107 protein-coding genes, 6 tRNA genes and 1 riboswitch (1 of these 114 cut by a window edge) are annotated in these 114,697 nt (G+C 58.3%); of the genes, 79 read left to right on the top strand and 34 right to left on the bottom strand.

What is annotated here, in order from left to right; translation table 11 throughout:
• From DXB86_RS00560 to nrdD, 13 genes are all read left to right on the top strand, one after another.
• A protein-coding gene (locus tag DXB86_RS00560; RefSeq protein ID WP_117635930.1) for an ABC transporter permease crosses the window boundary here: on the top strand, nt 1-817 show its 3' portion. The gene continues 119 nt to the left of window position 1, outside the view; 817 of the gene's 936 nt are visible here — the last part of the coding sequence; the start codon falls outside the window, past its left edge; its stop codon occupies nt 815-817.
• Nucleotides 818-819: 2 nt separating this feature from the next.
• Entirely contained in the window at nt 820-1,911 is a 1,092-nt protein-coding gene (locus tag DXB86_RS00555; protein ID WP_117735802.1) for an ABC transporter ATP-binding protein, read from the top strand.
• Nucleotides 1,912-2,940, top strand: coding sequence for an ABC transporter ATP-binding protein (locus DXB86_RS00550; protein WP_006236139.1), 1,029 nt, complete (start codon nt 1,912-1,914; stop codon nt 2,938-2,940).
• Between the two features lie 590 nt (nt 2,941-3,530).
• Nucleotides 3,531-3,620: transfer RNA gene (locus DXB86_RS00545), tRNA-Leu, on the top strand.
• Between the two features lie 59 nt (nt 3,621-3,679).
• Nucleotides 3,680-6,025: a GAF domain-containing SpoIIE family protein phosphatase gene (locus DXB86_RS00540; RefSeq protein WP_117735801.1), complete on the top strand. Its 2,346-nt coding sequence runs from the start codon at nt 3,680-3,682 to the stop codon at nt 6,023-6,025.
• Between the two features lie 81 nt (nt 6,026-6,106).
• Nucleotides 6,107-6,853 (top strand): anti-sigma factor antagonist, encoded by a 747-nt coding sequence (locus DXB86_RS00535; protein WP_117735800.1) that lies wholly within the window; start codon nt 6,107-6,109, stop codon nt 6,851-6,853.
• A gap of 105 nt (nt 6,854-6,958) precedes the next feature.
• Nucleotides 6,959-7,034, top strand: a tRNA-Gly gene (locus tag DXB86_RS00530).
• Between the two features lie 34 nt (nt 7,035-7,068).
• Nucleotides 7,069-7,142 (top strand) — tRNA-Cys (locus tag DXB86_RS00525).
• Between the two features lie 42 nt (nt 7,143-7,184).
• Nucleotides 7,185-7,260: transfer RNA gene (locus tag DXB86_RS00520), tRNA-Gly, on the top strand.
• A 522-nt stretch (nt 7,261-7,782) separates the two neighbouring features.
• Nucleotides 7,783-9,516, top strand: a complete 1,734-nt coding sequence (locus DXB86_RS00515; RefSeq protein ID WP_233504098.1) for a glycoside hydrolase family 13 protein — start codon at nt 7,783-7,785, stop codon at nt 9,514-9,516.
• Between the two features lie 141 nt (nt 9,517-9,657).
• Nucleotides 9,658-9,733, top strand: a tRNA-Gly gene (locus tag DXB86_RS00510).
• A gap of 3 nt (nt 9,734-9,736) precedes the next feature.
• A tRNA-Val gene (locus tag DXB86_RS00505) sits at nt 9,737-9,811 on the top strand.
• Between the two features lie 666 nt (nt 9,812-10,477).
• Entirely contained in the window at nt 10,478-12,700 is a 2,223-nt protein-coding gene (gene nrdD / locus DXB86_RS00500; protein WP_117735799.1) for an anaerobic ribonucleoside-triphosphate reductase, read from the top strand.
• Between the two features lie 136 nt (nt 12,701-12,836).
• Here nrdD and DXB86_RS09935 read toward each other — a convergent pair whose 3' ends face one another.
• Nucleotides 12,837-13,010, bottom strand: a complete 174-nt coding sequence (locus DXB86_RS09935; protein ID WP_158555244.1) for a hypothetical protein — start codon at nt 13,008-13,010, stop codon at nt 12,837-12,839.
• 116 nt (nt 13,011-13,126) lie between these two features.
• Between DXB86_RS09935 and nrdG the strand changes: the two genes are divergently transcribed.
• The 4 genes from nrdG (at nt 13,127) to folB (ending at nt 15,445) form a co-directional block, all read left to right on the top strand.
• Nucleotides 13,127-13,708: an anaerobic ribonucleoside-triphosphate reductase activating protein gene (gene nrdG / locus DXB86_RS00495; protein ID WP_117735798.1), complete on the top strand. Its 582-nt coding sequence runs from the start codon at nt 13,127-13,129 to the stop codon at nt 13,706-13,708.
• Nucleotides 13,709-13,774: 66 nt separating this feature from the next.
• On the top strand, nt 13,775-14,332 hold the full coding sequence (gene folE, locus DXB86_RS00490; RefSeq protein WP_117735797.1) for a GTP cyclohydrolase I FolE: 558 nt from the start codon (nt 13,775-13,777) through the stop codon (nt 14,330-14,332).
• Nucleotides 14,333-14,334: 2 nt separating this feature from the next.
• Nucleotides 14,335-14,916, top strand: coding sequence for an HD domain-containing protein (locus DXB86_RS00485; protein WP_171021502.1), 582 nt, complete (start codon nt 14,335-14,337; stop codon nt 14,914-14,916).
• 43 nt (nt 14,917-14,959) lie between these two features.
• A complete protein-coding gene (gene folB / locus DXB86_RS00480; protein WP_055251396.1) occupies nt 14,960-15,445 on the top strand; it encodes a dihydroneopterin aldolase in 486 nt (161 codons plus the stop codon).
• A gap of 6 nt (nt 15,446-15,451) precedes the next feature.
• Here folB and DXB86_RS00475 read toward each other — a convergent pair whose 3' ends face one another.
• A complete protein-coding gene (locus DXB86_RS00475; protein ID WP_233504097.1) occupies nt 15,452-16,228 on the bottom strand; it encodes a M48 family metallopeptidase in 777 nt (258 codons plus the stop codon).
• Nucleotides 16,229-16,302: 74 nt separating this feature from the next.
• Nucleotides 16,303-17,316 (bottom strand): dipeptidase, encoded by a 1,014-nt coding sequence (locus DXB86_RS00470; RefSeq protein ID WP_089572972.1) that lies wholly within the window; start codon nt 17,314-17,316, stop codon nt 16,303-16,305.
• Nucleotides 17,317-17,436: 120 nt separating this feature from the next.
• On the opposite strand from DXB86_RS00470, the gene DXB86_RS00465 reads away from it, so the two are divergent.
• The 3 genes from DXB86_RS00465 (at nt 17,437) to DXB86_RS00455 (ending at nt 19,327) form a co-directional block, all read left to right on the top strand.
• Complete coding sequence (locus DXB86_RS00465) at nt 17,437-17,865, top strand: peptidylprolyl isomerase (RefSeq protein ID WP_035138874.1); 429 nt, start codon at nt 17,437-17,439, stop codon at nt 17,863-17,865.
• A gap of 3 nt (nt 17,866-17,868) precedes the next feature.
• Nucleotides 17,869-18,447: an urease accessory protein UreE gene (locus DXB86_RS00460; RefSeq protein WP_089572974.1), complete on the top strand. Its 579-nt coding sequence runs from the start codon at nt 17,869-17,871 to the stop codon at nt 18,445-18,447.
• Nucleotides 18,448-18,529: 82 nt separating this feature from the next.
• Complete coding sequence (locus tag DXB86_RS00455; RefSeq protein ID WP_117735796.1) at nt 18,530-19,327, top strand: HAD-IIB family hydrolase; 798 nt, start codon at nt 18,530-18,532, stop codon at nt 19,325-19,327.
• A gap of 76 nt (nt 19,328-19,403) precedes the next feature.
• On the opposite strand, the gene DXB86_RS00450 is transcribed toward DXB86_RS00455, so the two are convergent.
• The 5 genes from DXB86_RS00450 to DXB86_RS00430 form a co-directional block, all read right to left on the bottom strand.
• Nucleotides 19,404-19,784, bottom strand: coding sequence for a Fur family transcriptional regulator (locus DXB86_RS00450; protein ID WP_187361911.1), 381 nt, complete (start codon nt 19,782-19,784; stop codon nt 19,404-19,406).
• Between the two features lie 61 nt (nt 19,785-19,845).
• Entirely contained in the window at nt 19,846-20,256 is a 411-nt protein-coding gene (locus DXB86_RS00445; RefSeq protein ID WP_117735795.1) for an acylphosphatase, read from the bottom strand.
• 2 nt (nt 20,257-20,258) lie between these two features.
• Nucleotides 20,259-21,365: a Gfo/Idh/MocA family protein gene (locus DXB86_RS00440; protein WP_117564441.1), complete on the bottom strand. Its 1,107-nt coding sequence runs from the start codon at nt 21,363-21,365 to the stop codon at nt 20,259-20,261.
• Between the two features lie 73 nt (nt 21,366-21,438).
• Nucleotides 21,439-21,924 (bottom strand): ribonuclease HI, encoded by a 486-nt coding sequence (rnhA, locus tag DXB86_RS00435; RefSeq protein ID WP_117564440.1) that lies wholly within the window; start codon nt 21,922-21,924, stop codon nt 21,439-21,441.
• A gap of 99 nt (nt 21,925-22,023) precedes the next feature.
• A complete protein-coding gene (locus DXB86_RS00430) occupies nt 22,024-22,926 on the bottom strand; it encodes a LysR family transcriptional regulator (protein WP_117735794.1) in 903 nt (300 codons plus the stop codon).
• A gap of 272 nt (nt 22,927-23,198) precedes the next feature.
• Between DXB86_RS00430 and DXB86_RS00425 the strand changes: the two genes are divergently transcribed.
• From DXB86_RS00425 to DXB86_RS00415, 3 genes are all read left to right on the top strand, one after another.
• Nucleotides 23,199-24,509, top strand: coding sequence for an O-acetylhomoserine aminocarboxypropyltransferase/cysteine synthase family protein (locus DXB86_RS00425; RefSeq protein ID WP_117735793.1), 1,311 nt, complete (start codon nt 23,199-23,201; stop codon nt 24,507-24,509).
• A gap of 312 nt (nt 24,510-24,821) precedes the next feature.
• Nucleotides 24,822-25,598 carry a hypothetical protein gene (locus DXB86_RS00420; RefSeq protein WP_117735792.1) on the top strand — a complete coding sequence of 259 codons (777 nt, stop codon included), beginning with the start codon at nt 24,822-24,824 and terminating at the stop codon, nt 25,596-25,598.
• Nucleotides 25,599-25,789: 191 nt separating this feature from the next.
• A complete protein-coding gene (locus DXB86_RS00415) occupies nt 25,790-25,996 on the top strand; it encodes a hypothetical protein (protein WP_117735791.1) in 207 nt (68 codons plus the stop codon).
• Between the two features lie 108 nt (nt 25,997-26,104).
• Here DXB86_RS00415 and DXB86_RS00410 read toward each other — a convergent pair whose 3' ends face one another.
• Both DXB86_RS00410 and DXB86_RS00405 read right to left on the bottom strand, forming a co-directional pair.
• Nucleotides 26,105-27,019: a ketopantoate reductase family protein gene (locus DXB86_RS00410; protein WP_233504096.1), complete on the bottom strand. Its 915-nt coding sequence runs from the start codon at nt 27,017-27,019 to the stop codon at nt 26,105-26,107.
• Nucleotides 27,020-27,140: 121 nt separating this feature from the next.
• Nucleotides 27,141-27,335: a hypothetical protein gene (locus DXB86_RS00405; protein ID WP_117735789.1), complete on the bottom strand. Its 195-nt coding sequence runs from the start codon at nt 27,333-27,335 to the stop codon at nt 27,141-27,143.
• A gap of 163 nt (nt 27,336-27,498) precedes the next feature.
• On the opposite strand from DXB86_RS00405, the gene DXB86_RS00400 reads away from it, so the two are divergent.
• The 6 genes from DXB86_RS00400 to DXB86_RS00375 all read left to right on the top strand — a co-directional run bounded on the left by DXB86_RS00400 (nt 27,499) and on the right by DXB86_RS00375 (nt 34,062).
• Nucleotides 27,499-28,689 (top strand): aldo/keto reductase, encoded by a 1,191-nt coding sequence (locus DXB86_RS00400; RefSeq protein ID WP_117735788.1) that lies wholly within the window; start codon nt 27,499-27,501, stop codon nt 28,687-28,689.
• Between the two features lie 90 nt (nt 28,690-28,779).
• Nucleotides 28,780-29,799 (top strand): Gfo/Idh/MocA family protein, encoded by a 1,020-nt coding sequence (locus DXB86_RS00395; protein ID WP_233504095.1) that lies wholly within the window; start codon nt 28,780-28,782, stop codon nt 29,797-29,799.
• Between the two features lie 144 nt (nt 29,800-29,943).
• On the top strand, nt 29,944-30,810 hold the full coding sequence (locus DXB86_RS00390) for a deoxyribonuclease IV (protein WP_117637465.1): 867 nt from the start codon (nt 29,944-29,946) through the stop codon (nt 30,808-30,810).
• Between the two features lie 147 nt (nt 30,811-30,957).
• Nucleotides 30,958-31,818, top strand: a complete 861-nt coding sequence (locus tag DXB86_RS00385) for an ABC transporter substrate-binding protein (RefSeq protein WP_117635438.1) — start codon at nt 30,958-30,960, stop codon at nt 31,816-31,818.
• Nucleotides 31,819-31,935: 117 nt separating this feature from the next.
• Nucleotides 31,936-33,297, top strand: a complete 1,362-nt coding sequence (locus DXB86_RS00380; RefSeq protein ID WP_233503153.1) for an ABC transporter permease subunit — start codon at nt 31,936-31,938, stop codon at nt 33,295-33,297.
• Between the two features lie 12 nt (nt 33,298-33,309).
• On the top strand, nt 33,310-34,062 hold the full coding sequence (locus DXB86_RS00375) for an amino acid ABC transporter ATP-binding protein (RefSeq protein ID WP_055251428.1): 753 nt from the start codon (nt 33,310-33,312) through the stop codon (nt 34,060-34,062).
• A gap of 116 nt (nt 34,063-34,178) precedes the next feature.
• On the opposite strand, the gene DXB86_RS00370 is transcribed toward DXB86_RS00375, so the two are convergent.
• Nucleotides 34,179-34,598 (bottom strand): flavodoxin, encoded by a 420-nt coding sequence (locus tag DXB86_RS00370; RefSeq protein WP_117735786.1) that lies wholly within the window; start codon nt 34,596-34,598, stop codon nt 34,179-34,181.
• Nucleotides 34,599-34,644: 46 nt separating this feature from the next.
• On the bottom strand, nt 34,645-35,349 hold the full coding sequence (locus DXB86_RS00365) for a DUF3793 family protein (protein WP_117735785.1): 705 nt from the start codon (nt 35,347-35,349) through the stop codon (nt 34,645-34,647).
• Nucleotides 35,350-35,523: 174 nt separating this feature from the next.
• On the opposite strand from DXB86_RS00365, the gene DXB86_RS00360 reads away from it, so the two are divergent.
• The gene (locus DXB86_RS00360; RefSeq protein ID WP_117635436.1) at nt 35,524-35,907 is read left to right on the top strand and encodes a heavy-metal-associated domain-containing protein; all 384 of its coding nucleotides are present in this window, start codon (nt 35,524-35,526) and stop codon (nt 35,905-35,907) included.
• A gap of 26 nt (nt 35,908-35,933) precedes the next feature.
• Here DXB86_RS00360 and DXB86_RS00355 read toward each other — a convergent pair whose 3' ends face one another.
• A complete protein-coding gene (locus DXB86_RS00355; protein ID WP_233502621.1) occupies nt 35,934-36,359 on the bottom strand; it encodes a hypothetical protein in 426 nt (141 codons plus the stop codon).
• Nucleotides 36,352-37,878, bottom strand: a complete 1,527-nt coding sequence (locus DXB86_RS00350; RefSeq protein WP_369831473.1) for a DNA repair protein — start codon at nt 37,876-37,878, stop codon at nt 36,352-36,354. The genes DXB86_RS00355 and DXB86_RS00350 overlap by 8 nt, the downstream gene beginning before the upstream one ends.
• A gap of 201 nt (nt 37,879-38,079) precedes the next feature.
• Here DXB86_RS00350 and DXB86_RS00345 point away from each other — a divergent pair, with 201 nt between their 5' ends.
• From DXB86_RS00345 to DXB86_RS00275, 15 genes are all read left to right on the top strand, one after another.
• Nucleotides 38,080-38,604, top strand: coding sequence for an iron-containing alcohol dehydrogenase (locus tag DXB86_RS00345; RefSeq protein ID WP_099431475.1), 525 nt, complete (start codon nt 38,080-38,082; stop codon nt 38,602-38,604).
• Nucleotides 38,605-38,803: 199 nt separating this feature from the next.
• Nucleotides 38,804-40,498: a glucose-6-phosphate isomerase gene (gene pgi / locus DXB86_RS00340; protein ID WP_117735783.1), complete on the top strand. Its 1,695-nt coding sequence runs from the start codon at nt 38,804-38,806 to the stop codon at nt 40,496-40,498.
• Nucleotides 40,499-40,735: 237 nt separating this feature from the next.
• Nucleotides 40,736-41,578, top strand: a complete 843-nt coding sequence (locus tag DXB86_RS00335; RefSeq protein WP_199410953.1) for a Cof-type HAD-IIB family hydrolase — start codon at nt 40,736-40,738, stop codon at nt 41,576-41,578.
• A gap of 64 nt (nt 41,579-41,642) precedes the next feature.
• Nucleotides 41,643-42,302 (top strand): HAD family phosphatase, encoded by a 660-nt coding sequence (locus DXB86_RS00330; protein ID WP_316242585.1) that lies wholly within the window; start codon nt 41,643-41,645, stop codon nt 42,300-42,302.
• A gap of 150 nt (nt 42,303-42,452) precedes the next feature.
• A complete protein-coding gene (locus DXB86_RS00325) occupies nt 42,453-43,196 on the top strand; it encodes a GntR family transcriptional regulator (RefSeq protein ID WP_117716558.1) in 744 nt (247 codons plus the stop codon).
• Nucleotides 43,197-43,414: 218 nt separating this feature from the next.
• Nucleotides 43,415-44,878 (top strand): YfcC family protein, encoded by a 1,464-nt coding sequence (locus DXB86_RS00320; RefSeq protein WP_117716559.1) that lies wholly within the window; start codon nt 43,415-43,417, stop codon nt 44,876-44,878.
• A 9-nt stretch (nt 44,879-44,887) separates the two neighbouring features.
• Nucleotides 44,888-46,471 (top strand): amidohydrolase, encoded by a 1,584-nt coding sequence (locus DXB86_RS00315; protein WP_117716560.1) that lies wholly within the window; start codon nt 44,888-44,890, stop codon nt 46,469-46,471.
• Between the two features lies 1 nt (nt 46,472).
• On the top strand, nt 46,473-47,324 hold the full coding sequence (locus tag DXB86_RS00310) for a sugar phosphate isomerase/epimerase (protein WP_117629752.1): 852 nt from the start codon (nt 46,473-46,475) through the stop codon (nt 47,322-47,324).
• Nucleotides 47,325-47,386: 62 nt separating this feature from the next.
• Nucleotides 47,387-48,355, top strand: a complete 969-nt coding sequence (locus DXB86_RS00305; protein WP_022094440.1) for an SIS domain-containing protein — start codon at nt 47,387-47,389, stop codon at nt 48,353-48,355.
• A gap of 14 nt (nt 48,356-48,369) precedes the next feature.
• Nucleotides 48,370-49,233 (top strand): PfkB family carbohydrate kinase, encoded by an 864-nt coding sequence (locus tag DXB86_RS00300; protein ID WP_117716562.1) that lies wholly within the window; start codon nt 48,370-48,372, stop codon nt 49,231-49,233.
• A 121-nt stretch (nt 49,234-49,354) separates the two neighbouring features.
• Nucleotides 49,355-50,155 carry a fructoselysine 6-kinase gene (gene frlD / locus DXB86_RS00295; protein ID WP_117637477.1) on the top strand — a complete coding sequence of 267 codons (801 nt, stop codon included), beginning with the start codon at nt 49,355-49,357 and terminating at the stop codon, nt 50,153-50,155.
• 27 nt (nt 50,156-50,182) lie between these two features.
• The gene (locus tag DXB86_RS00290; protein ID WP_233504094.1) at nt 50,183-51,043 is read left to right on the top strand and encodes an amidohydrolase family protein; all 861 of its coding nucleotides are present in this window, start codon (nt 50,183-50,185) and stop codon (nt 51,041-51,043) included.
• Nucleotides 51,044-51,045: 2 nt separating this feature from the next.
• On the top strand, nt 51,046-51,474 hold the full coding sequence (locus tag DXB86_RS00285; RefSeq protein ID WP_006234356.1) for a secondary thiamine-phosphate synthase enzyme YjbQ: 429 nt from the start codon (nt 51,046-51,048) through the stop codon (nt 51,472-51,474).
• Between the two features lie 33 nt (nt 51,475-51,507).
• Nucleotides 51,508-52,317 (top strand): BtpA/SgcQ family protein, encoded by an 810-nt coding sequence (locus DXB86_RS00280; protein WP_233504093.1) that lies wholly within the window; start codon nt 51,508-51,510, stop codon nt 52,315-52,317.
• Nucleotides 52,318-52,323: 6 nt separating this feature from the next.
• Nucleotides 52,324-53,841, top strand: a complete 1,518-nt coding sequence (locus DXB86_RS00275; RefSeq protein ID WP_117735779.1) for an FGGY-family carbohydrate kinase — start codon at nt 52,324-52,326, stop codon at nt 53,839-53,841.
• An 81-nt stretch (nt 53,842-53,922) separates the two neighbouring features.
• Here the strand turns inward: DXB86_RS00275 and DXB86_RS00270 are convergent, their stop codons facing one another.
• The gene (locus tag DXB86_RS00270) at nt 53,923-54,705 is read right to left on the bottom strand and encodes a TatD family hydrolase (RefSeq protein WP_117735778.1); all 783 of its coding nucleotides are present in this window, start codon (nt 54,703-54,705) and stop codon (nt 53,923-53,925) included.
• A 14-nt stretch (nt 54,706-54,719) separates the two neighbouring features.
• Nucleotides 54,720-55,511 carry a ThiF family adenylyltransferase gene (locus tag DXB86_RS00265; RefSeq protein ID WP_369831472.1) on the bottom strand — a complete coding sequence of 264 codons (792 nt, stop codon included), beginning with the start codon at nt 55,509-55,511 and terminating at the stop codon, nt 54,720-54,722.
• Nucleotides 55,512-55,809: 298 nt separating this feature from the next.
• On the opposite strand from DXB86_RS00265, the gene DXB86_RS00260 reads away from it, so the two are divergent.
• The 3 genes from DXB86_RS00260 (at nt 55,810) to ettA (ending at nt 58,649) form a co-directional block, all read left to right on the top strand.
• A complete protein-coding gene (locus tag DXB86_RS00260; RefSeq protein ID WP_022094448.1) occupies nt 55,810-56,088 on the top strand; it encodes an autorepressor SdpR family transcription factor in 279 nt (92 codons plus the stop codon).
• Nucleotides 56,081-56,785 carry an SdpI family protein gene (locus DXB86_RS00255; protein WP_117583905.1) on the top strand — a complete coding sequence of 235 codons (705 nt, stop codon included), beginning with the start codon at nt 56,081-56,083 and terminating at the stop codon, nt 56,783-56,785. Before DXB86_RS00260 ends, DXB86_RS00255 begins: the two co-directional genes overlap by 8 nt.
• 184 nt (nt 56,786-56,969) lie before the next feature.
• Nucleotides 56,970-58,649, top strand: a complete 1,680-nt coding sequence (gene ettA / locus DXB86_RS00250) for an energy-dependent translational throttle protein EttA (protein ID WP_055251458.1) — start codon at nt 56,970-56,972, stop codon at nt 58,647-58,649.
• Between the two features lie 237 nt (nt 58,650-58,886).
• Here ettA and DXB86_RS00245 read toward each other — a convergent pair whose 3' ends face one another.
• Nucleotides 58,887-60,182, bottom strand: a complete 1,296-nt coding sequence (locus DXB86_RS00245) for a hypothetical protein (RefSeq protein ID WP_147330805.1) — start codon at nt 60,180-60,182, stop codon at nt 58,887-58,889.
• A gap of 136 nt (nt 60,183-60,318) precedes the next feature.
• Nucleotides 60,319-61,272 carry a hypothetical protein gene (locus tag DXB86_RS00240; protein WP_117735775.1) on the bottom strand — a complete coding sequence of 318 codons (954 nt, stop codon included), beginning with the start codon at nt 61,270-61,272 and terminating at the stop codon, nt 60,319-60,321.
• A 493-nt stretch (nt 61,273-61,765) separates the two neighbouring features.
• On the opposite strand from DXB86_RS00240, the gene DXB86_RS00230 reads away from it, so the two are divergent.
• From DXB86_RS00230 to DXB86_RS00195, 8 genes are all read left to right on the top strand, one after another.
• Nucleotides 61,766-62,047, top strand: a complete 282-nt coding sequence (locus tag DXB86_RS00230) for a DUF2087 domain-containing protein (RefSeq protein ID WP_055251466.1) — start codon at nt 61,766-61,768, stop codon at nt 62,045-62,047.
• Nucleotides 62,025-63,209, top strand: a complete 1,185-nt coding sequence (locus DXB86_RS00225; protein WP_082435530.1) for an MFS transporter — start codon at nt 62,025-62,027, stop codon at nt 63,207-63,209. The genes DXB86_RS00230 and DXB86_RS00225 overlap by 23 nt, the downstream gene beginning before the upstream one ends.
• 7 nt (nt 63,210-63,216) lie before the next feature.
• Nucleotides 63,217-65,538, top strand: coding sequence for a radical SAM protein (locus DXB86_RS00220; RefSeq protein WP_117735774.1), 2,322 nt, complete (start codon nt 63,217-63,219; stop codon nt 65,536-65,538).
• Nucleotides 65,539-65,850: 312 nt separating this feature from the next.
• Nucleotides 65,851-67,851, top strand: a complete 2,001-nt coding sequence (locus DXB86_RS00215) for an NAD(+) synthase (protein WP_117735773.1) — start codon at nt 65,851-65,853, stop codon at nt 67,849-67,851.
• Nucleotides 67,852-67,970: 119 nt separating this feature from the next.
• Nucleotides 67,971-69,134, top strand: coding sequence for a pyridoxal phosphate-dependent aminotransferase (locus tag DXB86_RS00210; protein ID WP_006234344.1), 1,164 nt, complete (start codon nt 67,971-67,973; stop codon nt 69,132-69,134).
• Nucleotides 69,135-69,335: 201 nt separating this feature from the next.
• Nucleotides 69,336-70,286 (top strand): L-lactate dehydrogenase, encoded by a 951-nt coding sequence (locus DXB86_RS00205; protein ID WP_089573042.1) that lies wholly within the window; start codon nt 69,336-69,338, stop codon nt 70,284-70,286.
• 114 nt (nt 70,287-70,400) lie between these two features.
• On the top strand, nt 70,401-71,561 hold the full coding sequence (locus DXB86_RS00200) for a DUF2974 domain-containing protein (RefSeq protein ID WP_117735772.1): 1,161 nt from the start codon (nt 70,401-70,403) through the stop codon (nt 71,559-71,561).
• A 111-nt stretch (nt 71,562-71,672) separates the two neighbouring features.
• Complete coding sequence (locus tag DXB86_RS00195; protein WP_022094136.1) at nt 71,673-72,677, top strand: nucleoid-associated protein; 1,005 nt, start codon at nt 71,673-71,675, stop codon at nt 72,675-72,677.
• A 246-nt stretch (nt 72,678-72,923) separates the two neighbouring features.
• Here the strand turns inward: DXB86_RS00195 and dapD are convergent, their stop codons facing one another.
• From dapD to dapA, 3 genes are read right to left on the bottom strand one after another with little or no spacing between them, the layout of a single operon-like run.
• Nucleotides 72,924-73,643, bottom strand: coding sequence for a 2,3,4,5-tetrahydropyridine-2,6-dicarboxylate N-acetyltransferase (dapD, locus tag DXB86_RS00190; RefSeq protein WP_117735771.1), 720 nt, complete (start codon nt 73,641-73,643; stop codon nt 72,924-72,926).
• Nucleotides 73,644-73,682: 39 nt separating this feature from the next.
• Entirely contained in the window at nt 73,683-74,423 is a 741-nt protein-coding gene (gene dapB / locus DXB86_RS00185; RefSeq protein WP_199410952.1) for a 4-hydroxy-tetrahydrodipicolinate reductase, read from the bottom strand.
• Nucleotides 74,416-76,725: a 4-hydroxy-tetrahydrodipicolinate synthase gene (dapA, locus tag DXB86_RS10070; protein WP_117735770.1), complete on the bottom strand. Its 2,310-nt coding sequence runs from the start codon at nt 76,723-76,725 to the stop codon at nt 74,416-74,418. The genes dapB and dapA overlap by 8 nt, the downstream gene beginning before the upstream one ends.
• 65 nt (nt 76,726-76,790) lie before the next feature.
• Nucleotides 76,791-76,959, bottom strand: a riboswitch (Lysine riboswitch).
• 145 nt (nt 76,960-77,104) lie between these two features.
• Here dapA and DXB86_RS00175 point away from each other — a divergent pair.
• From DXB86_RS00175 to DXB86_RS00140, 9 genes are all read left to right on the top strand, one after another.
• The gene (locus DXB86_RS00175) at nt 77,105-78,292 is read left to right on the top strand and encodes an N-acetyldiaminopimelate deacetylase (protein ID WP_117735769.1); all 1,188 of its coding nucleotides are present in this window, start codon (nt 77,105-77,107) and stop codon (nt 78,290-78,292) included.
• 102 nt (nt 78,293-78,394) lie between these two features.
• Entirely contained in the window at nt 78,395-78,583 is a 189-nt protein-coding gene (locus tag DXB86_RS00170) for a type II toxin-antitoxin system RelE/ParE family toxin (protein WP_233504092.1), read from the top strand.
• Nucleotides 78,584-78,589: 6 nt separating this feature from the next.
• The gene (locus DXB86_RS10160; RefSeq protein WP_304558108.1) at nt 78,590-78,676 is read left to right on the top strand and encodes a hypothetical protein; all 87 of its coding nucleotides are present in this window, start codon (nt 78,590-78,592) and stop codon (nt 78,674-78,676) included.
• The gene (locus DXB86_RS00165; protein WP_117635414.1) at nt 78,648-78,989 is read left to right on the top strand and encodes a HigA family addiction module antitoxin; all 342 of its coding nucleotides are present in this window, start codon (nt 78,648-78,650) and stop codon (nt 78,987-78,989) included. The genes DXB86_RS10160 and DXB86_RS00165 overlap by 29 nt, the downstream gene beginning before the upstream one ends.
• 83 nt (nt 78,990-79,072) lie before the next feature.
• Entirely contained in the window at nt 79,073-79,342 is a 270-nt protein-coding gene (locus tag DXB86_RS00160; protein ID WP_117735768.1) for a hypothetical protein, read from the top strand.
• Between the two features lie 163 nt (nt 79,343-79,505).
• A complete protein-coding gene (locus tag DXB86_RS00155) occupies nt 79,506-79,949 on the top strand; it encodes an FxLYD domain-containing protein (protein WP_117735767.1) in 444 nt (147 codons plus the stop codon).
• Between the two features lie 32 nt (nt 79,950-79,981).
• Nucleotides 79,982-80,494, top strand: coding sequence for an XRE family transcriptional regulator (locus DXB86_RS00150; RefSeq protein WP_233504091.1), 513 nt, complete (start codon nt 79,982-79,984; stop codon nt 80,492-80,494).
• A gap of 8 nt (nt 80,495-80,502) precedes the next feature.
• The gene (locus DXB86_RS00145; RefSeq protein WP_158555243.1) at nt 80,503-81,726 is read left to right on the top strand and encodes a protein kinase; all 1,224 of its coding nucleotides are present in this window, start codon (nt 80,503-80,505) and stop codon (nt 81,724-81,726) included.
• Nucleotides 81,704-81,883, top strand: coding sequence for a hypothetical protein (locus DXB86_RS00140; RefSeq protein ID WP_117735765.1), 180 nt, complete (start codon nt 81,704-81,706; stop codon nt 81,881-81,883). The genes DXB86_RS00145 and DXB86_RS00140 overlap by 23 nt, the downstream gene beginning before the upstream one ends.
• Nucleotides 81,884-81,920: 37 nt before the next feature.
• On the opposite strand, the gene DXB86_RS00135 is transcribed toward DXB86_RS00140, so the two are convergent.
• Nucleotides 81,921-83,054 (bottom strand): glucosaminidase domain-containing protein, encoded by a 1,134-nt coding sequence (locus DXB86_RS00135; protein WP_117635409.1) that lies wholly within the window; start codon nt 83,052-83,054, stop codon nt 81,921-81,923.
• Between the two features lie 392 nt (nt 83,055-83,446).
• On the opposite strand from DXB86_RS00135, the gene DXB86_RS00130 reads away from it, so the two are divergent.
• Both DXB86_RS00130 and DXB86_RS00125 read left to right on the top strand, forming a co-directional pair.
• The gene (locus DXB86_RS00130) at nt 83,447-84,703 is read left to right on the top strand and encodes an ATP-grasp domain-containing protein (protein ID WP_117735764.1); all 1,257 of its coding nucleotides are present in this window, start codon (nt 83,447-83,449) and stop codon (nt 84,701-84,703) included.
• A gap of 84 nt (nt 84,704-84,787) precedes the next feature.
• Complete coding sequence (locus DXB86_RS00125; RefSeq protein ID WP_229028173.1) at nt 84,788-85,534, top strand: aspartate/glutamate racemase family protein; 747 nt, start codon at nt 84,788-84,790, stop codon at nt 85,532-85,534.
• 125 nt (nt 85,535-85,659) lie between these two features.
• Here DXB86_RS00125 and DXB86_RS00120 read toward each other — a convergent pair whose 3' ends face one another.
• The 6 genes from DXB86_RS00120 to DXB86_RS00095 form a co-directional block, all read right to left on the bottom strand.
• On the bottom strand, nt 85,660-86,406 hold the full coding sequence (locus DXB86_RS00120) for an energy-coupling factor transporter transmembrane protein EcfT (protein WP_022094111.1): 747 nt from the start codon (nt 86,404-86,406) through the stop codon (nt 85,660-85,662).
• Nucleotides 86,399-88,150 (bottom strand): ABC transporter ATP-binding protein, encoded by a 1,752-nt coding sequence (locus tag DXB86_RS00115; protein WP_117735762.1) that lies wholly within the window; start codon nt 88,148-88,150, stop codon nt 86,399-86,401. The genes DXB86_RS00120 and DXB86_RS00115 overlap by 8 nt, the downstream gene beginning before the upstream one ends.
• Nucleotides 88,151-88,280: 130 nt before the next feature.
• Nucleotides 88,281-88,832, bottom strand: coding sequence for a hypothetical protein (locus DXB86_RS00110; RefSeq protein WP_117735761.1), 552 nt, complete (start codon nt 88,830-88,832; stop codon nt 88,281-88,283).
• 208 nt (nt 88,833-89,040) lie between these two features.
• Entirely contained in the window at nt 89,041-89,613 is a 573-nt protein-coding gene (locus DXB86_RS00105) for a hypothetical protein (RefSeq protein ID WP_117735760.1), read from the bottom strand.
• Between the two features lie 400 nt (nt 89,614-90,013).
• Nucleotides 90,014-91,963, bottom strand: coding sequence for a C69 family dipeptidase (locus DXB86_RS00100; protein WP_117735759.1), 1,950 nt, complete (start codon nt 91,961-91,963; stop codon nt 90,014-90,016).
• Between the two features lie 408 nt (nt 91,964-92,371).
• Entirely contained in the window at nt 92,372-93,289 is a 918-nt protein-coding gene (locus DXB86_RS00095) for a diacylglycerol kinase family protein (protein WP_117629772.1), read from the bottom strand.
• A gap of 98 nt (nt 93,290-93,387) precedes the next feature.
• On the opposite strand from DXB86_RS00095, the gene rnd reads away from it, so the two are divergent.
• The 9 genes from rnd to DXB86_RS00050 all read left to right on the top strand — a co-directional run bounded on the left by rnd (nt 93,388) and on the right by DXB86_RS00050 (nt 102,578).
• Nucleotides 93,388-94,521 (top strand): ribonuclease D, encoded by a 1,134-nt coding sequence (gene rnd, locus DXB86_RS00090; RefSeq protein ID WP_006234315.1) that lies wholly within the window; start codon nt 93,388-93,390, stop codon nt 94,519-94,521.
• Between the two features lie 238 nt (nt 94,522-94,759).
• Nucleotides 94,760-95,464, top strand: coding sequence for a zinc metallopeptidase (locus tag DXB86_RS00085; protein ID WP_117735758.1), 705 nt, complete (start codon nt 94,760-94,762; stop codon nt 95,462-95,464).
• A 115-nt stretch (nt 95,465-95,579) separates the two neighbouring features.
• On the top strand, nt 95,580-97,031 hold the full coding sequence (gene xseA / locus DXB86_RS00080) for an exodeoxyribonuclease VII large subunit (protein ID WP_369831471.1): 1,452 nt from the start codon (nt 95,580-95,582) through the stop codon (nt 97,029-97,031).
• A 42-nt stretch (nt 97,032-97,073) separates the two neighbouring features.
• On the top strand, nt 97,074-97,340 hold the full coding sequence (xseB, locus tag DXB86_RS00075) for an exodeoxyribonuclease VII small subunit (protein WP_006234311.1): 267 nt from the start codon (nt 97,074-97,076) through the stop codon (nt 97,338-97,340).
• Nucleotides 97,341-97,389: 49 nt separating this feature from the next.
• Nucleotides 97,390-97,725, top strand: a complete 336-nt coding sequence (locus DXB86_RS00070) for a histidine triad nucleotide-binding protein (protein ID WP_035137921.1) — start codon at nt 97,390-97,392, stop codon at nt 97,723-97,725.
• 41 nt (nt 97,726-97,766) lie between these two features.
• The gene (locus tag DXB86_RS00065) at nt 97,767-98,657 is read left to right on the top strand and encodes a LysR family transcriptional regulator (protein WP_117735757.1); all 891 of its coding nucleotides are present in this window, start codon (nt 97,767-97,769) and stop codon (nt 98,655-98,657) included.
• A gap of 119 nt (nt 98,658-98,776) precedes the next feature.
• Entirely contained in the window at nt 98,777-99,937 is a 1,161-nt protein-coding gene (locus DXB86_RS00060; protein WP_117735756.1) for an MFS transporter, read from the top strand.
• 120 nt (nt 99,938-100,057) lie between these two features.
• The gene (locus DXB86_RS00055; RefSeq protein WP_117735755.1) at nt 100,058-101,236 is read left to right on the top strand and encodes an acetate/propionate family kinase; all 1,179 of its coding nucleotides are present in this window, start codon (nt 100,058-100,060) and stop codon (nt 101,234-101,236) included.
• Nucleotides 101,237-101,399: 163 nt separating this feature from the next.
• Complete coding sequence (locus tag DXB86_RS00050) at nt 101,400-102,578, top strand: acetate/propionate family kinase (RefSeq protein WP_117735754.1); 1,179 nt, start codon at nt 101,400-101,402, stop codon at nt 102,576-102,578.
• 352 nt (nt 102,579-102,930) lie between these two features.
• Here DXB86_RS00050 and pta read toward each other — a convergent pair whose 3' ends face one another.
• Entirely contained in the window at nt 102,931-103,911 is a 981-nt protein-coding gene (gene pta, locus DXB86_RS00045; protein WP_006234296.1) for a phosphate acetyltransferase, read from the bottom strand.
• A 231-nt stretch (nt 103,912-104,142) separates the two neighbouring features.
• Between pta and glf the strand changes: the two genes are divergently transcribed.
• Nucleotides 104,143-105,345: a UDP-galactopyranose mutase gene (glf, locus tag DXB86_RS00040; protein ID WP_117735753.1), complete on the top strand. Its 1,203-nt coding sequence runs from the start codon at nt 104,143-104,145 to the stop codon at nt 105,343-105,345.
• Nucleotides 105,338-106,369 (top strand): glycosyltransferase family 2 protein, encoded by a 1,032-nt coding sequence (locus tag DXB86_RS00035; RefSeq protein WP_117735752.1) that lies wholly within the window; start codon nt 105,338-105,340, stop codon nt 106,367-106,369. The genes glf and DXB86_RS00035 overlap by 8 nt, the downstream gene beginning before the upstream one ends.
• A gap of 364 nt (nt 106,370-106,733) precedes the next feature.
• On the opposite strand, the gene DXB86_RS00030 is transcribed toward DXB86_RS00035, so the two are convergent.
• From DXB86_RS00030 to ppk1, 5 genes are all read right to left on the bottom strand, one after another.
• Nucleotides 106,734-107,735 carry a P1 family peptidase gene (locus DXB86_RS00030; RefSeq protein WP_117735751.1) on the bottom strand — a complete coding sequence of 334 codons (1,002 nt, stop codon included), beginning with the start codon at nt 107,733-107,735 and terminating at the stop codon, nt 106,734-106,736.
• Between the two features lie 100 nt (nt 107,736-107,835).
• On the bottom strand, nt 107,836-108,417 hold the full coding sequence (locus DXB86_RS00025; RefSeq protein ID WP_117564381.1) for a nucleoside triphosphate pyrophosphatase: 582 nt from the start codon (nt 108,415-108,417) through the stop codon (nt 107,836-107,838).
• A complete protein-coding gene (locus tag DXB86_RS00020; RefSeq protein ID WP_117735750.1) occupies nt 108,414-108,956 on the bottom strand; it encodes a DJ-1 family glyoxalase III in 543 nt (180 codons plus the stop codon). Before DXB86_RS00020 ends, DXB86_RS00025 begins: the two co-directional genes overlap by 4 nt.
• Before the next feature lie 106 nt (nt 108,957-109,062).
• Nucleotides 109,063-110,391: a 23S rRNA (uracil(1939)-C(5))-methyltransferase RlmD gene (gene rlmD, locus DXB86_RS00015; RefSeq protein ID WP_117735749.1), complete on the bottom strand. Its 1,329-nt coding sequence runs from the start codon at nt 110,389-110,391 to the stop codon at nt 109,063-109,065.
• A 98-nt stretch (nt 110,392-110,489) separates the two neighbouring features.
• A complete protein-coding gene (gene ppk1 / locus DXB86_RS00010) occupies nt 110,490-112,898 on the bottom strand; it encodes a polyphosphate kinase 1 (RefSeq protein WP_117735748.1) in 2,409 nt (802 codons plus the stop codon).
• Nucleotides 112,899-113,449: 551 nt separating this feature from the next.
• On the opposite strand from ppk1, the gene arcA reads away from it, so the two are divergent.
• Nucleotides 113,450-114,691 (top strand): arginine deiminase, encoded by a 1,242-nt coding sequence (gene arcA / locus DXB86_RS00005; RefSeq protein WP_117584235.1) that lies wholly within the window; start codon nt 113,450-113,452, stop codon nt 114,689-114,691.
• The last annotated feature ends 6 nt before the right edge of the window (nt 114,692-114,697 follow it).

Below are 114,697 nucleotides of genomic sequence, written 5' to 3'. Positions count from 1 at the left end.
CGCCGTTATCGGTATCTGCTGGATTATCATCGTCGTTTTGGTTGCCTTGACCGCAGACCTGTGGGCTAAGCCCTGGCTCGGGTCGCCGACGGCTTCTGACTCGACGACCATGGCCGAGACTTCGCTGCTGGCTCCGTGTGCCGAGCACCCGTTTGGTACCGACGCCCTTGGCCGCGACATTCTCGTCCGAGTTATCTACGGCGCGCGCGTTTCGCTTTCCGTCGGTATTATGGCCACCGCCATCTCCACGGTGATCGGTCTGATCATGGGCGCCCTGGCCGGTTTCTATGGCGGCATCTGGGATACGATCATCATGCGCTTCGCGGATATCTTCCTGGCGTTCCCGTACGTGCTGTTCGTTGTCGCCATGATCGCCGTTATCGGCCGTGGTCTTCAAAATGTTTTCATCGCCATCGGTATTCTCGGCTGGCCCTCGATTGCCCGTGTCTTCCGATCTGCGATCCTAACGGTCAAAGAGAACGATTATGTTGACGCCGCTCGCGCGATGGGTGCATCCGATGCGCGTATCGTGATGCGCCATATCTTCCCGAACTCCGTTGCTTCCATCGTGGTCTACGCGACCATGAACATCGGTGGCGCCATTCTGACCGAGTCCGCTCTGTCCTTCCTCGGCATGGGCGTTATTCCGCCTACGCCTTCGTGGGGCTCCATGATTCAGGACGGTCAGCAGTATCTTCTGACTGCTCCCTGGATGATGATCATGCCCGGTTTGGCAATTCTCTCGACGGTGCTCGCCTTCACCCTGCTGGGTGACGGTCTGCGCGACGCCCTCGACGTCAAGATGAAGGACGCATAAGGATGAAGAAGAACAAGAACTATGTGGACCTGAAGGACCAGCCGGTTCCCGAGGGCCAGCATCTGCTCGAGGTCGATGACCTTAAGATGTATTTCCACACCGAGGATGGCGTCGTTCGCGCTGTCGACGGTGTCTCCTACACGCTCGATCGTGGCGAGACCCTGGGCGTCGTTGGCGAGTCCGGCTCCGGTAAGTCTGTGACCGCAATGACCATCATGGGCCTTATCTCGATGCCTCCGGGAAAGATTGAGGGTGGCGACGTTCGCTATCGCGGTCGTTCTATCCTCGAGATGACCGAGGAAGAGATGCAGCACGTTCGCGGTAACGATATCGCAATGATCTTCCAGGATCCTATGACCTCCCTGAACCCGGTCTATAAGATCGGCAAGCAGGTGGGCGAGGGACTTCGTCTGCACCGTGGCTACTCCAAGCAGGAGGCGCTCAAGCGCGCCACCGAGCTTTTGGACCTCGTTGGCATTCCCGAGCCCGAGAAGCGCGTCAACGAGTATCCGCACCAGTTCTCTGGTGGCATGCGTCAGCGCGTCATGATTGCCATGGCGCTTGCCTGCGATCCCGATATCCTGATTGCCGACGAGCCCACGACGGCTCTGGACGTTACCATTCAGGCTCAGATTATCGAGCTCATGCAGGAGATGCAGCAGAAGAACGGCAACGCCATTATCATGATTACCCATGACTTGGGCGTCGTCGCCGATATGGCCGATAAGATCATGGTTATGTACGCCGGCCGTCCCGTCGAGTTCGGTACTGCTGAGGAAATCTTCTACGAGAGCCGCCATCCCTACACCTGGGGTCTTATTCGTTCCATTCCGGAGCAGGCCATCGAGGAGAAGAAGCCGCTGACGCCGATTCACGGCAACCCGCCTTCGCTCATGAACCTGCCCGAGGGCTGCGTCTTCTCTCCTCGCTGCCCCTATGCGACGGACAAGTGCCGCAAGCAGCGCCCCGAGCGCGTTGTCACCGAGTCCGGCCACTATTCTGCGTGCCATTATTCCGGTGACCCCGAGTTCCTCAAGAACGCGCCTGAGACGTCCCGCACGCGCAAGGATTCCAAGAAGGGAGGCGAGGCGTAAATGGCAGACAATAACGAGCGCACTCCGCTGCTGAAGGTCGAGCACCTTTCTAAGGAGTTCCCCGCAGAGTCCGGCATGTTCGCCAAGCGTTTTTCCAAGCGCGTCGTCTCTGCTGTAAACGACATCTCGTTTGAGATTTATCCTGGTGAGACCTTTGGTCTGGTTGGTGAGTCTGGTTGCGGTAAGTCCACGACGGGCCGCACCATCATGCGCCTGACCAAGCCGACGGCAGGCAAAGTGTTCTTCCAGGGCAAAGACGTTGCCGAGATGAGCAAGCACGAGATCAAGGATATGCGTCGCGAGATGCAGTTCATCTTCCAGGACCCCTATGCTTCGCTCAACCCTCGTATGACCATCGGCGAAATTGTTTCTGAGCCCATGACCATTCATGGCGTGGGTACAAAGGAAGAGCGTATCGAGCGCGTCCGCGAGCTGCTGGACGTCGTCGGTCTGAACCCCGAGCACATCAACCGCTATCCGCACGAGTTCTCGGGCGGCCAGCGCCAGCGTGTCGGCATTGCCCGCGCCTTTGCGCTCAAGCCCAAGCTGATTATCTGCGATGAGCCCGTCTCTGCGCTTGACGTATCCATTCAGGCCCAGGTTCTGAACCTTCTTAAGGAGCTCCAGGACAAGTTCGGTACGGCTTATCTCTTCATTGCTCACGACCTCTCTGTCGTGCAGCACATTTCTGATCGCGTTGCCGTTATGTATCTGGGCAAGATGGTCGAGGTTTCGGACTGGAAGACGCTCTACAGTGAGCCGCACCACCCGTACACGCAGTCGCTGCTGTCTGCCGTGCCGGTGCCCGATCCGGATATCCAGAAGACCCGCAAGCGCATCATTCTCGCTGGCGATCCGCCGTCGCCGCTGGATCCGCCGACCGGTTGCCGTTTCCACACGCGCTGCCCGATCGCGCAGGGCATCTGCTCCGAGAAGCTTCCCGAGTTTAAGGAAGTCGCACCGGGTCACTGCTGCGCCTGTCACTTCGCGGAGCCGTTCCCGATCAAGGAATCGCACATCGACCTGTAGTCGGTGTTCTCGTTCGAGCCCGCCCTGGTGTTGCTTTTCAGAACGTCCTCGGACATGTCGGAAGCCCCGCTGCGCGCTACGCGCTGCGGGGCTTCCTCCGTCCTGCGGGACGTTCTGAAAAGCAACACCAGGGCGGGCCCTGCGTTAACGCGGCAGAGGGGAGTGAGATTCCTTGATCGCTCACTTAATCTAATAGGAAATTGAGCGAGGCCGGAGCTTTAGCTCCGGCCTCCCCATATAAGGGCTCGGCAAAGCCGAGCCACCAAATTTGCATCAGCCCCAGAACATGTTTGAGAACTGTGCCTGGAGTATGTGTTGGTAGTCCCCGAATCGGTGCTGCCTCCCGGCGCATTCCGCAGGGGGAGCGATATTTTGCAGCACGAAGTGCGCAGCAAAATATCGCTCATGCCCGAGGACGCGCCGGGAGGCAGCACCGATTCGGGGCCGGACATGCGGATCTACCTGCGCAATTACAAATTCGTAAACTTTTTTGAAAAAAGTGCTTGCACAGTTCTCGAATCATAGGTTATCATCTTCTTCGTTGAACGCGCGGGTCGAACAAAACGAACTGCGAATCAACAACATAGCATGTCGGAGTGGCGGAATTGGCAGACGCGCTAGCTTGAGGTGCTAGTGACCGCTTTTTGGTCATGCGGGTTCAAGTCCCGCCTCCGACACCATCGCATTTGAGAAGCCTCTTCGGAGGCTTTTTTGTTACCGATAGACGGTGGGGTCCACGATGGAAACGCTTGAACGCAACGAGTGGGCAGACGTTGCCCAACTAGTCGAGATCACGAGCGATGCTGTCATCATCTGCGAGCTCGACGGAACCATTCTGCATGTGAATAATCGCTTACTTGGTTTGATGTGCGAGGAACGCGCCGACGTCATCGGTGGAGATGTTAAAGACGTCCTGTACTCGTCCGCTTTTGAACGTGCGACGGAACATCGTTTGCCATTTGAAACTGATGGCTCCGAGAGCGAACTGATGCTCAAGCTGAGCGATGGCTCCTTTATTCCCGTATTGGTTCGCGCAGGCTCCGTAACGCCTCCACGTATCTTTGGGCGCCGCGCGCCACGTGTCCTGGTGGCGCTTCACAGTATTGAGGAACAGTATTCTCACGACCGGCAACTCAAGCGTGCGTTATCGGAGCTTAGAGTGGCGAACAAGCGTCTCTCTGGCACGCTCTCGGTCATTATGAGCACTGTGGGCTCCGATGAGTTACCCAGCCTGCTTGATACCGTTTTGAACCAGCTTGTAGGAACGCTCGATGCTTCGGGTGCTGCTATCTATTTTTCTGAGAGCGGCGGCTTTAAGCTCCGCGGTGTTTCCAAGGAGCTGCTCGACAGCTACCTGCCCGAGTTTTTTCCGTATGGCGCTGGCATTCCGACGTATGTTCTTCGCGAGTCGCGTGCCTGTCGCTTGTCGATTCAACAGGACCTTGAGGGCGATAAGGCCGCCTCCGGTATGTTCATGGACCTGGATAATCGTTCTAAGCACCTGTTGCGCATGCAGGATATGCCTCCGTACCGCAGTGAAATCTGTCTTCCCGTTTTTTACGGTACGCAGATCCTCGGCGTGCTGGAAGTTGGTTGGAAACGCCCCCAGGCACCGCTCGCTTATGATGTTAATGTACTTGAGGTCATTTGCGATTACCTGTCTATCCAGCTGGTCGGCATGGCATCGAGCCTTCGCTCCCGTCGCACGGCCGAGCTTGGCCGCTCGCTCAATGTCTTGCGGGATGAGTTGTTTACCTTTCTAGACGATTCCGCCGCGGCTACCCAGGCGGTATCGTCCGAGATCTGCAATATGCTCAACTGCCATTTTTGCCCTATTGAGTATGACGCCAGTCTGGATTCCTACGTCATAGATTTTGAAGGCGGCAGTCGCGTTGCTTTGCCGGACGATCCCGAGAAGCTTTTCTTTTCCACGACGGCGCCAGCGGCACGTTTGGGGGCTGCCCCTGATGGCTTTGAGGCATCTGTTTTGGGCGGCACGAGTGCCGAGGACCTTAAACACGTCCGTATAACTCGCGTTGACGAATCGATGCCTATGGGAGGCTGGCTTAGAGCGCATGGCCTGCCTTGCCAGGGTCTCTACGTCGACGCCGGCATCGAGGCGGGGCGCCCACGCCCTGAGGGCGATGGCAAGCACAGTAACGACGCAATCGTTCCTGCTTCTGTTGCGAAGGGGCCGACGACGCGTGCGCTGCTGCTTCGTGATGGTAGCCAAGAGCCGATTGATGATCTTGAATATGACTACTTGGTGCACTTGGCGCATGACTTTGAACTGATCTACGAAGGCGAATCTCAAAAGCGCGAGGAGCGCCATATCGCTCAGACCCTCCAGATTGGCATGAGAAATTCCCTGGGGGATGTTCCGGGAATCGCCGCCGATTCGGTGTACCTGTCGGCCACGAACTCAGCGTTGGTCGGCGGCGATTTCTATACGCTCATCCGTCTTCCCGACGACTGCGCCGTCATGATTTTGGGCGATGTGTCTGGCAAAGGCATTGAGGCTGCATCGATGTCCGCGCTCGTCAAGACGGCCCTGACGGCATATGCCTGGGAGGGCGCTGGACCGGCCCGCATGGCACGCTCCCTTAACAGCATGCTCATGGGCTTCTCGAGGGTCGAGACGTTCGTGACGGCCTTTATCGCCAAGATTGACCTTAAAACCGGACGCGCAACGTATTGTTCGGCGGGCCATCCTCCGACCATGGTCATCAGGCCAGAGTCGATGCCGCTGGGTGGCGGCGAGGCCCGTGGGGGAGAGGTCGAGCTGCTTGGATGCCAATCGGGCGTAATCGGTGCATTTGAGAGCATGGTTTACGAGACGGGCGTGTTTACGTTCGCTCCTGGCGACATGCTCTTCATGTATACGGATGGAACGATTGAGGCCCGCGACCGCACCGGAGCGTTCTTTGGCGAGCAGCGCCTTCGTGATCTTCTGCTCTCTGTCTCGGGTGAGGGCGTATCGGGAATCTGCGGCAAGGTCTTGGGCGAGCTCGACCGATTTACCGAATCGGCGCTGGACGATGACATCGCATTAGTGTCTCTTGAGTTTTTGCGGGGCCGGTCCTAAACAGCGACGCTGGGCGCGCCGAATCCGCACGGTTGCGGAAAGGCATGCATCGAACAAGCTCTTTTGGGGAACCATGGTCGTATGAATGAGTGGAATGACATAGCGGTTTTGACGCCACCAGGCGATATCGACATCGCCACGGTGCCTGCGCTGCGTCGGCGGTTGGATGCTTTGATTGGCCGCGGCGTGCGTCGTGTCGTCATCAACTGTCAGGCTGTTAGCTTTATCGATTCGACGGGCTTGGCATTCCTGCTTACGCGCGCTCGTGAGCTCATGAGGCGAGAAGGCCTGCTTTCGCTCGTCAATGCATCAGGTGAAGTTGTTCGCTTTTTGGAGATTGCTCGTCTTGTCGATATCCTTCATGTCGCGGGGCCGGCACGGGAGCCTATTCCCGCCATTCCGGTGGGGGAGCTGCCTCGCTGGAGTAAGAGCGTCGAGGTCCGTCAGGGTATCGAGAATCTTCCATACTACCGACATCGCATCGCCGAACTCCTTGAATCGCTTCCGTTGCGCCGTGACGAGCGCTACGATGTCGCATTGGCGTCGGGGGAGGCACTGGGTAATGCCTATGACCATGCGGGCGGTATCGGGTGCGTCCTGACGGTTCAGGCCTATGGCGATCGCGTTGTGGTTGAGGTGCTTGATCGAGGTGCTGGCTATTCTATCGATGAAACGAGCGAGCCGGTCGCATCCGAGGAACGCGGCCGCGGTATCAAGCTTATGCGTATGCTCGTCGATAACGTGGAGGTTGCTCGTCGTACGGACGGTGCCGGCACGCGCGTGCAGATGGTGAAGCTGTTTAGCGGAGCACTGGAATCGTGTGCCTAGCCAATCGCTTTAGCGCGTTTAGCTACTAAGAACATGCGGCAGACAAGTTTTTTGAAAAAAGTACTTGCGTCTTTTGGACAACTCGCGTAAATTAATAACCCGCAAGCGGACATGGCTCAGTTGGTAGAGCACAACCTTGCCAAGGTTGGGGTCGCGGGTTCGAGCCCCGTTGTCCGCTCCATTGCATTTCCGGACCGTTTAGGCGGTCCTTTTTCGGCGAAGTGGCCAAGTGGTAAGGCAGAGGCCTGCAAAGCCTTTACCCCCGGTTCGAATCCGGGCTTCGCCTCCAAGCAACATCCGGGCGCTCCGGCGCCCGTTTTGTTTTACATATGCGGACATGGCTCAGTTGGTAGAGCACAACCTTGCCAAGGTTGGGGTCGCGGGTTCGAGCCCCGTTGTCCGCTCCAAACGCAACAGCCCGACTACTACGGTAGCCGGGCTTTTTCGTACCCATCGTATGGGCTCGAACCCGAGAGGGAGCGAGCGTTAAGCAAACGCGGAGCGTTTGTAGCGAGCTGGCGAGGACGCCGACAGGCGACCGAAGCCGGTGCGGATCCGCGAAGCGGATACGCAGACGCCCCGTTGTCCGCTCCAACTATCTTACGCGGTTCTAACGAACCGCGTTTTTTGTTGACGCTGCGCGAGCCCCGGGCACCCCATCTTGCCCCTCAATCGTCGGTCGCGTACATAAAGTACGCTTCCCTCCTCTTTCGCGGCAACTTGGGGCACCCGGAGCCCGCTCGCTGTCGTGGCCGGAGGAGTGGGCCTTCCGTTCTTTTCACTGATCGATCGATTCGTCCCAGGAGACTCGAACCCGAGAGGGAGCGAGCGTTTGGGGCGTGGCTGTGGCGTTGTTTGCCGCGAATGTCCGCTTTGGGCGTATCATCGTGGGCATCTCGCATAACCTCGTTGCAAGGGAGATACGCCCCATGGCTACAGAAAAGTCTTCTTCGCGCTCATGGATGTCCGACGCCGCGATCTATCAGATCTACCCGCGCTCGTTTAAGGATTCGACTGGTTCGGGTCTGGGCGATATCGCGGGCATTACCCAGCAGATGGACTATCTTGAGCAGCTGGGCATCGAGGCTATCTGGCTGAGCCCGTTTTACCCATCGCCTCTTGTCGATGGCGGCTATGATGTGGCGGACTACTGCGATGTCGACCCACGTCTCGGCTCGCTTGATGACTTCGATGACATGATCGCTGCGGCTCATGCGCGCGACATCAAGGTCATCGTCGACATCGTGCCCAACCATTCATCTAACCAGCATCCTTGGTTCAAAGCCGCTCTTGCCGCCGGCCCCGGATCGCCCGAGCGCACCCGTTATATCTTCCGCGATGGTCGCGGCGAGCATGGCGAGCTGCCTCCCACCAATTGGAATGCCAACTTTGGCGGCCCCGCCTGGACGCGTGTCGCGGACGGTCAGTGGTATCTGCACATGTTTACGCCTGAGCAGCCGGACTTTGACTGGTCGTGCCCCGAGGTTCATGCGTTCTTTTGCGACGTCCTGGCGTTTTGGAGCGATCGAGGCGTCGATGGCTTTCGCATTGATGTGGCGCACGGTCTCGCCAAGGATCTCGACCGCGATGACCTCGACCGGTGGCATCTCGCCGAGGGCGATGACATGGTTGAGGACGGCACCCATCCGCTGTGGGACCGCAACGAGGTCCACGAGATCTATCGCGAGTGGCGCCGCGTGTTCGACCGCTATGATCCGCCACGCAGCGCCGTTGCCGAGGCGTGGGTGCTGCCCGATCGCCAGTATCTCTACGCGCGTCCCAGCGAGCTTGGCCAGACATTCAACTTTGAGTTTGCCAAGGCCACTTGGACCTATGATGACATGCACGCTGCAATCGAGGAGGGCTTGAAGGCAGCTATAGAATCCGATTCCGCCTCGACCTGGGTGCTCTCCAACCACGACGTGCCGCGCGTGGCGACGCGCTATGCCCTGCCGCAGATCAAGGCGACGCGCTACCACCAGATTGCGCTCGACTGGCTCTTACGCGACGGGTCGTCTTATGACGAGGAACGTGAACTCGGCGAGCGCCGCGCGCGGGCGGCCCTTTTGCTCGAGCTGGCGCTTCCGGGCTCGGCATACGTGTATCAGGGTGAGGAGCTCGGCCTTTTTGAGGTGGCTGACATTCCGTGGGCTGTACTCGAAGATCCTACTGCGACCAATACGCACGGACCGAAGCGCGAGAAGGGGCGCGACGGCTGCCGTGTGCCCCTGCCGTGGGTGGCGGCGGACGATCCCGCGCAGGGCGGATCGTTTGGGTTTTCACCGGCGGACGCCGATGCGGCGCCCCATCTGCCGCAGCCTGCATGGTTTTCCGATTACGCTGCCGATAGGGAAGAAGCGGACCCGACATCGATGCTTGCGCTCTATCGTGACGCCCTCTGGCTGCGGCGCAAGCTGCGCGGGTGCGCCAACGATCTCGCGTGGCTCGATCTTGACGGGCGCACCGGCCTTGCGGATGGTGCCGAGGGCGCTGAGGGCGGCGTCATCGCCTATCGCCGCGACAACGGCTGGGCGTGTGTGACGAACTTCGGTGCAGCGCCCGTGGAGCTGCCGGCGGGCAGGGTCCTGCTCACCTCATCACCGCTCGCAGACGGCAGGCTCGTGCAGGACAGCTCTGCCTGGATCATGCTCGCTGAGTTGTAGGGGCCTCTTGCGGCGAGTTTGCGTTTGCCTGCGCCTTCCGTGGTGTCTGATGCCTTCATGAGGCTCGCGAGGGCGTCGCGAAACTTTTCAAAAAAAGTTCTTGCATAGGATGCGGGCATCACGTAAGATTAATCCTCGTAAGCGGACATGGCTCAGTTGGTAGAGCACAACCTTGCCAAGGTTGGGGTCGCGGGTTCGAGCCCCGTTGTCCGCTCCATTTGGGCGTTTAGCTCAGGGGGAGAGCGCTTCCCTGACACGGAAGAGGTCAGAAGTTCAAATCTTCTAACGCCCACCAAATGTTCGCAGCTCAGAGGCTTAGCCCCTGAGCTGTTTTGTTTTGGTCGCCAAATACGTCACCAAATTTCGAGTTTTTGATCTTCCGGGATGCTTCTCAGCAGTCATCCGAGGAAACTCTCATCTTCTCCGTTTGCACACACATATCTTTCAAGGATTCGTGCCGCGGTTGCATGAGGCTCGGCAAGGCACGACCGCAACATGTTGGTCAAGCATAATCTTTTGGATTCTTTTGGCGTGAGCGGCTTGGTTTTGGTAGGATTTGTCAGCGGCCTAACTAAGGGGGTTTTATAACTGCCATGCAGGTAGCCGTGCTGGTAACGTTTTACCGACTTGCCACGAACCCCTCATTTTTAATGCGTCTGCAAAATGACCAATTGCTTTGACCTGCTGAAACACTATATGTTGTGTTTGACCTAAAAAAAGAATACAGGATATAGATGCCTCTTTGTCGTATGATAGATGGCGGACAGAGAACGAAGACCTTAACTGCCTCTTTTGAACGTGTCCTTGAGCCGCTTGATCGGCTCCTGGGAGTGTCCGCATTGAGGCTTATGGTTTATCGAGAACACAGATTGCGCGACGGCGCCGCAAGACGGGGCAAGCCCTGCCGGGCATCGTTTGGCTCTGAAGCGCAATGAGACTACGACGCGAAAGAGGCAAGAGGATGAAGATCATCAAGCGCAGCGGCACCGAGGTTGTCTTTGACATCGATAAGATCGTCAATGCCATCCGCGCCGCAAACTTGGAGGTCGAGGAGAGCTCTCGTCTTACCGACCGCCAGGTGGTTTACGCGGCACAAAACGTCGCCGAGGCATGCGAGAACGCGGGCCACACCGTGTCGGTCGAGGAGATTCAGGATCTAGTCGAGGACGAGATCATGCGTCTCGACTGCTACGAGGTCGCTCGCCATTACATCATCTATCGCTATGTTCAGAGCCTGAAGCGCCATAAGAACACGACCGACGACAAGATTCTGTCGCTCATCGAGTGCAACAACGAAGAGGTCAAGCAGGAGAACTCCAACAAGAACCCGACCGTCAATTCCGTTCAGCGTGACTACATGGCCGGCGAGATTTCCAAGGACCTGACTCAGCGTGTGCTGCTGCCCCAGGAGATCGTGGATGCTCACAATGAGGGCCTGATCCACTTCCATGATTCGGACTACTTTGCCCAGCACATGCATAACTGCGACCTGGTGAACCTGGAGGATATGCTCCAGAACGGTACTGTTATCTCGGGTACGCTGATTGAGAAGCCGCACAGCTTCTCGACGGCTTGCAACATCGCGACGCAGATCATCGCCCAGGTTGCTTCCTCCCAGTACGGTGGCCAGTCGATTTCGCTGACCCATCTTGCCCCGTTCGTCGAGGTGAGCCGTCAGAAGATTCGCGGCGAGGTCGCCCGCGAGCTCGAGGAGCTCGGCGTTTCCGCATCTCCCGAAAAGGTCCGCGAGGTTGTTGAGGACCGCCTGCGTGACGAGATCCGTCGCGGCGTCCAGACTATTCAGTATCAGGTCGTGACCCTTATGACCACGAATGGCCAGGCGCCGTTCGTGACGGTCTTTATGTATCTCAATGAGGCCCGTACGCCCCAGGAGAAGCACGACCTTGCCATGATTGTGGAGGAGACGCTTCGTCAGCGCTATGAGGGCGTTAAGAACGAAGCCGGCGTGTGGATCACCCCGGCATTCCCCAAGCTCATCTACGTGCTCGAGGACGATAACATTCGCGAGGATTCGCCGTACTTCTATCTGACCAAGCTCGCCGCCAAGTGCACCGCCAAGCGCATGGTGCCCGACTACATCTCCGAGAAGAAGATGCGCGAGCTTAAGCTGTCTAAGGGCGAGACTGCCGGCAACGGCGATTGCTACACCTGCATGGGTTGCCGCAGTTTCCTGACGCCCGACCGTTCGGGCAACGGCTTTAACAATGTCGCCAACGCGCTGAACTATGACCCGACCAAGCCTAAGTACTACGGTCGCTTTAACCAGGGTGTTGTGACCATCAACCTGCCCGATGTCGCGCTGAGCTCGCATCAGGACATGGATAAGTTCTGGAAGATCTTCGACGAGCGCCTTGAGCTGTGCCATCGTGCCCTGCTGTGCCGTCATGAGCGCCTGATGGGCACGCTTTCGGATGCCGCGCCGATTCTTTGGCAGTACGGCGCCCTGGCGCGTCTGAAGAAGGGCGAGACGATCGACAAGCTGCTCGTGGGCGGCTATTCCACCATCAGCCTGGGCTATGCCGGCCTGTATGAGTGCGTCAAGTACATGACGGGTCACAGCCACACCGAGAAGGAGGGCACGCCGTTCGCCATGGCCGTCATGCAGCGCATGAACGACAGGTGCGCGGAGTGGAAGGCCGAAAGTGATATCGATTTCTCGCTGTACGGTACGCCGTTGGAGTCGACGACCTACAAGTTCGCCAAGTGCCTGCAGCGTCGTTTTGGCATTATCCCGGGCGTGACGGACAAGGGCTACATTACTAACAGCTATCACGTCCATGTGTCCGAGGAGATCGATGCCTTCGACAAACTTAAGTTTGAAGGCATGTTCCAGCAGCTTTCGCCGGGCGGTGCTATCTCCTACGTTGAGGTTCCCAACATGCAGGACAACCTCAAGGCTGTCATTCGCGTGATGCAGTACATCTACGACAACATCATGTACGCCGAGCTCAACACCAAGAGCGATTACTGCCAGGTGTGCGGCTACGATGGCGAGATCAAGATTGTCGAGGATGACGGCAAGCTGGTGTGGGAGTGCCCCAGCTGCGGCAACCGCGACCAGGAGAAGATGAACGTCGCTCGTCGTACGTGCGGCTACATCGGTACCCAGTTCTGGAACCAGGGTCGAACCGAGGAGATCCGCGACCGCGTGCTGCATCTCTAATAACCATCCCAGGCCGCCCCGTAGCGAGGCCCCGGACCTTTACTCGCTATTTCGGACAGTCCTGGCTCACGACGGAGGCGCCACTGGCGCCTCCTGTTCGTGCGGAACTCATATCGAGCAAAGGTCCGGGGCCTCGCTACGGGGCGGCCAAGTTGATGTAGCTGAGATGCAGCACGCAGCCTGCTCGCTCCTCGAAGTTCTTAGCGGAAATGAGTTGACTTGCAACAACGCTTTGCTTGCGATGGCGGTTGAGCCGCAACCCAGTTTTTATTAGACCTCGAACCCTATACTCGATGTTCGCTTCGTTCATTGAGTTACCCTTTGCATGAGGCCGGGACATATCGTCCCGCCCGCAGTTTCGCAGGCCGAAGGCCGAGAATGTTTGAGGACGGGATGATATGTCCCGGCCTCCCGGGAGAGTTACCTATGAACTACGCGAACATTAAGTATTTCGACATTGCTGATGGAGAAGGCGTCCGCACTTCTCTGTTTGTGAGCGGGTGCCGTCGTGGCTGCAAGAATTGCTTTAACTCCGTCGCGTGGGACTTTGCCGCGGGCGAGCCGTTTGATCGTGCCGTCGAGGACAAGATTATCGAGAGCCTCGATCATCCCTTTATTGACGGCCTGACGATTCTGGGCGGCGAGCCTATGGAGCCCGAGAATCAAGCGGGACTCGTTGATTTTGTCGAGCGTGTTCGCGCGGCCTATCCAGCGGGGTCGGGGAAGACTATTTGGTGTTTCACCGGCGATGTGCTCGAGGAGCTTATGCCGGGAGGCCGCCACCATACCGAGGTCACGGACCGTATCCTTGCCTGCCTCGACATGTTGGTGGATGGCCCGTTTGTTCAGGATCTGTATGATATCTCATTGCGTTTTAGGGGCTCGAGTAACCAGCGCGTGATCGATATGAACGCTACGCGCGCCCGTGCTGAGCGCGAGGGCGTTGCGCTTTGTGATGCGGTTGAACTTTGGCGTGATGATCCGGTCTATTCGACCCATACTATGTAGCTTGTGGTCGATGCCGGAGGGCGTGGTACCATAGCGCGAACGTGAAATCGGAAAAGTGAGGCCCAGATGGTCGATCAGGAAAAAGTCGAGGCCGCCATTAAGCTGTTGCTTGAGGGCATAGGCGAGGACCCAACTCGTGAGGGCCTGTTGGAGACCCCGGCGCGCGTTGCCCGTATGTATGGTGAGATCGCCGGCGGCATGGGCCAGAGTGCCGAGGAGCACCTGTCCAAAACCTTTGCCGTCGCTTCGAATGATTTGGTTATCGAGCGCGACATCACGTTCTATTCGCTGTGTGAACATCATCTGCTACCGTTTTATGGCAAGGCCGCCATTGGTTATATCCCTAACGGTCGGGTGGCTGGGCTTTCCAAGCTCGCCCGCACGGTTGAGGTTTATGCGCGCCGTCTGCAGCTGCAGGAGCAACTGTGTGCACAGGTTGCCGATGCCCTCATGGACTATCTCGCTCCCCAGGGAGCGATTGTGTTGATGGAGGCCGAGCATATGTGCATGACGATGCGTGGCGTGCAAAAGCCCGGCACCAAGACCGTGACGCTCGCTCGCCGCGGCGTCTTTGAGACCGATCCCGCGCTCGAGGAGCGTTTCTTTAGGATGTTGGGCCGCTAACCATGAGAGTCGTCAACGACTTTACATCGAAGACCGATGAGGGGACGTCGCGTCGCGGCTTTATGGCTTCGGGCCTGGCCCCCTTTGGTGCCATGCCTCGCATTGATTACATTTGTGCCAACGGGCTGTTCCGACGGCACCTGGGCAACATTGCACAGTTGGAATCGGGGCGCATCTTCTGCCGCCACGGTATTGACCATCTGCTCGATGTCGCTCGCATTATGTGGATCAAGAATCTCGAGGAACAGCTCGAATTTGACCGCGAGGTCATCTACGCCACGGCACTTCTTCACGATATCGGCAAAGATGAACAGTATGAATCGGGTATATCCCATGATGTTGCAAGCGAACGCGTCGCTGATGCGATTCTCGGCGGCATGCCCGATGACGTGGCGTTTGAGCCGGCCGATGCCGCAGCCATTAAGACGGCCATTCTGGGCCATCGAAAGCTGCGCGTGAACAGCCAACCGCTTGAGCGTCTGCTCTATGCAGCCGACAAAGCGTCGCGCGCCTGCTTTGCATGCCCCGCGCGCAATGCTTGCAACTGGAGCGATGATAAAAAGAACCTGTCGATTCGCGTGTAGTTAGTTTGCGCGGTTGGGGTTCTAAACGAAGGAGACGATCGCGTTGAGTAACAAAAAACTGCCCGAGAATGCAACCAAGACTGAAGGTGCTGAGCTCGCCCGCCGTGGAAGGGGCGAAATATCCACCGCAACGGCGGTGCCTCACGTGAGCTATGATGATCTGCGCCATGCCGATCGTATTGTCATTGACGGCCTTGAGGTTTTTGCCAACCATGGCGTGTATCCCGAGGAGAACGCGCTGGGTCAGAAGTTCATCGTTTCTCTGGTGCTCTATGCCGACCTGCGCGCGGCGGGGGAGCACGATAACCTGGATGCCTCGATTGACTACGGCTCGGTGTGCCACGATGTCGATGGCTATCTGCGCGAGCATACGTTTAAGCTCATCGAGGCGGCAGCCGAGGGGACAGCCCAGATGCTGCTGCGCCGTTATCCCTCGCTGCTTGGTGTGCGCATAAAGCTCGATAAGCCGTGGGCTCCTGTTGGCCTGCCCCTGGCAAGCTGCGGCGTCGAGATCGAGCGCGTGCGCTAACCGGTTCTAATACGACTCTATGGGTGGCTGCTTGAGCCGCTGCGACAGAGCTTTATTGTTGGGACAGTACGTGTCGAGCAGGGCGTGGAATCGCTGATTGTGGCTTGGCTCGAGCAAGTGGACGAGCTCGTGGGCGACAACCATGTCGAGGCATTCGATGGGATAGGCGGCAAGTTCGAGTGCGATGCGAATGGCGCCGGTCTTGGGCGTGCATGATCCCCAGCGCGTTTTCATGCTGCGCACGGAGACGCGGGCCACGGTGACGCCCATTGCGATTTCGTACGCGTGCACCATATCGTACAGCGCCGTGGTGACCTCGGTTGCATAGAGCTGGTCGATACGGGCTTGGAGCTCATCGGACGTTAGGCCGTCGAGGATTGCGTGCCGCTTGGCCTGTGGGCCTTCGTCCGATTCATCGGTACCCATAAAACTTGCGAAGGTGGCCTGTTTGGGTCGCGGTGCGGGTGATGCAAAGTTGTGATCGAGTGCATCCTGTACCGTGATGGGCTTGCCCCAAAGTGCAATGATGGACGAGGGGCTGAGCGGCTCTCGTGCCGTCGCCTGACGTTGCTCGCGCTGGGCAAGTCGGCTGATAATCCAGGCGCTGTTGCGCTTCACAAACGCTTCGATACGCTCGCGGCTGGCGCCGATCGGTGCGCTGGCGTGGACCTCGCCGCTCGATGTGACGCGTAGGTTGAAGTTCTTGACGCGCTTTTTGGTAACGACGACGGGGATGGTCGTCCCATCCGGTCGGGATGCGGAAATCGTAAACTGCTGCGTCAAAAGCGGTCCTTCAGATCGGGGACGGGCCGGCATGTCGACCGTTCGGCATGCCGGCCCGCTCAAGGGATGTGAAATTAATAACGCTCGAAGAAGGCAAGCGCGTTGTCGCTGCAGAGCTTTTGCATCACGGTCTTGCCAAAATGCTTGGAAAGCATGTTCTGGAACTCGGGCATCTTGCTGGCATCGGAGAGGAAAGCGGGCACCGTGGCGCCGTCCCAGTCGCCGCCGAGCGCGATGACGTCCTCGCCGCCCAGGTCGAGCCAGTGCTCGATATGCGCCGCCAGCTGGTCGAAGGTGACGTCTGCGGCGGTCTTGTCGGTTGCGTCGTTGGAAAGGAACTCGCTGCAGTAGTTGAGGCCGACGATGCCACCCATGTCGCGAATGGTGCGGAACTGGTCGTCGGTAAGGTTGCGTTTGGCGCCGCAAACCGCACGGGAGTTGGAGTGGCTGGCGACGAAGGGACGCGTGGCGCGGGCGGCGACCTCGTCAAAGCACTCATCGTTGAGGTGGGAGACGTCGAGCACCATGCCGGCGTGCTCCATCTGCGTAAGCGCCTCGATGCCGGCGGCGGTGAGGCCGGCGTGGGTGTCGTGGCCGCTCGCGAGCGGTCCCTGCGCGTTCCAGCTGAGTGACGACATAAGCACGCCCAGGCTCTTGAGCACCTCGATCAGCGCGGGGTCCTCGGCAAAGAACGTGGCGTTTTCGATGGTGTGGATGCAAGCGACCTTGCCGTCCTTGAGCGCGGGGCGAATGTCTGCGGCGCTGCGCACGTTGACCATACGGTCGTGGTTGAGCATTGCCTGGCCGCTCATATGCGCCATGATCTGCGCCTGGAAGCGCGCGGCGTGGGCGGTGGGAATCTCGTCGGGGACAAACGTGGCGAAGCACTGTGCCCACGGCGTGTTGCCGATCTTTGCGAGCGAGATGGCACAGGCGTTACCCTCGATGAGGTCGAAATCTTGCGGATGCGTTTCGTCGCCGGGGAAATAACCGTCGGTGCCGGCGGTAAAGCGCAGGTCGAGATCGAGCGTGGCCCAGCCGATTCGGTCGGCAGTGTCGCAGTGTAGGTCAAATACGGGATATGCCATGGTTCCTCCGGTTGCAGCGTTTCTTTGCAAACTGTCATTGAATTGTATGACTAGGGTATAGTTAGCGCCATATGTTCACGGCGGCCCGCGTTGTGCGCCGCCCTTATCACGGAGGTTACCATGTCCAACCAGGGCAAGAAGGTCAAGACCCATTATCGCGGCACGCTCGATGACGGCACGCAGTTCGATAGCTCCTACGATCGCGGCGAGCCGCTGGAGTTCACCTGCGGCGCCGGTCAGATGATCAAGGGCTTCGACGCCGCTGTTGTCGACATGCAGGTGGGCGAGAAGAAGACCGTGCACATTCCTGCTGCCGATGCCTACGGCGAGCACAATCCCGAGATGGTTCTGACCTTCCCGGCCGAACAGGTTCCCAACATCGAGCAGATCGAGAAGGGCATGAAGCTTTTCCTGTCCACGCCGAGCGGTATGCCCGTTCCCGCCGTGGTCATCGACGTAACGCCCGAGGCTGTGACGCTCGACGCCAACCACGAGCTGGCCGGCAAGGACCTCAACTTTGATATCGAGCTCGTTGAGGTCGAGGGTTAGAGTATGCCTGAACGCTTGGTTTCGACGACATGCTTGGGAAATCTCAACGATCCGTCCTATGAACTCCTGCTTCGCCGGAAGTTGGGCGGCGTCTTTGAAGTTGACGAGCTACTGTTCGATTGGGACCGGGCTGATGTATGCGCGTTTGCGGGCGTGACGGAGCTGGGGCGCACGATCGATGTTCGGCTGGATGCTGCCGACGGCGGTCGTCTTGCCGATGGCGACGTGCTCGCCATCGACCGTTCGGGCATGGTGCCCGTGGCGGTTGTCGTGCGCCTGCGCAGCGCCGAGGTTTATTTGGTCGAAGTCGACCGCATGGATCCGATTGCGCTCGCGCATGCGTGCTGGGAGATCGGCAATATGCACGCGCCGCTTTTCCGAGGCGATTCGGACGAGCATACCGTGCGCATGTATACGCCGGTGCAGCCTGTTTTGGGCCGCATGCTCCGGGGCGTCGAGGGTGTTCGGCTCTCGGTGGTTACCCGTGAACTCGATGCGGACCGGCGCTTTGCATCGAGTGCGGCGGAGGCCGTCGTGAGCATGGCTCCCGACTTTACCATCGTAAAAAAGACGCGCGGCTAAGCGCGTATATACGCAAGGCGGGCTTTGAGGGGCGACCAATCAAGGTCCGTCTTGCTGTTGATAGGAGGCTTTGGGGAAGCATATGGGTCTTGAGGGAATCAAGCTGATTGCATGCGATTTGGACGGCACGTTGCTGCATCCGGGGGAGCGCGAGCCGCGTTCCGAGGCCTTTGAACTCATCGATGAACTGCATCGTCGCGGTATCGTGTTTATGCCGGCGAGCGGCCGTCAATATGCGAGCTTGCGCTACCTGTTTGCCCCGGTGGCCGATGAGCTCGCCTATGTATGCGAAAACGGAGCCCTGGTGATGAGCGAGGGGCGTGCCGTTGTCAAGCGCTCTATGGAGCGTGACCTGGCGATGGATATCGCGAATGCCGTGGTCGCCTACCCCCATGCCGACGTTACCCTTTCCTGCGAGGGGCACCTCTACACCATAAGCGGCAACGATGCGTTCGTCGACCATTTGCGCTATGAGGTCCACTGCGATGTGGCGGTGGTCGGCCGTCCCGAGGACATCGACGAGGACGTCATTAAGATTGCCTTCCAGATGCCCGAGGTGGATCAGCCGGCGGCCCTGGAGTATTTCGAGCGCCTCTTTAGCGACCGTGTTGACGTGATGACGTCGGGAACCGAGTGGACGGACTTTATCGGCTTTGATTCGGGTAAGGGTTCCGCGCTTGCCGATTACGGTCGTGCCCTGGGAATTTCGCCCGATGAGATGATGGCGTTTGGCGATAACGAAAACGACCGCGACATGCTCAACGTAGTGGGCCATCCCTATCTAATGGAGAGCTGCAATCCCTCTATGCGTGGCATCAACGACCGCGTCCGTTACGTACGCACGGTCGAAGAGGAGCTGCGTCGCCTGCTCGCCGAGTAGATATTTGGGACATGCCTAGAAATGTACTGTTTGCTGTAGCGGATGGGCAAGTAGATTTGCAGGCATGTCCCAAAGGCTACTGGCAGTCGGGGCAGAGTCCCTCAAAGATGGTGTAGTGCGAGCTGACGCTCCATCCGATTTGCTCGGACGCCTTGGCGTCGAGCTGGGCATCGAAGGGGAGCGGTACGTCGATGACGCGGCTGCACGAGGTGCAGATGATATGCGCATGCGGCTCGATCGTGCGATCGAAGCGGCTGCCGCCTGGTGTCTTGATGGAGAGGATCTCTCCGGCATCGGCCAGGAGGTTGAGATTGCGGTAGACCGTGCCGCGGCTGATTTTGTCATCCTGTGCGCGCACGACGTTGTAGATTTCGTCGGCGGTGGGATGGTTGTAGCTTTGGCGCACGGCGTCAAGAACCAGCTTTCGCTGCCTGGTATTCCTTCTTTGCACCGCCATGCGCCTCGCCTCTTTTCTATCAACGGCCGTAGGTAAATGATACCGTATTTAGCACACAATACTAATAACGAGGAATGAAACTGTCTTCATTGGCAAGTGGGGCTTGGGCCTGGGCTTCTACGAGGTGAAAACGCGTTCCCATGCGCTCGTAGGAGGCATGAAGCGCCTCGAGATGAGATAGGATGTTTGCCGGAGCTCCCTGTATCTCCATCTCGACCGAGCCGTCTTCCATGTTGCGCACCCAGCCGGTGAGTGCGCGTGTCTGCGCGAGGTTGGTGTTGGTAAAGCGAAAACCGACGCCCTGGACTTGCCCTTCCCAGCGCAGGAAATAGCGCAGGGGAGCGTCTTGAGTGGCCTCGTCGCTTGCGAGCACAGTAAGCCTGCGGCGCAGCTCGAGCTCGACGTTTGATGGTTTTTGAGGCTCTCGACTGCCGCCGGTGACGCTGGAGAAGAACGTATCGAAGAGGCCCATCGCTATGCCTGCTTGCCTGCGTCGGCCGGGAAGGTTATGCCGGCCTGCTGGCGCACGGCATCCATGATACGCAGCGAGACGAGCGTGACATCGCGGTAGTGGCCAAGCTCGTGGCGTCCCGCCGGGGTCTCCCAAATCTCTTCCTTAACGTTATCGATGCCGTCGATGGCGGTGATAAAGTCCGCGAGCTCGTATTCCATGGTGTTGCTTGACTTGGGAAGGTCGAGCGCGCGTCCGTTGCCGCCTTGCTCGCGCGGCGCCTCGGTCGCCGATCCGCGTACGACATCGCCGCGATAGTCGATACGGACGTTGCGGGGCGTGGACAGATGGTCAATCTGGATAGTGCCACGCTCGCCTTCGATCTGCGAGGGCAGCAGGTCATTCGTAATTTTGGAGTGCGCGAGCTCGACGGAGATACGGCCACCGCCGTAGCTGGCAAGGATGGAACCGCAGCCATCGATGGGGCCGTGCGTGAGCTGTCGCGTGGTGGGGTCGAGCAGAGTAGTCATGCTCGTAAGGCCGGAGGGCATGCCGAAAATCTCGACCATGGGCTCGACGGTGTAGACGCCAATGTCCATGAGGGAACCCGATGCCATATTGCAGTCGAAGATATTGGTGGCGCGTCCCGCGAGAATCTCGTTGTAGCGCGAGGAATATTTGCCAAAGCGCAATGAGGCGCGGCGGATGGGGGCGATCTCGCCCAGGGCGTCCTCGATGGCGTGGAAGGCGGGATCGTGGAGGGGACGCATGGCCTCGAGGGCCACGACACCTGCTGCCTCGGCAGCGCGGAAGACTTCCAGCGCCTGCGCTTCGGTGGCGCAGAAGGGCTTCTCGACGATGACGTGCTTGCCACCGGCGATGCAGGCAAGGGCCTGCTCGTAGTGAAGTGCGTTGGGGCTGCCGATATAGACGGCGTCGACGTCGGCGGCTGCCGCAAGCTCATCGAGTGAGATAAAGTTTCGCTCGCCATCGCGCTCGGCGGTAAAGGCAGCACCGCGATTGGCATCGCGTGAAAGCGTGCCCACAAACGCGGCTTGGTCGTTGGCGTTGACGACTTGGATAAAGTCGTCGGTGATCATGGATGTGCCGATGGTCGCGATGCGCAGCATACGTCCCCCTTGCGTTGTTTGGTCTACAGGATGAGTGTAGCGCGTGGGGATATAAAGCTGTGCGAAAACGCTATTACAGGTCGCTCTCGTTAAAGCCGGTGTCGATATCGAGGTTGCTGCCGTCGGCCGCCGTGGTGGCGAGCTCATCGCAGCGCTCATTGAGCTCGTGGCCGGCGTGACCCTTAACCCAGATGAACTCAACCTTGTGCTTGCTTTTGGCGGTGAGTAGGCGCTCCCACAGGTCGCGGTTCTTGACGGGCTGCTTGTTGGCGGTTTTCCACCCGCGCTTTTTCCAGCCGTCGATCCAGTGCTTGTTAAAGGCGTTGACGACGTACTGCGAATCGGAATGGACTTCGACCTCGCAGGGGCGGTTGAGTGCCTCGAGCGCCACGATAACGGCCATGAGCTCCATGCGGTTGTTGGTGGTCTTGGCGTAGCCGCGCGAAAGCTCGGAGGTAAAGGTCTTGCCGGCGGGGTTGGTGTATTTGAGCACGGCGCCGTAGCCGCCGCGTCCCGGATTTGATCGGGCCGAGCCGTCGGTATAGATGATGACCTTCACGGGCTTCCTTTCTTTGAGTGCATTTCATGTGAGTGACCATTGTAGCGCCATGCCCGCCGGGGGCCAGCAATCTACGATTTCTACCCCGTCTTCCGACTGTTAGCTGGCATGGATGATGCGGTTGAGCTCGTCGAGGTATTGCTGCAAGAGGAGAGAGGGCTTGCGCTCGTCGTGCATGATGTAGCCAACGTGCATCGTTGGGGCGTCTGCTAACGGGATCGATGCCATACCCCATTGCATTTCATTGGAGAGGACTCCGGTCGACAGGGTGTAACCGTTCGACGTGATAAGTAAGTTGGTAAGTGTTCCGCGGTCCGAGATTCGTATGTTGCGGTCGCAAGGGATATAGCTAAAAGGTTCCTCGGCGTAATAGAAGGAGTTTGAGGTTCCCTGCTCAAAGCTGTAGCGCGTATAGGGCGCGAGGTCGGCAAGGGACAGCTGAGGGCGGCGTGCGAGCGGGTGGCGTTCGCTGACGAATACGTGGACCGTCGCGTCGAATAGGGGATGGAAGCTTGCGCGGGCATCGGCGAAGGCCTTCTGCAGAACGCGGGCGTTAAAGTCATCCAGATACAGAATGCCGATATCGCTGCGAAACGCACGGACGTCATCGATGATCTGCGATGTGGTGGTCTCGCGCATGATGAACTCGAACTTGCTGTCGCGGCAGCGCTCGACCACGTTGACAAAGGCCTCGACCGAAAAGGCGTAGTGCTGGGCGGAAATGGCGAGGCGGGCTTGCGGGGTGCCACCGTCCTCGTAGCGTGCCTCGAGCATGTCGGCCTGCTCTACGACCTGGCGCGCATAGCCCAAAAGCTCGGTGCCGTCGTTGGTGAGCGTGACGCCGCGGCTGGAGCGCGTAAAGATCTCCAGATGGAGCTCCTGTTCCAGGCTTTTGACGGCGTTTGAGATGTTGGACTGAGCGGTATAGAGGCGCTGAGCTGCGGCGTTGATTGAGCCGGACTCTGCCACGGCGATCAGAAAACGAAGCTGCTGGAGGGTCATCGACGCAATCCTTCCGATTGTTATCTATAAAAACGATAACAGGTTAGCGCTTTTAAGTGATTGACCGAGGGAAATAATGCTCGTACTATTCAAAACACACAAAGGCAGTAGGTAATTAAGCCAACCACGGAACCGGGATGCGAAAGGAGGCCCGCATATGAATTGCTTACCAAGACGAATGCCGGGCTCCTGTTTGCGCCCGTCGGCGTGATCAGGAGACAGCGACCTACTTCTCTCTTTTTATTTATTTTTGTTCGATCAAGGAGATCATCATGAGCCAGTTCATCAACAACCCCGAGCACACCTTTGGTTTCGATACCCTGCAGCTTCACGTTGGCCAGGAGAGCGCCGATCCCGCATCCGACTCCCGCGCCGTGCCTATCTACCAGACCACGAGCTATGTGTTCCGCAACTCCCAGCACGCCGCCGACCGCTTTGGTCTTGCCGATGCTGGTAACATCTACGGCCGTCTGACCAACTCCACCCAGGGCGTCTTTGAGGACCGTATCGCCGCGCTCGAGGGTGGCGTGGCCGGTCTTGCCGTCGCCTCCGGTGCCGCTGCCATCACCTATACCCTGCAGGCTCTTGCCCAGGCTGGTGACCACGTGGTGGCTCAGAAGACCATCTACGGCGGTTCCTACAACCTGCTCGAGCATACGCTCTCCCAGTTTGGCGTCGAGACCACGTTTGTCGATGCCCACAACCTGGAAGAGGTTGAGGGTGCCATCAAGGACAATACCACGGTCATCTATCTCGAGACGCTCGGCAACCCCAACTCTGACATCCCCAACATCGACGCCATCTCCGAGATCGCCAAGAAGCACGGTCTGCCGGTTGTCGTCGACAACACTTTCGGCACCCCGTATCTGTTCCGTCCGCTGGAGCATGGCGCCAACATCGTTGTCCACTCCGCAACCAAGTTCATCGGCGGCCACGGCACCTCGCTGGGCGGTGTGATCGTCGACGGCGGTAACTTCGATTGGAAGGCGAGCGGAAAGTACGCCCAGATCGCTGAGCCCAACCCCTCCTACCATGGTGTTTCGTTTGCCGAGGCTGCCGGTCCCGCCGCCTTCGCAACCTATGTCCGCGCCATCCTGCTGCGTGACGAGGGTGCCTGCATCAGCCCGTTCAACGCCTGGGTCCTGCTCCAGGGCACCGAGACCCTGTCGCTGCGCGTTGACCGTCATGTCGAGAACACCAAGAAGGTCGTTGAGTTCCTGGCTGGTGACAGCCATGTCGCCAAGGTGAACCACCCGAGCCTGCCTGAGCACCCCGATCACGAGCTCTATCAGAAGTACTTCCCCAACGGCGGCGCTTCGATCTTCACCTTTGAGATTAAGGGTGGCCAGGAGGCAGCTTGGAAGTTCATCGATCATTTGCAGGTGTTCTCGCTGCTCGCCAACGTGGCCGACGTCAAGTCGCTCGTCGTGCACCCGGCTACCACCACGCACTCCCAGCTCTCTGCCGAGGAGCTCGCCGAGCAGAACATCACGCCCTCCACGATCCGTCTTTCCATCGGTACCGAGAACGTCGAGGACATCATTTGGGATCTGAAGCAGGCCTTCGCCGCGCTGGACGAGTAAGGCGACTTGTGCAAGGACCCCTTGCGACTCGATAGGTATAACTGCATAAAATGCCTGCTCAAGGCGCCTGCGCAAGCAATGGTTGCGCAGGTGCCTTTTTTGCATAGGAAGGGCGCTATTACAGGGTTTTTGGCATGCTTTATGCATTTGAGTTGTGGAAAACTCCTGTTGAGAGGATGTGAGTTTTACGCAATTGACGTGCGCCTTTTGAGTAAAACCGCAGGTCGCGATTTGCTCGAGGTACTATGCAGCGCGATCGAATCACACGCAGCTCAAACGCAGCAAAAACGCACTACGGAGGTTTCCAGCTACATGAGGATCGATTCACGAAAACCGAAAGCCGCTGCCCTTTCCGCCGCTCTGACCGTGGCACTTTTGGCAGGCGCCGGCGCAACTGATGCCCACGCGGCAACACTGTCCGATACGGTTGGATCTACGCCGTCCGAGGCGACGCTGGTGCAGCCCGTTGATTATCGCGGCGATGGTTATGGTTCCATGCAGGAGTGGAACGCCTCGATGGAGGCCAAGCGCGATTCCCTTGAGATGCGCGCTCAGATCATTATGAATATGTATGGCGACTATGCTACCGATGACGAGCGCGCTGTGCTGCAGGGTTGTATCGACGGTGCGGGTAGTCTGTTGACGATGGGGGAGGTCGACGCGAAGTCGACCGAGCTCGATGAGCTGCGCACTGCGCTTGAGAATGCCAAGCGCGAAGCGCTCGAGGCCGCCGCAGCCGAGGCGGAGGCTGCCGAGGCCGCCCAGGCTTCGTACTACAACGCCGGTTACACTCCGTCCTACGCGTCTGCCGCGTCCTACGCGAACGGATCGGGCCTGACGCGCTCTGCGGGTGTCAATAACTACAACGGGCGCCGTGAGACCTATTACAGCAGCAACGTGTTGTATCACCACCGCACGGGCGAATGGACGCAGGATTCTGAGGGCTTCTGGCGCGATTCCGACGGCTATTACGTTGTTGCCGCGGGCGATATGGCCCAGGGCTCGACCTTTACGGGCTCCAAGGGTGATTGCAAGGTCTATGACTCCGGCTGCGCCGCCGGAACCACCGACTACTACACCGGTTGGTAATCTGCCATCAGAGCAAAATAGGCACATGATGGGCGGGCGTCTTTATCGAGCTTTCGGGCAACGTAAAGGCGCTCGTTTTATATTTGTATTTGGGTTAACAGAGCCCTTACCGTGGCACTACGTTGGGCATATGGGCGCGGGGCACACTAAGTCATGAGAAACAAAGTCTTTCCCGTGGAGGAAGTGGTCTCATGAACGCTCGAGATATCGCTATCGCCGCCGTCGCATTGGTACTTGGCTGTCTTGGCCCTACAGCTGCGCTTGTCGTAGGCATGCAGGGCTCGTGCGGGGCTGCTCCTATTGTGGTCGGCGCGCTCATCGCAGCAGCGCTGCTGGGAAGCGCGGGCGTGACCCTTTGCCGCGATGACGAGGACGAGATGCCGCAGGTGCGGCGCTAGCCGTTGTGAAGCTGGTTTTGCCCATAGATGAAGAAGGAAGCCGCCGCAAGGGGAGTGCCCCTTGCGGCGGCTTTGCTATTGAGGCTGTAGGCTGTAGCACGCCGGGCGCTACCAGCTGGCCTCGATTTCGCGGATGCGCGAATAGAGCCATTCGTTTTGCGGCACCTGGATGCCGTGCTTGGCCGCGAGGCGGCAGATGGTACCCGCAAATTCCTCGACCTCGGTTCTGCGTTGAGCGACGCGGTCCTGCGCCATCGAGGGCATGCCGGCGGGGTCGAGCCCTTTTATGAGACGCACCATTTGCGTTAGGTCTGCCTCGGTGAGCTCGATACCCTCGGCGTTGGCGACCGCAAGCGTTTCGCGCATGGCGGAAACAAAGCAGCGGCGCTGCTCGGAGCCCGGCTCCGTGGCGCTTCCGTAGGTCCCGCCGTACGCCATGCAGGTCTGGTTGATGCCGTCGTTGAGCATAAGTTTTGCCCACATGCGGTGGGCGATGTCGTCCTCGACGGTGTGGGCGATGCCGCAGCGCGTGTAGAGCCCGTCGATAGCGGTGACGGTCGCGGGGTCGGTGCCGGCGGCCGCACCAAAGCGGATCTCGCCCGCATTGGTAAAGGTGAGCGCGCCGTTGAGAAACACAGCGTCCATGCCTTGGCAGATTCCGAGGACGGTGTGCTCCCAGCCAAAGCGCTCGGCAATCTTCTGCTCGCTGGTGATGCCGTTGCACAGCGAGGCGATGAGCGTGTTGGGTCCCATGACGCGCTCCATGGTCTTGAGTGCTTGGTTGAGCCCCGTCGTCTTGACCGTCAGGATGACCAGATCGGCGGGTGTCGCCTCGCCGGCGCGGACGGACGTGAGATCGCAGGGCTTGCCGTTGACGGTGAGCGCGTCGTTCGCATGGCGCTCAAAGCGAGCGTCGTCCATAATGTATTCGACGGCATCGTTGCCGAGCGTCTTGGCAATCATGCTGCCATAGAGCAGCCCGACGCCGCCCTTGCCGATAAAGGCAACCTTGTTGATCTGCATGTGAATCATCTCCCCATATAAAAGGCGCCCGCGTAAGGGGCGCCTGATGGATTGTATGCTGCCAGGGTGATTGCTGGGTGCGCGGGGCGGCTGTTATGAAAAAGAAACGTTTGCCTGGGCTCTACGCTGCAGGGCAGACCGCAAAAACGCGCGCGAGGAATCCGACGCCATCGCGCACCTTGGGGAAGGTGCAGAAGATGACGGCGCTTGTGGCAGGAAGCTCGTCCAGATGGTCCATGACTTCGATCTGATAGCGGTCGACCGAGAGGATGTACTGCTCGCCGGGGTAGAGGTAGACGTCCTCGCGTGTGGTCACGCTTGGCTCCTTTCATCGGGCTTTTTGCTGATGTTAATGCGGTGCCGTGACAGCTCGATTTCTGCTGCGTTACGATACGTTCTCGATTGCGATTCCACGATGTTTCGGCTGCGTGACCATTGTGTTTCGCCTTGCCGGGGCGCTGATGGCGAAGGGAGGGGCCGTGCAATACCGCGTTGACCCCAAAAGCGGCAACCGTATCTCGGCGTTGGGGCTGGGCTGCATGAGGTTTCCCGGTGCGCCGGGACGCCCGGATGCGAAGACTGCCGACGCCATCATCTCCCGTGCGGTGGAGCAGGGGATTAACTACCTGGACACGGCCTATCTCTATCCCGGCAACGAGGCGTGCGTGGGGGCGTCGCTTGAGCGCCTGGGCTTGCGCGACCAGGTTTTGCTCGCAACCAAGCTGCCGCATGCTTCGTGCAAATGCGCGGAGGATTTCGATCGGTTCTTCGACGAGCAGCTGCGTCGCCTGCGGACCGACCGTATCGACTATTACCTTATGCACAACATCACCTCGCCCGCCCAGTGGGAGCGCGTGGTGGCGTTGGGCATCGAGGACTGGATTGCGCACCAAAAGGCTGCGGGGCGTATTCGCCAGATAGGTTTTTCGTACCACGGCAGCGCCGCGGACTTCCTCACGATGCTTGACGCGTATGACTGGGATTTTTGCCAGATCCAGTACAACTACGCTGGAGAGCGCTACCAAGCGGGAACGGCGGGACTCATGGCGGCTGCGGAGCGCGGGCTCGCGGTGTTTGTGATGGAGCCGCTTTTGGGTGGACGCCTGGCGGGCAAGCTGCCTCCGCGGGCCCGCGCCGTGCTCGATGGCGCCCGTGACCCGCATTTGCGCACTCCTGCCGCCTGGGGACTTTCGTGGGTGTGGAACCATCCTCAGGTCACGATGCTGCTTTCGGGCATGACCGATACCGCACAGGTGGACGAGAACGCGGCATTGGCGGATCGCGCACTGCCGAATTCGATGACGACAGAGCAGCTCGATACCATCGCACGTGTGCTGGCGGAGTTTGAAAAATCGAATCGCGTGCCCTGCACGGGATGCGGCTACTGCATGCCATGTCCCAAGGGTATTAACATTCCCGGCTGCTTTGCCGCTTACAACGCGAGCTATGCGCACAGCTGGTTTACGGGGCTGTCGCAATACTTTACGGCGAGCGCGGTGCGCACGAGCGAGCCCAAGCTCGTGAGCAATTGCGTCAAGTGCGGCAAATGTGCGCGTCACTGCCCGCAACACATCGATATCCCCGAGCGTCTCGACGACGCGCGCCGACGTTTCCAGCCTGGCCCCGTAACGGCCGCGCTTAAAGTCTTCAGCAAAACTCGCTCCTCATGACCCTTTTATATCTTGTGATGGAATAGTTCCTGTTTGCGGCAGAATAGGGCGATAGCAGGAACTATTTCGTCGCAACTGAAGGGAGCTGTCGTGGGCCATCGGGATTCATGTGATGATTTGCGTGAGGTTCGTTGGGGCGTTTTGGGCGCTGGGCACATTTCGCATCGATTTGCATCGTCGCTCAAGAAGGTCGACAGGGCACGGCTTGTGGCTGCCGCCGGTCGCACTCCTTCGCATGTTGAGGAGTTTTTCAGGGCGTTTTCGATCGATGCTGCGCACAGTTATGTCACGGCTGACGATGGCGGCGATGCGGCTTATGATGCGCTGATTGCCGACCCCGATGTCGACGCAATCTACTTGGCTCTTCCGCATGGTATGCATACGCGTTGGGCCTGTCGCGCGCTGCGCGCCGGAAAGGCCGTGCTGTGCGAAAAGCCGGCCGTTTTGAGTGAGGAAGAGGCTCTCTCGATTGCCTCCGCCTCTCGCGAGTGCGGCGTGCTGTTTATGGAGGCGATGAAGAATCGGTTTTGCCCGATGCGCACTCGCGTGGAGGACTTGCTTGCGTCGGGCGAGCTCGGCTGTATCGTCTCGATCGAAAGCGTGCAAAAACTCGATTATGGTGAGTCCCCTTCGAGTTATCTGCTCGATCCGTTGCAGGGCGGCTGTCTATATGACATGGGCTGCTATGCGGTCGGGTGGTTTGAGGATTTGCTTGCGGGTGCGTGCGATGTTTCGTCTCGTGAAGTTCGCTGGCGTGACGTATCGGGTGGCCGCGTGGATTGGGCCGATGAGATCCATATGAGTGTCGGCGGTATACCCATTCATATGGTGTGCGACGGCAAAGCAGCATATGAAAGCCGCTTAATGATTGCCTGCGAACGGGGTTCGGTGGAAATCGAGCGCCTCCATCGCCCCGAGCTCGCCCATGTGAAGTACTCCGACGGACGAATGCTCGAAATTAATGCCCCGTTTGAGGTCGATGATTTCTACGGCGAAATTCAGCATGCGACGCAGCTCGTCCAGACGGGAGAGCTTGAAAGCCCCGTTATGCCTCTTGCCGCCACGCAGCGCTGCGCGCAGATTATCGATGCGATTCGCTTGACGCTCTAGGCTGCGGTGCTGGTGCTCAAGGGGGCTCGGCGGACCTTGCCCCTGATGCCCCTTTTATATCTTGCGGTGGAATACGGTCTGTTTGCGCCAAAATAAGGCACCAATAGACCGTATTTCACCGCAACTGATGAGGGGGAGTTGGAGATGCTAACGATCGGGTGTCATCTTTCGACGACGAAGGGCTATCGGGCAATGGGGGAGACGGCGTTGTCCATTGGTGCCAATACCTTTGCGTTCTTTACGCGCAACCCGCGCGGTGGCAAGGCAAAAGACCTTGACATGGATGACGTGGCGGCTCTGCGCGAGCTTATGGCGCAAAACGACTTTGGACCGCTAGTGGCGCATGCCCCGTATACCTATAACCCCTGCTCCGCTAAGGAGCGGGCGCGGGAGTTTGCCTTGGAGGCTATGGCGGAAGATTTGCAGCGTCTGGAAGCACTGCCCGGCAACTACTACAACTTCCATCCCGGTGCGCATGTGGGACAGGGGGCAGACGCCGGCATTCAGATGATTGTCGACACGCTGTGCCAGGTGATGTTTGAGGGACAGCAGACGACGGTATTGCTTGAGACCATGGCGGGCAAGGGCACCGAGGTGGGCCGTAGCTTTGAAGAGCTGGCGCGCATTATCGAGGGCGTTGCCGCCAAGTGCCCGGAGCTGTCCGATAAGCTGGGCGTTTGTTTGGACACCTGCCATGTGAGCGATGCTGGCTACGACATCATCCATGACCTGGACGGCGTACTCGACGAGTTCGACCGCGTGGTGGGTATCGAGCGCTTGCGCGCCGTGCATATCAATGACTCCAAGAACCCCTGCGGCGCCCATAAGGATCGCCACGAGTGCATCGGCAAGGGCTACCTGGGTAGTGAAGAGTTTGGCGGCGGTATGCAGGTTATGCAGAATATTGTATCGAATAGCCGCTTGCGTGCACTTCCATTTATTTTGGAGACGCCGAACGAACTTGCAGGTTATGCAGCTGAAATCAAACTGTTAAGGTCATTGCAGCAGTAATGACTGTTGCTAAGTGGAGTATTCCATTCACGTTATGGGTTTGTTTCAATCAGTTTTCTCATTGCAGATTCGTAATTCCGGGTGCATAATAGCCAACAGTTTTTGCAGACCTCTGAATCAAACGGGGTCACTGGAAGGAGACTGATTATGAAGCTCAAGAAGCTTGGCGCGTTTGCAGCCACGGGCGCCATGGCGCTCGCTCTTGCACTGACGGGCTGTGGTTCGTCCAACGCCACCTCTGGTTCCGATGCCGGTTCCAGCAGCTCTGACAACGCGAAGGTCGAGAAGGTCGACGGCTCCAAGGAGTATGCACTCGTCAAGGACGGTACGCTCACCGTCGGCACCTCTGCCGAGTACGCTCCGTTTGAGTACAAGGATGACAACGGCGATTATCAGGGCTTTGACCTTGAGCTCATCAAGGCTATCGGCGACAAGCTGGGCCTGGATGTCGAGTATGTCAACAATGACTTTGACACGCTGGTTCCGGGCGTCGCTTCGGGCGCCAAGTATGATGTTTCCATCGCGGCTATCACCGACACGCCCGAGCGTGAGAAGGAAGTCACTTTCTCTGATTCCTACTACATGGACGATCAGGCTATCGTGACCAAGGTCGATAACACCGACATCACGGCCGACAACTACAGCGAGAAGCTCAACAACGCCGACGCTACCATCATCGTCCAGTCTGGCTCGACCGCCGAGGCCTTTGCCCAGGAGAACTTCCCCAAGGCCAAGATTGTTCCCTACAAGGACGCCACCGAGTGCTTCAGCGCCCTGCAGTCCGATAAGGGTGACGCCGTGGTGACCAACCGCTCCGTCGCCAGCCAGCTGACCGCCGAGCAGTTCAACACCTGCCAGACCATCAAGCAGATCAGCACCGGCGAGGAGTACGCCATCGCCATCAACCAGGGCAACACTAAGCTCAAGGACGACGTCAACCAGGCCATCAAGGACCTGACCGACGACGGTACCGTCGACGCCCTCATGGCTAAGTACAACATCAAGTAAAATAACTACTTGATTGCGCGCGGGCCCTTTCCGTTTTGCGGAGAGGGCCTTTGCGCTTCTCTTGACGGAGAGCGTTTCCGTCTCGTTTTGCCGGCAACTTCTACGATAGGAGCCACCTTGTCTCGACTGAACAAAGGGGCCGCTGAGCAGCGTTTTCCACTGCCCGTCTTGCTCCAAAAGCTAGCCTGCGTCATGGCCGTGGCGCTCGCGCTGGTGTGCGCGGGGGCATATGCGCCCACGACCGCCCAGGCGCTTGAGACCGCAAAGATTACCGCCCGACCCAACACCGGTTCGGGCAGCGATGTGGTCGGCGGCACCGAGACGCGCATTACCTGGGAAGTTCAGGCCGATGCCGACGAGGAGCTGAGCGGTCTTTCTTTGACGTTTGTCGACGGCACGACGTTTGGTACCGATGACACGCGATTGACGATGCTCTCGGGCGAGGACCTCATGGATCGTACGCCCATGAAACCCACGTGCAAGGCTGACGGCCAGACGCTCAAGATTGACTTTGGCGAGACGGCGCCTGCCGGCGGCTTTTTCCGTGTCGAGGTTTACGGCGTGACCTTCCCCGTCGAGGGCGGCGATGAGGCCTTTAGCGGCACCTATACGCTCGCCGACGGGTCGACCAAGAAGATCTCCAAGATTCCGTCGGTGGAGATCAAGGGCGTGACGGCCTTCGATAACTTCTTGGCCGACCTTAAAGAGCAGCCGTGGGTCGAGGCCTGGAACTCCAACATGTTCCTTCGCCTGTTCCTGAACCCGGTCATTTTGGTCCAGAGCCTGCCGATCGTCTTCAAAGGCTTCCTCATGTCGCTCTCGATCGTGCTCGTGGCGTTTCCGCTGGCAATTCCCTTTGGCTTTGCCTTGTCGCTCATGCGCATCTCCAAGTCGCGCATCCTGCGTTGCCTTGCCGGCATCTATGTGAATATCATCCGTGGTACGCCGGCGTTCCTGCAGATCTATATTGCATTCTTTGGCCTGCCGCTTGCCGGCGTCAAGGTTGACGACTATGTGCTGGGCGTCATCGTCATGGCCATGAACTCGTCCGCCTACCTGTGCGAGATCTTCCGTGCCGGTATTCAGTCGATCCCCAAGGGCCAGAACGAGGCTGCGCGCTCGCTGGGCATGAACGCCTTCCAGACACTGCTCTACGTTATGATTCCGCAGACGTTCCGCAATGTCCTGCCTACGCTGACCAGCGAGTTTATCCTGCTTTACAAGGATACGTCGCTGCTCGCGGCCGTGGGCGTGGTCGAGATCGTCATGAACGCCCGCACCATCGTGGCCACGACGGGCTCTATTACACCGTACGTGGTTGCCGCCCTGTTCTATCTGGTCATCACCCTGCCGCTCGCTCGCTTGGTGAGCGGCCTTGAGGCGAGGCTTTTGGGCACGGCCGAAACTAAGAAGAAGCGTCCCGCCAAGAGCGCCGGACAGGTCGTCGCGACGCCCGCCGATCACATCGCCGGTCTGTAAGGAGGTCCTATCATGAGCGAAACCAATAACTCGAACGAGGTCGTCGTCAGCATCAAGAACCTCCAGAAGGCCTTTGGCGATAACGTGGTCCTGCGCGATATCGATCTGGATGTGCACAAGGGCGAGGTCGTCGTAGTTCTGGGTCCCTCGGGCTCGGGTAAGTCGACGATGCTTCGCTGCATCAACCGTCTTGAGCATCCCACGAGTGGCTCGATTGTCGTTGAGGGTGTGGACGTGTGCGCCAAGGGCGTCGATCTTAACAAGGTGCGCACGCATCTGGGTATGGTGTTCCAGCAGTTCAATTTGTTCCCGCACCTCTCAGTCAAAAAGAACGTCATGCTCGCGCAGCAGAAGGTGCTCAAGCGCAGCAAGGAAGAGGCCGAGAAAATTGCCGTCGAGGAGCTGACCAAGGTCGGTCTTGCCGAGCGTATCGACTTTATGCCGAGCCAGCTCTCGGGCGGTCAGCAGCAGCGCGTTGCCATCGCCCGCGCCCTGTCGATGAACCCGCACGTCATGCTCTTTGACGAGGCCACCTCGGCGCTCGACCCCGAGCTCGTGCGCGACGTCCTGGGTGTCATGCGCGACCTGGCACGCGACGGCATGACCATGATCGTCGTGACGCACGAGATGGGCTTTGCCCGCGATGTCGCCGACCGCGTCGTCTTTATGGACGGCGGCGTCATTGTGGAAGAGGGTACGCCGAGCGAGGTCTTCGACCACCCCAAGAGCGAGCGCACCAAGGCGTTCTTGGGAAATATCTCGTAGCCGGTTGATGTAACTGCCGTTACAAAAGAGCGGGGGCTGGACTTGAATCCAGCCCCCGCTCTTTTGTAGGGATGGGGATGCGCTGTGATACAGGCTCTTTTGGAGGCCTGGTTTCGTTACGCGAGCTCGGCTCCGAGGGCCTTGCAGGCCGCCTCGCCCTCATCGTCGGGCGCATCGTAGCAAATGACGGAGTCCACGACGTTGACGCCGGCCTCGTCGGCGTCGGCCTTCCAGTTGTCCATCCACTCGCCCTCGGCCCACGAATAGGAGCCAAAGAGGACGACCTTCTTGCCGCCGAGGGTCTCCTTGACCTCGTCCCACATAGGCTGAAACTCGTCATACTCAAGCTCCTCGGAGCCCATGGCGGGGCAGCCGAAGGCGAAGGCATCATATTCGGCGGCCTTGTCAGCAGAGAAGTCGGCGCAGGGGATGACCTCAGTCTCGGCACCCGCGGACGTGGCGCCTTCGGCGACGAGGTTTGCCATGGCCTCGGTGTTGCCCGTGCCGCTCCAGTAGACGACGGCGATCTTGCTCATGTTTTGTCCTTTCAGTTGTGCGGCAGGTTGCCGCGGCTTCTATGTTCTATCGGGTTGCCTGGGCAAGTTGCGCCAAGCTGCAGCCCTGCTGATAGACAAAGGTGAGGTATTGAGTGCAAGCGCGGTAGGCGTCAAACATCGCAAGCGCTTGCTCGACATCCGTGTAGACCTTCCAAGCTCCAAAGACCTTGTAGTTCTCGCCGCGCTGGACGATAAACTCGTGCACGTCGTCGTAGGGATATCCAAGGAAGTAGCCTATTTCGTGCGGAAACTCGCAGGTGCAGTCGTTGCTGCAGCTAGCTTGCTGGGGTAGTGCGCATCGAGTCTGGCTACAAGCGCATTCCGCGACGTTATTGCTCGCGAGCGTGATGCGTGATGCCAAATGCACAAGGCATGTCGAAAGGTCTCTCGTGTCGTAGCCTTCCGAGGCGAGCGCTGTTTGGGCGCGAGGGTCTGCGAAATAGGTGGCGAGGCTTTTGGCTCGGTACACGTACACGAGTGCTCCGCAGGGCCGCCAGACCAAAACACTCAGGTGGATGCCGAGCGGGTCAAGCTCGCGATTGCACTGGGCGATAACGTCGAGCAGGCGTGCTCGGCGTTCTGCGATGGTTTCGGTTGTGGTCGAGCCGTTCCCGTGGGCGTAGGTGCCTGGATAGGTAAAGAGCGATGCCGGCTTGATGCCCGCGAGCGTGGGGGAGCAGTTGCGCACGACCGCTGCCTGAAACGTTGGGATGTCTATGGTTCGAGTCACGGCGCTCCTTACGGATCTAAACTGTTAGCCTAGGAAAACTTATACACGAAAGTAAGCCATGGTCAACAAAAAAGTTTGAAGAGGGAAACTAATTGACCGAACAGACATGATTTTGGGTTAAGATGGGGACACCCCATGGGGGTATCTAGATAGTGCTACTTGAAAGGGGAGCGCATGAGTGACTTGCTCAACCCTGCGAATCTCATCGTGCTGGCCGTCATTGCCGTCGGCATGTTTTTTGGACTGCGTCGCATTGCCGCTTCGACACACGGGAAGAGTTGCTGCAGCGATGGTACGAGCGGCAAGAAGGCCAAAAAGGTTGTTGTGGTGGATACCGATGCGTCACACTATCCCTATAGCGATGAGCTGCTCATCGGCGGCATGAGCTGTGACGGCTGCGCTCAGAACGTAGCCAATGCCCTCAATGCGCTGGATGGCGTGTGGGCAACGGTGACGTATGCGGACCACACGGCACGCGTGCGCTCTAAGCAGCCGGTTGATCGTGGTGTCCTCGAGACGGCCGTGAAAGACGCGGGCTACTACGTCATGACGCTGTAAGCGCCGCCCTGGATGCGCTTCCTTGGCTAGGCTCGTCCGCGCAGTTCGATGTCTTGGATGTCGTCGAAGTCGATGGCGATGTCTCGGAGCTTGAGGAGCTTGAAGGCGGGGAGCGCCTCGTCGAGGATGCCGGTGCGGCTGCGATAGCCGTATGTATCGTAATAGGTGACACGAACCAAGTCGCCACGTTTGAGACCCTCGAGCTTTTTAGAAAGTACGAGGGCTTTTTCTTCCGTGAGCTCACGTTTTGACTCGACGGTGATTTCCTGCTTGCGCACGAGTTCGTAGTATCCCGTGAGGGCGGCAAAGGGCATAAACTGCGCGGCGCGGTTGGCGCGCACGGCACCGTTGGCAGTGAGCTTGGGGTCGGCGGCGCGGCGCCTGCCCTCGGGGTCCGCCAGGCGCTCGAAGGCGGTCGGCGGGCGCACGGGCTGTTGTTTGGGTTTAGGCACGGTGTCCTCCAACTTGGTCGTTGCGTTCGCGCGCGGTGGCGCCGGCGGTAAAGCTTAATCCCTTGACGAGCGCGTTCTTGCCGTACTTGCCTTTCACGGCCAGGACGGCGCGCGCCAGGTCGCGCTCGCGCTCATCGGCCTCGATATCGCTGAACAGATCGATGGTGGTAAATTCCTCGGGCATGAGGTTGCCAAATCCAAGGTTGATGCGCTTGACCGGTCGTTTGGGATCGACAGTCTGCGCCCAGAGCTCATCAAAATAGCCCATGATCTTCTTAAACGAGTTAGTGCGCTCGGGCAGCTTGCGCGAGGCGTTGGAGTGCGCAAAGAGTGCGGCATAGCCACCACGCGGTTTGCCGCCATGCTCTCCCACAAAGATGCCATCGATTGCCTGCGCTTCGCGCACCAGGCGACGCCTTTCGTCATCGCGCTGGACGGGCTTGGGAGCACGGGGCGCGAGCTCGGGGCCATCGGTCGCTGCGGGCTCGATGCCCGAGGTGCTCGAGCGCAGGTGTCCGCAGCCGTCTATATACTGCGCCGTGCCGCTGGCGTTGAGCCGGCGTATGTCGGCGCGCTCGCTCGCGTAGCCCACAAAGAGCGAGATGCTGTCGCAGACCACGTGCTTATCGACTAGATCCAACACGGCGTTGTCGACCATCTCGCGCAAGACGGTGTAGGCCTGCTCGTAGGCATAGCCCTTCGAGAGCACCTGTCCTGTGGTGGTCGAGGTCGCTTGCGGGCGATAGGCTTGGATATCGGCGATGGTTGTCGGCTCGCGCCCGAAGGCGTGGTCGATGAGATATTCGGCATTGACGCCGAGCTCATCGTAAAGCAGGTTTTCGTCGAGCGCGGCGACGCCCATCAGATCGTAGACGCCGTACTTTTCGAGACGGGCCGCCACGCCGGGGCCGATGCCCCAGATGTCGGTGATGGGGCGATGGGGCCAGATCTCCTTGCGAAAGGTCCCGTCGTCGAGTATGCCGATGCGGCTGGGTACGTGCTTGGCGGTAATGTCGAGCGCTACCTTGGCCTGGAATAGGTTGGGGCCGATGCCGACCGTCGCCGTGATGCCGGTGCGCGCCAAGACCTCGTCGCGCAGCGTGCAGGCGAACCCTTCCGCATCGGTGTGATAGAGGTCCAGATAGGGCGTCACGTCGATAAAGCATTCGTCGATGGAGTAGACGTGAATGTCTTGCGGACTCACGTATTCCAGATAGATGCCGTAGATTTTCGCCGACACCTCCATGTAGTGCTGCATGCGCGGTACGGCCTTGATGCAGTCGATGCCGTCGGGAATCTCGAACAGACGGCAGCGGTTGTGTATCCCGAGGTCCTTCATAGCCTGTGTGATGGCGAGGCAGATGGTCGTGCGCCCGCGCGATTCGTCGGCAACGACCAGGCACGTAGTGAGTGGGTCGAGTCCGCGGTCGACGCACTCGACACTGGCGTAAAACGTCTTAAGGTCGATGCAGATATAGGTGTGACGCTCGTGCCCCACGCGCCCTCCCATCAAACACATGTTCTTATCGAATACCTGTTCGATAATACCTGCTCGACCGGACACCGTCAAAACCTGCCCCTTTTTGGCAGGTATGGTCGTGCGGTTGCATCGGGTTTTTAACGCAGCTCTAAAGAGCGCGAAACAGCTCGGAAAACCTCGCTTCGTAGCATGAGCCTAACGATTGATACCGCCTATACGCACGGAAGGGTTGTGGGGATAATGGTCAACTATGGGTTTGGTATGCCGACGCGCTTGGTTGCGGATGGGGATGTGGCTCGCTGGTGCGGGCGATTGGTTGCCCACTATGGCGGCACCAAGGCACTGGTCGTGCTGGGAGGCGACAAGCACACGCGTGATGAGCTCGTTTCGGCGGCGCTGGGCTCGCTCGATCGCGCCCTGCTCGAGCGCGTGCTTTTCCGCTGCGGCTCGGTTGAAGGCGACGGAGGAGACGAGCTGATCGACGAAGCCGTGGCCCTGGCGACCGACGAAGGCGTGGACTTTGTCTTGGCGATTGGCGATGCCGATACTGCCGGCTTTGCGCGCGAGCTCGCCCGTCGCATGGCGGCGCTCGATGTCGGCGAAGACGGTTTTGTCCCTTATGGATGTATCGTCTCGGAGGGCAAAGTGCCTGCCGTCGTGGGGGCCGGCGAGGTTCCCGTTTTTGCCATCATCGCGCCCGAACTGCTGGAGGGCATCGGGTCTCCTCTGCGTGAGTTGCTCGGTAGCGTCTGCGCTGCGGCCTAATATTTGGCATAAAGGGATAGGTTATTTTTGATTGGTAAAGCGTTTGACCTGCCAAATTAAACCTGTCCCTTTTTGGTCGGTTGCCGTTTGGGGGCCGATTGGCAACGCTCGCTGATTATAGTCTTGACCTGCGTTAGAATAGGGGCATCTGATTATCCGGGCGCATGGAGGCGTGCGCCCGTATGCTGAGGAGGACTCTATGGCAACTGTTGCCGCACCTATCGATGCTACGTCGACTGCCGCTTGGAAGGCGCTCGAGGCCCATCAGGAGAAGCTCGAGGCCGAGGGTATCGACCTCAAGGCCTGGTTCGCCGCCGATGCCGAGCGCGTGAACAAGCTGAGCTTTGACGCCGGTGACCTGCACTTCGACCTGTCCAAGAACCTGGTGACTGATGAGACCGTCAAGCTGCTGTGCGATCTTGCCCGCGAGGTGAAGCTCGAGGAGCGCCGCGACGCCATGTTCTCCGGCGAGCACATCAACACCACCGAGGACCGCGCCGTCCTGCACACCGCGCTGCGCCGCCCGGCAAGCGAGAAGGGCCAGCTCATCGTCGACGGCCAGGACGTCGTCGCCGACGTGCACGAGGTTCTCGACCGCATGTATGCCTTCGCCGAGCGCGTGCGCTCCGGTGAGTGGAAGGGTGTTACCGACAAAAAGATCGAGCACCTGGTGTCCATCGGCATCGGCGGCTCCGATCTGGGCCCGGTCATGGCTTACGAGGCCCTGCGTCCCTATGCCGACGCCGGTATCGATTGCCGCTATATCTCCAACATCGATCCCAACGACCAGGCCGAGAAGCTCAAGGGTCTGGATCCCGAGACCACGCTCGTGATCATCGTCTCCAAGACCTTCACCACGCTCGAGACCCTCACCAACGCCCGCGAGGTCAAGACCTGGATGCTCGAGCAGCTCAAGGCTCAGGGCGCCATCGATGGCTCCGATGAGCAGAACGCCGAGGCCGTGGCAAAGCACTTCGTCGCCGTTTCCACCGCACTCGAGAAGGTCGAGGCCTTCGGTATCGACCCCGCTAACGCCTTCGGCTTCTGGAACTGGGTCGGCGGCCGCTACTCCGTCGACTCCGCCGTGGGCCTGTCGCTGATCGTCGTGCTCGGCCCCGAGCGTTTCCAGCAGTTCCTTGAGGGCTTCCATGCCATCGACGAGTACTTCTGCAACACGCCGCTCGAGAACAACGCCGTCGCGCTGATGGGCCTGCTCAACGTCTGGTACGTCAACTTCTTCGGTTCCAAGAGCCACGCCGTGCTGCCGTACTGCCAGTACCTGCACCGTTTCCCGGCCTACCTGCAGCAGCTCACCATGGAGTCCAACGGCAAGCACGTCCGCTGGGACGGCAGCGCTGTGACCTCCGATACCGGCGAGATCTTCTGGGGCGAGCCCGGCACCAACGGTCAGCACGCCTTCTACCAGCTGCTGCACCAGGGCACCGTGGTGGTCCCGGCCGATTTCATCGCCTTTGCCAATACCGCCAACCCTGCGACCGACAGCGGTCAGGACGTGCACGAGCTGTTCCTGGGCAACTTCCTGGCCCAGACCAAGGCGCTCGCCTTTGGTAAGACGGCCGATGAGGTGCGTGCCGAGGGCACGCCCGAGCAGATCGTCCCGGCCCGCTGCTTTGAGGGCAACCGTCCGACGACCTCGATTTTTGGCGACACGCTGACCCCGTTCGCGCTTGGTGAGCTCATCGCCCTGTACGAGCACATCACGTTTGTCGAGGGCACGGTCTGGGGCATCGACTCCTACGACCAGTGGGGCGTCGAGCTGGGCAAGCAGCTTGCCAAGCAGATCACCCCGGCCTTCCACGACGACGCCGCCAAGGCCGAGCAGGACGCTTCGACTCAGGCGCTCATCGAGTTCTACCGAGCTCACCGCAAGTAGGATTCGCTGCGAAAACTAACGCATAGCCGACAAGGGCCCGTATCCGTTGGGATGCGGGCCCTTTGCTATTTGGATAGGATGGAATGTATCGGGAGGCGCCTCGACGGGCATCGCAATCGTCGAAGGCGCGCCGTTCATGTTTGGGACAATATGACATTTTTCCCGTTGCAAACAACGCCGCCGTGGGTGTTCTGTATGATGGCTCAGACAAGGTTGTTCAATGTCAGGGAGGCATATATGGCAATCAAAGCCATCGCAATGGATATCGACGGTACGCTCACCAACGACCAAAAGGTCATCAGCCCGCGTACGCGCGAGAAGCTGCTCGCGGCGCAGGAGTCGGGCATTAAGCTCATCTTGGCTTCGGGCCGTCCCGCATGGGGGCTGCGCGCCTTGGCGCAAGAGCTCGACCTTCAAAACCATGACGGTCTGCTGGTGGCCTTTAACGGCGCACACGTCGTTGATGCCCAGACCGACGAGGTGCTGTTCGATCAGGCTATGCCTGCCGACGAATTGCATCGCCTGATTGATCACCTGCGTAATTTTGACGTGATCCCTATGATTTCGCTCGGTCGCGATTTGCACGTCGAGGACTCGTACCATTGCATGATCACGCTGCCTGACGGCTCACAGAAGAATATCGTCAAGTATGAGCGCGACGCGTGCGATCTTAAGATTCGCGAGGTGGAGAGCCTGCATGAGGTCGCTGATGCTTATCCCGTGGACAAGCTGCTGACGGCGGGCGATCCGGCCTACCTGCAGGCGCATTACGAGGAGATGTATGCGCCCTTTAAGCAGACGCTTTCGGGCATGTTTACGGCCGACTGGTACTTTGAGTACACGGCGCCCGGTATCGACAAGGCCCGCGCACTCGAGGGTGCCCTGCCCAAGCTCGGCATCGATGCCAGTGAGGTCGTATCGTTTGGCGACGGCCAGAACGACAAGTCCATGATTGAGTGGGCCGGCACCGGTGTTGCCATGGGTAACGCCGTCGATGAGGTTAAGGCTGTAGCCCAGATGGTGACCGCCGATAACAACGAAGATGGCATTGCGGTGGCGCTGGATAAGCTGCTGGGTTAGAATCGCCGATTAATGCATGGCTCGGGCGCCTGCTTGCGGGCGTCCTTTTGTTAGGGAGGGTGCCGTGTCCGCATTTCCGTTCGACGCCGTTATCTTTGACATGGACGGCGTCATTGTCGATACCGAGTATTACTACTTGGGCGAGACTGCCGCGTTTGCCAAGGAGCTTGGGCTTAATCTGACTCAAGAGGAGTTGAATGGGCAGGTCGGTACCTCGCATCAGTTCTTCCTGCATATGCTGGTCGATTGGTTTGAGCGCGCCGGTAAGGGGCACTTCACTGGCGAGGAAGCGTTGGCCCGTTGGGACGAGTGGGCGCATAAGCGTCCGCGTGACTATCAGGCTTTGATTAACCCAGGCGCCGTGGATACGATTCGAGAGCTGCCGCGCCGCGGCGTTCGCGTGGCGCTGGCGAGCTCGTCTCCCATGGACAGCATCGAGGAAGTACTCGATGCATGTGGTCTGTCGGATGCCTTTGAGTACGTGGTGAGCGGCGAGCAGTTTAAGGAGAGCAAGCCCGAGCCCGACATCTACCTGCATGCGCTGGACCTGTTGGGGCTGCCTGCGGTCCGTTGCTGCTGCGTTGAGGATTCGGTGCCTGGCATCACTGCCGGCAAGCGAGCGGGTCTGACGGTAATCGCCAAGCGCGAGGAGCGGTTTGGCTTTAGCCAGGATGCTGCGGACAAGATCATCGACCAGCTGCCGGAACTGCTTGAGCTTTCTTAGGAGCGCGGTAGTTGCGCGTTTTTCGGGTCTGATGAGTAAATAGCCGACATTTTGGTGCGACACCTAGCATACTTTAAGCTAATGCGGGCTTAAGGACTTGTTGAATGCCCCTAAGTCCGTTTTAGGCTTAATTGTGCTTGGAGAGGGTATATGCCACCGACTGAAGGGCTAACTGACGGTAAAGCAGCGATACCGCTGTACCAACAGGTTATCGATATCATCAAAAACGAAATCAACTCCGGTGCCTACAAGGCAGGTGCGCGGATACCCAACGAATTCGAATTGGCTGAGAGCTATAAAGTTGGCCGCGTTACCGTGCGACGCGCTATTGAGGAGCTCGTCCAACAGGGCTATCTAACGAAGCGACAGGGGAAAGGCACGTTTGTCAATGCCCCCAAGCTCAAGCGCAAGATTCGCCAGAAGGATGACGTCCAGAGTTTTTCGGACGCATGCCGCGTTAACGGAATGGAACCGGGGGCGCGTGTCATTTCGAGAAAGATGCTGCCGGCGGATTCCACCGAAGCACAGTTCTTTGGTGTTCCCGTTGGAACTGACTTGATCTGCGTTGAGCGCGTGCGTACTGCCGATGGCGTCCCTGTCATGCTCGAGAACAACATATATGTTTACGAGGACAACGCCTATCTATCAACGGCACCTCTATCTAACCAATCCATTTTTGAGTTCGTGCGCAACCTGACGGGCCGCACGCCCGCGTTTACCGACCCATGCACGCTTGAGATCGCGTGTGCGTCGCCCGAGGTCGCTCGGTTGTTGGCAGTTCCCGTTGGCGAACCCTTGTTTTATATGGAAGCCTTCTTTTTCGATGAGCAGCGGCGGCCGTTTATCATCGGTCGTCAGCGGATCGTTGGGTCTCGCTACGTTTTTGACATCTAGGACATTGCGTATGAAAGCGCCCGGTGGATCATCTCACCGGGCGTTTCCATACCGTTCACGGCGCAAACGCAACCGTTCAACCGCGTTGCGGCAATCAGTTTGAAATTATCTTGATGGCGAGAAAAGCTGCTGGTAACCTATAGAACGTCATAGAACGTTTGCCTTGTGCAAACGTTGAAGCGAGATGCGATGCAGTCTCGAGTTCTTTGGAGGTATCTATGTCAGATACGAAGGCGAAGAAGACAAACAGACGTTTTAAGTTCAAATTACCGCATGTCTATACGATCATGTTCTTGCTGATCGTTGTCTTTGCGGTCTTGACTTGGATCGTTCCCTCTGGTCAGTATCAGCGCAAGACGATTTCGACAGCGGCGGGCGAGCGTGAAGTCGCCGTTGCTGGAACCTATGAACAGGTCGATAAGAACTACACCGATTCCGAGACCGGCGAGACCATCAATCTGGGGCAGGATATCTTCGCGGTCCTGCAAGCGCCCACTAAGGGCATCCAGGAGGCTGCCGACGTCGTTGCGTTCGTCTTATTGATTGGCGGGTCGTTCGCAATCATCACCAAGACCAACGCTTTGAATGCCGGCATGAGCCGCGTGATTAAAAAGCTCAAGAACAAGGACATCCTCATCATTCCCATCACGATGACGTTGCTGTCCATTTGCGGCACCACGTTTGGTATGTCTGAGGAAGCCCTGCCGTTCTATGCCATCTTCATTCCCATCATGATGGGTATCGGTTATGACTCGATGACGGCATTCATCATCTGCTTCCTTGGTCCTAACCTGGGATATTGCGCTTCGACCATCGATCCGTTTAATGTTTTGATCGCCCAGGGCATCATTGGCATCGAGGGCAATCCGCAACTGTGGCTGCGCGCCGTTTCTTGGGTCATCTTCACTGCCGTCGGTATCGCATGGGCCATGCGATACGCCATGCGCGTCAAGAAAAACCCCGAGTCGTCCATTACGTACGAGGACGATAAGCTCAAGCGTATCGAGTTTTCCGTGACCGATGCCTCCATCGAGGAAGAGTTCACTACCCGTCAGAAGCTCGTGCTTATCGATTTTGCTTGCGGTATGGGCATTATCGTCTGGGGTCTTGTTACCCAGGGTTGGTACATGAATGAGATTTCCGCCGTGTTCCTTGGCATGGGCTTGCTTGCCGGTATCCTGGGCGGTCTTGACCAGCAGACGATTGCTGAGGAGTTCGTTAAAGGTCTCGCCGACTTTGCGTACGCCGCCATCGTTATCGGTATCGCTCGCGGTATTCTGGTCATCGCCGAGGGCGGCATGATCATCGACACCATCCTCCAGGCGCTCGCTACTGCGCTCGCCGGTGCGCCCGCCGCCGTCTACACCACGTTTATGTATATCGTCCTTGGCCTGCTCTCTTTGCTGGTTCCCTCGAGTTCTGGCCTGGCGGCACTCACCATGCCCGTTATGGGCCCCCTGACCGAGCTCATGGGCCTCAATCCCGAGGCGGCCGTTACCGCGCTCCAGTTTGCCAACCAGACCATCAACACCATCAGTCCCGTGGCGGGCATGACGGTTGCCGGCCTTGGCGTGGCTAAGATTTCGTTTGGCCAATGGTGGAAGACCATTTGGAAGTTCTTCATCTTCATGGTCGTCTTTGGCCTGATCGTAACGGCAATTTCTGGCATGCTTCCGGCGTAGGTGGTTGTGATGTCTGATCGTTTGACGGTCCTGACGTCTAAGAGCGTCTTTACCGGTACGGGGGACCTGCCGTTTGAAGGTTTCGTAGCGGTCCGTGGCAATCGAATTGAGGCTGTTGGCACCAAGTGTGAGCTAGCTTCGTATTTGACCCAGGCGGACGAGGTAGTTGACCTGGGCGACCGCACCGTCATGCCTGGCCTGATCGATGTGCATACCTTCTATACAGGCTGGGCGCTGCGGACGTTGGGGCCTGATCTGTCCGGCATCGCTGATGCCAAAGAGGCCGTGTCGCTCTTGCGTGCATGGAAAGAAGATCATCCGGATTGCGCGGCGGCTTTTGGCCACAACCTACCCGAAACGTTGGCATCGGATGCCGAGAACGCAAATACGGCGGCTGTGTTTGACGATTGTTTTGGCGATATCCCTGTCGTCTGCTTTACACCGGGTGCGGAGACCTGCGTTCTCAATGCTGCCGCCAGTGCGCGATACGGCTTCACACCCCAGGCGTGCTATGCCGAGAAGATCTGGCGCATGATGAGCGATTTCCTCGCGCTGCCCGAGGTACGTGCGGGGTATTCGGACTACATGAGCATGCTTAACGAGCGCGGCGTTACCGCCATCAAGGAGATGGCGTTTGATGACTACTACGGTTTTGCCGACGAAATGGCTCGCCGTGAAGAATCTGGTGAGCTGACGGTTCGCGTCTCTATGATGTCGCAGCCGGTGGGTGCCGGTGCAAATCTGTCGTATGCTCGCGAGGCACGAGAGCGCTTTCGGGGACCGTTCGTTCGTTTTTCTGGCTTCAACCGTATGACCGATCGCGGCGTATGGGCGGGGCTTGCCGAGATGATTGACCCCTATGAGGACACGGCCGATGCGGGAGCTGCCGGCAAGACGGTTGTCGAAGAGCCCGAGTGGGATCTGATTGAGAACGAGCTGCGCGCAATTGATGCTGACGGCTTCCGATATTCCTTGCATTGCCAGGGCGATGGCGCCGTTCGTCGCACCGTGGCGCTCTATGCCTCGCTGCCTCGAGACGAGCATGGACGGTTGCTTCGCCGCCATGCGATTACCGATCTCGAGAACTCTGATCCGACCGATCTTGTCGAGTTTGGCAAGTTAGGCGGAATTTGCGAGGTCTATCCGCAGATTTTGACGCTGGACCGGCGCGAGGATTGCCTGTCGATGATGCGTCGACAAATTGGCGAGACGCGACTTTTGCACAGCTGGAATCGCCGCGGCATGGAAGATTCCGGATGCACGGTGTGCTGTGGTACGGATTTGCCACTGCTGATTCCGAGCCTGGGCGAGTCAATCTACAGCGCGTGCGGTGGATACTTCGACGATGGGCTGCCCGTGAATGAGGCCAACGCGCTGACGCTTGTCGAGCTCTTGCGTGCTTGGACTGCCGGGGGCGCGTACGATCTGATGCGCGAAGACGAACTGGGTACGCTTGAGGTCGGCAAGCTTGCCGATATCTGCGTGCTCGATCGGGATGTGTTCGACCTCGATTATCGCGACGCACGCGATCTTTCGGTTGATATGACGATGTCGGACGGACAAATCGTGTTCGATCGAAATAAGGAGGCATAAGATGTCTGAATCCAAACCGACGCTGCGCCGCGAACAGATTGCGGGCATGAATATCCACTACATCATGTGGTCGCTCGATTACTTCCTTGATGTGCAGCAGCGTTTGGGCTTTGAGTCCATTGAGCTGTGGTGTGCGGAGCCGCATGTGACGCTCGACCACACGGGCTACTTTGAGGCTGAGGTCCTGGCGAAAAAGGCTGCAGACCGTGGGCTTAGGTATCGTACTCTGTGCCCCGAGAATGTTGTCTATCCTTGGCAGTACTGCGCACGCAAACCGCTGCATGAACAGCGCAGCCTGGCGTACTTTAAGCACGGCATTGAGCTTGCCGAGGTACTTGGGTGCGACCGTATGTCCGTCAACTCGGGCTGGGGCGACTGGGACGAGGACCGCGAGGAAGCCTGGAAGCGCAGCCGCGAGCACTTGTCCATTCTGGCGGAGTATGCCGGTGAGCACGGTCTGGTGCTTACGATGGAAAGCCTGCGTCCCGAGGAGAGCAACCTTGTAACGACGGTTTCCGATGCGAAGCGCATGATTGACGAGGTCGCGAGCCCGTACTTACAGCCCATGGTTGATACAACCGCGATGGGCGTTGCGGGCGAGACGCTCGAGGACTGGTTTGCCGCCTTTGGTGATGGGGCAATTCACGAGATGCACTTTATCGACGGTGACCCGTATGGCCATCTGGTGTGGGGCGATGGCAAGCACGATATGGACGCCTTCGTCGCTACGCTTAATGCCCATGGTTTCGATGGCATGCTGGGCCAGGAAATCACGGACGGGCGTTACTACGATGACCCGGCGGCGGCAGATGCCAAGAACATGGCCGCATTCGAGAAATATCTGATTGACTAAACCAACTATCGGCCACGCAGCCAACGTCATTGATTGCGGACCAAACAAGAAAGGAACTGGATATGAACGCACACGATCTGATCAAAGAGGCAATTGCCGAGAAGGGCAAGTTCGACAGCGTCTACTGGATTGCTTGCGGTGGCTCCATGATCGATTTGATCCCGGCTCATGAGCTTCTGCAGCGCGAGGCAACCACCTTCACTTCGTATATCTATACGGCTCGCGAGTTTGATATCATGCGCCCGCGCCGCTTGGGTGAGAAATCCCTGGTCATTGCTTGCAGCCACAGTGGCAACACCCCCGAGGTCGTCGAGGGCTGTGAGATTGCCCTTGCTGCCGGCGCTACGGTGATCGCCCAGACCGACAACGCTGGATCCAAGATTGACTCCGGCAAGTGGACCACGTGGGTCTACCCGTGGGGCGAGGGCGTGCCGCAGGCCGAGGTCCCCGCTGGCATTTCGCTGTCGCTTGCGGCCGAGCTGCTCGATCAGCAGGAGGGCTACGCCGATCTTGCCGATATGTATGCCGGTATCGCCGAGATGGATAAGATTCTTCCCCCGGCACGTGAGAAGGTAAATGCCGAGCTAGGCGATCGTTTTGCCAAGCTTTGCCAGGAGCACGAGTTCTTCTACATTCTGGGCAGCGGTCCCAACTTTAGCCAGACCTACGGTTTCGCTATCTGCTCTCTTATGGAGATGCAGTGGCAGCACTGCAGCTACATCCACTCTGCCGAGTACTTCCACGGCCCCTTCGAGGCTACTCAGGATGGCGTTTTTTACTTCCTGCAGATGGGCTCCAGCGAGTGCCGTGCCATGGACGAGCGCGCCCTTGCGTTCCTTAAGACGCATACCGATACGCTGATGGTGCTCGATGCCAAGGAGTACGGTATGGAAGCCGTGCCGGCGAGCGTCCGTGCCTATCTGGACCCGGTGCTGTTCTACGCCATGAACTGCGAGCTGCGTGCTGCACGCGGCAAGGTGTTTGATCACGATCCCGATTTCCGTCGCTATATGGGTGTTGTCGAGTACTAGAAGGGGCAAAGGCCATGGCATTTAACGTTAACGCGCTCGGATTTGGCGACAACGTCGTCGATCGCTACGAGCATATCCACACCATGTATCCCGGCGGCAATGCGGTGAACTTCGCCGTTTATGCCAAGAAATGCGGTGCCGCACGCTCTGCATACATGGGCATTTTTGGCAATGACGCCGCTGCCGAGCATGTCATTACAAGCCTCGAGGATGAGGGTATCGAGCTTGACAAGTGCGAGCAGATGATTGGCGAGAACGGAGCGGCTCGCGTGACCGTCGTTGACGGTGACCGTGTCTTCCTCGGCTCCAACGAGGGCGGTATCCGTGGCGATGCGCGCTATGTTCTCGATCGCTTTGACCTTTCGTACATGAAGCAGTTCGATGTGGTTCATTCGGGCAACTATTGCTTCACCGAGCGCGAGCTGCCCAAGTTGAAGGCTGCGGGCGTCACGGTCTCTTTTGACTTTTCGGACGACTCCACCGACGAGTACTACGAGCAGATTGCGCCCTATGTCGATTTTGCTTTCTTTAGTGCGGCGGATGCCGCGAGTGAGGACGAGATTCGCGAGCGTCTGGCATGGGTGAAGGATCTGGGTCCGCGTTTTGTGTCGGCTACGGCGGGCGCCGAGGGCTGCATCGCTTACGACGGCGAGCGTTATTACCGCCAGCTGGCTAAACCGGTAACGGACATGAAGGACACCATGGGGGCGGGCGACTCGTTCCTCACCTCGTTTTTGATGTGCTATCTCGATTCCGCCAAGCGTGGTGAGGGTGGCGCCGAGGCCATCGAGCGCGCGCTCGACTTTGCTGCCGGGTTTGCCTCGACCGTGTGCGGCATGGAAGGTTCTTGGGGCCACGGAGCACCAATCGTCGAATAGCTTAAGAAAGCGTACGGCGGTCTGGCTATGAGGCCTTGGACAGCCGATGCAAAACAATAAGCGAAACGCGAAAAGGGGGCTCGCCATGTGGTGGGTCCCCTTTTGAACATTGGAGAAGACCATGGGTATTAAAGCGTGTGCGGCTGGTTTTTGCTGTGCGGACGTCTATCAAAACATCGGCGTGTTCTATCCGACTGGTAATGGCATTGACTGGGGTATCCATCTTGCACGAATGGGCGTTTCGGTATCCGCCGTGTCGGTTGTCGGCAAGGACGAGTACGGAGACAAGATGAGAGAGGCGCTGGCCGCCGAGGGGTTTGATATCTCTCATCTGCGGGTGGAGGATGGCGACACCTCGGTGATGCTCATGGCATTGAAAGACGGCGTCGATCGCGTGCATCTCGAGGCAATCGATGGCGTAATGGAGACATATCGTCCGAATGAAGATGACCGGGCGTTTATCCTAGAGCATGACATCATTCATACCGACCTGTTTGGCAATTGTTTGGACCTCCTGCCCGAGTGGCATGATGCGGGCAAGACGGTGGTTATGGACTTCTCGGTGTTCAGCCAGGATCCCGAATATGCCTGCGAGAATCATTTTCCCTACGTTGACTACGCATTTATGTCGTTTGAAGATGACACTCCGGAGCTGCGGGACTGGGTACGTCACGCGCAGGAATTGGGGCCGCGCGTTGCGGTTGCCACGCTTGGCGAGAAGGGAAGCATTGCCTATGACGGTGAGCGCTTCTATGAGTGCGGGATCGTGCCGGCGGAGAAGGTCGTTAATACCGTGGGTGCCGGCGACTCGTATATCGCCGGGTTTACCAAGGGCGTGATCGATGGCCTTGATATTCCGGCGTGTATGAAGGCGGGCGCTGAGCTGTCGTCCCGAGTGATCGGTTCGTTTGAGCCGTACTAGGGTCAAATGCCTGGAAAGGAGTACGAAATGGTTATCGACATGTTGGTCCATCCTATGCTCTACGGCGAGATCTGTACGCCGGGTGATGAGCCTGATGGATTCGGTTTTTGGTCACGAGAATTTGGTATGGGGCATATGGGCCCCATGGATTGGGATGAGCTTCAAGTCGAGATGGACGTCTGCGATGTGCAGAAGAGCGTGCTCATGCCGCTCGATGTAACCACGGCATGCGGAGGGCACTTTGGCACCAATGACCAGATTGCCATGCTGGTTGCCGCACATCCCGATCGTCTGTGGGGATTTGCGAGCGTAGACCCGCAGGTGAGCGGTGCCGCAGACGAATTGGAGCGCGCCTTTACCGAGTTGGGGGCAAAGGGGCTTTGCCTGCATCCTGCAAAGCAGGGTTTTGCCCCCGATGATGCTGTGGCCGAGCCGCTTTACGAACTGTGCGAGCGCTATAACAAGCCGGTGGTTTTCCATGCCGGTATGTCTTGGGAGCCGGGCGCAGAGGTCTCGCGCAGTAACCCGCTTGCATTTGAGCACACAATCGCAACGCATCCAAATGTGCGTTTTAGTTTGACCCATTTTGGCTGGCCCTGGGTGCGCGAGACCGTGGCGATGCTGCTCAAGTATCCCAACTGCTACGCGGACACCTCTATCACTTACATCGATTCGCCCGAGGAGATGATGCAGCGTCTTTTCACGGTCGATATGGGGCCGCTGTGGTATGAGCGCGCGCTATCGCACCAAGTGATGTTCGCCAGCAATACGCCGCGCTTCCGTGCATTCAAACTCAAGCGGGCGCTCGATACCGTGCCCATGCGCGATGATGCGCGAGAAAGGCTCTACTGGGGTAATGCCCTGCGTTTTCTTGAAGGGGATGAGTGAACATGGTGACGCTCGAGACATTGAGCTATCTATCGACTGCTCCGGACCAGTTCATCGATATTACCGAGGACGTGCACGCTGCCATCGAACGCAGCTCGGTGACCAATGGCTTGGCGGCGATTATTTTGTCGCATACGACCTGCGGAATCGTGGTAAACGAGGGGCTTCCCTGCGTGGAGACGGATCTTATGGAGACGCTTGATCGCATCGCCCCACTCGATGCCCCCTATGCGCATGCACACTTCCTGCCGAGCTATGGAGCCACCGGTAACAACTCCTGTGGGCATATCAAGAGCATGATTTGTGGAAACAGTTGCTTCTTTCCCGTCCAAGATGGCCACATCGTGTGCGGAAGTGCCCAGAACATCTATCTTGCGGAGTTTGACGGTCCGCAGAAGCGAAAAGTGTACGTCGAGGTGCTGGGGGAGTAACGTCCCTGCAATAACCCTATGAAGGAGCACGTTATGTCGTTTCTAACTTCGATGTTCAAGAACGAAAAGCCGGTTATCGGAATGCTGCACCTGCGTCCTCTGCCGGGCGATCCGCTGTATTACCCGGGCGGAAGCGTATCGCAGGTCGTGGAAGCCGCCAAGCGCGATCTCGAGGCGTTGCAGCAGGGCGGTGTCGATGGCATTTTGATTACCAATGAGCTCTCGATGCCCTATGAGCAGCATGTTTCTCCCTCAACCCTTGCATCGATGGGCTATGTAATCGGGGCTCTGTCCCATGATCTGTCGACTCCTTGGGGAGCTGAGGCAATTTACGATGGTGATGCCACAATCGAGCTGTGCGCTGCCGTCGACGCGCAGTTCACGCGCTGCAATTTTTGCGGTGCCTGGGCCGGTGATCTCGGGCTGATTAACCGAGATTTCGCTCACACCATGCGTCGCAAGGCGGCGCTGCGCTTGGACGACCTCAAGCTTTTTCACTTCATCACGAGCGAGGGCGAGGTTTATCTCAACGACCGCACGACCGCGGACATTGCCGATTCACTTCTCTTTAATTGCCTACCGGATGCGATAGTCATCGGCGGTTCGGCTGCCGGTCGTGGCGCTTCGGGCGAGCTTGCCGACGAGGTCCGCGAGCGTGTTGGCGAAGTGCCCGTGGTATGTGGCACCGGTTGTCGCGAAAATACCGTGGCTGACGTATTTGCTCACTACGATGGCGCGTTTGTCGGCACGTGCTTAAAGCGCGACGGAAAGCTGGATGCCCCGGTTGATGTTGAGCGGGTGGTTCGTTTTATGGCTGCCGCTCGTACGGCGCGAGGGGAGTAGGCACCTATGGCGCTCTATCTGGGTATTGATATTGGGACAAGCGCCTCTAAAGGCGTTTTAATCGATGATCGATGCAACATCGTTTGCCAAGCCTCTTGTGGACATGAGACGGACAACCCGTGTGATGGATGGTACCAGCATGATGCTGAGGCAGTTTGGTGGGGCGATTTTTGCCGCTTGTCGCGCGAGCTGGTGATGCGATCGGGGGTTAACGCGGCGCAGATCGGATGCGTGGGCCTTTCCGCATTGGGTTGCGACTGTGTGCCGGTCGATACCGAGTGCAACGCGCTGGCGCCCGCGATTTTGTATGGAGTCGATGCACGTTCGAAGCCGCAGATTGACGAGTTCCTTTCCGAATATGGGTCAGGTCGCGCACGCGAACTTTTCGGGCACGATCCCTGCTCATCAGATATTGCTCCCAAGATCTTATGGTTTAAGGAGAATATGCCCGAGGTGCACGAACGTGCCGCGAAGTTCCTGACGGCATCATCGTTTCTATGCGCAAAGTTGACGGGGCGTTTTACGGTGGACCGTTACTTGGCGGAGGATTTTCTTCCCCTATACGACCGCTACACTTGGAGGGTTGATGCTCGGGAATGTGCTCGTTTCTGCCGGCCTGACCAGATGACGGAGGTAATGTCGGCTACCGATATTGCCGGGGTGATTACGCAGCGCGCGGCTGAGGCGACAGGGCTCGCGGCAGGGACACCTGTCTTAGTGGGAACGGGCGACTCTGGTGCCGAGGCCATTTCGACGGGTGTATTTCGTCCCGGCGATATGATGGTTCAGTTGGGGAGCACGGCGTATTTCATCTACCTAGCTGATCATATGGTCGATGATGCCCGCCTGTGGCCAGGGACGTTTATCATTCCCGGAACTTACGGGATCTGCGCGGGGACCAATACGGCGGGTGCACTCACATCGTGGCTGCGCCAAGAGCTGTATCGCGACGCCGTGGAGGCCGAGGGCCACGGTGGCCCCGATGCATATTCGGTCATGGCGCATGATGCCGCCGATGTGGCGCCGGGTGCCGATGGGCTCCTGTGCCTGCCGTACTTTGCGGGGGAGCGTACTCCGCTCAACGATCCCGAGGCACGTGGCGTCTTCTTTGGCCTGACCGGAAGGCATACGCGAGCCCATATGGTTCGCGCCGCCTTGGAAGGCGTCGCGTATACCGTTGCATCCCATGTCGACATTATCGAGCGAGAGCATGGACTGCCAATTGGGCGCATTATGCTTGTCGGAGGTGGAACCAAGAATCCAGTTTGGATGCAGGCTATCGCCGACGTATGCGGGCGCGAGGTCTCGGTTGCCAAGGTTACGGTGGGCGCATGCTTCGGTGATGCCATCATGGCAGCTCTCGCAGGTGGCGCCTATGCATCATGGGATGAACTCGCCCAAGTCCTTGGCGTTGCACAAACAATCGTGCCCGATATGGCTGCCCACGAGCTATATGCGTCGCGTCGTCATATCTTTGACGAATTGTATGCACGCAACCGTGATCTCATGCACGAATTGGTGTAATGCTGCCGAATTGTACTGCCTTCCAAAATAGGGACTGCGTTGTGCGATTCGCATGTCCCTTGGCATTTTTGCCCACAGTGGTTAGCGAAGGTCAAAAACAGAGTGCGCATTTGCTAAAACTACCGACTCGATGCGCTTTGCGTCACAGTTTTTGAGTGAGGCAATGCGCATCGAGGTCCTTGCGAGCGATTTGATGAGCGACTGCGCGCTTGTTTCTGTGTTTGGCTCGGCCGGCGCATCGGTCTCGAGCAGTAGACGGTCGAGTGGAATCTGTCGTGCGTATTCGCGTCCTCGTTTGGACGCGAGCATGCGTTCGTTGACGGAAAAATAACAGCCCGCATTACGCGCGCGGGCGAGTTCGTCCGAAGTACCGCTAAACCAGTGGAAGATGATAACGGGGGAGTCGGAGTTTGGGATGAGTGGTCCATGCGATTCGAGGACGTTCAGTACGGTTCCTGCCGAACGAACAGCGTGAATTGATATCACGCGCCCGGCAAGAGGGTGCTGCGCGAGTGCATCGCAGAGCCGGTCAAATGCCTGTACTTGTAGCGGCTCGCTTCCGGCAAAACGAGCGGAAAAGTCGAGCCCGACCTCGCCGATCAAGCGTTCTTGTGCAGCAACTTCGCAAAGCAGATTGATTTCAGCGTTGCCACATCGTCCGTCGGCGAGCCACCAGGGATGGAGGCCGATGCCGGCAAAGATATTTGAACGGCCGCAGGCGCGCTTCTTGGCGCGTGCAAAGTCGTGCGGATCGACGCCGCAGTCAAATAGAATCAGGCCCAGCGCCGTTGCCTCATCGGCAACGGCGTCCGGGTGAGCCATTAGATCAAGATGGCAGTGTGCATCAAATAACCGGGGCTCCATCTCGGCGCGCTCCGCTAGTCTAGGCGCTGGCCATCGGCGCGCACGCGCTCGGTGCCGCGGCCACTGATCTGACGGATAACCTCGCCGGCGATCATCTGGCCCATGATGGGCGGCATAAAACTGGCAGTTCCCAGCTCGGTGCGCTCGTGGATGTTGGAGGGATCGCGGGGCTGTGTCTTAACCGATTCCTCGCAGCTAAACAGTACGTGTAGGCTCTTGATTCCGCGCTTCTTACATTCTTTGCGCATAATGCGGCTCATAGGGTCACGTACCGTATCGAAGATGTCGGCAAAGCGGAGACACTCGGGATGGAGCTTGTTGGCCCCGCCCATGGAACTAACCAAACGAATGTTGTGGTCCTGAGCATATTTGGCAATGGTGAGCTTGGCCGAGATGGTGTCGATGGCGTCGACGACGTAGTCGAGCTTGCCACCCGTCTGCTCCAAAACGCTCGCGAAGAACTCATCGATGTAGTCGCTCAGCAGGTATTCGGTGCGCTTGATAACGCTGGCGGCGGGATTGATGTCGTGGATCATGGCTTCCATCACGTCAACCTTGCGCTTGCCGATGGTGCTATGAAAGGCGATGGCCTGGCGATTGATATTGCTGGGCGCGATGGTGTCCTTGTCCAGAATTACAAAATGCCCGATGCCGCCGCGGGCAAGTGCCTCGCAGCAGCTAGAGCCCACGCCTCCGCAGCCGAGTATCAGCACCGTGGCGTTGGCGAGCTTGTCGAGTGCCTCGCGGCCCATGATGATTTCGAGCTTGGTGTCGCGTGTCTCGACGAGTGCAGCAGTTTCGGTCATAGACATCCTCCGATGGGGAAGCGGTCGTGTTTTAGCTATCGCCATTATAGGTATTATCGCGATTCCATTTGAGCCCTAGGGGCTTGTTGAAATGAGGCAGGGATTCGCATAAGATAAAGCAAATGGCACCCGTTGCAGCGGGTTGGCCAACTCCCAAACACGTTTGTAGCGTGAGAAGTGGCCGTCTTCGCATTACGCGGAGGCGGCTATTTTTTTGAGTACAAGATTAGACAGTTAGACAAACATCTAAATATCGAGTATAGTGTGCGCGTCATGAGAGATGATGAGAGGAGGTCTTATGCCGGGAGAGGGTTTTAAGGCGCTTGCCGATCCAACGCGACGGCGCATTTTGGAGTTGCTGCGCGAGGGCAATTGCACGGCGGGGGAGCTTGCCGAGCATTTCGATATCAGTAAGCCGTCGCTAAGCCATCACTTGGCGACGCTCAAAAATGCCGGGTTGGTGACCGACGAGCGCCATGGCCAAAACATCGTATACAGCTTAAACACCACCGTCATGCAGGATTTAATTGGCTGGTTTATGGGCTTTACAAACACTGAAGGTGATAAGGATGAATAACGAAAACAAGGGCATTCACCCCACGGGGGTATCGTCGCGCGTGTGGATTGCGCTGGTCGCTCTGTGCGTCGCCAATGTCGTAGCGCACCTCATGGTGATGCCGAGCTTGCCTGCGCAGATTCCCACGCACTGGGGCGCGAACGGCGCCGTCGACGGTTGGGGTCCTAGCTGGATGGCCTCCGCGCTCGGCGCGCTGCCTCTGGCGCTTCTCGCAATGTTCTGCGTGGTGCCGCGCATCGACCCCAAAGGCGAGGCATATCGAACCTCGGGCAAGTTCTATCAGGGCTTCGTAATCGCCTTCACCTTGTTCATGTGCGCCATAAGCTGGCTGGGAGAGCTTACGGTCTGGGGCGTGGTGCCGGCGGTCGGTTCGGTTAACGTGCTGATTTCCGGTGTTGTCGGTTTGCTGTTCATCGGCGTAGGCAACTACTTGCCGCGTGTGAAGCAGAACTATACGCTCGGTATCAAGACACCTTGGGCGCTTGCCGATCCCGAGAACTGGCGCCGTACGCAGCGTTTTGGCGGCGCCTGCTTTATGGTGCTGGGTATTGGCCTGATTGTGATGGGCGTGGCAGGCAGCGTGCTTTCGAGTGAAGTCGTCGCCGCGGTGATTGCGGTTCTGGCGTTTGGTTCGGTTGGAGCCGTCTACGTCTACTCGTATCTGTTGTGGCGCAAATCGCAGCGAGCCGCTCGTTAAGGTTGCGGAAAACTAGCGTACGCAGTTCATAGTGTGTTAAGGGGGACTTTTCCCAGGTAGTATTAGGGGGTGTGGGCAACCATGCCCCTTTTTCGTTACGTTTCAGAGCTGGTTTCCTCATTTCGTTTCTACTAAAGCGAATCAAGAATAGGGAAACAGCAGGTAGAAAGGATAGAACAGGCAAATGGCAGAGTTTATCTACCAGATGTATCAGGCTCGCAAGGCCCATGGCGACAAGGTAATCCTTGACGACGTGACCCTGAGCTTCTACCCCGGTGCCAAGATCGGCGTCGTGGGTCCCAACGGCATGGGCAAGTCGACCCTGCTCAAGATCATGGCCGGCATCGAGGAAGTTTCCAACGGCGATGCCAGGCTCACCCCCGGCTACACCGTGGGTATCCTGCAACAGGAGCCGCCGCTCGACGACGACAAGACCGTCATCGAGAACGTGCGCATGGCGTTTGGCGACATGATTGCCAAGGTCGATCGCTTCAACAAGATCGGCGAGGAGATGTGCGACCCGGACTGCGACATGGACGCCCTCATGGCCGAGATGGGCAAGCTCCAGGACGAGATCGACGCCGCTGATGGCTGGGATATCGATTCCAAGCTCGGCCAGGCCATGGACGCCCTGCAGCTGCCCGATTCCGACATGCCGGTCAACGTGCTTTCCGGCGGCGAGCGCCGTCGCGTGGCCCTGTGCAAGCTGCTGCTCGAGGCTCCCGACCTGCTGCTGCTTGACGAGCCCACAAACCACCTAGACGCTGAGTCGATCCTGTGGCTCGAGCACTTCCTTCACAACTACCAGGGCGCGGTGCTTGCCGTCACGCACGATCGCTACTTCCTGGATAACGTTGCCGAGTGGATCTGCGAGGTCGACCGCGGTCACCTTTATCCCTACAAGGGCAACTACTCCACGTATCTGGAGACCAAGGCCGCCCGTATCGAGGCGCAGGGCAACCGCGACGCCAAGCTCGCCAAGCGCATGGAGGCCGAGCTCGAGTGGGTACGCAGCTCGCCCAAGGCTCGCCAGGCCAAGAACAAGGCTCGTCTGGCTCGCTACGAGGAGATGGAGGCCGAGGCCCGCGCAAGCCAGAAGCTCGACTGGACCGATATCCGCATTCCCGTTGGACCGCGTTTGGGTAACAAGGTGCTCGAGGCCCATCACCTGCACAAGGAATTCGACGGTCGCGTGCTCATCGACGACCTTTCGTTCACCCTGCCGCGCAACGGCATCGTGGGCGTCATCGGCCCCAACGGTGTCGGTAAGACCACGCTGTTCAAGACCATCGTGGGCCTGGAGCCGCTGACTTCGGGCGAGCTCGAGGTGGGCGAGACCGTCAAGATCTCCTATGTCGATCAGAACCGTTCTGGCATCGACCCCGATAAGAACCTGTGGGAGGTCGTCTCGGACGGCCTGGACCACATGATGGTCGGCGAGACCGAGGTTCCGAGCCGTGCTTATGTGGCGAGCTTTGGCTTTAAGGGCCAGGACCAGCAGAAGCGCGCTGGCGTACTCTCCGGTGGCGAGCGCAACCGTCTGAACCTGGCGCTCACGCTCAAGCAGGGCGGCAACCTGCTGCTCCTCGACGAGCCCACGAACGATCTCGACGTCGAGACGCTGTCCTCACTCGAGGCGGCGCTGCTCGAGTTCCCGGGCTGCTCGGTGGTTATTAGCCACGACCGTATGTTCCTGGACCGCGTCGCCACGCACATTCTGGCGTGGGAGGGCACCGACGAGAATCCGGGCAACTGGTATTGGTTCGAGGGCAACTTCGAGGCCTATCAGGCCAACCGCATCGAGCGCCTGGGCGAGGACGCAGCCCAGCCGCATCGTATTCACCGCAAGCTGACGCGTGACTAGGTTTGTTACGCGGTTTTACCAAACCGCGTAACGAGATGATGCTGCGCGAGCCGCAAGCACCCCATCTTGTCGTTCAAACCGTCGCTCGCGTACCAAAGTACGCGTCGCTCCTCTTTCACGGCAACCTGGGGCACTTGCGGCTCGCTCGCTGTTGGTTACGATGCATCGACAAATGAGCAATTTAAACGAATGAGCAAAAACGGCTCAAATCCTGATTTGGATTTGAGCCGTTTGTCGTTACTGCTCGGGTTCTTCGACTTTATCGATGGTCCAGGCGGCTCCGAGACCGCCGGCGGTGTTGCGGCGGATGCGCACGGCAACCTCGCGGCGCTCGCCGGCCTGCGTGTAGTGCAGGGGGAAGCTTGCGCGGTTTCGCGCGGCCTCGATGGTACCGCGCTCGCGGGCGATCCAGTAGTACTCGCCGACGATGCCGAGCGTGTCGGCGCCGTAGGGGAGATAGGTCGACAGCTGGTGCAAAAGCGGGCCGGGGCAGAAGACCTCGGTTGTGAAATCGACGGGGAAGTCCTCGGGGATGGCGGGCGCTGCGGGTGCGGGGGCCGGTGCTGCAGCGGGGACCGGAGCCGGTGCGGGAATCTGGTCATAGACAGGTTCGGATGCGGACTCGATGACGGGTGCAGACTCAGGCACCGGTTCCGGCTTAACTGCGGAATCTGTCGGTTCCACGGAGACGGATGTGTCTTCAGTCTCGGTTTTGGCATCGGCTTGCGGGGCGTCCTCTGCCTCGACAGGCAGCTTTGCTTCGACCGGCGTGGATGCCATGGTGGTGATGCCGGCGTTTGCGTTCTCGGGGTCATAGACGACCGTAAGCGAGATGGCGGGCTGCGGTGTCTCGGGCTCCGGCGCCGACTCGGTAGCGTCTTGATCGGCGGGTTCGTCGGACTGATCGTCCTCGGCCTCGTTGCCAAAGACATTGCTGTTTTGGAACGCAGACGTCTCGGGTTGGTTAGCGGCTTCTTCGGTTGTCGACTTGGGAGCTTCGTTGAGCTCAGCAGTGGCTTCCTGCTCGGATATGACTTCAGGATCGGTCGTGGCGGCGATTTCGGTTTCTACTGCTACCTCAATAGCGACTTCGATCTCTGTCTCGGGCTCGGGCTCCGGCACAGCTTCAACCGCGGCTTCTGGTTCGGGACGCTTAACGTGCTTGGGGCGCACAGCCTTGAGGTCCTTCTCACTGCGCTTTTTCTTTTTGTAGGACTGCTTAGCGCCCTTGGCGGTCTTGGGCTTGTCCTCGCCCTTGGCAAGTGCGGCATCCCAGGCCTCGTTGGCGATGACGGTGGCATACAGGCGACCGCCCTTAAAGACGGTCAGCTTAATGCAGTCGTCAAGCTCTTCGAGCAGCTCGCGCGTGGATTCGAAGCCCAGGTCATAAGCAGTCATGTCGTCAACGGCGAGAGCCTCTTCGACCTGCGTCATAAACGTTTGCTTGCCGCATCCAATCGCATCGCGCAGCAGGCGATACAGATAGATGTGGTTGCCCAGCGAAAGCATGGGCCTAACTATTGTCTTGCTCATGGCAAATTTCCTCTTTACACATGTAAAGCATCTTACCATCGCATGGCGCTCGCCATGACGGCGCCCAAGGCAAACGGGCGCGAACCGCTGTCGATTCGCGCCCGTTGTACAGGTTGCCTATCTGGGGATGCAGTGCCTAGTTGCCCGATGTCGTGCCTTGGCTTGAACTGTCAGATGCCGTGCCGGACGCGGTTCCGCTCGAGCTGTTGGTGTTGCTGTTGTCGGTAGATCCCGTACTCGGTGTATTGCCATTCGCCTGGTCGCCCGTGCTCGGTTGAGAGCCGTCAGTCGTTTGGCTTGAGTCAGTCGTGCTGGATTGCGTGCCGCTGTTGTTCACGGAAGAATCGACGCCCTGCGATTGGTTTTGGGTGTTCGAGGACGAATTGGCAGAGGTAGAACTGCCTTGCGTATCGTCCGTCTGTGCCTGCTGATCCTGCGACTGGGTGTTGCCATTTGCATCGCTCTCGCTCGTGCGCGACGACAGGATTGGCTCGGGACGCTCGCCCAGACCCTCACCGGCAGTGGTGATAAGGATGGCGCCGGCGCAGGCGATGACCGCGACGATGGCGATAGCGATCGAGAAGACGATGACCTTCTTTTGCGTCTGGCTGCGCTCAGCCGCCGCCTTGGCGCGCAGGCTGTTGGGAGCGACGCGCGCCGTGGTCGCGCGTCCCGCAACCTGGCGCATCTCCTGCGTGGTTGCGGCGCCACCTAGGTGCTCCTCGACATTGGGCTCAACGGGCTCGTAGGCGCCGGTAGGGTAGTCGACAGCGGCATGCGTGCCCTTGATTGCTTCGGCGCTGGCGGAGATAAAGTGGCGATAGACCTGCGAGGACACAACAGTGATGACTGAGCTCACAGCGGCACCAATCACCGAGCCGGCAATGCCAATCTTTGAAGCGAGCGCGACACTCGTGGCGGCTGCCGCGGCACCGGCGATGATTTGGGGAATGGAAATGTCATCAAAGAGTTTTTTCTTGGGCGCAATGGCCATGGTCTGGCCGATGGAATGGTTCTCGTGAACGCCGTTGTTGAGTGCGGCCGGCGTCATGACACGCGTGCGCGGCGCGTCGGTGTACTTGGTTGTCATACGGGGTCCTCCCGATGTAAATCTGCTTCGTTTCGTGTAGCCATCAGGGTACCCACCAGATGTGAATCGTACGTGACATTTAACAGATACCATCAACTCATCAAGGGGGCCTGCTGTCTTTGGTGCAATAGCTTGATGCTAAACTGGATTTACTATTGCGAGGTGGTTTACGTGATGTACCCGTATATGACATTCGAAGATGGTACCGAGGTCATTCATTCTGACCTGATTACAGATGGCGATATCGAAAAGGTTATCGTGCATTTTGAGCGACCGACGGCAGAGGGCTTCGACTCCGCTCGTTGTGAGTTGCCTTCCTGTTCGTGGACTGACTGGGAAGGGCATTTTACTCAGAGTGAAAAACGAGCTTTCGAAGAGTGTCTGAGCAAATAATTTAGATTAGTTCGAGTTTAGTTCGAATAAAGAAGCTGAATGCGATGACCTAAAGCGTATGCATTTTTAGTATTAGATGCGTATGAAATGGAGGATGTGAATGGATGAGCTAATAGACTTTAAAAAACGATTTCTCAAGAATGGCGAGCTGGTTTCAATTCCAAAAAAGGAAAGCTATAAAAGAATCATGCTGCTATGGGCCGTCTCTTTCTTTGAATTAAATACAAGTTATACGGAGCTTCAGGTTAATCGTGTGCTGTCACAGCTCTATCCTGATTATGCCGTGTTGAGGCGGTACTTGGTTGATTATGGATTCCTATTAAGGGATGAACGAGGCCTGAAATACGAGGTTAATCGTGATGTTCACGGTATTGAGAGCTAGCCGTCCGGTTCGGGTCCTATATATTGCTAGAGGGATAAGCGAAATAGGCAATTGGTGTGCGAATATTGCTTTGCCAATGCTGATTTACGAGGTAACTCACGATGTTTCTGCAACTGCTTTGATGGTCTGCTGCAGATTTGCCCCCTCTCTGTTTTCAGTTGCGCTCGCGCAGCTGCCTCAGAAGATGGGTATCGGGACACTGCAGGCCATGAGATTGGCAGACTTAATTCGCGCGGGATTATTCGTTTGCTATATTTTTGTTGATAGTAAATGGAGTATGTTTGCTATTACGTGCGCGGTATCGCTTTGCCGAACGGTAGAAATGCCCTGCTTTTACTCGTTGTTAAGAGCCAATACGAATAGTATCAATCGCGACGTAATTAATAATTCGTTTGGGTTCCTGCAGAATTTGATGATGGTCCTGGGGCCAGTTGCCGGCGGTTTTGTTGTCGCTCAATTTGGGGCGGAGGCTGTTCTTGCATTAGACGCGCTTTCTTTTGCCGCGTCGTTCTGGTTGCTGCGAGATGTTCCGTCGGTTATCGAGGTTAATGATAAAGAGGGAATAAGCAAAAATGAAAAAAACAGGACTGCATTTAGTGATCTTAGCGCGAAGCACTTGGCAATTGGTTTCCTATTAATCGATATTTCTAGTGGCGTGGCATTCGGCTCTCTGAATTCTCTTTTGCCAGCTATAGCGCAATTGCAATTTGACTCGTCATCGATACAATATGGATTCCTTCAGAGTAGTCTTACAATCGGACTGTTGTTCGGAAATACAATATACGGTCGTTTAATCAGTGGTTCCGATTGCGTTAAATCATATTGTTTTGTGACGTATCTTGCGCTCGGTGCGTATCTGGCGTTTGGCTATCGCTATGCGTCTGGGATATCGTTTATTTTCCTTTTTATCGTCGGTGCCGGAAACGCCATTCAAGATGTGCTTCTCATAACATCGCTGCAGGATTTGGCGAGAGACGGATCTGAATCGATAAGCCTGTTTTCAATTAGGGAGTCTTTGCAATCGGTTGCTGTTGTTATTTCAACACTTCTTGTTTCCCTGTTCACGAGCATCGCGATGTTCTCAATTCTCGTTACAGGACTTGGTGTATTTTCAATTATGATGGTAGTTGTGTTTCAATTGAATTATTTGCGAAAGATGTGACGTTGATATGCCTAAAACGCTTTTAGTATTTCCCCCAGGATGGAGTCCAGTGGGGCCGTATCTTGCCTTGCCTGTTTTGAAGTCATATCTTCAAGAGGTTGAACAATACAAAGTTGACATTGTTGACTTAAACGTGGAATTTTACGATGACCTCCTATCTTTTAGACATGTCGAAGAGTGCTGTAAAAGGTATCGGGAATCAAAGGATTCGTTTAGTTCGAATGTTCAATTAACAATCGAGTTGATACAAAAGTCGGCACTTAATGTTGACGAGGCAAAAGATATTTTCAGATCGAAGAGATACTTTAATCTAAAAGAAAGACAATATGCTGAAAACATTTTTAGAAATGCACTCTATATCATAAATCACGTCTCATATGGAGTTAAATACACGTTCAACTCCATAGATCTGCCCTATGATTATTATTCGACACCAGAAATAATGAAATCGCTTGCGGATACCTTGCATAATCCGTTTATTTCCTTCTATGAAACTGCCTTTCTTAAGCGTATTCAGAGGGAAAAAATCGAGTTTATTGGGATTTCGGTGAGCGGCTGTTTCCAATTGATTTCTGCAGTTACGTTAGCGAAACTGATTAAAGAAGAATGTCCATCTGTTAAACACGTCTCATTGGGCGGCAATTACATTACTCGTTTAGCAGATGACTGCATGAAAGAATGGCATCCCTTTTTTGAATACATTGATTCGATAATGATGTATGACGGCGAAGAGCCGCTTGCACGTCTTCTTGAGGCTCTTGACTCTGGTGATGACAATCTCGACTGTGTTCCAAACCTTTGCCATGCTAAAGGTGGAAAGATATATAAAAACCATCGGATTGAGCAAACATTTATCAACGATACAGTTCCCGATTTCGATGGCTTCGCCCTTTCTAAATACTTCATGCCTGAGCTAATATTGCCGGTTTATTCCTCTAGGCAGTGTTTTAATCATTGCGCCTTCTGCACCATTCCCGGTGCTACCGGTGGTTGTTACCGAAAGATGCCTATATCGAGAGTATTTGAAATAATGTGTCGGTTAAATGAAAAATACGGCACGAGAGTTTTCTCTTTTGTGGATGAAACATTCGAAGGCAAAAGAATGGAGCAACTCGCGGATGAAATAAACGCATCGGGAAAAACGTTTTTCTGGCATGGAGAAACGAGGTTCTCTCCAACCCTAAGTACAGACGTTTTTAACAAGATATACCAAAGTGGATGTAGGCAGATTCAGTTTGGCCTCGAGTCATACAACCAAAGAGTTCTTGATCTAATGAAGAAGAACACGAGAGTTGATTGGATTGATCGCAATATCCATGATTGTCTCAATGCGGGTATTCCTGTTCATCTATTTTTTATGATTGGCTTTCCGACCGAAACTAAAGAAGAGGCTCTGAACACCTTAGCTTATACAGAGAATGTTTTGAATTATTCAAAACAGGTATGTGGTGTTCCATATTCCACGAGAGGATTTACGAATTTTGGTCTCGTTATGGGGTCGGATGTTTGGAATCATCCCGATAAGTATGGTGTCTCTGTAATGCCGAAGTCCCAATATGAGGATTTGCGCCTCGAAGTGGATTATGTTTCAGGCACTGGTTTAACTTTAAATGAAGCAAAATCCTTATCTGATGAGCATCATATTGATTTTTATATGCAAGAGGTCATAAACGGTAGTGACACAATTGACTTGCCCCAGCGGCTTCATATTTCAGAGGTGACCTGGATCCTAGATTCTATTCACGCTGTCAGGTATAAGGGACATTTGACCAAAGTAAAGCGACGGCTAACTAGTCTAAATCCAGCTGATCGAATCTGGCTGGATTCCAAGACCTCTGTCGTGCTCGTTGAGCCATTTGCCTACTTCTATAATTCTGAATACCATCATGTCTATGCTGTTTCCCAGTTGGTATACCTTAAGTTGGCCCGTTTATTGGAGGCCGATTGTAGCATTTCTCTTATTCTTGATCAGGGCGACCTCGAGCTGACAAGGGCGATAGAAGAACTGTTGCATTATGGATTGCTGAATACAAATATCGATGCCGATTATGTAATGCACGATAATGGTTTTCAATTGGTTAAAAGTTCGTTTGTTAAAGAAGTCGGACGCTCAAAAGAGGGGTTAAGAGTACTGCTGAGTTGTGCCACCCATAGAATGTGTGCGGTTAATGATTATTCGTTCGCTTTGCTTTCGTTGTTTGAAAAGCCGATTACTAAGAACGAGCTGCGCGACATTTTGAAAAAAGAGGGACTATCGGCAAACGAGGAGCAATTAAACAAGTTGGTTGATAATTGCATGAAAGCAGATATACTACAATTGATTAGATAGAGGTGGTTTCTGCATGGACGTTATTAACAAAGATCTCTTGGAGCAACTGAAAGAGTCTCAGGAAGAGGGCGTCGTGGTAGAAGTGTTCGACTTTGAGGACTACATGGATAAATTCTGCCATTAGTTTCGGAATTTACTTGCCTCGCTTAAAGGAGAAGTCGATTATCGATTTCTCCTTTTTTAATTAAAGATATTTTTGGAATACATGCTCTTAGCACAGGTTGGCGTCTCAGTAAACTGGGAGGTTGCTTTGGCTAGTTAGAGATATGTGAACGTCCGTTAGACTGAATCTCAGGGTAGAAGGGGCCTCCAGTGTCCAGATCAACAAGGCAATGCTGCGTTTCGGCTAATAAGAACGACGGCTTTTTGCGTGTGGCGGCGGCGTCGCCGCGGATTCGCGTGGCCGATGTCGAGGGCAATGCCGAGGTGGCGTTGGCTGCCGTGCGTGAGGCTGCCGAGCGTGGCGTTCGCGCGCTGGTGCTGCCCGAGCTTAACCTGACCGGCTATACCGCGGCCGATCTGTTCCATAACCGCACACTGCTGCATGCCTGCGAGGCTGCTCTGGTGCATATCCTCGACGAGACTCGTGAGCTGCCGATTGTCTTTACCATTGGTCTTCCCGTTGCGGTTGCCGAGAATATCTACAACTGCGTCGCTGTGTGCTGCGCGGGCGAGCTTTTGGGCCTCACGGCCAAGAAGTATTTGCCCAACTATGGCGAGTTCTATGAGCGCCGTTGGTTTGCTCCGGCACCTACCGATCCCGTTTGGCTTGAATTTGCCGGTCAGGGTCCGGTCCCGTTGGGCTCGGGGCTTGTCTACCGTTGCTGTGATGAGGGCGCCGAGGACCTGGTGCTGGGCGTTGAGGTCTGCGAGGACCTGTGGGTGCCGGCGCCTCCTTCGACCGAGATGGCGCTTGCCGGTGCGACGGTGATTCTCAACCCGTCGGCCTCGGACGAGATCATCGGCAAAGCGGATTACCGCCGCAGCCTTATCTCTAACCAAAGTGCACGCCTGTACTGCGCCTATGCCTACGCGGACGCGAGCGAGGGTGAGTCCACGACCGATATGGTCTTTGCGGGCGAGAACCTCGTCTACGAAAACGGCTCCAAGCTCGCCGCGACCAAACTGCTTACCTGCGATATGGCCATCGCCGATGTCGATCTTGACTGCCTGGTTGCCGAGCGCCGTCGCTCGACGACGTGGGCGCGCGCGGACGATGCGCCGGAGGCCACGACCGTTGAGTTTTCTTTTGAGGGCGTGCTGGCCAAAGAGCCTGTCCTGCGCGATGCCTGCGATATCGACCGCGTTTTCCCTCGCGCGCCTTTTGTGCCGGCCGACCACGGTGATCTGGCCGAGCGTTGCGAGACTATTCTCAATCTGCAGACTGCGGGCCTCAAGACCCGCCTTGCCCATACGGGTACCAAGGCTGCCGTCATCGGCCTTTCCGGCGGCCTCGATTCCACACTGGCGCTACTCGCGACCGTGCGTGCCTTCGATGCGCTGGGGCTGCCGCGCACGGGCATCACTGCCGTGTCCATGCCCGGCTTTGGCACGACGCATCGCACTAAGTCCAACGCCGAGTCGCTCGCGCGCGACCTGGGCGTGAGCTTCCGCGAGGTTTCGATCCACGCGGCTGTGGAGCAGCACTTCAAGGACATTGAGCACGATCCGACCGTGCAGGACGTGACCTACGAGAACAGCCAGGCCCGCGAGCGTACGCAGATTCTGATGGATCTGGCCAACCAGGCTGGCGGTTTTGTCATCGGCACGGGTGACCTGTCGGAGTTGGCACTCGGCTGGGCTACCTATAACGGCGACCACATGAGCATGTACGCCGTCAACGCGAGCGTGCCCAAGACGCTTGTGCGCCATCTGGTGCGCTATGCCGCCGATGTCTTTGGCGGGCGCATTGCCGAGGTCTTGCTCGATATCCTCGATACGCCGGTGTCCCCCGAGCTTCTGCCGCCCACGGGCGACGGCGAGATTGCGCAGAAGACCGAGGATTTGGTGGGCCCGTACGAGCTGCACGACTACTTCCTCTACTACCTGCTGCGTTTTGGCTTTGAGCCTGGCAAGATCTACCGCATGGCGCTCAAGAGCTTCGAGGGCGTCTACGACGCCAAGACCGTCCACACGTGGCTACGTACGTTCTACCGTCGCTTCTTTGCCCAGCAGTTTAAGCGCAGCTGCCTGCCCGATGGTCCCAAGGTGGGCTCGGTGACGCTCAGCCCGCGCGGCGATTGGCGTATGCCGAGTGACGCTAGCTCGCGTCTGTGGCTTGCGCAGATCGACGCGCTCAATCCAATTGACTAAGGTTGGCTAAATTGAACCAATACGGGGGTGGCAAGCGTTACACTTTTGCAATCTGATGGCCCGTATCGCGCGGCGCTCTTGTCGGAGCGCCGCGTTTTTTTATATCGAAAGGTGGCACCATGCAGGCATCGCAGCGTCTCGATCGCTTTGGCGCGGAGGTCTTCGCCTCGCTCAACAACAAACTTCTCGCGCTGAAGGCTCAGGGCAAGACCATTTACAACATGAGCGTGGGCACGCCCGACTTTAAGCCGTATGACCACGTGGTCGAGGCGCTCACACAAGCCGCCCAGGATCCCGAGATGTGGAAGTACGCCCTGCGCGACCTGCCCGAACTCAAGCAGGCCGTGTGCGATTACTATGAGCGCCGCTTTGGCGTTTCGGGCATTACGCCGTCTATGGTGCAGTCGTGCAACGGCACGCAGGAGGGCGTGGGCCATTTGGGCCTGGCCCTGCTCGATCCGGGTGACACCATTCTGGTTCCCGATCCGTGCTACCCGGTCTTTGAGGCGGGTGCCAAGATCGCCGATGCCAAGCTCGAATACTATCCGCTGGTTGCCGAGCATAATTACCTGCCCTATGTGGCGGGTATCGATCCCGAGGTTGCTGATCGTGCCAAATATATGATCGTGTCGCTGCCCGCGAACCCGGTCGGCTCGGTGGGTACGCCCGAGGTCTACGAGGAGATCATCGCTTTCGCCCGCGAGCACGACCTGCTCATCGTCCATGACAACGCGTACTCCGACATCGTGTTCGACGGCGAGCCGGGCGGCAGCTTCTTGCAGTATCCCGGCGCGCTCGAGGTGGGCGTTGAGTTCTTCTCGCTCTCCAAGTCGTTTAACGTCACCGGTGCGCGTATCGGCTTTTTGGTCGGCCGCGAGGATGTGGTCTCTGCCTTTGCCAAGCTGCGCGGCCAGATCGACTTCGGTATGTTCTTCCCGATCCAGAAGGCCGCCATCGCCTGCCTGAACGGTCCGCGCGATGAGGTCGAGGCGCAGCGTCTGAAGTACCAGGAGCGCCGCGATGCCCTGTGCGACGGTCTTGAGGGCCTGGGCTGGGAGCGTCCCAACGCGCATGGCTCTATGTTTGTGTGGGCCAAGCTTCCCGGTGGTCGCACCGATTCCATGGCGTTTTGCGAGGAGCTTATGGAGAAGGCCGGCGTCGTGGTGACGCCGGGCGCGAGCTTTGGTCCTTCGGGCGAGGGGCATGTGCGCATGGCGCTGGTCCTGCCGCCCGACCAGATCGCTTTGGCTGTCGAGGCCATTCGCGAGGCGGGCCTGTATTAGAAAGCTATTTCGGCTCGTCAATAGCTCGAAACCGATTTCGTGCAGTTATTTTACGAATCCTGCAAATAATTTCGGTAAACGGTCGATATTTGGCTGCGAATAGGAGCATAATCAAAGTCCCGATTGGATGTATTGGGATTACGGCAAGCCGCTCGGGTCGTTCCCGGGCGGCTTGTTTGTGGAGAGAGATGGGAGTTTCTAATGGTTAACGAGAAGAAGGTCGCTATTGTCGGCTGCGGTTTCGTCGGTTCGTCTTCGGCGTTCGCGCTGATGCAGAGTGGTCTGTTCTCCGAGATGGTCCTCATCGACGTGGACAAGAACCGCGCTGAGGGTGAGGCTCTGGATATCGCGCACGGCATGACGTTTGCCGAGCCGATGAAGATCTACGCCGGCGATTATTCCGATGTCGCCGACGCCGCCATGATCGTCGTCACTGCTGGCGCTGCCCAGAAGCCCGGTGAGACCCGCCTGGACCTGGTCAACAAGAACGTCAGCATCTTTAAGTCCATTATCCCCGAGATTAAGAAGTCCGGCTTCGACGGCATTCTGCTCATCGTCTCCAACCCGGTCGATGTTCTGACCTACGCCGCCATCAAGATGTCCGGCCTGCCCGAGGGCCACGTCATCGGTTCCGGTACCGTGCTCGACACTGGCCGCCTGCAGCAGATGCTTGGTGCCCACGTCGAGGTCGACCCGCGCGATGTCCAGGCCTATGTCATGGGTGAGCACGGCGACTCCGAGTTTGTCGCTTGGTCCAGCGCTCAGGTTGCCGGCGTTCCGCTGAACACCTTCTGTGAGCTTCACGGCCACCTGGAGCATGAGGCTGCTGAGAAGCGTATCGCCGAGGACGTCAAGAACTCCGCCTACACCATCATCGAGAAGAAGCACGCCACCTACTATGGCGTCGCCATGGCCGTCAAGCGCATCTGCACCGCTGTCATGCGTGATGAGCAGACCGTTCTGCCTGTCTCCTCGCTCATGGTGGGCGAGTATGGCCTGTCCGATCTGGCCATCTCCATGCCGACCGTCGTCGGCCGCGATGGCGTTGTCTGCCGCGTCCCCGTGCCGCTGAACGATGACGAGCAGCATGAGCTCACCGCCTCCGCAAAGGCCCTCAAGGACATCATCGACAGCGTCGACTTCTCCTGCTAAATCAAGCTCGCTAGAGCGAAAAGCTACAATGAAGGCGTCCGAGCCCACACGGCCCGGGCGCCTTTTTGGTGCAAAGTAACCTGACCCCAATGCAGCATAGTTGATGGGAGGGCCATGTCGGATTCGCCTAGTTTTTTGACCTATGCCCAGACGGCGTTTGATCCGTTTGAGGAACGGCCGTTCTGCGCGGTGGATAGCCTGGTCTTTGCGTGGTTGTCCTATTTGCGTTTGCCGGGTGATATGGCGGAGCTGACGAACTGGCAGGGCCTAGACGTACGCGAGCTGCTGCGTGCCGAGTGCTACCGGGACATGATTGGCGACCTGTGGGATCCGGAGGGGAGCAGGGCCTTGTTGGAGGCCGTGGCAGCAAGCCCTCGCTACCGTGGCGTTCGTGTTTGCGGCTATCGTACTGTGAGTAATGCCGAGACGACGGAGCAATTTGCGGCTATGACGTTCCGATTTCCGGCGGGGTTTAGCTATCTTTCCTTCCGGGGGACCGACAGCACGATTGTGGGCTGGAAAGAGGACTTTAACATGGCATTCCGGTGTCCTGTGCCGGCCCAGGAATCCGCGGCGCGTTATGTGGACGAGGCGGTGGATGCGATTGACGGGCCACTTTTGTGCGGAGGTCATTCCAAGGGTGGAAACCTTGCGGTGTACGGTGCGGCGATGTGCTCCGATGTCGCCCGTGAGCGAATTGAACGGGTGTATTCCCATGATGGTCCGGGCTTCGTCGAGGAGTTTCTGAACGGCAACGCCTTTGCCGATCTTTCCGGTCGAATCGACAAGACGCTACCTCGGTCGTCGATCTTTGGCATGATGTTCGAGACACAGGAGGACTATGCCATCGTTGAGAGCACCGAGTTCAGCCTGCTGCAGCATAATCCCTTTAGCTGGGTGGTTGATGGTCGCGACTTCGTGTACTGTGAGCGCCTGTCCGCCGGTGCTCGATACGTTGATGGCTCCATTCGCGAGATGCTGCTTGCAGTGTCGCCTAGCGAGCGCGAGCGTTTTGTAGATGCGTTGTTCTCCGTGTTTGAGGCTACGGGTGCTGAGCGGTTTGCGGATATCGCCGGGAATCTGCGCGAGAGCCTGCCCGTGATGCTCCAGGCTGCGCAAGGCTTTGACGAGGATACGCGACGCTTTGTCTCGCAGACCATCGTGGCAATCCTTAAATGCGCACTGCTGCCTAAACGACCCCAGATCGACATGCCCGCTGCCGGCAAGAGTTTGGCAGAACAGCTCGAGGCTTGGCAGTCCGAGCTCCTGCGCTAACCATTGGTGCAAAGCAACCTGTCCCCGATGCATCAAGCTTCGATGCGCCTGGGGCGGGCCCGACCGCTATACTGGTTCGTGCCGAAATCGATCTAGAACGGAATGCCGTATATGAAAATCAATCACGCGATTCTGCATATCCTGGACTTTGACTCTGCCGTCAACGTTATGAGCCAGCGCGAGCTCGATATCGAGAGCCGTACCGTGCGCAACTTTGTGACCACGCATCTGCGCCGCGCACGAACCTCGGCCGACAATAAGCGCGCCACGTTTGCCGAGAACTCTGCGTTTGGCGGCGAGCTCAAGGGCTATTTCTTTGGCGAGCGCGAGTTCGTAGACCTGTCGCAGCAGATTGCGGAGTTCATTTCCTCCGAGCTTACCAAGGCCGAAAAAGCCGAGTCCACCGATGTGCTCGTGGCCGACTTTGACGACGACGAGGATGCCCGCTGGTTTGCCGTGATGCTGCTGGGCTCCAAGCAGGCTTTTATGCACGAGGTGGGCCGCGAGGAGGGGGAGGTGCGCAACGACATCGCGCGCCACTACGCTATTCTGCCAAACCCCTCGCAAAAGGTGCCAAGCTATGCCATCGTGCGCGCGAGCACCATGGAGATCGGCTATGTGGACAAGAAGCGCAAGATTGCCGGCGAAGACCGTATGCTCATTCCCGACGGTCTGCTGCAGTGCGATACGGGCGTGTCGGGCAAGGAGGTCATCGACACCGTGACGCGCGTGGTCGAGGAAGTCGCCGAGGAACACGGCGCCAACACTGCTGTGGCGCTTGCTAAGGTCAAGGCTGCCGTGGCTGAAAAGGTCGAGGATGACGAGGAATTGCCGCCTTGGGATATCGTCGACGAGGTCTTTGAGGATGAGCCGGTTATCAAGGAAAGTGTACGCGCGGCACTGACCGAGGAGAAGGTTCCCGAGCGCGTTCCCGTGGAGCGCAAGCAGGTCGAGCGTGCGGCAGTGCGCAACCACAAGATTCGTACCGATACGGGCATCGAGATCAGTTTTCCGGCCGAGATGGGCTCGAACTCCGAGTACATCGAGTTCGTCAACGAACCCAACGGCCTCATCTCCATCGAGCTCAAGAATATCGGGTCAATTGAGAATCGATAAACTGCGCTTGGACGCTGCAAAAAATAAAGGCCGAAGCCTCGGATGAGGGCTTCGGCCTTTTTACTTGGGGCTTAATTACGCTACTGGTTGAGCATAAGTCAGCGAAAACGCCCCAGAGCGAGCAAGGTGACGTGAAAGAGGAGAGCATTGACCTTTTGGTCATGCCCGACGATTGAACGTCAGATTGCCGCTTAGGGGCGTTTGCAGCGTCGAGTGCTTACGGTGTTTGGTAAAACGCAGTAAGCATTAAAGCTGGCGCAGACCTTCCTCGAGGCCGGTCTTGCTGTCGGTCTTCTCGTCGCGCATCTTGATGACGCGGGCGGGGACACCGGCCACGACGGCACCGGCGGGGACGTCCTCGACGCACACGGCGCCGGCGGCAACGACAGCGCCCTTGCCTACGTGCACGCCCTCCAGGACCACGGCGTTTGCGCCGATCATGACATCGTCCTCGATGATGACGGGCGTGGCGCTGGCGGGCTCCACAACGCCTGCCAGCACGGTGCCGGCGCCGATATGGCAGTTCTTGCCCACGGTGGCGCGGCCGCCCAGCACGGCGCCCATATCGATCATGGAACCCTCGCCGATAACGGAGCCGATGTTGATGATGGCACCCATCATGATGACGGCACGGTTGCCGATCTCGACGCGGTCGCGGATGATCGCGCCCGGCTCGATGCGGGCGTTGATGCCCTTAAGGTCGAGCATGGGCACGGCGGAGTTGCGGCAGTCGTTCTCCACATCGTAGTAATCGATGGAATCGGCGTTGGCGTCCAGGATGGCCTTAAGCTCATCCCAGTCGCCAAAGACGGTCTTGCCACGACGACCGCCGTAGACGCGTGCATTGCCCCACTGGACCTTCATGCCCGGCTTCTCGCGCACGTACAGCTTGACAGGCGTCTTTTTGGGCGCGGTGGCGATGTAGTTGATAATCTCCTGGGCATCCATCTCGGCTGCGTTACTCATGTGCTGTCTCTCCTTTGGGTGGATACGGTTGATACCTGGTTAGGCAAACATGACCTGGTCGAACGTATAGAAGCCGGGTTCGCGGGTGATGAGCTTCTGCGCGGCTGCCAAGGCGCCGTTGACAAAGATCTGACGGCTCGTGGCGCGGTGGGTGAGCGTGACCTCCTCGTCCTGGCCAAAGAAACTCACCTCGTGCACGCCGGCGACGGTGCCGCCGCGCAGCGAGTGCATGCCGATCTCCTTGGGGTCACGCGCGCCGCACATACCCTCGCGGCCATAGACGGGGTGGTAGCCTGCCTCGGGCTCGGCCTCGACTACGGCGTCGAGCAGCAGCTTTGCGGTGCCGCTGGGGGCGTCGACCTTTTGGTTGTGGTGAGTCTCGACAATCTCGCAGTCAAAGCCGGGCAGCTCGCGTGTGGCCTGTGCTACCAGATGACGCAGGGCTGCGATACCGATGGAGTAATTGCCGGAGTGCATGACGCGGGTGTTCTGACCCAGCTCGCGCAGGCGATCCATCTGCTCGGGGGTGTAGCCTGTAGTGCCCGAGACCAACGCCGCGCCTGTACGCTCGACATAGGCGACGACGGCGTCGAAGGTCACGACGTTCGAGAAGTCGATGATGACGTCGGCTGCCGGGGCGCTCTCGAGCTCGGACAGGTCAAAACCGATCTGGGCCACGATATCAAAAACGAGCTGCCCGGCGGCGTCGACAATGCCTTCGGCGGTAGTGCGGATGAGCGAGCCCATGCGGCCCGTTCCCATAATGACGGTCTTAATCAAGCAGACCAGCTCCCTTCAGAGCATCGGTAAGTGCGGCACGCGTATCGTCGGCCATGGGGCACAGCGGCATGCGGTAGTTTGCTTCGATCATACCCATCTGGGCGAGCGCCTCCTTAACGGGGATGGGGTTGACCTCGCTAAAGAGGGCATTGATGAGCGGCTGGCCAGCAATCTGGATATCGCGGGCGCGCGCTACGTCGCCGTCCAGATAGGCGCGGCACATGTCATGCACGAGCTGCGGCTGAACATCGGCCCACACGCTGATGGTGCCCGAGGCTCCCAGGCTCATGAGCGGAACGGTGAGTGCGTCCTCGCCCGAGTACATGCGGAAGTCATCGGACAGCAGGTGGGCGATCTTGGCTGCGTAAGCGACGTTGCCCGAGGCTTCCTTAATACCCATGATGTTGGGGTGCGCGGCCAAGCGCTCCACGTTGCGCACGCTGATGCCGCAGCCGCAGCGGCCGGGGATGTTGTACAGGATGCAGGGGATATCTACGGCATCGGCAACGGTCTTAAAGTGCTGATAGATACCCTCTTCGTTGGACTTGTTGTAGTAGGGGGTAATGAGCAGCAGGCCGTCGGCGCCCAGGCCCTGATAGGTGAGCGACTTGGTGAGCATGGTCTGCGTGGAGTTGGAGCCCGAGCCGGCGATGACGGGGACGCGGCCTGCAACCTGCTTGACCACCGCGGCGACAACGGAGTTGTCCTCGTCGTCGGTCATCGTGGCGCTCTCTCCGGTGGTGCCCAGGGTGAGGATGGCGTCAGTGCCATTTTGCAGGTGGAAATCGATAAGGCGCTCAAGCGCGTCAAAGTCGACACTGCCGTCCTTTTTAAACGGCGTGACAAGGGCGACGATTGAGCCCTCGAGATTGCGGATATCCATGTTCTTCTCCTTCGCTTCCGCGATCTGGACGCGTTTGTTCCATTGGGCGGTGACTGCTAGGCGCTCGTCCTGAGCGCGACGGCGGGCGGCATCGGCGCGCGATTTGGCCAGCAGCTCGCGGCCGCACGGCAGCACGTCGAGCGTGGCAAAGTAATCGCCCGGGCGCTCGGCGCGGCGGATGAGGTCTGCCGAGCCATCGGGGCGCAGCAGGACCTCGGCGGAGCGCAGACGGCCGTTGTAGTTGTAGCCCATGGAGTAGCCATGCGCGCCGGTGTCGTGAATCACGAGCAGGTCGCCCATGTCGATATGCGGCAGCTCGCGGTCGATGGCGAACTTATCGTTGTTCTCGCACAGATTGCCCGTGATGTCGTAGGTGTCCGTAGCGGGCGCTGTGGTCTTGTCGTCACCACCCGGCTGGCCCATCACCGTAATGTGGTGGTAGGCGCCATACATGGCGGGACGAATAAGGTCAACGGCACTGGCGTCCACGCCGATATAGTCCTTGTAGATCTGCTTCTCATGGATGGTCTTGGTGACCAGGCACCCATAGGGGCCCATCATAAAGCGGCCCATCTCGGTACAGATTGCCACATCGCCCATGCCGGCGGGAACCAGAATCTCGTCGTAGGCCGTGTGCACCCCTTCACCGATGGCGTGGATGTCGTTGGCCTGCTGCTCGGGCAGGTAGGGGATACCGACGCCGCCGGATAGGTTGATGAAGGCGACGTGTGCGCCGGTCTCGCGCTCCAGGCGCACGGCAAGCTCAAAGAGGATGCGCGCGAGCTTGGGGTAGTAGTCGTTGGTGACGGTGTTGCTGGCAAGGAATGCGTGGATGCCAAAGCGCTCGGCGCCCTTGGCCTTGAGCGTGCGGAAGGCCTCGAAGAGCTGCTCGGTGGTCATGCCGTACTTGGAGTCGCCCGGATTGTCCATGATGCCGTTGGAGAGCTGGAACAGGCCGCCTGGATTAAAGCGGCAACTGACCGTCTTGGGGATTGGCCCCGCAACGTGCTCAAAGAACTCGATGTGGCTGATGTCGTCAAAGTTGACGATGGCACCCAGTTTGTCGGCGAGCTCAAAGTCGGCAGCCGGCGTATCGTTGGACGAGAACATGATGTCGTGTCCCGTGATACCCAGCGAGCGGGCGATCATGAGCTCGGTATAGCTCGAGCAATCGCAGCCGCAGCCGTATTCGTTGAGAATGGAGATGAGCGCCGGGTTGGGGTTGGCCTTGACGGCAAAGTATTCCTTAAAGCCCGGGTTCCATGCAAAGGCGTCGCGCACTTCTTGCATGTTGCGGCGGATGCCCGCCTCGTCGTATAGATGAAACGGCGTGGGGAACTGCTCGACGATATGCTCGAGCGTCTCCTTGTCCACAAACGGCTGCTTGGCCGCATATGCCTCGTTGGGGGTCAATGCCATGTCCCGTAAACCTCGCTATCCAGACGGCGCCATCTGCGCATCGAATCCGCATAGCGTGGACCCAATGTCCGGATAGCGCTCCCGCATTGCTGCAGACAGTCCTGTGGGTGTTTCCCACAGGCCCACCAGGTTGTTCGTGCCCGAAAAACCCAGTTCGGCGGGTTTCGCCTCCCCACGGGGTCAAAGCCTGCCGGCTCGCCCGCGGTTCTTCGTGCCCGCGCCTCTATCAAGTGGTAACGACCCTACCACGTTGCACTTTACCAAACAAGAGTATTCGTATATAACGTTTAAAAAATGCAGGGATATGCTGGAAATAAGGGTATGGCAATCTTGCGGCACAATAGATAGCAACCGGCGCACACCAATGAAAGGAACCTCTATGACCGAGCTCCAAGAACTCCGTCGCTATCGGCGCGACTTGCACAGGATCCCGGAGCTCGACTTCGATCTTCCGCAGACTATTGCCTATATCGAGGGCGTGTTGGCGTCGCTTGCCTGCGAGGTGACCCATCCGTGCCCCAGCTGCGTCTGCGCTTTCTTTGACGCTGGCGTTGGTGCCACGCATGCCACGGCGATTCGTGCGGATATGGATGCGCTGCCCATTGCCGAGGCGACGGGTGCGGCCTTCGCCTCGTCTCATCCCGGCAAGATGCACGCTTGCGGGCACGACGGACACATGGCCATGGCGCTCGCCGCCGCGACGTATGTCGACCGCACGATTCGCGAGCAGCCGGGTTCACTTAAACGCAACGTGCTTTTTGTGTTCCAGCCGGCCGAGGAAACGACCGGTGGTGCCAAGACGGTATGCGAGAGTGGTGTGTTCGAGCGCTATGGGGCCGACCGCATTTTTGGCTTCCATGTGTGGCCCGATCTGTCTGCCGGCACGCTGGCGAGTTGTTCTGGTCCGCTGCTGGCGCGTTCGAGCGAGACGCATATCCATATTCACGGTACGAGTATCCATATTGCTAAGACTTATGGTGTGCCGGTTGAGGAGTCACACGATGCCGCGTTGGCGGCAGCGAAGTTTTTGGTTACCGAGCGCGAGCTGATGGACGAACTGGGCACCGACGAGCCCTGTATCGGCAAGTTTGGCCTGCTGCAGGCCGGTACCGTCTGCAACGCGGTGGCGGGGGAGGCCCATGTGGCCGGCAGCTTGCGTGTGTTTACGGACGGCATGTTCGACCGTGCACGCGAGGGTGTGCGCCGCGTGCTTGATGAGGCATGCACTGCAACGGGCTGCACGTACGATCTCGACTTTGCCGAGGGCTATCCGCCGGTCGACAACGATCCCGAGTTGTTTGATCGAATCGCGCCCGTTCTGCCCGAATTGCAACTTGTGGACGAGCCGCTGCTAATCGCCGAGGATTTCGCGTTCTATCAGCGCCATCTGCCGGGCGTGTTCTTCTTGCTGGGCACGGGCGTGCCAGAGGGACAAGAAAACCCGATCGACGCTGATGGCTGCCCAGCCTATGCAACAAGCGCTCTGCATACCGATACCATGCTCTTTGACGAGGAGATTCTTCTCAAAGGCCTTGATGTCTACAAGCGATTGCTTTTGCTTGACTAAGGCGTGAAGGACTATTTGTTCTAGAAAATACGAACAAACGTACGATATAATAGAGATGTAAGTCTATAGAAACGTTTGACGTTACTAACGTAAGGCGATACTATGATTGCATCGTATAAAGATGAGGATACCGAACGCTTTGCCATGGGTGTGCGGGTCAGGAAGTTCGTGCCCTTTGAGCGTGTTGCGTTGAGGAAGATTCGCCAACTGCAGGTTTGTGCTTCGCTTGATGATCTTCGCGTTCCACCGGGCAACCGCCTGGAAGCTTTGAAGGGCGATCGTGCCGGGTAATATAGCATCCGTGTTAACGAGCGCTATCGGGTCTGTTTTGAGTGGAGACAGGAGATGGCTTGGAATGTCGAAATCGTCGATTATCACAAGTGATGAGACCTCGGCCGATTTGCTGTCGCCAGTGACTCCTGGTGAGCTTCTCAAAGAGGAGTTTCTTGTTCCCATGGGCATTTCTCAATATCGCCTTGCGAAAGAGACCGGGATTCCGGCTCAGCGTATCGGGCAGATTGTCTTGGGAAAACGTCGCGTGACGGCCGACACCGACCTCCGTCTTTGCCGTTATTTTGGCCTGACGGATGGTTATTGGCTGCGCGCTCAGATGGCGTTTGACCTTGAGGCCGAGAAAAGGCGGATCGAACCGGAACTCGATAAGATCGTTCCTGTTCAGCAGGCCATCGCACTGTAGTGCTCAGAGATGATGGGGGTGGCGCGGCGATGAAGCGACGCCGACAGTCTGCCGTATATAGTCCGGGTGGATGCGGGTGCGGTTTGCTGCTGCTTCCGGTCATCGCTGTGAGCATTGGCGTGATGTTTGCGCTTGCTGGGCTTGCCGCGGCGGCGCTCGTGCTGTTTATCACTGCCATCGGCGTGACGATTTGGCTCTGCCGCAATCGCGGGCAACGCCGTGCCGACGGTAAAACCAATGTCGGCTGGGTCGTCTTTCTGATCATTGCGTACCTGCTGAGTGTCAGCTACCTTGTTTTCTTTGTCCTGTTGATGATCAGTGCTTTTACCGGGGAATCCGTCACGGTGGGTTGATCACTGCTGGCAGACGGTCGCGCAAAGTGCGTTTGCTCGGCGTTTGGATAACTGCATTGGCCGTTTACCGCAACCTTAGCTCTCAGCTAATGAATTCAAGTTCAATCCTTCCTACGATGTGCTGTGTGCCGGCACGGTAGCCGGATCGTAGGAAGGATGAATAATGGCAAAAGAGAGAAAGAAGCCGATCGGCAAGATTGTCCTAGGCATCATCGTGGTGCTGGTTATTGTCGGTGCCGTGGGCTCTATGGGCGGCAACTCAACCGATTCGTCTGCGAGCGATTCGGCAAAACCTGCCGAGACGGCACAGCAGGCTGAGGAGCAAAAAGAACCGCAAGAACCGTATACCATTGCTGACGAGGCTGAAGACACTTCCAATCAGTTTACCTATAAGATCACGGGCACGCTGACCAATAACACGGACAAGGAAAAGAGCTACATTCAGATTGAATATGTTCTGTATGATGCCGATGGCAACCAGGTTGGAACGGCTCTTGCAAACACCAATCATCTGAAGGCGGGCGGCTCCTGGAAGTTCGAGGCGCTGGGTACGGTGTCTCCCGACCAGGTTGCTAGCTGGGAGCGTTCGGACGTAAGCGGTTTCTAGCATGTTGCATGCACTGGGGGAGGTGAGGTCGTATGCCCGATAAAAAGCTGACTGACGAGTTACTCAATGAGCTTCTCGACGCGCCAAACATCGATGGCTATATCAAGGAGCACGACTTTGCCACCCCGTCGCTTTCGGACTACCTGAAGCAACTGCTGCAGGAAAAGGGCTTGGAGCGCTCGCGCGTGGTTCGTATGGCCGATCTCAATGAGACCTTTGGCTATCAGATCTTTACCGGTGTGCGTCATCCGAGCCGCAATAAGGTGCTGCAGATTGCCTTTGCGATGGCGCTGACGCTCAAAGAGACTAACCGTGCGCTGACGGCTGCCGGGGTAAGCGTCCTTAACTGCAAGGACCGTCGCGATGCGATCATCATCTTCTGTATCGATCGCGGGTGCAGCCTCCAAAAGGTCAACGAGGAGCTGTATCGCTTTGGCGAGGAGACGGTGAGTTGGCGGCTGATATCTGAGCCGGCGGAGCTGCCGAACAACGATGCAAACGAACGGGGCGCGGATGCCATGGGGTGTCTGCGCCCTGCGCTATGATGGAGGCTATGGATAATCAGACCCCAACATATTACGATGATGAGCTGACCGCAGCGCTTGCCGAGCACCTGGCGTCGCTCGATCGTGACGACAGCTATCGCGTGGAGCGTGTACTTAAGCGCTCGTCCGTTGAAACAACCGAGCTTGTGTACTTTGAAGGAACCGGCGGTGGTTCGCTCGGCCCCTTTGTCCGTAAACGCATCGATGCTTCGGCTCAAATCGGCGGGGCATACGAGCGTCTGTTTGCCGCTCAGCGGGCAGACAGGCGTTTTGAGCACCTGCCCAGAATCGTCGATTGTCGTCGTGTGGGCGACGAGCTCAACGTGGTTATGGAATACATCGAAGGGGAGACGCTCGGGGCGCTGGTGTACCGTCTGGGAGCCACCCCCGATTATGCGCGTGAATTGTATCCTGCCCTATGCGATGCCGTGGGCGAGCTCCACACCGGTTTTGCAATAGCGGGGGAGACGTCGGCGCCGGTGATCCATCGCGACCTCAAACCGTCGAATATCATCGTGACGGGTGCGAACTGTACGCTCGATGAGGGCCTGACGTTTTCGTCGCTGGTGATTATCGACTTGGGGATCGCGCGCGTATGGCGCGATGGCGCCGATGCCGACACCGTCAAGTTTGGCACGCGACCCTATGCGCCGCCCGAGCAGTATGGGTTTGGGCAGACGAGTGTGCGCAGCGACGTCTACGCACTGGGCGCCCTGTTGTTCTTCTGCTTGACGGGAGTCGACCCTAAACCAGGGCTCGACATGCGCGAGCAATGCGAGGCGCGTGGCATTCCCACTCCACTTGCCGATGCCGTCTGCATGTCGATGGCGCTCGACCCGGCCAAGCGTTTTGCGAGTGCGGAAGCGTTGGGACGGGCGACGCGCTCGGCATACGATCTGAGCCGCCCCGTGCGGCCTCCTACACCTGCGCCTGTCCGTACTCCGGCCTCGGAGACGGTGTTGACGCTCCAAGGGCTCCAGAACCCCGCAGGGCTTCCTAGGCCTGCCGCCTCCGCTGCATGCGGTCCGCTCTCTCGCGTTCCGGAGTCTCTGGGGCGCATTTGGAATGCGCTCGTCTGCTTCTCGCTACTTGTGTTCTTTGCCGGAAGTCACTTTGCCGTCTTTCACCCCACGGGAGCAAACCAAAGCTACCCGACGTGGCTTCTCATAATCGAGTATTTTTTTCTTTGTCGATGGCCTTATGGTGCTTATGCATTTTGCGCTGCTCGATAAGCGCCGTCTTCGTCGGCGATTCGCACTGCTCGACAGCTATCGCGGCAAGAAACTCGCGAAACTTTGGCTCAAGGCATTGGGTGTGCTGCTCCTATGCATGATCGTCATAGTCGCGGTTGCCAATGCGACCGGCGTCGTCGATACCTCCGCTACCTAAAAGAAAAGGGCCCCATTGGGGCCCTTTGCAGTTGCACCTAGATGCGGTTCATCTGAGCGGCGACTTTGTTGTACCAGTCCTGCCACGTGGGCGGGCAGTACTTTTTGGCCGCTGCCGGGGTAAGGGTGGAGCCGTAGTTGGCGCCCAGATAGGCAACGTGAGCGGAGATGCCCTCGCTCCAGCTGCCAAAGCTGCGCCAACCGCCGCCACGGGCACTCCAGCCCCAGGCGTTGTAAGAATTGGCGCAATAAGCACCCTTGGTGCTCTCGATGCAGGCGATGGCGGGGGACCAACGGGGGTCGACACCGGTATTCCAAGCGGCGACGGCAAAGTTATAGCCCTGGCCTGCCATGGGGGAGCCGGCGAGATAATTGTCGATGCGGCTCGTCCACTCATTAATGAACGAATCGTAATCGGAACTACCGGTATTGGAGTTGTTCACCGTGGTGTCTATGGTGGTGTTGGTGTTGGTGGCCTGGCTGCTGGAATTGCCGCCGCTTACGCCCTCGCCCGAGAGCTTCTCGGCGGCAGCGGCCTTATCGGCCTCAAGCTTGGCAAGCTCGGCGGCATTTTCCTGCTCGGCTTTTGCCTGTGCCTCGCTGCGGAGCTGCTGGGCCTGCGCCAGCGCATCCTCGGCGTTTTTCTGCTCTGCCTCAAGCTGAGACTTGGCCTGCTGGAGCTCGGCCTTGTTCTGCTCGAGTTCGGTTTGCATATTATTGAGCTCTTCGATCTCGTCGACGCTCGAGCTCGTGATCTGGTTGGTGTATTTGCAGGTCGTGATGAACTCACCCAGGCTCTGCGCATTGACCAGGAAGCTCACGATGGGATTGGTGCCTTTCTGATACTTGTACAGATCGCGCATGGCGGAGCTTGCCTTGGCCTGCTGCTCGGGAAGTTTAGCCTCGATTTCCTCGATGCTTGCCTCATTGGAGTCAATCTGCTTTTGCAGGTCATCGAGTTTGGTGCGGGCGTCGTTGTAGGCGCTCGTGGCGGCTTCGATCTTCTGCTGGGCTGCGGAAAGCTGGTCCTGCGTTGCCTGCGAGGCGGCATACGCCGCAACGGGGGAGAGCATCGGCGTGGCCGTCAGCGCAACGGCGAGCGCGGCGCTCGTGATGATACGAGCCGGCTTCGACGCAATGAGCGCTGCGGTGCGATGATTCGAATGCTGCATCCAGTCCCTCTGCAATCAATCGTAGGTTATGGTTCGAACGGTATTCTACTACTGCTTTCGACCTCAACTTGAACCTTAAAGGTTCCAAAGGGTCAAGTTGAACTTGAGGCTTTGGCTTTGACCTGCAGTTATGATGAATTGTTGAGAAACCATAGAGTTCAACTTTAACGTTATGGAACCCTGTCGAGAGGGTTTTTGTTTATCAAAAGTCGCCTCATGTGGGGTTTTGCAACTACAGGGTCCCATCGCGGTGAGTGCGGCTTTATGCTGGACGATCACGTCGATTGCCATAGATACGGTGGAGCTTTGGGCACCAGCGGCTCGGCACGCTAGAATAAATCAGTTGCGCAAAGACCGCCCGTTGTGTGGGCAGTTCATGATAGGAAGTTTCCATGGCATTGCAGTTTACAGAGCGCGAGTTCATTCCCGTGCTGCTCGGTGGCGACATCAACGCCTATTCGGTGGCGCGCGCCTTCTACGAGGAGTACCAGGTCAAGAGCCTGGTCTTTGGCAAGTACCAGACGGGTCCCGCGTACCGTAGCCAGATTATCGACTACACGCCCAACGTGGATATCGATACCATGCCTGTGATGCTCAGGACCGTCAACGGCATTGCCCAAGCGCATGCCGATAAGACGATTGTCCTTGTGGGCTGTGGCGATAACTATGTTGCCCTCGTGGCTCAGGCCAAGGATGCCCATGAGTTGGCGGATAACATCGTCGCGCCTTACGCTCCCTATAGCATGCTTGAGCAATGTCAGAAGAAGGAGATCTTCTACGAGCTGTGCGAGAAGCACGGCGTGCCCTATCCGCATACCTTTACCTTCACCATGGCGATGCTGAACGCCCAAGGCGAGGCACCTGCCGAAGTGCTCGACCAGATTGACTTCCCCTACCCGATGATCCTGAAGCCTTCTGACGGCATCATGTGGTGGCAGCACGAGTTCGAGGGCCAGAAAAAGGCCTATGAGATTGCCGACCGTGCCGAGCTGGAACAGGTCATTCGCGACTCGTATGCCAGCGGCTACACCGACGACCTGATCTTGCAGGATCGCGTGCCCGGCAATGACGAGTGCATGCGCGTGCTCACCAGTTATTCCGACCGCAACGGCAAGGTGCGCATGATGTGCCTGGGTCACGTGCTGCTCGAGGAGCATCAGCCTCACGGTGTCGGCAACCACGCCTGTATCATCACCGAGCCCAATGACGAGCTCATGGGCGGCGTGCGCAAGTTGCTCGAGGACCTTCACTTTGTGGGCTATTCCAACTTTGACGTTAAGTACGACGAGCGCGACGGCTCGTTTAAGTTCTTCGATTTCAACACGCGCCAAGGTCGCAGCAACTACTACGTCACTAACAGCGGCTTTAACGTTGCCAAGTATGTGGTGGACGAGTATGTGTTCAACCGCCCGTTTGAGCCGGAGTTTGTGACGGCGCAGGACGAGGCGCTGTGGATGGTCGTCCCCATGGGCGTCGTCGACAAGTACGTCAAGGATCCCGAGCTGCGCGCTAAGGTGCATCGCCTGGACAAGGAAGGCAAGGGCGCCGACCCTTCGTTTATGAAGGGCGACTTTGTCTTTAACCGCTGGCTGCGCATGTGGCACACCAAGCTGCGCCACTTTAAGCTGTTCAAGACGTATTACAAGTAGATGAGTGCGGCGCCCGTCCGGTTTACATCGGGCGGGCGCGGGTATGATACGCGCAATTGCGCAAGCGTCACCAAGGAGGCGGCGATGGAAAAGCTGGGAGTTATCGGCGGCATGGGCGCCGAGGCCACGTCGTATTACTACGACCAGGTAGTGCGTCATACGGCTGCTGCCTGCGATCAGGAACATATCGACATGGTGGTGCTTTCCAAGTCGACCATGCCCGACCGCACCCTGGCCATTAAGACCGGCGAGCACGCCAAACTGCTGGCGACCATGAAAGAGTGTGCCCAGGCACTCGAGTCGCTGGGCTGTGCGCACATTGCCATTCCCTGCAACACGTCACACTACTTCTACGACCAGATCCAGTCGTTTACGAAGGTGCCGATTATCCACATGCCGCGTGAGTCGGTGCGCTATGCCCTTGCGGGTGCGGTGATGGGGGAGTGCGAGTTCGACCCCAACCTGAGTATGCCGGCCGAGCCGGTGCGCAAGATTGGCATCATGGGCACCGACGGAACCGTGGGCGCGGGCGTCTACGGCCGCGAATGCGAGGCTGCGGGTGTTGAGGTCGTCTATCCCAGCGAGAAACGTCAGAACGATGTGATGTCGCTTATCTACGATGATGTGAAGGCCGGACGTGAGCCCGATATGGATAAGTTCGACCGCGTGATGTGGGAGTTCGCCCGTAGCGGCTGCGACCGCGTCATTCTGGCCTGCACCGAGCTCTCGGTGCTGCAAAAGTACCGAGAGATGCCCGAGATTACCCTTGACGCCATGGACGTCCTGGTGCGCGAATCCATCATCCGTAGCGGCGCTCCCTACCGCCTCTAGCTTCCGACCCGCCAAAAAGGGACAGGTTAATGTTGGCAGGTTTTATCTGGTGAAACAGTAAAGGCCTCGGCTCGTTTGGTGCGAGCCGAGGCCTTTTGCGTTGGGCTGTTACTGTCGGTGGTGAACTAGAACAGGAAGCCGATGGCGATGAGGGCGATGCTGACGATGAGTACGGCGATGTCCAGGCCCTTGATGGGGTAGCGCTTGTACGAGCTGGCGCGCGTGCGCAGATAGAAGCCGCGCTGTTCTGCCGCCAAGGCCGTGGCATCGGTCTTGCCCACGCTCGAGATGAGCAGCGGCACACACAGTGGCAACATGAGCTTAAGCTTCTTGATAGGGTTCTTGGTGTCGTACTCGACGCCGCGCGCGGTCTGCGCTTCCATGATGGCGTTCATCTCCTGACCAAACACCGGCACAAAGCGCAGCGCCGTGGTAAAGGTGAAGGCATAGCGATACGGTACGTGCAGCACCTCGACGCAGGCGTTGGCAAGGTCGTTGAGCTTGGTCACCATGAGCATGAGGATGAGCGGTAACGCCACACCCAGCAGGCGCAGACAGGCCTTCGATCCTGTGATGAGGCCCGTGTCGGTGATAAAGCCCCACACAACGTTGCCATCGCGCATAAAGGCCAGCTGGAGCACCAGCATGATAAGCGCGAGCGGAATCAGCAACTTGAGCAGCGAGAACAGACGGTCGACGACACCGGCATAGGCGCCCAGCGCAAGGGTGAGTGCCAAAAAGCCCAGCAGCGCCACGTAGGTGTCGGACAAGAAGATGCCGACGATGATGGCGGCGGCGAGGCCCAGTTTGACGACGGGGTTCAGGCGATGCAGCAGCGTGTCGCCCGGCATGTAGTCGATGACGTTAACCACGGCGGACCATCTCCTTGGTAATGCGAACGACATCGGTGACCTCGCTCACCTGCGCAAAAGCGGGCGAGACGGAAGATGCCAGACGGCGCGAGAGTTCAATAACCTGGGGAGGCTCCACGTAGGCACGCCGCATGAGATCGATGTTCGAGAATAGCTCGTGCGTGCGGCCGCGGCCGAGGATGCGACCGTCGGCCATTACTACGATACGCTCGGCAAAATCCGAGACGACTTCCATATCGTGGCAGACCATGATAACGGCGCAACCGCGCTCGGCCATGGTGCGCACGGTTTCCATGACGGTCATGCACTCGCGGTAATCAAGGCCGCTCGTGGGCTCGTCGAGCACGACGATCTTGGGCTCAACCACTACGACGGAGGCAAGCGCCACCATTTGTCGCTGGCCGCGCGAAAGTGAGAAAGGTGCCTCATCGGCAGGCAGGCCAAAGCGGTCGATAACGAGTTGAGCACGACGCAGAGCCTCGGCACGGTCGATGCCGGCAAGCTCCAGGCCAAAAGCGACCTCGTCGAGTACGGTATCCTTGCAGATCTGGCGGTCGGGGTTTTGGAAGAGGGTTGCGACTTCGCGGGCAATGCGGCTCGTGGGAACGGCTGCGGTATCCAGCCCCGTAACGCGCACGCTGCCCGAGGCGGGTTTAAGCAGGCCCGTGAGCAGCTTGGTGAGCGTGGTCTTGCCGGCACCGTTTTGGCCGACGATGCCCACGAGCTCGCCGGGATAGAGGGTCAGGTTGAGGTCGTGGACGGCGGCGCCGCCATTGGGATAGGCAAACTCAACATGGTCGAAGGTGAGCACGGGTTCGGCGTCCTTGGCATGAGGGCGCAACGACGGTGCATGCGGGGAGCCGGTGGGCGCCTGGGCTTTGCTGACCGCGCGTGCGGGGTCGACGATGCCCGAAATCAGGCGCTCGGCTTCATCGACATCCAAGCAAGGGGTACCGCTTACCAGGCCATCGGCCTCGAGGCTATTGAAGATACGCGTGACGCGAGGGCAGTCGACGCCGATGGCACGGAGCTCGTCGGTATGCGCGAAGACCTCGTGTGGCTCGCCCTGCAGCGCGATTTCGCCATGGTTGAGCACGAGCACGCGGTTGCAGTACTCCGAGAGCAGGGCGACCTTTTGCTCAACGACGACGATGGTAATTCCAAGTGCGCGGTTTGCCTCACGCAGCGTCTCGAAGACCAACGTGGAGCTGGCGGGGTCGAGTGCCGCGGTGGGCTCGTCGAGAACCAAGACGCGCGGACGCATGGCGAGGATGGCGGCGATGGCTACCTTTTGCTTCTGTCCGCCCGAGAGGGTGGCGATCTCGCGGTCGCGCAGGTCGCTGATGCCGACGGTCTCGAGCGTTTCGCTCACGCGCTGCTCGATCTGGTCGTGGGGAACGCCAAAGTTCTCGAGGCCAAAGAGCATCTCGTCCTCGACGACCGAGGCGACCATCTGCGTGTCGATATCCTGCAGCACGCTGCCGACGATTTGCGACACGTCGGTGAGCGAGGCTTCGCAGGTGTCGTGGCCGTTAACCATGACGGACCCAAAGAACGTGCCGGTGTAGTGGTGTGGCACGGCACCCGACAGGCAAGCGGCAAGCGTGGACTTGCCGGCGCCCGAGGGCCCGATGATGCCGATGAAATCTCCCTTGTTCACGCTGAGCGAGATGTGGCTGAGCGCCCGCTCGGTTTGCGTGCCATAGGAGAACGAGACATCGTCGACGTTGATGATCGTTTCCATGGATACCTTTCATAGTCATTGGGGACGTTCTTACATGACTAGTCGTTTAAGAACGTCCCCAAGAGCTAGTTGTCTGGGACAGTCTTTGATGACGGGGCCGTGGAGTTGCGGCCCCGTCCATCATATCAGGCTATTTGTTGAGCACCTTGCGGAGGGGGAAGAAGAGGGCCTGGACCACGACGGCGTTGAAGACGGCAGTGCCGAGCACGATGGGCACCTTGGCGAGCGCCGTGGGCAGCGCGGCACCCATGATGACGGTGCCCAGGACGGCGAAGAGGGCACCCGAGATCAGGGCGGTGAGCAGGCCGGCGATGAAGGGGTTGACCTTGCTGCTACCGATGTTTGACTTGACGAGCGCTGCCATCGTCAGCGCGCCGGCAAGCTCGGTGACAAAGTTGAGGCCAGGGATTGACGTGGTGATCTGGATAACGGCGGCCGACAGGATGCCAAAGATGGCGGCCTGGGCAAAGCTCGCCTGCGTGAGCGCAATGGCTAGCGCATAGGCGGCGATGATGAACTGAGGTTTAATTCCCGTAACCGCCAGAGCGTTGCCTACGGTCATGTTGAGGATAAAGCCGGCGGCAAGCAGGACGGCGAGCAGGACCAACGAGGTGATATCGAGGATGCCTTTGTCTGAGGTGGCGTTGGCTGAGATGGTGCGGGCTTGGGTGTTGGTGGCCATGATGTTCTCCTTAAGGTGAGATTTGAGATAAGAGTGTCCTGGACCCCCACGAAAGGGGCTAAATCGAAAAGGGGATTAATTTTGAATAATGGAGCACAGAGACGACTTTACGAGGGCCCCAGGTTGGCGCGAAAGAGGAGCGAAGCGTACTTGGGTACGCGAGCGACGAATGAACGCCAAGATGGGGTGGCTCGTAAAGCCGAGCGGGTTAGTTGAGCTTCAGGGCCTTCTGGATGGGCAGGTAGAGGGCGCCGACCAGAATGGCGTTAAAGACGGCGGTCATGGCGACGACGGGCAACATGGCGGCGGCGAGCTCGCCCACCACGCCGAGCATGGTCATCTTGATGACCATGAAGATGACGCCGGAGACAAAGGTGGTCACGAAGGTTGCGACAATGGCGATGGCGGGCTTGACCTGACCGTTCTTGCCGGCGGCGTTGACGATGCCGGCCATGAGCATGGCGGCGATGCCCTCGGCGGCAAAATCGACGAACGGCGAAGTGGTGGTGATCTGGATCACGGCAGCCGAGATGAGGCCAATGACGAGCGCCTGGCCGATGTTGGGGCGAACGACCAGGATGGTGAGGCAGAAGGCCGAGATGATGAACTCGGGGCTGATCATGCCGCCCGAGATGCCCGAGATTGCCTTGCCGACGGTGAAGTTGAGGATGAAGCCGGCGGCGAGCAGGATGGCGAGCAAGACGAGGGCGCGGACATCGAGTTTGCCGCGATCGGCGGTCTGGACGGTGCGGGGCTGGGTGGCAGTGGTGTTCTGAGACATGGTGAAAATCCTTTCGGAAGGGGATTGCAAGAGAAAAGCGGAGGCGCGTGATGCGAATGCGATCGGGCTCGAGATAGAAAAAGGCCCCCGGTCGAAACCGGAGGCCTTCCAATCACCTAGAGCGCAAAAACAGGCGTGAGGGACTCACTGTCGACCGATCGTATTCGCATCACGCCACCACCAGTTGTTGAGAGACTTCATCGTGTTCTTCATGTTGGTGGCTCCTTTCGTGATGCCATGGCGCGGTCGCACCTAGTTACTGTTGCGCTGCACTATAGCACAGCGAAGTGTGTGCGGGGAAATCTTTTTTAAAAAGATTTCAGGCAGGTTTCCCACCGGTCAAAAAGGCGGGTTAAGCGGGCGAGGCTGCCATTGCTGCCTCGCCCGCTCAGCTAAGACGCTACCCCTTATTGCGACGGTAGAGGAAGTAACCGCCTGCGGAGATGACGGCAACGCCAGTGATGGCGAATGCGGCCACCATGCGGCCATCAAAACGATCGCCAGTGGTGGGCAGGCTGCCCTTGGTGTTCGTCTTATTGGTGGTTACCGTGGTCGTGGTGTCCGACTTGCCGGGCTTCTCGGGCTTGGCGGCCGGCTGCTCGGGCTTAGCGGGCTGCTCGGGGGTACCGGGCTGCTCGGGGGTGCCAGGCTGCTCGGGGGTGCCAGGCTGATCCGGGGTTACCGGGTCGGTGGCAAGAGCGTCCTTGGCGTAGGTGATGGACACCTTGAGACCGTTGGTCTCGGTGTTCAGGTCGCTCGGGGTGAAGGGCTGGTCGAAGTTTTCGGCCTTCTGATAGGCGCGCATCTCCTGGAGCAGGGCCTTGCACTTGACGTAGGTGTTCTCGGTAGCAGCCTTGCCGGCCTTGTTGGCCAGGGCAGTGCGGCCCTCGGTGGTCGTCTCGGCCAGCATGGCGGCGTCAACTTCCTTGTTCTGCTCGATGAGCTCGTTCTGGAGCGCATCGAGGTAGGCACGGACGCTGATACCAAGGGTGTCAGGGTTCTCAAAGCAGAGCGAGCTGATGTCCATGAGGACGTAGTTGATTGAGTTCTCGGGCTCCTCGTTGTACACGACGTCAGTCTGTTCGCAGTGATCGAAGGAGACGGTCTGATCGCTGAAGTACGGGCTGACCTCAGTTATCAGAGCGGAGTACAACGGGATGGCGACGGAGTACGCAGCGCGGGAGAGCATTTCCCACTGGATGGTAGCGACTTCGGGGTCATACCCGCGACGAATCTGGAAGAGGTTGATCTCGGTGTTGCGCTCGCTGCCGATGCAATAAACACCATCAGTGTTCGCGTTGAGGCCAGGGACGTTCTCGCCGCGGTTGCCGAAGGCGCGAATCAACTCGAAAGTGCTCCAACCAGACTTGCCAGGCTTGAAGAACAGGGGCTGGATTTCGCTGACCATGGCTCCCTTTTGGTCAGGTTTTCCTTTCTTCTTTACTGTGATAATGTCGTAATCTGTGCCTTCGGTCAGCTGGCTACCAAAATAATCGCGGCCTTGCACATAGCGGGACCACTGGTTTACGCCGGAATCGGCGAGGCTTTCGCCATACGTTTGGGCGACATCGAATTTGCCGTCAGCGGAGTATTTGGCGAAACCCTTTTCTTCGGGCATGGATTGGATCTTTTCAGAGTGGAGGCAATTCTCGGTGTCATTGAGGTCGACATCGTAGTTGAGGCTCCCGATATTAGGGTTGAGCGACGCGACGTCGTCAGCGAGCTTCATGGCGATCCACTGATGGGCGGAAAGTGTGGCGAACAGCCAGGTCTCGTTGTTGTCGGCGATGATGATCTGGTCGTTGGTGCAGACGCCTTGATCATCGATCAGGCTGCCGAGAAGCTCGACGCCCTCGCGGGCCGTGGCGCTCTCGCCCAGGATGATGCTGCCGTAACTGTACTCGCCCAGACCCACTTCCTCATCGATGGGGTCTGCTGCAGCGGCCTCCTCGTTATAGGAGGTGCTTAGCGTGGCGGAGCAGGAGACGCCCTTCTCGTTGATGCCGGCCTCGGAGTAGGCGTCGGTGCGACCCATCCAGTTGGAGGGGTGGTCGCGTACATAGCTGTAGCGATAGGTAGGCTTGTTCGAAGTGTATTCAAAAGCAGATTCAATCGAGCTGTACTTAAAGCCAGGTTCGTGGGCAGGTTCGATGCCGTAGTGCTTAAGATAGCGCTTGCCAAAGTCCTCGGCGCGGCCGTAGTACGTGTTGCCGTCGGCCGTAAGGTTTTTGCCCATGTACATCTGCGTGCAGGCGAGCGCAGATGTCGGCATGGACATGATGGTCGCAGCTCCAAAGGCGAGGCCTATGCCTAGCTTCTTGAGCGCGTTGACGGGGCGAGTTTTCCTCATTTTCCCTCCCAGCGTGCGAAAGCCCTCTGTCGCCAGAGGGCTTCAGCCAATAAAGACACCTCATTAGCGTAACGAACTGGAAACAATATTCATCTATGAAAGAAACTTACTCGATAAGCGTGATGAAATATGCGATGAGCGGTTAATTGTACTCAGTTTGCAGCTTTACTTTAATAAAGACGCTCTGTAATTACTGTAGCCGAATAAAGTAGCTGGGAATGCCCGAAATGAAAATCCCCCGCTGTTTGGCAAATGCATAAACAGCGGGAGAGTCGATAACTGGATGAATATCATACCAATGTGGATTTACTTCTTTCGGCGGTGAATCACGTTGATGGCGTAACCGACGAGCATGGCCAAGACGATGACAATAAAGCCGATCAGGGGATTGTCGTTCATGGGGTCCTCCTATTTTCCGAGCGGTGAGAATTCGTCGACGATGAGGTCGAGGCATTGCGGAAGCGCGCGGGCTCCAAAGACGCCCGAATTGCTGGAGATAATCTCGCCATCGAACTGCATGCCCAGCGACGGGGTGCAGGTGATCTTGGCTTCTTTGGTCTGGATGATCTTGAACTGCGGACGGCCGAGCACCTTGCCGGCGGGGTCGAGCGCAGCGGTGATCACAGTAGGCAGCAGCTGAACGGTGCGCACGGGTTCGATGACCGCAATGTCGACCATGCCGTCGTTCATGCGGCAGTTGGGGAACAGGTTGATGTCGTTTTGGATGACCGAGGTGTTGCCGGCCATGCAGCAGATGCCATCGAGCTCCTCGACAATGCCGTCATGCTCGATGGTAAAGTGCGCCACCGTGGGGTTGGGCGTGGCGAGCGCGGAGAGGAAGTAGGCGATCTCGCCGATGTCGTTTTTGGTAGGGGCGGCCTTCATCATGATCTCGGCGTCGAAGCCCGAGCCGGCGATGATGATAAAGCCGTGGCGCTTTTCGTTGCCGTTCTCGTCGAGCCAAAAGAGCTCGCCCATGTCCACTTTGACCGTGCGACCGGCACGGCAGGCCTTGGCAAGTGCCGCTGCCTCGGGGGCATTACCGATGTTGTTAAAGAACAGGCAGGCTGTGCCGGAGGGGAAGACGAGCGTGGGGACGCCGCATCCGCGCATTTGGTCGAGTACGTTGGAGACGGTGCCGTCGCCGCCCGAAATCACCACGCGATCAAACTCGCGCACGTCTGCCACGGCGTCTTCGGGTTCCATGCCATCGCCGATAAAACGCATCACGACCTCGTCGCCGCCCTGCGCGAGGGCGTGCGTGAATGCGTAGATTTCATCTGAGCTGGGGCCCGATGCCGGGTTGTGGATGATAAGGCAGCGCATACTTACGTTCCCGTTCTGTGACTAACCGAGTATAGTTGTAAGGCAATGCCGATATCCTACCCGTGTTTTTCGGGCCTAACCTTATTCGATGGGTTGATATGTACATTTCCACACATCAGGCTCTACTCGACTTTTGTCAGCGCGCCCGTGAGTTTGACGCGATTGCCGTCGATACCGAGTTTTTGCGCGAGCGCACGTTCCATCCGCGCCTGTGCCTGGTCCAGATTGCCACTCCTGCCGAGAGCGTCGCGGTTGATCCGCTGGTGATCGACGACCTGTCTCCCTTGGCCGAACTCATGGCCGACGAGAGCGTGACCAAGGTGTTCCATGCTTGCTCGCAGGACATGGAAGTTATGCTTCATACCGTAGGCGTGTTGCCGCGTCCGATTTTTGACACGCAGGTGGCCGCCGCCTTTTTAGGCGAGCGCCAGCAGATTTCCTACGGCGCGCTCGTGCAGACGTTTTGCGGCGTCTCGCTGCCCAAGACTGAGTCGCTGACCGACTGGTCGCGTCGCCCGCTGACCGATAAGCAGATTGAGTACGCGATCGATGACGTCAAGTACCTGATCGTCGCCTATACCGAGATGATGAGCCGTCTGCGCGAGCTGGGCCGCGTGGACTGGGTACTCGACGAGTTGCGCCCGCTGGCTGACGAGTCGCACTATCGCGCCGATCGCCACGAGGCGTTCCGCAAGGTCAAGCGCATCAATTCGTGCAGCCGTCACCAGCTGGGTATCGCGCGCGAGCTCGCCGCCTGGCGCGAGGACCGCGCCGAGCGCCGTAACATCCCGCGCAAGTGGGTCATGTCCGACGACACGCTGCTTGCGCTCGTTAAGCGCAATCCCGTCCGCGTTGAGGAGTTCCGTAGCATTCGCGGTACCGACCAGCTGGGGGAGCGCGACGTGGACGGTGCGCTCATGGCCATCAAGCGCGGCGCGAGCTGCCCGCACGATCGCCTGCCGCTCATGGTGCGCGGACACCGTCAGATCTCGCCGGAGCTGGAGAGCGTGACGGACCTGATGTATGCGCTCATCCGCCTGGTTGCCGAGCGCTCGGGGGTGGCGACCTCGGTCATTGCCTCGCGCGATGACCTGGCCGATTACATCGAGCATCCTGAGCAAAGCCCCCTGCGCGAAGGCTGGCGTTTTGAGCTTGTGGGTTCGCGCCTGGACGATCTGCTTTCCGGCAATATGGGGCTCACCGTGAAGGACGGAAAGATTGAGTTGTTATAGGTATATAGTTACGCGGTTTTGCCAAACCGCGTAACAGCTCGACGCTGCAAACGGCCGAGAGCGGCAATCTGACGTTCAATCGTCGCTCGCGTACCAAAGTACGCGTCGCTTCTCTTTCACGTCACCTTGCTCGCTCTCGGCCGTTTTCGCTGACAATGCCTAAACATCGATGCTGACTTGCCTGCTGGGCGAGTGGGTAGAATGCCTCCAACGTGTAACTCGATTTGGAGGAATTCGCATGCCCTATTACTATGGATATGGCTTTGGCATCGACCCGCTGTACCTGCTGGTTGTTCTTTTCTGCACGGTGCTTGGCCTTGCTGCGCAGAGCTATATCAATTCGACGTACAAGACGTGGTCCAAGGTTCGCTCGGACGGCGACACGGGTGCCACGGTCGCTCGCCGCATGCTCGACGCCAACGGTTGCAACGCCGTGGGTATCAAGGGCGTCGCCGGTGAGCTCACCGACCATTACAACCCGCAGGACAATAACCTGTATCTGTCGGATTCCAACCGTTCGGGCGGCTCGGTCGCAAGCGTTGCTGTCGCTTGTCACGAGGCAGGCCATGCCGCGCAGCGTCAAAGCGGCTATGCCATGATGAAGGTACGCACCGCCCTCGTGCCGGTCGTCAACTTTACCCAGAACACTTGGACCATCGTGCTGCTCATGGGCCTGTTTATGAACATCGCGGGACTCACGACCCTCGCACTGATCTTCTTCTCGTTTAGCGTGCTGTTCCAACTGGTTACGCTACCGGTCGAGATTGATGCTAGTCGGCGCGCCGTGGCGTATATTGAGCAGTCGGGTATGAGCTCCCAGCAGGTCAACGGTGCCAAGAAGGTGCTGACGGCCGCCGCGCTTACCTATGTGGCTGCGGCGCTCACCTCGATTATTCAGCTGCTCTATCTTATGGCTCGATACAACAGAAACTCCAACCGATAACAAATTGGGTCGCTGGGCGCCGCGGGGATTCGTGTCCTCGCGGCGCTGTACTATGTGTTGGACTTGAATTTGCGCAGGGCCGAAGCCCTTGTGCACGATGACGAAAGGAGGCTGCGTGGCAGGCTGGAATCTAACCGGCAATGCCGTTTCCGCCGAGTTCGACGGTTCGGACGAGCAGGAGCGTAAGGAGCTCAGCGTGAGCCAGGCGGTAGAGATCGCCGCCGGTGCGCTCGATGCCATTCCGCAGCTGAGTGTCCTGGGCGAGGTCACGGGTTTCCGTGGTCCCAATGCCCGAAGCGGCCACTGCTACTTCCAGATTAAAGACGACTCGGCCGCCGTCGACTGCATCATCTGGAAGGGCGCCTATCTCAAGCGTACCTTCGATCTGCGTGACGGCATGCAGGTGAGCTTTAAGGGCAGCTTCAATCTCTATAAGGCCACGGGCCGCATGAGCTTTGTCGCTCGCTCGTTTTCGCTGGCGGGGGAGGGTCTGCTGCGTCAACAGGTGGCGCAGTTGGCCGAAAAGCTACGCCGCGAGGGACTGATGGACGAGTCCCGCAAACGCCGCATCCCGGTGTTTTGCTCACGCGTGGCGGTCGTCACCTCGCTTTCCGGTGCGGTAATCGACGACGTCAAGCGTACGCTGCGCCGTCGCAACCCGCTCGTCGAGCTTGTCTGCGTGGGCGCCAAGGTTCAAGGCGAGGGTGCGCCGGCCGAGCTCATTGATGGCTTGCGCCGCGCCGCTTCCATTACGCCGGCGCCCGACTGTATTTTGCTGGTGCGCGGCGGCGGCTCCTTTGAGGACCTCATGACCTTTAATGACGAGGAGCTTGCCCGCGCGGTGGCGGCTTGTCCTGTGCCCGTGGTGACCGGCATTGGCCATGAGCCCGATACCTCGATTTGCGACATGGTGAGCGACCGACGCGCCTCCACGCCCACGGCGGCGGCAGAATCGGTGGCGCCGGCTATGACGGAGTTGGCCGATGTGCTCGAGGCGCGCCATCAGCGTCTGGGTGCCGCGATGGCATCGATGATTGGGTCGGCCCAGGTTGACCTGGAGATGCTCGATCAGCGCGGTCGCCGTGCCTGGGATACCTATACGGCTCGCTTGGGTGATGCGCTCGATGCCGCTGCGTGTCGCCCGTGCCTCAACGACCCCACATTTATGGTCGAGCGTCGCGAATCGGAGCTTGCGCTGACTGCCGATCGCCTGTCGGGCGCCATAGTACGCTCGGTCGGGACATTCCGCTCCAACTTTGAGCGCTTGCCCGAGCGTCTGATTACAAGCACCTCGGGGCTCGATGGTAAGCGCCATGTGCTCACGCTTGCGAGTTCCCGCCTAGAGCATCAAGGACGCACGATGCTCAGCAAGCCAGCGTCCGACCTGAGCCGTGCGGCAGCGTCGCTCGATGCCCTGTCGCCGCTCAAAGTGCTTGCTCGCGGCTATTCCATCGCGTACAGCGATGATGGTGTGGCTACGAGTGCCAAGACCTTTAAGCCTGGCGACGCCATTCGCGTGCACATGGCAGACGGCAACGTGGCAGCAACGGTCGATACGGTCGGGTAGACCGCGTTTCGCAGTGATAGACCCTTAGGAAAGGAAACAGATATGGCAGAGAAGACCCCGGTCGAGCAGCTTACGTACAAGCAGGCCTCGCAGGAGCTGGAGCTCATCATCCGCAGCCTGGAGTCGGGCGATATGGAGCTTGAGGAGTCGCTCGAGAGCTACACCCGCGGCGTCGAGCTCCTCAAAAGCCTGCGCACCCGCCTGTCCGATGCCGAGCAGAAGGTCTCGGTGCTCCTTAAGGACGTCGACGGCAACGACGTGCTCGCCGACGGCGAGGCCGCCAACACCGATGATAACCTTTCGTTCTAAGCATCTCGACCAAATATAATTACCTTGGTCTGTAAGAAAGGAACCAGCTATGTGCGATTGCATCTTCTGTAAAATTGCCAACCACGAGATCCCCTCGACCGTTGTCTATGAGGACGACCAGGTCATCGCCTTCGACGACCTCAACCCGCAGGCGCCGGTCCACACGCTCGTGATCCCTAAGAAGCACTACAGCGACATCGCCGACAACGTACCCGCCGAGACCATGGGCGCCATGGCTCACGCCATCCAGGAGGTCGCCAAGGCCAAGGGTCTGGAGGACGGTTTCCGCGTCATCTCCAACAAGGGCGTCAACGCCGGCCAGACCGTCATGCACTTCCACATGCACGTCCTCGGCGGCAAAAACCTGGGCGAGAACCTCATCTGAGGGCGCTTGGCCCGTCGACTTGGCTGCCTTTGGAGTAATCTATGCAGCTTTCTCAACTCGAATACCTTCAAGCGGTAGCGAACTATGGCGGCGTGCGCAAAGCAGCTCGCGCCGTTCATGTGAGTCCGCAGGCCGTTTCGTCGGCAATCAAAAAGCTGGAATCTGAGTATCAGATTGTTTTGCTCGACCGATCGGCGGGGGAGGCTGTTTTGTCTCCGGCGGGCAGAGAATTTGCGCGTCGTGCGCGCGTGATCCTGGCACAAGTCGACGATCTCAAAAAGTACGCTCAATCGAGGGGCGACGGCGTTTCGCCCGATGGCCACTTTCGTCTTTACGCCCCCTGCCTTCATGGGCGGGGGCGCCTTTTTGCCGAAAGCTGGTATGACTCGTTTGAACGCTCGCACCCTCAGATTCACCTTGATGTGTGGCATCAGCCAACGGCCACATGCTTTGAATCACTTGTGCTTGGCATTTCGGATGCGGCTATCTCATTCGAGGAACCACGGGACAGCGTCCTTTCTTCAAAATATTTGGGTGAAAAGGAGCTCAAGGTTCTTTCATGCCCAGCGGGTCATCAATCTGTGGGAGCCATGACCATTCGCGAGTTACTGGGCGGCAGGCTCGCTGTTCCCATTAATTTGTCACCCTGTCTCAATGCAATCAATCAATGTCCCGAAGCCCAGCTCGTCAATTTTCGCTTCCGTGATGTTGAATACGGAAACAGGGCGCAGACTGAGTTTCTTCAAGCCGGGGGATTGATATTGAGTTTTTCTGGCTCTTCTCTCGCATCAGATGTATTGGAAGTGAGCGAGTGCTCCATTGAAGGTTCGCGTGACGTAGCCTTGCCCATCTACTTTTGCTATCGACAAAATGCCTGGACTGATCGACACCAGACGGTTTTTCTGCACCTATTGCGTCATCTTGCTTCGTGAGATTAATTGGCTTCGAGGCATCAAGTGATTATTGACGCCTTGTAACACATAGCTGACAGCTTTGCCCTCATGCTTTTCCAAGATTCCGATTTAGATTGCTGACTCTTGGAGGGTGGAGCATGAAAAACCGTACGGTCTTGCTTTATATGACGTTCGTTTTTCTGTCGAACTTCAGCACCATCTTGTATTTTCTAACTGTCTACCTTGAGTTCGTCGGACTTTCGATGGTATCGATTTCTAGCATGATGATTGCATATCAAGTGAGCAAGTTCATCCTTGAAGTTCCCACTGGCTATATTGCTGATAGGTTTGGACGAAAGACAAGCGGTCTCGTTGGCGTCGTGGGAATGCTTGGATACTACGCCGCCCTGCTTCTCGTCCGTTCTCCCCTGCTTTTAATCGGTGCGTTCGCTCTCAAGGGTTTTGCCGTTGCGTGTGTGAGCGGATCCATCGAAGCGATTTACATTGACAGCGTCTCTCAGGACCAGCTCGTAAGACTTAATGTCGTTGAGCGATTTGTTTTCTATGCCTCTTATGCCATCTCCGCTTGCGTGGGCGGTTTCATTTCGTCCGTCGGTGCATATCTCATTGGTCTTTCGGCAGATATCATCGCAATGGTGTTGACGTTGGTTGTCGTTGTCTGCATTCCTGAAATGCGAAGAGGGGGCACTGCGGCGACACCTGAGCGTGGAATGAGCCCGAAGATGATCGGTACCGCTATTGCGGGTAATGGCATTCTTCGTTCAGCGTTCATCATGGACTGTTCTCAGGCATTTGCTTTTGTCGCCCTGGAAGACTTTTTCTCACTGCTGCTTGCGGGTCGCGGAATGAATGCCGTCGCTTCGGGTGTGACCATTGCGGTCCAGCTCCTTGCGTCGGCCTCCATGGGACTTATTGTGCCCTGTGCGATTGCTCATGTCGACAAGGGCCGCTTTGCGCGTATTTGCGGCATCGTGCGCCTTTTCCTGACAGCTTTGTTTTTGATTCCCCTTACTCCGGCTAATTTGCTGCCCGTGTTCTATGTGCTGCAGACGGTTGCGTACTCGTTATTTGCTCCAATTAAATACTCAATTTTTCAAAAGGCAGCCGATTCTTCGATGCGCTGTTCACTGATTTCGGTTCAAAGCCAGATGGTGGCGGTGGGTGCCGTTCTTTTCTATCTGCTCAACGCTGTGTTGAGTAGCGTTGCGGGCATTCGAGTCGTATTGCTTGTCGCGCTCGGGATTTCTTCCCTTGTGTATATCCCCGCGCTATTTCGTCTTACACGCCAAAGGTCATGAGTATTTGGGCACCGATAACTTATATATCAACGCAATAAACCCGAGCGCGAGGGCGTTTGGGTTTATTATTGAAGCGTATGTAACCTGGCGGCGCCACACCGCCTGTTAGTAGGGAGACACATGAACGTTCTGGTCGTCAACGCAGGATCTTCGACCCTTAAGTATCAGGTCATCGATACCAAGTCCCACAAGGTGTCCGCAAAGGGCTCCTGCGAGCGCGTCTGCTTTACCGGCGGTACCTTCACCCACGCTGCCAACGGCTCCAAGAAGGTGACCGAGAACATCGAGTTCCCCGACCACAAGGTCGCCATCGAGGTCGTCCTGAAGGACCTCGAGGCCAACGGCGTCAAGATCGAGGGTATCGGCCACCGTATCGTTCAGGGCGGTTGGTACTTCGGTGATTCCTCCCTCGTCGACGAGGACGTCCTCGCCAAGATCCGCGAGGTCGCTCCGCTCGCCCCGCTGCACAATAACCCCGAGGCCAACGTTATCGAGTACTGCCTCGAGCAGTATCCCGACCTGCCCAACGTCACGGTCTATGACACCGCTTTCCACTTCAACATGCCCGAGGTTGCCAAGACTTACGCTCTGCCCAAGGATGTTTGCGACAAGCTGCACATCCGTAAGTACGGCGCCCACGGCACCAGCTACCGCTACATCTCCAAGAAGGTCGCCGAGATGACCAACGGCGGGGCCCGCAAGGTCGTCGTGTGCCATATCGGCTCCGGCGCTTCCCTGTGTGCTATCGAGGACGGCAAGTGCATGGACACCACCATGGGCTTGACGCCGCTCGACGGCGTCATGATGGGCACCCGCTGCGGCTCCATCGACCCGGCTACCGTGTGCTACCTGCAGCGCGAGGGCGGCTACACCTTCGACGAGGTCGACGAGATGATGAACAAGAAGTCCGGCCTTTTGGCTGTGACCGGCGGCAAGACCAACGACTGCCGCAACGTCGAGGAGCTCGCCGCCGCCGGTGACCCCGAGGCCCAGCTTGCCTTCGATATGTTCGTCTACAAGATTGCCGCCAAGGCTGCCGAGATGGCCACCTCCATGTGCGGTATGGACACCCTGGTCTTCACTGCCGGCATCGGTGAGCACGCTCCTGCCGTCCGCGCCGGCGTGGCCGACCGCCTGGCCTTTATGGGCGTCAAGATGGATCATGCCCGTAATGCCCTGCGTGGCGACGGCGCTTGGTGCCTGTCTGCCAAGGATTCCAAGGTCAAAATCTTTGTCATCCCCACGGACGAGGAGTTCATGATCGCTTCCGACGTCGAGCGCATCGTCAACGCCAAGTAATTACAAGAGGGGAGGGGCTGGACGACCGAGCGCCGTTCGGCCCCTCTTTTGTGCTCGTTGGGCGAAGAGTTTAATAGATATTTATTGGATTCTGATAACTTCTTATTAAGTGTACGGCCACCTTATAGGTTTGCCGACCGTACTGTAATCACGAAGGAGTCTCATGAACGTACTTGTTGTCAACGCCGGCAGCTCGAGCCTTAAATATCAGCTTTTGGATACCGATACCCGCGAGGTTTTCGCCAAGGGCAACTGCGAGCGTATCGGCTCGGAGATGGGCATCTTTGGCCACTCCGAGAACGGTGGTGCCAAGCAGACCGAGGAGATTCCTTTTCCTGATCATCGCTGCGCCATTGCGCGCGTGCTCGAGGAGCTCGAGAAGACCGACTTTACGATCGATGGCATCGGCCACCGTATCGTTCAGGGTGGCTGGCACTTCGATGATTCCGCGGTCGTCGACGATGAGGTCATGGCTAAGATCCTTGAGGTGGCTCCGCTCGCCCCTCTGCACAATTACGGCGAGGCCGCGGCAATCGAATATTGCCGCGAGAAGTATCCGGAGTTGCCCAACGTGGCTGTCTTCGACACCTCGTTCCACATGACCATGCCCGAGGTCGCCTACACCTACGCCCTGCCCAAGGACGTGTGCGACAAGTACCACGTTCGCAAGTACGGTGCCCACGGCACGAGCCACCGCTATGAGTGGATGATGGCCAAGGAGATCCTGGGCTCGCGCTGCCACCGTCTGCTTTCGTGCCATCTGGGCAACGGTGCTTCGCTCGCCGCCATCGAGGACGGCGTGTGCCGCGACACCACGATGGGCCTCACGCCGCTCGACGGCCTGATGATGGGCACCCGTTGTGGTTCCATTGACCCGGCCACCGTGTGCTACCTGCAGCGCGAGGGCGGCTACAGCTACCAGGAAGTCGATGACATGATGAACAAGCAGTCCGGTCTGCTTGCCATCTCGGGCATCTCCAACGATGCCCGCGACATCCGTACGCGCGCTTCCGAGGGTGACGAGCGCTGCCTGCTCGCCTTCGATATGTTCGCCTACAAGGCCATGCAGCAGGCCGGCTCCATGATTGCCTCCATGGCGGGCGTGGACACCATTACCTTTACCGCCGGCATTGGCGAGAACGACTGGTCGATCCGCAAGGCTTTCTGCGACTGCTTCGAGTGGCTGGGCGTGCGCATCGACAACAACAAGAACCGCGAGGCCGTGGGTAACGGCCCGCAGGTCATCAGCGCCGCCGGCTCTTCCGTCACGGTCATGGTCATCCCCACCGACGAGGAATACATGATCGCCCACGACGTCGAGCGTCTGACCGCGAATAACTAGTGCGTTTGCTTGCGATTGAACGAAAGGCCTCCTGAGCAGCAGCTCAGGAGGCCTTTTTGCTAGCAGGCGGAAATTCCATTCCCAAAGTGATCATCACCAGTAACGCCTGCGCTCCCAGCAATGACACCCATCCATTCAGATCCTCAGCCCCAGCTCGTAGCCAAGCCGCCGTCCACTCCAGATGCTCTGAATGCTTCGTAGCAGTAGAAGGCCGTACGGGCTAACCCCTGAAAACATTCCGCAGACCAGAAACGCCCCCGTTCGTAGCTCCGAAGGAGCAGAACGGGGGCGTTTCATTGGTCGAGGACGTTTTCAGGGGTTAGCCCGTACGGCCTTCGGGCGAGTGCGTCCGCTACTCAGCCATCTGAGCCTGGACGGCGGTGATGGCTACGACACCCACGATGTCGTCGGCAGAGCAGCCGCGCGACAGGTCGTTGACCGGCTTGGCGATGCCCTGCAGAATGGGGCCGTAAGCGTCGGCGCCGGCGAAGCGCTGGACCAGCTTGTAGCCGATGTTGCCGGCCTCGAGGTCGGGGAACACGAGCACGTTGGCCTTACCGGCGACGGAGGAGCCGGGAGCCTTGAGCTGGGCGACGGTGGGGACGATAGCAGCATCGAGCTGCAGGTCGCCGTCGATGGCGAGCTCGGGTGCCTTCTCCTTGCAGAACTTCACGGCCTCCTGGACCTTCTTGGCGACCTCGCCACCGGCGGAGCCCATGGTGGAGTAGGAGAGCATGGCCACGTGCGGCTCAACATTGCCCATAAAGGTGGACCAGGAGTGGGCCGAGGCGATGGCGATCTCGGATAGCTCGTCGGAGGACGGGTTGATGTTGAGGCCGCAGTCGGCGAAGATCAGCGTACCGTCGGTGCCGAACTGCGGGGTGTCGGTGCACATCACGAAGAAGGCCGAGACCAGCTTGGTACCCGGGGCGGTCTTAAGGATCTGCAGCGCGGGGCGCAGGGTGTCGGCGGTGGAGTGGCAGGCGCCGGAGACCAGGCCGTCGGCGTCACCCATCTTGACCATCATGGTGCCAAAGTAGGTGGCGTCCATCACCTGGGCGCGAGCCTGCTCGATGGTGACGCCCTTCTTGGCGCGGAGCTCGGCAAACTTCTGCGCGTACTCCTCGTGCTTCTCGGCATTGCGCGGATCGATGACGGTGGCGCCGGGAACGTTGATCTCGTCGGGGTTGCCCAGGATGACGATTTTTGCCAGGCCCTCCTCGATGATCTTGGTGGCCGCGACGATGGTGCGCGGATCCTCGCCCTCGGGCAGGACGATCGTCTTAAGGTCGGCCTTGGCGGCGGACTTCATACGGTTAAGGAAATCGCTCATGTTACTCCTTACAAGCGTTTCACTAAGCTCCAGGCGCCCGGCTGTTCACGAATAAACCCGCTGCTAGCGGGTTTACCTTTCAAATTTGTACGCCGCGGTGCTTGAGCTTTCCTTGTGTGGCAAGCTCATTATAGGACGCATTAGCGCTATAATCGCTCTGATAAATATGTCTCGAAGAATGTTCGAGAAAAGCCCAGCTAACGAGCCCGTGGCTTTTGACAAGGAGTATCGATGCAGATTACCTCAGGCCTGCCTGAAGGCTTTAACGCCGGCGCGTACGACATGATTGTCGTCGGTGCTGGATATGCCGGTGCCGTTTGCGCCCGCCGTCTTGCCGAGACCATCGGCTATCGTGTTGCCGTTTTGGAGCGCCGTAGCCACATTGCGGGCAATGCCTATGACTGCACTGACGAGGCCGGAATCCTGATCCACGAGTACGGTCCGCATATCTATCACACCTTTAACGAGCGCGTGCACAATTTCCTGTCGCGCTTTACCAAGTGGACGGATTATCAGCACAAGGTGCTCGCCAACATCAACGGCACCCTTATGCCCGTGCCCTTCAACCACGCGAGTCTCAAGCTCGCCTTTGGTGACGAGCGCGGCGAGGAGCTGTATCAGAAGCTCGTGGAGACCTTTGGCAAGGATGTCAAGGTGCCCATTATGGAGCTGCGTAAGAAGAACGACCCCGACTTGGCCGAGGTCGCTGATTACGTCTACGAGAACGTCTTTTTGCATTACACCATGAAGCAGTGGGGCCAGACGCCCGACCAGATCGATCCCTCGATCACCGGTCGCGTTCCCGTCTTTGTGGGCGACGATGACCGCTATTTCCCGCAGGCTCCCTTCCAGGGTATGCCGCAGGACGGCTACACGGCGCTGTTCGAGCATATGCTCGACCACGACCTGATCGACGTGTTCTGCGACGTGGACGCCCGCGATCTCTTTGAGATCGACGAGACCACCGTCAAGATCGGCGGCAAGGTCTACGGCGGCGAGATCGTCTATACCGGTCCGCTCGATGAGCTGTTCGACCTTGACCTGGGCGCTCTTCCGTACCGCACGCTCGATATGAAGTTCGAGACGCTTGATATGGACCAGTTCCAGCCCGTGGGCACCGTCAACTACACCACGAGCGAGGACTACACGCGTATCACCGAGTTCAAGAACATGACCGGTCAGGTTTTGCCCGGCAAGACCACCATCATGAAGGAGTACTCCAAGGCCTATACGCCCGGCTCGGGCGAGACGCCGTATTACGCCATTCTTGAGCCCGAGAACCGTGAGCTCTATGAGCGCTATCTTGAGCGCGTCCAGAACCTGACAAACTTCCACCCGGTGGGTCGTCTGGCCGAGTATCGTTACTACGATATGGATGCCGTGACCAATTCCGCCCTCGATCTTTCGGATGAGATTATCGCCTGCCATGCATAAAGTCATAACATTCGGTATTCCCTCGTATAACGCCGCTAAGGACATGGACCATTGCATTACCTCCATCTTGGAGGGGAGCAATTATGCCACCGATATCGAGATTATCGTGGTGGACGACGGCTCCAAGGATGAGACGGCCGCCAAGGCCGACGAGTGGGAGGCCCGTTATCCTGGAATCATCCGCGCGGTGCACCAGGAGAATGGCGGCCACGGTATTGCCGTCCTTTCGGGTCTGCGCGAGGCGCAGGGCACCTACTACAAGGTTGTCGACTCGGACGACTGGCTTGACGGCGCTGCCCTTTCGACCATGCTGTCGATTCTGCGCGGCTTTGAAGAGCGTGACCAGCGCGTTGACCTGTTTATCTCGAACTACGTGTACGAGAAGGTTTACGAGGGTACGCATACGGCTATTGGTTACAAGTTTGCCCTGCCTCGAAAAAAGATCTTTACCTGGGACCAGATCGGCCATTTCCGCCTGGACCAGAATCTGCTCATGCACAGCCTGTGCTATCGCACGGATGCGCTGCGCGAGTCCAACCTTCCCATGCCGCCGCACACGTTCTATGTGGACAACATCTACGCCTACGTGCCGCTGCCGCGTTGCAAGACCATGTACTACGCCGACATCGACCTCTATCGCTACTTTATCGGTCGCGAGGGCCAGAGTGTCAACGAGGCCACGATGGTCAAGCGTCTGGACCAGCAGTTCCGTGTTACGCGTATCATGATGGAGTCGTACCACCTGTACAGCGATGTCGAGTCGTCGCGTCTGCGTTCGTACATGATGGGCTACTTCACCATGATGATGGCGATCTGCTCGGTGCTCACCAAGCTTTCCGACGAGGATTGTGCCGATGAGCGTCTGAAGACGCTGTGGAATGATTTGAAGGCCTATGACGAGCGTATGTATCGTCGTGCACGTTACGGTGTGGTCGGCTTCTTCACTAACCTCCGCGGTCGTGCCGGAGACAAAACCACACTCGGCCTATACCGTCTTGCCTCAAAGATCTTCAAATTCAACTAGTACAGAAACGCTCGGGTAACGGGGACCCCTGGTCCTTAACTTGCTACTTCGGACAGTCCTGCGCAAGACGGAGGCGCCACTGGCGCCTCCTTTGCGTGCGGAACTCGTATCAAGTTAAGGACCAGGGGTCCTCTGCTATGTCTCGCTTTATGTCAGACAGCTGAATTTGAAGATCTTGGACGCGCGGTACACAGGGGCCTGGGCTGAAAAAGATCTGGTTGAGCAGGTTGCCCGGTGGGGCTTGGTTGTGTTTGTCGCGAGTTCCGCATGCAAAGAAGGCCACTTAATGTGGCCTTCGTCTTGCATAGGACTGTAGAGCAGCAAACGTAATGCCCGCCCGCCTCCGACCGACGGACGAGTGAGATTACCTCGCGGCGCCGGGGATGCCGTGGGAGGTTTTGGCGGTTTTGGCTCCGTTTACGATGGCGGTTTGCAAAGCCCTTACGGCGAGCATGCCCAGCAGGTCTAGGGGAACGAAGGCGCTTGCCTGGGCGCCCAGTTTGCCGCTGGCGAGGGTGTAGATGGTGTCGCCGTCGTTGGTGGTGTGCGTGGGACGGATGGCGTGTGCGTAGGCGTCTGCGGCCATCTGGGAGACCTTGGTGGCTTGTGCCTTAGTGAGTTCCACGTTGGTGACGATGCAGCTGATGGTGGTGTTGGTGCGGTCGAGCGGCATCTGCATGGATCCGGCGGCGGCAAAGGCTGCGAGTTCCATATCGACGATTTGGTCGCTATCGGCTGAGGCGCGCATGCCGGCGACCCACTCGCCGGTGAGGGGGTCGACAACGTTGCCGCAGGCGTTGACCGAGACCACGGCGCCCACCTTGATGGGGCCGAGCGCCACGGCGGCAGCGCCAAGGCCGGCCTTCATGCAGGTGGCGGGGCCCATGAGCTTACCCACGGTAGCGCCCGTGCCGGCGCCTACGTTGCCCTGTTCGAGCTTGGTGGGGGTGTGGTCGAGCGCCTCGCGCACGGCGGCGATGCCGGCCTCAATGTCGGGGCGAACGGTGGGGTCGCCAAAGGCAAGGTCGAAGATACAGCTGGAGCACACGATGGGCACCTGCGTGGGGCCGACGGGCAGACCAATGCCGCGGCTCTCGAGTTCGCGGGCCACGCCGCTTGCAGCCTCGAGGCCAAAGGCCGATCCGCCCGAAAGGCAGACGGCGTGGACCTTATCGACGGTGTTTTCGGGACGCAACAGGTCGGTCTCACGCGAAGCGGGGGCGCCACCACGTACGTCAACGCCACCGGTGGCACCCTCGGGCGCCACGATTACGGTGCAGCCGGTGCCAGCCTCCTCGTCCGTATAGTTGCCAAAGCAAAAGCCATCGACATTGCAAACATCGATGGCTTCGAGCAGTGTGTCCATGTGTTCTCCTATCGGTTTTCCGCCGGGCCTTATGCCCAGTCGGGATCCGTATGGTACGGCAAAATTGTAGGCGCTGGGGGATACCCAGCGCCAGATGCAATTACGAGAGTTTTTGGATCGCGCGTGCGACGCGAGCGATGGGCAAGCCCACCACGTTGTAGAAGTCACCCGAAATATCGTGCACAAGCATGCGGCCGCCTGTGCCTTGGATGCCGTAGGCCCCGGCCTTGTCCATGGGTTCGCCGGAGGCAACATAGCGCTCGATCTGCTCTTCGGTAAGCTCATAGAACGTCACGTCGGTCACATCGACAAACGACAGGCTCTCGGCGGCATGCGGAGCTGTAGCGTCGCCGGCTTTAACGATGCAGACGCCGGTTGCGACCTGGTGCGTGCGGCCCGAAAGCTCGCGGAGCATGGTGCGCGCCTCGTCCCCGTCTGCCGGCTTGCCCAAAATTTGGCCGTCAAAGGTGACAATAGTATCGGCCGCGACGGTCAGTTCGTTGGGCTCGGCATGCTCGGCGGCAACGGCGGCGGCTTTGGCACGCGCCAAGCGCTCGACGAGTGTAAGCGGAGCTTCGCCATCAAAAGGCGTTTCGTCGATATCTGCGGGAATCACGCGAATGTCATAGCCCGCCTCGCGCATCAACTCGATGCGGCGCGGTGATTGCGAAGCCAAAATCATAGCTGAATGCCCTCGGCGACCTTCTCGACGGCCTTGTCGCCGGCGAGCGTGCGCAGCAGCTCAAGCGCAAAGGGGAGCGACTGGGCCATGCCGCTGGCGGTGATGATGTTGCCGTCTTGCGTAACCTTCTCGCCGGTATAGGCGCCTTCGGGGAAGCTTTTCTCAAAGCCAGGGAAGCACGTGGCGTGGCGCCCCTCGAGCAGGTCGAGCTCACCCAGGATAAACGGGGCGGCGCAGATGGCGGCGACGTGTTTGGCGGCGGCGAACTCGCAGACCACGTCGCAGACGCGCTGGTCGGCACGCAGGTTGGTGGCGCCGGGCAGGCCGCCAGGTAGCACGACGCAGTCGTACTCGTCAAAGTTGATCTCGTCAAAGAGCGCATCGCAGGTCACGGGAATCTGCAGCGAGCTTACGACCTCGCGCGTGGGCATGATCGAGACAAGCGTGGCGCGCACGCCGCCGCGACGCATGACATCGACCATGGTCAGGCATTCAATAGTTTCAAAGCCATCGGCGGCGAGAACGGCAACGCTGGGCATGAGGGTTCCTTTCATAGACGGCATACAATTAGCCGTCTTATACCCCGAAGACCTCCGCTTGCCACGCTCGATTTCCCAATGATTTTTCTGAGCAATGATTAAGTGGCTAGTTGCGCTTGAGGTGGACGACGGTTTCGCAGTGGAAGGTTTGCGGGAACAGGTCAACTGGCGTGATCTTTACGGGGGAGAAGGTGCCTTCTTCGACAAAGCGTTTGAGATCGCGCGCCAGGGTGGCCGGGTCGCAGCTCACGTAGGCGATATCGCGGGCACTCGTGCTGGCGATAAGGTCGATCGCCTCGGGGGCGAGGCCTGCACGCGGCGGGTCGACCACCAGGACATCGGCGTCCTGATCGGGGAACTCGCGCACCGCGTCGCCGCCGATGACGTCGACGTTATCGAGTTTGTTGATCTCTAGGTTACGGCGCAGGTCGCGCACGGCTGGGCCGTAGGCCTCGACGGCGGCAACAAAGTCGCAGCGGCGGGCGAGCGGCAGGGTGAAGGTTCCAGCTCCGCAATACAGGTCCACGGCAAGTTCGTCTTCCTGCGGGTCGAGCGCCTCCATGACAAGCTCGATCAAAATCTCGGCACCCTTTGTGTTGACCTGGAAAAACGACGGGGCCGAAAGGCGCATCTGGCCGTCGGCGATGTTCTCGGTCCAGGAGCCCTCGCCGGCGAGCATCTCAACCTTGGAGACGCGGCGGGCCTTCTTTTCACCCTTGCTCATAACGCGCACTATGCTCGTGGGGTGTGCGGCGTCTGCCAGCACGCGCGAGACTTGCGAGCGCGGAAACGACCCCGTGGGCGTCCAGAGTGCGACCTCGAGTGCCTTGGTGCGGCGCGATGCGCGAATGCCCACGCGTTCGAGCCCCAAGTCATGGCTGCCGCTTAGATAGTTGAGTGCGCCGACGACTGATTTGAGCGCCTTCGGGAAGCGCTTATCGAACAGAGGACACGTATCAACAGTCACGATTTTGCTGGGGTCGACACCGTGCATGCCCAGGCGCACACGACCGTTGACGACGGTCGGTTCGAGCTCAATTTTATTGCGGTAGCCCCAATCGTCCTTGGTGTGGCGGATGGGCTGCACCAGCTCGTCGACTTGCTCAGGGGTGAACTTGCCGATGCGCTCGAGCGTGGAGCGCAGGTTTTGCTCCTTGGCGGCAAGCTGAGCGGTGCGTGAGAGGTTGCCCCACGAGCAGCCACCGCAGATGCCCACGAAGGGGCAGGGAGGCTGAATTCGATCGGGGCTCGGCTCCAGAATCTCGGTGGCGCGGGCGCGCATAAACGATTTGCCGTCCTGCACGATCTCGGCCTCGACGGTGTCGCCTGCCACGGCGCCCTGCACAAAGACGGCCTTGCCGTTGTCGGCGTGCGCCAGCCCGTCGGCGCCGTAGGTCATCGATTCTATATTGAGCTTCATATCCCTGCCTGTCATTCGCGTTGTTATTCGCACCATGGTAGCAGGGAAAAGCGCCCCGCATCCGAGGCTTTCCTCAAATGCGGGGCGCTTCTACAAACTGCTTCTACAAACGACTATTTCGTCTTACCGGTAATGAGCGTCTTAAGACCCAGGCCGATCAGGCCCAAGCCCATGCGCACGCGGCCGGGGCGATGGCGCTCGATGGCCTTGGTCTTGCCGGCGGGCTTATCGCGACAGGCGCTCGTCTCGGGTGCGGGCTTAGCTGCCTGCGGCTCGGGCTGAGGTGCAGGTGCGGGCTCGGGCTCAATGACGGTCGCCTGGACCTTCTGAACCTCGGGTGTGGCCGGCTGCGGCTTAGGAGCAGGGGCGGGCTTTGCCTCAATGACGGGCTCGGGCGCGGCCTCGGCGTTGCGGTAGGCACGCTCCAGCAGGGCTTCCTGCGAGTTGAAGGGTTTCTCACCCTCTGCGCGCTCCACGGGGACCCAGGTGCCGTCGCTCGTGAGGCTGCGGGCCTTCACGTTGTCGTGCAGCTGCATGCCCATGTACTCGTGCACCAGGGCGCGGCAGGTGGGGTCGAGCACGGGGAAGGCGATCTCCACGCGGTGCTCGGTGTTGCGCGTCATCATGTCGGCCGAGCTCAGGTAGATCATGTCCGAGTCCACGCCAAAGGCGTAAACGCGCGCATGCTCCAAAAAGCGTCCGACGATAGAACGGACATGCACGTTTTCGGTCTTGCCAGGAACGCCCGGCTTGAGGCACGAGATGCCGCGGATGATCATGTCCACGCGGACTCCTGCGCACGATGCCTCGGCGATCTTGTCGATGACCTCGCGGTCGGTGAGCGAGTTGAGTTTAAAGAACACGCGGGCGGGCTCGCCAGCGAGAGCGCGCTGAATCTCGCGATCCAGACCGCGCATGATGAGCGGCTTGAGGCCTACGGGCGCCACACCCAGGAAGCGGTAATCGCCGCGCAGATTGCCCAGCGACAGGTTGCGGAAGAACAGGTTGGCGTCCTCGCCGATGCCGGGGTGGGCGGTCATGAGCATAAAGTCGCTGTAGAGTTTGGCCGTCTTCTCGTTAAAGTTGCCGGTGCCCAGCAGCGTCAGGCGTGTGAGCGCCATGCCCTCGCGATAGGTGAGCTGGCAGATCTTGGAGTGGCACTTAAAGCCCTCGGAGCCGTAGATGACGGTGCAGCCGGCCTCTTCCAGGCGCTCGGCCCACTCGATGTTGTTCTGCTCGTCAAAGCGCGCGCGGAGCTCCATGAGCACCGTGACCTCTTTGCCGTTCTCGGCGGCATCGATCAGTGACTCGCACAGGCGGCTCTGCTTGGCCACGCGGTAGAGCGTGATGCGCAGTGAGATGCACTCGGGGTCGTAGGCGGCCTCGTGCACCAGATCCAGGAAGGGGTTCATGGCCTCATAGGGATAAAAGAGCAGCTTGTCGTGCTGAAGTACCTGCTCGCGGATGGAGCGGGTCATATCGATGGTGGGGTTGGGCTGCGGCTTAAACGGCGTAAAGAGCAGCTCGTTGCGCAGGTGCTCGGGAATCTTGCTCTCAATGCCAAAGACGTAGCCCAGGTCGAGCGGGATATCGCAGGTAAAGACAGAGCGGCGCGAAAGCTCGAGCGCCTTGCGGATGGTCTTGAGCGTCGCCTTCTCGAGCGACCCCGAGACCGCGAGCACTACCGGCTGCAGACGTAGGCGCTTCTTGAGGATGCGCTTCATGTGCTGGCGGTAGTCCTCTTCCTCCTCGACGCCCTCGCCGTCCGGGTCGATGTCGGCGTTGCGGGTGACGCGGATGAGCGCGCGGTCGAGCGGCTTATAGGAGCCAAAGCAGCTGTCCAGGCAGGCGAGGATGACGTCCTCGAGCAAGATGTAGGAGTAGGTGCCGGTGGGCGAGGGGATCTCGACCACGCGGTTCATCGAGGTGGGAATCTCGATAAGGCCCAGCAGACTCTCCTCGTCGGTGACGCCGTCCAGGCCGCAGGCCAGGTAGAGTGCGCCGTTGCGCAGGTTAGGGAAGGGGTGGCGCGGGTCAATCACCAGCGGTGAGATGACCGGCGACACGTAGGCCTGGAAGTAACGGGTTACAAAGGTGCGCTCCTCGGGCGTAAGCGAATCGATGCGGGCGCGGTGAACGCCCAGGGTGTCGAGCTTGCCCTCGATGCTCTTAAAGATGGACTCCCATCGGGTAAGGAGCCCGGGCATTTCGGCCATGACAGCATCGACCTGTTCGGAGGCGGTCATATTGCTCTTGTTGTCGACAGGCTGTTTTTTGAGCTCTGCCAGATCGGACAGGCCGCCCACGCGCACCATGAGAAACTCATCGAGGTTAGACTCGAAAATCGACACGAACTTTAGCCGCTCGAACAGCGGAACGGTCTCGTCGAAGGCTTCGTCAAGCACACGGTTGTCAAAGCGCAGCCAGCTGAGCTCTCGGTTCTGCGTGTACGAGAGGTCGCGCGGCGGCTTACGCAGCTTTGCAGCGGCTTGCTTTTTTTCGATTTTGCTCGGCATATGCATCTGTCCGTTCAGTCCCCGTGGGGGACGGTTGCCTAACACTATTCACTATTGTCTCAATTTAGTCGACCTATGGCACGGACGTATCGCGTGAACGGTATCTTTACCTACTTCTTACGCTGACAAGCCATAGAGCTGACGCCCTTCGCGTTGTGAAAAACGGTCTATATCCTCACTCAACTGGTGAGTATGTGTGAATAAGAATGATAGGTAGCTGAATATCATCGAATACAGACAGAAACACGAACAAGCGTCATTTATATACATAAAACCGTTTTAGATATGCAATTCTTAATCGAAAGATTGGAGTTGTAATTGCGAATGATTTTTAAGAAAAAAGAGCATTTACCTTAGAAAAGCTACTTTAGAACGCCGAAGTGCATTATGGGGGAATCATATTCGATATACCGTTCATCGAACTTTGTTGACCGTTCGGGGGCGAGGTGGAATTGCGGGTGATATTTGGATATAACTAGAGCTGTCAGCAAGCAGCACCCGTTACGGAAGGGTGCTGAGAGATTCGGCCGAAAGGCCCGAAAGAAAGGTAGGAGGCCATGACGAAAGGTCTGCACGTGCCTTCCGAGATCGGCAAGCTCAGGAAGGTCTGCCTGCACCGTCCCGGCGACGAGCTCCTCAACCTGCCGCCCGACGAGCTCGAGCGACTCCTGTTCGACGACGTCCCGTTCCTGGAGGTCGCGCAGCAGGAGCACGACACCTTCGCCCAGATCCTTAAGGACCAGGGCGTGGAGGTGCTCTACCTCGAGAACCTCGTCGCAGAGGTGTTCGACCAGGTCCCCGGCGCCCGCGCCGAGTTCACCGACCAGTACATCGCCGAGGCAGGCATCCGCGGCCAGCAGATGCCGCAGATCGTCCGCGAGAAGCTGGACTCCATCGAGGACAACCTCGAGTTCGTCAAGAAGACCATGGCCGGCATGACCAAGGCCGAGATCGACATGCCCCTCACGGCGTCCACGACCCTCGACTCCCTGGTCAACTCCGAGTCCGAGTCCGACCTGATCATCGACCCGATGCCCAACCTCTACTTCACCCGCGACCCGTTCGCGGTCGTCGGCGAGGGCGTCAACCTCAACCGCATGTACTCGGTCACCCGCAACCGCGAGACCCTGTACGGCAAGTACGTCTTCAAGTACCACCCCGACTACAAGGACGTCTCCCTGTACTTCCGCCGCGACTGCCAGTTCCACACCGAGGGCGGCGACGTGCTGAACATCAACGAGAAGACCCTCGCCGTCGGCATCTCCCAGCGCACCCAGGCCGCCGCGATCGATGTCATGGCCCAGAACATCTTCTGGAACTCCGACTCCAAGGTCGAGCGCATCCTGGCCTTCGACATCCCGGTCTCCCGCGCCTTCATGCACCTCGACACGGTCTTCACCCAGATCGACGTCGATAAGTTCACGATCCACCCCGCCATCATGGGCACCCTGCGCGTCTACGAGCTGACCGCCGGCAAGAACCCGGGCGACGTGAACATCCGCCTGATCGAGGACACCCTCGAGCACGTCCTGGAGGACGCCACCGGCGTCGACCAGGTCAAGCTGATCCCCTGCGGCGGCGGCGACCCGATCGCGGCCTCCCGCGAGCAGTGGAACGACGGCTCCAACACCCTGTGCGTCGAGCCCGGCAAGATCTGCGTCTACGCCCGCAACACCGTCACCAACGACGTGCTGTACAAGGAGGGCCTGGACCTTCTCGTCGTGCCCTCCGCCGAGCTCTCCCGCGGCCGCGGCGGCCCGCGCTGCATGAGCATGCCCTTCTGGCGCGAGGACCTCTAAGGTTTT

It is taken from the genome of Collinsella sp. OM06-18AC, assembly GCF_003438785.1.
In the GTDB taxonomy this organism is placed as follows: Bacteria; Actinomycetota; Coriobacteriia; order Coriobacteriales; family Coriobacteriaceae; genus Collinsella.
This window is presented reverse-complemented; position numbering and strand designations above follow the sequence as displayed.

Excerpts from the sequence above, each read along its gene's own strand:
- DXB86_RS00415 (WP_117735791.1), top strand. The coding sequence starts at position 25,790 with ATGAACGCTCGAGATATCGCTATCGCCGCCGTCGCATTGGTACTTGGC.
- DXB86_RS09935 (WP_158555244.1), bottom strand. The coding sequence starts at position 13,010 with ATGAACGAAGCGAACATCGAGTATAGGGTTCGAGGTCTAATAAAAACT.
- DXB86_RS00155 (WP_117735767.1), top strand. The coding sequence starts at position 79,506 with ATGGCAAAAGAGAGAAAGAAGCCGATCGGCAAGATTGTCCTAGGCATC.
- DXB86_RS00035 (WP_117735752.1), top strand. The coding sequence starts at position 105,338 with ATGCATAAAGTCATAACATTCGGTATTCCCTCGTATAACGCCGCTAAG.
- DXB86_RS00390 (WP_117637465.1), top strand. The coding sequence starts at position 29,944 with ATGCTAACGATCGGGTGTCATCTTTCGACGACGAAGGGCTATCGGGCA.
- pta (WP_006234296.1), bottom strand. The coding sequence starts at position 103,911 with ATGAGCGATTTCCTTAACCGTATGAAGTCCGCCGCCAAGGCCGACCTT.
- DXB86_RS00310 (WP_117629752.1), top strand. The coding sequence starts at position 46,473 with ATGTCTGAATCCAAACCGACGCTGCGCCGCGAACAGATTGCGGGCATG.
- DXB86_RS00460 (WP_089572974.1), top strand. The coding sequence starts at position 17,869 with ATGCCTGAACGCTTGGTTTCGACGACATGCTTGGGAAATCTCAACGAT.
- DXB86_RS00085 (WP_117735758.1), top strand. The coding sequence starts at position 94,760 with ATGCCCTATTACTATGGATATGGCTTTGGCATCGACCCGCTGTACCTG.
- arcA (WP_117584235.1), top strand. The coding sequence starts at position 113,450 with ATGACGAAAGGTCTGCACGTGCCTTCCGAGATCGGCAAGCTCAGGAAG.
- DXB86_RS00115 (WP_117735762.1), bottom strand. The coding sequence starts at position 88,150 with ATGGAAACGATCATCAACGTCGACGATGTCTCGTTCTCCTATGGCACG.
- rnd (WP_006234315.1), top strand. The coding sequence starts at position 93,388 with ATGTACATTTCCACACATCAGGCTCTACTCGACTTTTGTCAGCGCGCC.
- dapD (WP_117735771.1), bottom strand. The coding sequence starts at position 73,643 with ATGAGTAACGCAGCCGAGATGGATGCCCAGGAGATTATCAACTACATC.
- DXB86_RS00170 (WP_233504092.1), top strand. The coding sequence starts at position 78,395 with ATGATTGCATCGTATAAAGATGAGGATACCGAACGCTTTGCCATGGGT.
- DXB86_RS00065 (WP_117735757.1), top strand. The coding sequence starts at position 97,767 with ATGCAGCTTTCTCAACTCGAATACCTTCAAGCGGTAGCGAACTATGGC.
- pgi (WP_117735783.1), top strand. The coding sequence starts at position 38,804 with ATGGCAACTGTTGCCGCACCTATCGATGCTACGTCGACTGCCGCTTGG.
- ettA (WP_055251458.1), top strand. The coding sequence starts at position 56,970 with ATGGCAGAGTTTATCTACCAGATGTATCAGGCTCGCAAGGCCCATGGC.
- nrdG (WP_117735798.1), top strand. The coding sequence starts at position 13,127 with ATGAACTACGCGAACATTAAGTATTTCGACATTGCTGATGGAGAAGGC.
- DXB86_RS00150 (WP_233504091.1), top strand. The coding sequence starts at position 79,982 with ATGCCCGATAAAAAGCTGACTGACGAGTTACTCAATGAGCTTCTCGAC.
- DXB86_RS00535 (WP_117735800.1), top strand. The coding sequence starts at position 6,107 with ATGAATGAGTGGAATGACATAGCGGTTTTGACGCCACCAGGCGATATC.
- DXB86_RS00450 (WP_187361911.1), bottom strand. The coding sequence starts at position 19,784 with ATGGCGGTGCAAAGAAGGAATACCAGGCAGCGAAAGCTGGTTCTTGAC.
- DXB86_RS00070 (WP_035137921.1), top strand. The coding sequence starts at position 97,390 with ATGTGCGATTGCATCTTCTGTAAAATTGCCAACCACGAGATCCCCTCG.
- DXB86_RS00275 (WP_117735779.1), top strand. The coding sequence starts at position 52,324 with ATGGCGCTCTATCTGGGTATTGATATTGGGACAAGCGCCTCTAAAGGC.
- DXB86_RS00020 (WP_117735750.1), bottom strand. The coding sequence starts at position 108,956 with ATGCCCAGCGTTGCCGTTCTCGCCGCCGATGGCTTTGAAACTATTGAA.
- DXB86_RS00255 (WP_117583905.1), top strand. The coding sequence starts at position 56,081 with ATGAATAACGAAAACAAGGGCATTCACCCCACGGGGGTATCGTCGCGC.
- rlmD (WP_117735749.1), bottom strand. The coding sequence starts at position 110,391 with ATGACAGGCAGGGATATGAAGCTCAATATAGAATCGATGACCTACGGC.
- DXB86_RS00055 (WP_117735755.1), top strand. The coding sequence starts at position 100,058 with ATGAACGTTCTGGTCGTCAACGCAGGATCTTCGACCCTTAAGTATCAG.
- DXB86_RS00350 (WP_369831473.1), bottom strand. The coding sequence starts at position 37,878 with ATGTGTTTGATGGGAGGGCGCGTGGGGCACGAGCGTCACACCTATATC.
- DXB86_RS00375 (WP_055251428.1), top strand. The coding sequence starts at position 33,310 with ATGAGCGAAACCAATAACTCGAACGAGGTCGTCGTCAGCATCAAGAAC.
- DXB86_RS00345 (WP_099431475.1), top strand. The coding sequence starts at position 38,080 with ATGGTCAACTATGGGTTTGGTATGCCGACGCGCTTGGTTGCGGATGGG.
- DXB86_RS00050 (WP_117735754.1), top strand. The coding sequence starts at position 101,400 with ATGAACGTACTTGTTGTCAACGCCGGCAGCTCGAGCCTTAAATATCAG.
- DXB86_RS00270 (WP_117735778.1), bottom strand. The coding sequence starts at position 54,705 with ATGGAGCCCCGGTTATTTGATGCACACTGCCATCTTGATCTAATGGCT.
- nrdD (WP_117735799.1), top strand. The coding sequence starts at position 10,478 with ATGAAGATCATCAAGCGCAGCGGCACCGAGGTTGTCTTTGACATCGAT.
- DXB86_RS00290 (WP_233504094.1), top strand. The coding sequence starts at position 50,183 with ATGGTTATCGACATGTTGGTCCATCCTATGCTCTACGGCGAGATCTGT.
- DXB86_RS00315 (WP_117716560.1), top strand. The coding sequence starts at position 44,888 with ATGTCTGATCGTTTGACGGTCCTGACGTCTAAGAGCGTCTTTACCGGT.
- DXB86_RS00260 (WP_022094448.1), top strand. The coding sequence starts at position 55,810 with ATGCCGGGAGAGGGTTTTAAGGCGCTTGCCGATCCAACGCGACGGCGC.
- DXB86_RS00285 (WP_006234356.1), top strand. The coding sequence starts at position 51,046 with ATGGTGACGCTCGAGACATTGAGCTATCTATCGACTGCTCCGGACCAG.
- DXB86_RS00280 (WP_233504093.1), top strand. The coding sequence starts at position 51,508 with ATGTCGTTTCTAACTTCGATGTTCAAGAACGAAAAGCCGGTTATCGGA.
- xseB (WP_006234311.1), top strand. The coding sequence starts at position 97,074 with ATGGCAGAGAAGACCCCGGTCGAGCAGCTTACGTACAAGCAGGCCTCG.
- DXB86_RS00095 (WP_117629772.1), bottom strand. The coding sequence starts at position 93,289 with ATGCGCTGCCTTATCATCCACAACCCGGCATCGGGCCCCAGCTCAGAT.
- DXB86_RS00320 (WP_117716559.1), top strand. The coding sequence starts at position 43,415 with ATGTCAGATACGAAGGCGAAGAAGACAAACAGACGTTTTAAGTTCAAA.
- DXB86_RS00305 (WP_022094440.1), top strand. The coding sequence starts at position 47,387 with ATGAACGCACACGATCTGATCAAAGAGGCAATTGCCGAGAAGGGCAAG.
- DXB86_RS00100 (WP_117735759.1), bottom strand. The coding sequence starts at position 91,963 with ATGAGGAAAACTCGCCCCGTCAACGCGCTCAAGAAGCTAGGCATAGGC.
- DXB86_RS00220 (WP_117735774.1), top strand. The coding sequence starts at position 63,217 with ATGCCTAAAACGCTTTTAGTATTTCCCCCAGGATGGAGTCCAGTGGGG.
- DXB86_RS00195 (WP_022094136.1), top strand. The coding sequence starts at position 71,673 with ATGAAAATCAATCACGCGATTCTGCATATCCTGGACTTTGACTCTGCC.
- DXB86_RS00300 (WP_117716562.1), top strand. The coding sequence starts at position 48,370 with ATGGCATTTAACGTTAACGCGCTCGGATTTGGCGACAACGTCGTCGAT.
- DXB86_RS00335 (WP_199410953.1), top strand. The coding sequence starts at position 40,736 with ATGGCAATCAAAGCCATCGCAATGGATATCGACGGTACGCTCACCAAC.
- DXB86_RS00555 (WP_117735802.1), top strand. The coding sequence starts at position 820 with ATGAAGAAGAACAAGAACTATGTGGACCTGAAGGACCAGCCGGTTCCC.
- DXB86_RS00030 (WP_117735751.1), bottom strand. The coding sequence starts at position 107,735 with ATGGACACACTGCTCGAAGCCATCGATGTTTGCAATGTCGATGGCTTT.
- DXB86_RS00200 (WP_117735772.1), top strand. The coding sequence starts at position 70,401 with ATGTCGGATTCGCCTAGTTTTTTGACCTATGCCCAGACGGCGTTTGAT.
- DXB86_RS00175 (WP_117735769.1), top strand. The coding sequence starts at position 77,105 with ATGACCGAGCTCCAAGAACTCCGTCGCTATCGGCGCGACTTGCACAGG.
- DXB86_RS00325 (WP_117716558.1), top strand. The coding sequence starts at position 42,453 with ATGCCACCGACTGAAGGGCTAACTGACGGTAAAGCAGCGATACCGCTG.
- DXB86_RS00385 (WP_117635438.1), top strand. The coding sequence starts at position 30,958 with ATGAAGCTCAAGAAGCTTGGCGCGTTTGCAGCCACGGGCGCCATGGCG.
- DXB86_RS00445 (WP_117735795.1), bottom strand. The coding sequence starts at position 20,256 with ATGGGCCTCTTCGATACGTTCTTCTCCAGCGTCACCGGCGGCAGTCGA.
- DXB86_RS00230 (WP_055251466.1), top strand. The coding sequence starts at position 61,766 with ATGGATGAGCTAATAGACTTTAAAAAACGATTTCTCAAGAATGGCGAG.
- DXB86_RS00025 (WP_117564381.1), bottom strand. The coding sequence starts at position 108,417 with ATGATTTTGGCTTCGCAATCACCGCGCCGCATCGAGTTGATGCGCGAG.
- folE (WP_117735797.1), top strand. The coding sequence starts at position 13,775 with ATGGTCGATCAGGAAAAAGTCGAGGCCGCCATTAAGCTGTTGCTTGAG.
- glf (WP_117735753.1), top strand. The coding sequence starts at position 104,143 with ATGCAGATTACCTCAGGCCTGCCTGAAGGCTTTAACGCCGGCGCGTAC.
- DXB86_RS00360 (WP_117635436.1), top strand. The coding sequence starts at position 35,524 with ATGAGTGACTTGCTCAACCCTGCGAATCTCATCGTGCTGGCCGTCATT.
- DXB86_RS00485 (WP_171021502.1), top strand. The coding sequence starts at position 14,335 with ATGAGAGTCGTCAACGACTTTACATCGAAGACCGATGAGGGGACGTCG.
- DXB86_RS00060 (WP_117735756.1), top strand. The coding sequence starts at position 98,777 with ATGAAAAACCGTACGGTCTTGCTTTATATGACGTTCGTTTTTCTGTCG.
- DXB86_RS00240 (WP_117735775.1), bottom strand. The coding sequence starts at position 61,272 with ATGACAACCAAGTACACCGACGCGCCGCGCACGCGTGTCATGACGCCG.
- DXB86_RS00110 (WP_117735761.1), bottom strand. The coding sequence starts at position 88,832 with ATGGCCACCAACACCCAAGCCCGCACCATCTCAGCCAACGCCACCTCA.
- ppk1 (WP_117735748.1), bottom strand. The coding sequence starts at position 112,898 with ATGCATATGCCGAGCAAAATCGAAAAAAAGCAAGCCGCTGCAAAGCTG.
- DXB86_RS00265 (WP_369831472.1), bottom strand. The coding sequence starts at position 55,511 with ATGACCGAAACTGCTGCACTCGTCGAGACACGCGACACCAAGCTCGAA.
- DXB86_RS00470 (WP_089572972.1), bottom strand. The coding sequence starts at position 17,316 with ATGGCATATCCCGTATTTGACCTACACTGCGACACTGCCGACCGAATC.
- DXB86_RS00515 (WP_233504098.1), top strand. The coding sequence starts at position 7,783 with ATGGCTACAGAAAAGTCTTCTTCGCGCTCATGGATGTCCGACGCCGCG.
- DXB86_RS00225 (WP_082435530.1), top strand. The coding sequence starts at position 62,025 with ATGTTCACGGTATTGAGAGCTAGCCGTCCGGTTCGGGTCCTATATATT.
- DXB86_RS00105 (WP_117735760.1), bottom strand. The coding sequence starts at position 89,613 with ATGTCTCAGAACACCACTGCCACCCAGCCCCGCACCGTCCAGACCGCC.
- DXB86_RS00410 (WP_233504096.1), bottom strand. The coding sequence starts at position 27,019 with ATGCAGATCAACAAGGTTGCCTTTATCGGCAAGGGCGGCGTCGGGCTG.
- DXB86_RS00540 (WP_117735801.1), top strand. The coding sequence starts at position 3,680 with ATGGAAACGCTTGAACGCAACGAGTGGGCAGACGTTGCCCAACTAGTC.
- DXB86_RS00140 (WP_117735765.1), top strand. The coding sequence starts at position 81,704 with ATGCATTTTGCGCTGCTCGATAAGCGCCGTCTTCGTCGGCGATTCGCA.
- DXB86_RS00145 (WP_158555243.1), top strand. The coding sequence starts at position 80,503 with ATGGATAATCAGACCCCAACATATTACGATGATGAGCTGACCGCAGCG.
- dapA (WP_117735770.1), bottom strand. The coding sequence starts at position 76,725 with ATGGCATTGACCCCCAACGAGGCATATGCGGCCAAGCAGCCGTTTGTG.
- DXB86_RS00210 (WP_006234344.1), top strand. The coding sequence starts at position 67,971 with ATGCAGGCATCGCAGCGTCTCGATCGCTTTGGCGCGGAGGTCTTCGCC.
- DXB86_RS00430 (WP_117735794.1), bottom strand. The coding sequence starts at position 22,926 with ATGACCCTCCAGCAGCTTCGTTTTCTGATCGCCGTGGCAGAGTCCGGC.
- DXB86_RS00125 (WP_229028173.1), top strand. The coding sequence starts at position 84,788 with ATGGAAAAGCTGGGAGTTATCGGCGGCATGGGCGCCGAGGCCACGTCG.
- DXB86_RS00455 (WP_117735796.1), top strand. The coding sequence starts at position 18,530 with ATGGGTCTTGAGGGAATCAAGCTGATTGCATGCGATTTGGACGGCACG.
- DXB86_RS00245 (WP_147330805.1), bottom strand. The coding sequence starts at position 60,182 with ATGAGCAAGACAATAGTTAGGCCCATGCTTTCGCTGGGCAACCACATC.
- DXB86_RS00420 (WP_117735792.1), top strand. The coding sequence starts at position 24,822 with ATGAGGATCGATTCACGAAAACCGAAAGCCGCTGCCCTTTCCGCCGCT.
- DXB86_RS00440 (WP_117564441.1), bottom strand. The coding sequence starts at position 21,365 with ATGCTGCGCATCGCGACCATCGGCACATCCATGATCACCGACGACTTT.
- frlD (WP_117637477.1), top strand. The coding sequence starts at position 49,355 with ATGGGTATTAAAGCGTGTGCGGCTGGTTTTTGCTGTGCGGACGTCTAT.
- DXB86_RS00135 (WP_117635409.1), bottom strand. The coding sequence starts at position 83,054 with ATGCAGCATTCGAATCATCGCACCGCAGCGCTCATTGCGTCGAAGCCG.
- DXB86_RS00550 (WP_006236139.1), top strand. The coding sequence starts at position 1,912 with ATGGCAGACAATAACGAGCGCACTCCGCTGCTGAAGGTCGAGCACCTT.
- DXB86_RS00425 (WP_117735793.1), top strand. The coding sequence starts at position 23,199 with ATGAGCCAGTTCATCAACAACCCCGAGCACACCTTTGGTTTCGATACC.
- DXB86_RS00130 (WP_117735764.1), top strand. The coding sequence starts at position 83,447 with ATGGCATTGCAGTTTACAGAGCGCGAGTTCATTCCCGTGCTGCTCGGT.
- DXB86_RS00205 (WP_089573042.1), top strand. The coding sequence starts at position 69,336 with ATGGTTAACGAGAAGAAGGTCGCTATTGTCGGCTGCGGTTTCGTCGGT.
- DXB86_RS00370 (WP_117735786.1), bottom strand. The coding sequence starts at position 34,598 with ATGAGCAAGATCGCCGTCGTCTACTGGAGCGGCACGGGCAACACCGAG.
- DXB86_RS00465 (WP_035138874.1), top strand. The coding sequence starts at position 17,437 with ATGTCCAACCAGGGCAAGAAGGTCAAGACCCATTATCGCGGCACGCTC.
- DXB86_RS00165 (WP_117635414.1), top strand. The coding sequence starts at position 78,648 with ATGTCGAAATCGTCGATTATCACAAGTGATGAGACCTCGGCCGATTTG.